General features: G+C 69.6%; 96 protein-coding genes and 3 rRNA genes (2 of these 99 running past the window's edge). 56 read left to right on the top strand and 43 right to left on the bottom strand.

Annotated elements, in window-relative coordinates; translation table 11 throughout:
* On the top strand, nucleotides 1-805 hold the 3' portion of the coding sequence (ftsH, locus tag OG747_RS19250; protein ID WP_405880562.1) for an ATP-dependent zinc metalloprotease FtsH. The gene continues 1223 nt to the left of window position 1, outside the view; the window shows 805 of its 2028 coding nt (coding positions 1224-2028); the start codon falls outside the window, past its left edge; it ends in the stop codon at nucleotides 803-805.
* Between the two features lie 144 nt (nucleotides 806-949).
* Complete coding sequence (gene folE, locus OG747_RS19245; RefSeq protein ID WP_329365748.1) at nucleotides 950-1555, top strand: GTP cyclohydrolase I FolE; 606 nt, start codon at nucleotides 950-952, stop codon at nucleotides 1553-1555.
* Nucleotides 1556-2145: 590 nt separating this feature from the next.
* On the opposite strand, the gene OG747_RS19240 is transcribed toward folE, so the two are convergent.
* The 6 genes from OG747_RS19240 to OG747_RS19215 all read right to left on the bottom strand — a co-directional run bounded on the left by OG747_RS19240 (nucleotide 2146) and on the right by OG747_RS19215 (nucleotide 7345).
* Entirely contained in the window at nucleotides 2146-2634 is a 489-nt protein-coding gene (locus OG747_RS19240; protein ID WP_405880561.1) for a DUF3180 domain-containing protein, read from the bottom strand.
* A 57-nt stretch (nucleotides 2635-2691) separates the two neighbouring features.
* A complete protein-coding gene (gene folK, locus OG747_RS19235; protein ID WP_405880560.1) occupies nucleotides 2692-3303 on the bottom strand; it encodes a 2-amino-4-hydroxy-6-hydroxymethyldihydropteridine diphosphokinase in 612 nt (203 codons plus the stop codon).
* The gene (gene folB, locus OG747_RS19230) at nucleotides 3300-3659 is read right to left on the bottom strand and encodes a dihydroneopterin aldolase (protein WP_101399893.1); all 360 of its coding nucleotides are present in this window, start codon (nucleotides 3657-3659) and stop codon (nucleotides 3300-3302) included. The genes folK and folB overlap by 4 nt, the downstream gene beginning before the upstream one ends.
* A 292-nt stretch (nucleotides 3660-3951) precedes the next feature.
* Entirely contained in the window at nucleotides 3952-4446 is a 495-nt protein-coding gene (locus OG747_RS19225; RefSeq protein WP_405880559.1) for a nuclear transport factor 2 family protein, read from the bottom strand.
* Nucleotides 4443-5303, bottom strand: coding sequence for a dihydropteroate synthase (gene folP, locus OG747_RS19220; protein ID WP_405880558.1), 861 nt, complete (start codon nucleotides 5301-5303; stop codon nucleotides 4443-4445). The genes OG747_RS19225 and folP overlap by 4 nt, the downstream gene beginning before the upstream one ends.
* A gap of 236 nt (nucleotides 5304-5539) precedes the next feature.
* Nucleotides 5540-7345: a phosphatidylglycerol lysyltransferase domain-containing protein gene (locus tag OG747_RS19215; RefSeq protein ID WP_405880557.1), complete on the bottom strand. Its 1806-nt coding sequence runs from the start codon at nucleotides 7343-7345 to the stop codon at nucleotides 5540-5542.
* Nucleotides 7346-7569: 224 nt separating this feature from the next.
* Here OG747_RS19215 and OG747_RS19210 point away from each other — a divergent pair, with 224 nt between their 5' ends.
* Both OG747_RS19210 and OG747_RS19205 read left to right on the top strand, forming a co-directional pair.
* Nucleotides 7570-8700, top strand: a complete 1131-nt coding sequence (locus OG747_RS19210) for an alpha/beta hydrolase (protein ID WP_405880556.1) — start codon at nucleotides 7570-7572, stop codon at nucleotides 8698-8700.
* 246 nt (nucleotides 8701-8946) lie between these two features.
* Nucleotides 8947-10404 carry a hypothetical protein gene (locus tag OG747_RS19205; RefSeq protein WP_405880555.1) on the top strand — a complete coding sequence of 486 codons (1458 nt, stop codon included), beginning with the start codon at nucleotides 8947-8949 and terminating at the stop codon, nucleotides 10402-10404.
* Between the two features lie 115 nt (nucleotides 10405-10519).
* Here the strand turns inward: OG747_RS19205 and OG747_RS19200 are convergent, their stop codons facing one another.
* The gene (locus OG747_RS19200) at nucleotides 10520-11854 is read right to left on the bottom strand and encodes a PH domain-containing protein (RefSeq protein WP_405880554.1); all 1335 of its coding nucleotides are present in this window, start codon (nucleotides 11852-11854) and stop codon (nucleotides 10520-10522) included.
* Nucleotides 11851-12366 carry a PH domain-containing protein gene (locus tag OG747_RS19195; protein WP_405880553.1) on the bottom strand — a complete coding sequence of 172 codons (516 nt, stop codon included), beginning with the start codon at nucleotides 12364-12366 and terminating at the stop codon, nucleotides 11851-11853. Before OG747_RS19195 ends, OG747_RS19200 begins: the two co-directional genes overlap by 4 nt.
* Nucleotides 12367-12397: 31 nt before the next feature.
* Between OG747_RS19195 and OG747_RS19190 the strand changes: the two genes are divergently transcribed.
* Nucleotides 12398-13549: an NADH-quinone oxidoreductase subunit D gene (locus OG747_RS19190; protein ID WP_405880552.1), complete on the top strand. Its 1152-nt coding sequence runs from the start codon at nucleotides 12398-12400 to the stop codon at nucleotides 13547-13549.
* Here OG747_RS19190 and OG747_RS19185 read toward each other — a convergent pair.
* On the bottom strand, nucleotides 13514-14590 hold the full coding sequence (locus OG747_RS19185) for an SAM-dependent methyltransferase (protein ID WP_405880551.1): 1077 nt from the start codon (nucleotides 14588-14590) through the stop codon (nucleotides 13514-13516). The genes OG747_RS19190 and OG747_RS19185 overlap by 36 nt on opposite strands.
* Nucleotides 14591-14709: 119 nt before the next feature.
* Here OG747_RS19185 and OG747_RS19180 point away from each other — a divergent pair, with 119 nt between their 5' ends.
* On the top strand, nucleotides 14710-15915 hold the full coding sequence (locus OG747_RS19180) for a sensor histidine kinase (protein WP_405880550.1): 1206 nt from the start codon (nucleotides 14710-14712) through the stop codon (nucleotides 15913-15915).
* A gap of 112 nt (nucleotides 15916-16027) precedes the next feature.
* Nucleotides 16028-16699, top strand: coding sequence for a response regulator (locus tag OG747_RS19175; protein WP_405880549.1), 672 nt, complete (start codon nucleotides 16028-16030; stop codon nucleotides 16697-16699).
* Between the two features lie 48 nt (nucleotides 16700-16747).
* Here the strand turns inward: OG747_RS19175 and OG747_RS19170 are convergent, their stop codons facing one another.
* Nucleotides 16748-17854, bottom strand: coding sequence for a DUF5937 family protein (locus OG747_RS19170; protein ID WP_405880547.1), 1107 nt, complete (start codon nucleotides 17852-17854; stop codon nucleotides 16748-16750).
* A 158-nt stretch (nucleotides 17855-18012) separates the two neighbouring features.
* On the opposite strand from OG747_RS19170, the gene OG747_RS19165 reads away from it, so the two are divergent.
* The gene (locus tag OG747_RS19165) at nucleotides 18013-18231 is read left to right on the top strand and encodes a hypothetical protein (RefSeq protein ID WP_405880546.1); all 219 of its coding nucleotides are present in this window, start codon (nucleotides 18013-18015) and stop codon (nucleotides 18229-18231) included.
* A gap of 13 nt (nucleotides 18232-18244) precedes the next feature.
* On the opposite strand, the gene OG747_RS19160 is transcribed toward OG747_RS19165, so the two are convergent.
* Entirely contained in the window at nucleotides 18245-19420 is a 1176-nt protein-coding gene (locus OG747_RS19160; protein ID WP_405880545.1) for a threonine aldolase family protein, read from the bottom strand.
* Nucleotides 19421-19592: 172 nt separating this feature from the next.
* Here OG747_RS19160 and OG747_RS19155 point away from each other — a divergent pair, with 172 nt between their 5' ends.
* The 10 genes from OG747_RS19155 (at nucleotide 19593) to OG747_RS19110 (ending at nucleotide 28150) form a co-directional block, all read left to right on the top strand.
* Nucleotides 19593-20525 (top strand): Rossmann-like and DUF2520 domain-containing protein, encoded by a 933-nt coding sequence (locus OG747_RS19155; protein ID WP_405880544.1) that lies wholly within the window; start codon nucleotides 19593-19595, stop codon nucleotides 20523-20525.
* Nucleotides 20522-21511: a pantoate--beta-alanine ligase gene (gene panC, locus OG747_RS19150; protein ID WP_405880543.1), complete on the top strand. Its 990-nt coding sequence runs from the start codon at nucleotides 20522-20524 to the stop codon at nucleotides 21509-21511. Before OG747_RS19155 ends, panC begins: the two co-directional genes overlap by 4 nt.
* On the top strand, nucleotides 21508-23292 hold the full coding sequence (locus tag OG747_RS19145) for an L-aspartate oxidase (protein ID WP_405880542.1): 1785 nt from the start codon (nucleotides 21508-21510) through the stop codon (nucleotides 23290-23292). Before panC ends, OG747_RS19145 begins: the two co-directional genes overlap by 4 nt.
* A 5-nt stretch (nucleotides 23293-23297) precedes the next feature.
* Nucleotides 23298-24308 (top strand): carboxylating nicotinate-nucleotide diphosphorylase, encoded by a 1011-nt coding sequence (gene nadC / locus OG747_RS19140; RefSeq protein ID WP_405880541.1) that lies wholly within the window; start codon nucleotides 23298-23300, stop codon nucleotides 24306-24308.
* A 5-nt stretch (nucleotides 24309-24313) separates the two neighbouring features.
* Entirely contained in the window at nucleotides 24314-25111 is a 798-nt protein-coding gene (locus OG747_RS19135) for a type III pantothenate kinase (RefSeq protein WP_405880540.1), read from the top strand.
* Nucleotides 25112-25575: 464 nt separating this feature from the next.
* A complete protein-coding gene (locus OG747_RS19130; protein WP_405885601.1) occupies nucleotides 25576-26181 on the top strand; it encodes a hypothetical protein in 606 nt (201 codons plus the stop codon).
* Between the two features lie 13 nt (nucleotides 26182-26194).
* On the top strand, nucleotides 26195-26374 hold the full coding sequence (locus OG747_RS19125; RefSeq protein ID WP_405880539.1) for a hypothetical protein: 180 nt from the start codon (nucleotides 26195-26197) through the stop codon (nucleotides 26372-26374).
* A 160-nt stretch (nucleotides 26375-26534) separates the two neighbouring features.
* Nucleotides 26535-27026 carry a BlaI/MecI/CopY family transcriptional regulator gene (locus OG747_RS19120; protein WP_405880538.1) on the top strand — a complete coding sequence of 164 codons (492 nt, stop codon included), beginning with the start codon at nucleotides 26535-26537 and terminating at the stop codon, nucleotides 27024-27026.
* A gap of 9 nt (nucleotides 27027-27035) precedes the next feature.
* Complete coding sequence (locus OG747_RS19115; protein ID WP_405880537.1) at nucleotides 27036-27587, top strand: amino-acid N-acetyltransferase; 552 nt, start codon at nucleotides 27036-27038, stop codon at nucleotides 27585-27587.
* A gap of 227 nt (nucleotides 27588-27814) precedes the next feature.
* Nucleotides 27815-28150, top strand: a complete 336-nt coding sequence (locus OG747_RS19110; protein ID WP_405880536.1) for an Lsr2 family protein — start codon at nucleotides 27815-27817, stop codon at nucleotides 28148-28150.
* Between the two features lie 41 nt (nucleotides 28151-28191).
* Here the strand turns inward: OG747_RS19110 and OG747_RS19105 are convergent, their stop codons facing one another.
* Nucleotides 28192-28797, bottom strand: a complete 606-nt coding sequence (locus OG747_RS19105; RefSeq protein WP_405880535.1) for an SCO3374 family protein — start codon at nucleotides 28795-28797, stop codon at nucleotides 28192-28194.
* 430 nt (nucleotides 28798-29227) lie between these two features.
* Here OG747_RS19105 and OG747_RS19100 point away from each other — a divergent pair, with 430 nt between their 5' ends.
* On the top strand, nucleotides 29228-31753 hold the full coding sequence (locus OG747_RS19100) for an ATP-dependent Clp protease ATP-binding subunit (RefSeq protein ID WP_405880534.1): 2526 nt from the start codon (nucleotides 29228-29230) through the stop codon (nucleotides 31751-31753).
* Between the two features lie 95 nt (nucleotides 31754-31848).
* Here the strand turns inward: OG747_RS19100 and OG747_RS19095 are convergent, their stop codons facing one another.
* Both OG747_RS19095 and OG747_RS19090 read right to left on the bottom strand, forming a co-directional pair.
* Nucleotides 31849-34998: an NACHT domain-containing protein gene (locus tag OG747_RS19095; RefSeq protein WP_405880533.1), complete on the bottom strand. Its 3150-nt coding sequence runs from the start codon at nucleotides 34996-34998 to the stop codon at nucleotides 31849-31851.
* A 42-nt stretch (nucleotides 34999-35040) separates the two neighbouring features.
* A complete protein-coding gene (locus OG747_RS19090) occupies nucleotides 35041-35205 on the bottom strand; it encodes a hypothetical protein (RefSeq protein ID WP_405880532.1) in 165 nt (54 codons plus the stop codon).
* A gap of 469 nt (nucleotides 35206-35674) precedes the next feature.
* Here OG747_RS19090 and OG747_RS19085 point away from each other — a divergent pair, with 469 nt between their 5' ends.
* The gene (locus tag OG747_RS19085; protein WP_405880531.1) at nucleotides 35675-36274 is read left to right on the top strand and encodes a M23 family metallopeptidase; all 600 of its coding nucleotides are present in this window, start codon (nucleotides 35675-35677) and stop codon (nucleotides 36272-36274) included.
* Nucleotides 36275-36298: 24 nt separating this feature from the next.
* On the opposite strand, the gene OG747_RS19080 is transcribed toward OG747_RS19085, so the two are convergent.
* Nucleotides 36299-36895, bottom strand: a complete 597-nt coding sequence (locus OG747_RS19080; RefSeq protein ID WP_405880530.1) for a TetR/AcrR family transcriptional regulator — start codon at nucleotides 36893-36895, stop codon at nucleotides 36299-36301.
* 157 nt (nucleotides 36896-37052) lie between these two features.
* Here OG747_RS19080 and OG747_RS19075 point away from each other — a divergent pair, with 157 nt between their 5' ends.
* Nucleotides 37053-38708: an MDR family MFS transporter gene (locus OG747_RS19075; protein ID WP_405880529.1), complete on the top strand. Its 1656-nt coding sequence runs from the start codon at nucleotides 37053-37055 to the stop codon at nucleotides 38706-38708.
* Nucleotides 38709-39038: 330 nt separating this feature from the next.
* On the opposite strand, the gene cseC is transcribed toward OG747_RS19075, so the two are convergent.
* The 5 genes from cseC to OG747_RS19050 form a co-directional block, all read right to left on the bottom strand.
* Nucleotides 39039-40289 carry a two-component system sensor histidine kinase CseC gene (cseC, locus tag OG747_RS19070; RefSeq protein ID WP_405885600.1) on the bottom strand — a complete coding sequence of 417 codons (1251 nt, stop codon included), beginning with the start codon at nucleotides 40287-40289 and terminating at the stop codon, nucleotides 39039-39041.
* Between the two features lie 254 nt (nucleotides 40290-40543).
* Nucleotides 40544-41248, bottom strand: coding sequence for a two-component system response regulator CseB (gene cseB, locus OG747_RS19065; protein ID WP_405880528.1), 705 nt, complete (start codon nucleotides 41246-41248; stop codon nucleotides 40544-40546).
* Between the two features lie 19 nt (nucleotides 41249-41267).
* On the bottom strand, nucleotides 41268-41978 hold the full coding sequence (locus tag OG747_RS19060; RefSeq protein WP_405880527.1) for a hypothetical protein: 711 nt from the start codon (nucleotides 41976-41978) through the stop codon (nucleotides 41268-41270).
* Complete coding sequence (locus OG747_RS19055; protein WP_405880526.1) at nucleotides 41966-42517, bottom strand: SigE family RNA polymerase sigma factor; 552 nt, start codon at nucleotides 42515-42517, stop codon at nucleotides 41966-41968. The genes OG747_RS19060 and OG747_RS19055 overlap by 13 nt, the downstream gene beginning before the upstream one ends.
* 268 nt (nucleotides 42518-42785) lie before the next feature.
* Complete coding sequence (locus OG747_RS19050) at nucleotides 42786-43709, bottom strand: A/G-specific adenine glycosylase (protein WP_405880525.1); 924 nt, start codon at nucleotides 43707-43709, stop codon at nucleotides 42786-42788.
* Nucleotides 43710-44068: 359 nt separating this feature from the next.
* On the opposite strand from OG747_RS19050, the gene OG747_RS19045 reads away from it, so the two are divergent.
* Complete coding sequence (locus tag OG747_RS19045; protein ID WP_405880524.1) at nucleotides 44069-44884, top strand: hypothetical protein; 816 nt, start codon at nucleotides 44069-44071, stop codon at nucleotides 44882-44884.
* Between the two features lie 143 nt (nucleotides 44885-45027).
* On the opposite strand, the gene disA is transcribed toward OG747_RS19045, so the two are convergent.
* The 3 genes from disA to OG747_RS19030 all read right to left on the bottom strand — a co-directional run bounded on the left by disA (nucleotide 45028) and on the right by OG747_RS19030 (nucleotide 48102).
* Nucleotides 45028-46152: a DNA integrity scanning diadenylate cyclase DisA gene (gene disA / locus OG747_RS19040; protein WP_405880523.1), complete on the bottom strand. Its 1125-nt coding sequence runs from the start codon at nucleotides 46150-46152 to the stop codon at nucleotides 45028-45030.
* Between the two features lie 79 nt (nucleotides 46153-46231).
* Nucleotides 46232-47641, bottom strand: coding sequence for a DNA repair protein RadA (gene radA / locus OG747_RS19035; RefSeq protein ID WP_405885599.1), 1410 nt, complete (start codon nucleotides 47639-47641; stop codon nucleotides 46232-46234).
* A 245-nt stretch (nucleotides 47642-47886) separates the two neighbouring features.
* Entirely contained in the window at nucleotides 47887-48102 is a 216-nt protein-coding gene (locus OG747_RS19030; RefSeq protein ID WP_405880522.1) for a hypothetical protein, read from the bottom strand.
* Between the two features lie 108 nt (nucleotides 48103-48210).
* On the opposite strand from OG747_RS19030, the gene OG747_RS19025 reads away from it, so the two are divergent.
* On the top strand, nucleotides 48211-50028 hold the full coding sequence (locus OG747_RS19025) for a BACON domain-containing protein (RefSeq protein ID WP_405880521.1): 1818 nt from the start codon (nucleotides 48211-48213) through the stop codon (nucleotides 50026-50028).
* A gap of 88 nt (nucleotides 50029-50116) precedes the next feature.
* On the opposite strand, the gene OG747_RS19020 is transcribed toward OG747_RS19025, so the two are convergent.
* Nucleotides 50117-50977, bottom strand: coding sequence for a hypothetical protein (locus OG747_RS19020; RefSeq protein WP_405880520.1), 861 nt, complete (start codon nucleotides 50975-50977; stop codon nucleotides 50117-50119).
* A gap of 71 nt (nucleotides 50978-51048) precedes the next feature.
* Between OG747_RS19020 and OG747_RS19015 the strand changes: the two genes are divergently transcribed.
* The 4 genes from OG747_RS19015 (at nucleotide 51049) to ilvD (ending at nucleotide 55774) form a co-directional block, all read left to right on the top strand.
* A complete protein-coding gene (locus OG747_RS19015) occupies nucleotides 51049-51981 on the top strand; it encodes a Ppx/GppA family phosphatase (RefSeq protein ID WP_405880518.1) in 933 nt (310 codons plus the stop codon).
* Nucleotides 51982-52309: 328 nt separating this feature from the next.
* The gene (locus OG747_RS19010) at nucleotides 52310-53134 is read left to right on the top strand and encodes a sugar phosphate isomerase/epimerase family protein (protein ID WP_405880517.1); all 825 of its coding nucleotides are present in this window, start codon (nucleotides 52310-52312) and stop codon (nucleotides 53132-53134) included.
* Nucleotides 53131-53751, top strand: a complete 621-nt coding sequence (locus OG747_RS19005) for a TetR family transcriptional regulator (RefSeq protein ID WP_405880515.1) — start codon at nucleotides 53131-53133, stop codon at nucleotides 53749-53751. Before OG747_RS19010 ends, OG747_RS19005 begins: the two co-directional genes overlap by 4 nt.
* 169 nt (nucleotides 53752-53920) lie before the next feature.
* Nucleotides 53921-55774: a dihydroxy-acid dehydratase gene (gene ilvD, locus OG747_RS19000; protein ID WP_405880514.1), complete on the top strand. Its 1854-nt coding sequence runs from the start codon at nucleotides 53921-53923 to the stop codon at nucleotides 55772-55774.
* 144 nt (nucleotides 55775-55918) lie between these two features.
* Here the strand turns inward: ilvD and OG747_RS18995 are convergent, their stop codons facing one another.
* Nucleotides 55919-58087, bottom strand: coding sequence for a protein kinase domain-containing protein (locus tag OG747_RS18995; RefSeq protein WP_405880513.1), 2169 nt, complete (start codon nucleotides 58085-58087; stop codon nucleotides 55919-55921).
* A gap of 194 nt (nucleotides 58088-58281) precedes the next feature.
* Between OG747_RS18995 and OG747_RS18990 the strand changes: the two genes are divergently transcribed.
* The 3 genes from OG747_RS18990 to OG747_RS18980 all read left to right on the top strand — a co-directional run bounded on the left by OG747_RS18990 (nucleotide 58282) and on the right by OG747_RS18980 (nucleotide 60125).
* Nucleotides 58282-58602: a peptidase gene (locus OG747_RS18990; RefSeq protein WP_405880512.1), complete on the top strand. Its 321-nt coding sequence runs from the start codon at nucleotides 58282-58284 to the stop codon at nucleotides 58600-58602.
* Between the two features lie 178 nt (nucleotides 58603-58780).
* Entirely contained in the window at nucleotides 58781-59221 is a 441-nt protein-coding gene (locus tag OG747_RS18985; RefSeq protein ID WP_405885598.1) for an EamA/RhaT family transporter, read from the top strand.
* A gap of 94 nt (nucleotides 59222-59315) precedes the next feature.
* The gene (locus OG747_RS18980; RefSeq protein WP_405880511.1) at nucleotides 59316-60125 is read left to right on the top strand and encodes a class I SAM-dependent methyltransferase; all 810 of its coding nucleotides are present in this window, start codon (nucleotides 59316-59318) and stop codon (nucleotides 60123-60125) included.
* On the opposite strand, the gene OG747_RS18975 is transcribed toward OG747_RS18980, so the two are convergent.
* On the bottom strand, nucleotides 60089-61510 hold the full coding sequence (locus OG747_RS18975; RefSeq protein WP_405880510.1) for a SulP family inorganic anion transporter: 1422 nt from the start codon (nucleotides 61508-61510) through the stop codon (nucleotides 60089-60091). The genes OG747_RS18980 and OG747_RS18975 overlap by 37 nt on opposite strands.
* Before the next feature lie 438 nt (nucleotides 61511-61948).
* Here OG747_RS18975 and OG747_RS18970 point away from each other — a divergent pair, with 438 nt between their 5' ends.
* The 3 genes from OG747_RS18970 to proC all read left to right on the top strand — a co-directional run bounded on the left by OG747_RS18970 (nucleotide 61949) and on the right by proC (nucleotide 64569).
* Nucleotides 61949-62776, top strand: a complete 828-nt coding sequence (locus OG747_RS18970) for an ABC transporter ATP-binding protein (protein WP_405880509.1) — start codon at nucleotides 61949-61951, stop codon at nucleotides 62774-62776.
* Nucleotides 62773-63591: an ABC transporter permease gene (locus tag OG747_RS18965; protein ID WP_405880508.1), complete on the top strand. Its 819-nt coding sequence runs from the start codon at nucleotides 62773-62775 to the stop codon at nucleotides 63589-63591. Before OG747_RS18970 ends, OG747_RS18965 begins: the two co-directional genes overlap by 4 nt.
* A 168-nt stretch (nucleotides 63592-63759) precedes the next feature.
* Nucleotides 63760-64569 carry a pyrroline-5-carboxylate reductase gene (proC, locus tag OG747_RS18960; protein WP_405880507.1) on the top strand — a complete coding sequence of 270 codons (810 nt, stop codon included), beginning with the start codon at nucleotides 63760-63762 and terminating at the stop codon, nucleotides 64567-64569.
* Nucleotides 64570-64640: 71 nt separating this feature from the next.
* On the opposite strand, the gene trpS is transcribed toward proC, so the two are convergent.
* On the bottom strand, nucleotides 64641-65639 hold the full coding sequence (gene trpS, locus OG747_RS18955; protein ID WP_405880506.1) for a tryptophan--tRNA ligase: 999 nt from the start codon (nucleotides 65637-65639) through the stop codon (nucleotides 64641-64643).
* A gap of 893 nt (nucleotides 65640-66532) precedes the next feature.
* On the opposite strand from trpS, the gene OG747_RS18950 reads away from it, so the two are divergent.
* The 12 genes from OG747_RS18950 (at nucleotide 66533) to OG747_RS18895 (ending at nucleotide 80437) form a co-directional block, all read left to right on the top strand.
* Nucleotides 66533-68058, top strand: a 16S ribosomal RNA gene (locus tag OG747_RS18950).
* A gap of 314 nt (nucleotides 68059-68372) precedes the next feature.
* Nucleotides 68373-71495, top strand: a 23S ribosomal RNA gene (locus OG747_RS18945).
* A 94-nt stretch (nucleotides 71496-71589) separates the two neighbouring features.
* Nucleotides 71590-71706: ribosomal RNA gene (gene rrf / locus OG747_RS18940) — 5S ribosomal RNA — on the top strand.
* The 16S, 23S and 5S rRNA genes sit together here, the layout of an rRNA operon.
* Nucleotides 71707-71774: 68 nt before the next feature.
* The gene (locus OG747_RS18935) at nucleotides 71775-72419 is read left to right on the top strand and encodes an HAD family hydrolase (RefSeq protein ID WP_405880505.1); all 645 of its coding nucleotides are present in this window, start codon (nucleotides 71775-71777) and stop codon (nucleotides 72417-72419) included.
* A gap of 134 nt (nucleotides 72420-72553) precedes the next feature.
* Nucleotides 72554-73273 carry a VC0807 family protein gene (locus tag OG747_RS18930; RefSeq protein ID WP_405880504.1) on the top strand — a complete coding sequence of 240 codons (720 nt, stop codon included), beginning with the start codon at nucleotides 72554-72556 and terminating at the stop codon, nucleotides 73271-73273.
* Between the two features lie 60 nt (nucleotides 73274-73333).
* On the top strand, nucleotides 73334-74614 hold the full coding sequence (locus OG747_RS18925; protein WP_405880503.1) for an MFS transporter: 1281 nt from the start codon (nucleotides 73334-73336) through the stop codon (nucleotides 74612-74614).
* Complete coding sequence (locus tag OG747_RS18920; RefSeq protein WP_405880502.1) at nucleotides 74565-75737, top strand: acetoin utilization protein AcuC; 1173 nt, start codon at nucleotides 74565-74567, stop codon at nucleotides 75735-75737. The genes OG747_RS18925 and OG747_RS18920 overlap by 50 nt, the downstream gene beginning before the upstream one ends.
* Nucleotides 75738-75932: 195 nt before the next feature.
* Nucleotides 75933-76748 (top strand): phosphatase, encoded by an 816-nt coding sequence (locus OG747_RS18915; RefSeq protein ID WP_405885597.1) that lies wholly within the window; start codon nucleotides 75933-75935, stop codon nucleotides 76746-76748.
* 129 nt (nucleotides 76749-76877) lie between these two features.
* Nucleotides 76878-77090 (top strand): helix-turn-helix domain-containing protein, encoded by a 213-nt coding sequence (locus OG747_RS18910; RefSeq protein WP_004984898.1) that lies wholly within the window; start codon nucleotides 76878-76880, stop codon nucleotides 77088-77090.
* A gap of 165 nt (nucleotides 77091-77255) precedes the next feature.
* Nucleotides 77256-77354, top strand: a complete 99-nt coding sequence (locus tag OG747_RS18905) for a 30S ribosomal protein bS22 (protein WP_003948845.1) — start codon at nucleotides 77256-77258, stop codon at nucleotides 77352-77354.
* A gap of 939 nt (nucleotides 77355-78293) precedes the next feature.
* Nucleotides 78294-79355 (top strand): NAD-dependent epimerase/dehydratase family protein, encoded by a 1062-nt coding sequence (locus tag OG747_RS18900; protein WP_405880501.1) that lies wholly within the window; start codon nucleotides 78294-78296, stop codon nucleotides 79353-79355.
* A 14-nt stretch (nucleotides 79356-79369) separates the two neighbouring features.
* Nucleotides 79370-80437 carry a lysophospholipid acyltransferase family protein gene (locus OG747_RS18895; protein WP_405880500.1) on the top strand — a complete coding sequence of 356 codons (1068 nt, stop codon included), beginning with the start codon at nucleotides 79370-79372 and terminating at the stop codon, nucleotides 80435-80437.
* Between the two features lie 132 nt (nucleotides 80438-80569).
* Here the strand turns inward: OG747_RS18895 and OG747_RS18890 are convergent, their stop codons facing one another.
* The 3 genes from OG747_RS18890 to OG747_RS18880 form a co-directional block, all read right to left on the bottom strand.
* The gene (locus OG747_RS18890) at nucleotides 80570-81793 is read right to left on the bottom strand and encodes a DUF5667 domain-containing protein (protein WP_405880499.1); all 1224 of its coding nucleotides are present in this window, start codon (nucleotides 81791-81793) and stop codon (nucleotides 80570-80572) included.
* Nucleotides 81794-82057: 264 nt separating this feature from the next.
* Entirely contained in the window at nucleotides 82058-82843 is a 786-nt protein-coding gene (locus OG747_RS18885; protein WP_405880498.1) for an ECF subfamily RNA polymerase sigma factor, BldN family, read from the bottom strand.
* 450 nt (nucleotides 82844-83293) lie between these two features.
* Nucleotides 83294-84244 carry an HAD family hydrolase gene (locus OG747_RS18880; RefSeq protein WP_405880497.1) on the bottom strand — a complete coding sequence of 317 codons (951 nt, stop codon included), beginning with the start codon at nucleotides 84242-84244 and terminating at the stop codon, nucleotides 83294-83296.
* Nucleotides 84245-84372: 128 nt separating this feature from the next.
* On the opposite strand from OG747_RS18880, the gene OG747_RS18875 reads away from it, so the two are divergent.
* The 6 genes from OG747_RS18875 to hemB all read left to right on the top strand — a co-directional run bounded on the left by OG747_RS18875 (nucleotide 84373) and on the right by hemB (nucleotide 91447).
* Complete coding sequence (locus OG747_RS18875; protein ID WP_405880496.1) at nucleotides 84373-84672, top strand: glutaredoxin family protein; 300 nt, start codon at nucleotides 84373-84375, stop codon at nucleotides 84670-84672.
* A gap of 354 nt (nucleotides 84673-85026) precedes the next feature.
* The gene (locus OG747_RS18870; protein ID WP_405880495.1) at nucleotides 85027-85803 is read left to right on the top strand and encodes a redox-sensing transcriptional repressor Rex; all 777 of its coding nucleotides are present in this window, start codon (nucleotides 85027-85029) and stop codon (nucleotides 85801-85803) included.
* Nucleotides 85800-87518, top strand: coding sequence for a glutamyl-tRNA reductase (locus OG747_RS18865; RefSeq protein WP_405880494.1), 1719 nt, complete (start codon nucleotides 85800-85802; stop codon nucleotides 87516-87518). The genes OG747_RS18870 and OG747_RS18865 overlap by 4 nt, the downstream gene beginning before the upstream one ends.
* Before the next feature lie 74 nt (nucleotides 87519-87592).
* On the top strand, nucleotides 87593-88537 hold the full coding sequence (hemC, locus tag OG747_RS18860; RefSeq protein WP_405885596.1) for a hydroxymethylbilane synthase: 945 nt from the start codon (nucleotides 87593-87595) through the stop codon (nucleotides 88535-88537).
* On the top strand, nucleotides 88534-90249 hold the full coding sequence (locus OG747_RS18855) for a uroporphyrinogen-III synthase (protein ID WP_405880493.1): 1716 nt from the start codon (nucleotides 88534-88536) through the stop codon (nucleotides 90247-90249). Before hemC ends, OG747_RS18855 begins: the two co-directional genes overlap by 4 nt.
* A gap of 193 nt (nucleotides 90250-90442) precedes the next feature.
* The gene (gene hemB, locus OG747_RS18850) at nucleotides 90443-91447 is read left to right on the top strand and encodes a porphobilinogen synthase (RefSeq protein WP_405880492.1); all 1005 of its coding nucleotides are present in this window, start codon (nucleotides 90443-90445) and stop codon (nucleotides 91445-91447) included.
* Nucleotides 91448-91461: 14 nt separating this feature from the next.
* On the opposite strand, the gene OG747_RS18845 is transcribed toward hemB, so the two are convergent.
* A complete protein-coding gene (locus tag OG747_RS18845) occupies nucleotides 91462-92178 on the bottom strand; it encodes a DUF4232 domain-containing protein (protein ID WP_405880491.1) in 717 nt (238 codons plus the stop codon).
* A 357-nt stretch (nucleotides 92179-92535) separates the two neighbouring features.
* Here OG747_RS18845 and OG747_RS18840 point away from each other — a divergent pair, with 357 nt between their 5' ends.
* Both OG747_RS18840 and OG747_RS18835 read left to right on the top strand, forming a co-directional pair.
* Nucleotides 92536-93438 (top strand): SAM-dependent methyltransferase, encoded by a 903-nt coding sequence (locus OG747_RS18840; RefSeq protein ID WP_405880490.1) that lies wholly within the window; start codon nucleotides 92536-92538, stop codon nucleotides 93436-93438.
* A gap of 128 nt (nucleotides 93439-93566) precedes the next feature.
* A complete protein-coding gene (locus OG747_RS18835) occupies nucleotides 93567-94763 on the top strand; it encodes a PLP-dependent aminotransferase family protein (protein ID WP_405880489.1) in 1197 nt (398 codons plus the stop codon).
* A gap of 31 nt (nucleotides 94764-94794) precedes the next feature.
* Here OG747_RS18835 and OG747_RS18830 read toward each other — a convergent pair whose 3' ends face one another.
* The 3 genes from OG747_RS18830 to OG747_RS18820 form a co-directional block, all read right to left on the bottom strand.
* Nucleotides 94795-95682, bottom strand: a complete 888-nt coding sequence (locus OG747_RS18830) for a DUF4253 domain-containing protein (protein WP_405880488.1) — start codon at nucleotides 95680-95682, stop codon at nucleotides 94795-94797.
* A gap of 62 nt (nucleotides 95683-95744) precedes the next feature.
* Nucleotides 95745-95984, bottom strand: a complete 240-nt coding sequence (locus OG747_RS18825) for a DUF397 domain-containing protein (RefSeq protein WP_405880487.1) — start codon at nucleotides 95982-95984, stop codon at nucleotides 95745-95747.
* On the bottom strand, nucleotides 95981-96808 hold the full coding sequence (locus tag OG747_RS18820) for a Scr1 family TA system antitoxin-like transcriptional regulator (RefSeq protein ID WP_405880486.1): 828 nt from the start codon (nucleotides 96806-96808) through the stop codon (nucleotides 95981-95983). The genes OG747_RS18825 and OG747_RS18820 overlap by 4 nt, the downstream gene beginning before the upstream one ends.
* Nucleotides 96809-96921: 113 nt before the next feature.
* Between OG747_RS18820 and OG747_RS18815 the strand changes: the two genes are divergently transcribed.
* On the top strand, nucleotides 96922-97344 hold the full coding sequence (locus tag OG747_RS18815) for an ATP-binding protein (RefSeq protein WP_405880485.1): 423 nt from the start codon (nucleotides 96922-96924) through the stop codon (nucleotides 97342-97344).
* 57 nt (nucleotides 97345-97401) lie between these two features.
* Here the strand turns inward: OG747_RS18815 and OG747_RS18810 are convergent, their stop codons facing one another.
* From OG747_RS18810 to argS, 5 genes are all read right to left on the bottom strand, one after another.
* Nucleotides 97402-98430 (bottom strand): hypothetical protein, encoded by a 1029-nt coding sequence (locus OG747_RS18810; protein WP_405880484.1) that lies wholly within the window; start codon nucleotides 98428-98430, stop codon nucleotides 97402-97404.
* A complete protein-coding gene (locus OG747_RS18805) occupies nucleotides 98427-99626 on the bottom strand; it encodes a CHAT domain-containing protein (protein WP_405880483.1) in 1200 nt (399 codons plus the stop codon). Before OG747_RS18805 ends, OG747_RS18810 begins: the two co-directional genes overlap by 4 nt.
* 83 nt (nucleotides 99627-99709) lie before the next feature.
* A complete protein-coding gene (locus OG747_RS18800; protein WP_405880482.1) occupies nucleotides 99710-105244 on the bottom strand; it encodes a tetratricopeptide repeat protein in 5535 nt (1844 codons plus the stop codon).
* A 61-nt stretch (nucleotides 105245-105305) separates the two neighbouring features.
* Complete coding sequence (locus OG747_RS18795; RefSeq protein WP_405880481.1) at nucleotides 105306-105554, bottom strand: hypothetical protein; 249 nt, start codon at nucleotides 105552-105554, stop codon at nucleotides 105306-105308.
* A gap of 421 nt (nucleotides 105555-105975) precedes the next feature.
* Nucleotides 105976-107748, bottom strand: coding sequence for an arginine--tRNA ligase (gene argS, locus OG747_RS18790; RefSeq protein WP_405885595.1), 1773 nt, complete (start codon nucleotides 107746-107748; stop codon nucleotides 105976-105978).
* A gap of 146 nt (nucleotides 107749-107894) precedes the next feature.
* On the opposite strand from argS, the gene lysS reads away from it, so the two are divergent.
* The gene (gene lysS / locus OG747_RS18785; RefSeq protein ID WP_405885594.1) at nucleotides 107895-109661 is read left to right on the top strand and encodes a lysine--tRNA ligase; all 1767 of its coding nucleotides are present in this window, start codon (nucleotides 107895-107897) and stop codon (nucleotides 109659-109661) included.
* 89 nt (nucleotides 109662-109750) lie between these two features.
* Here the strand turns inward: lysS and OG747_RS18780 are convergent, their stop codons facing one another.
* The 3 genes from OG747_RS18780 to OG747_RS18770 form a co-directional block, all read right to left on the bottom strand.
* Nucleotides 109751-111064: a DUF2637 domain-containing protein gene (locus OG747_RS18780; RefSeq protein ID WP_405880480.1), complete on the bottom strand. Its 1314-nt coding sequence runs from the start codon at nucleotides 111062-111064 to the stop codon at nucleotides 109751-109753.
* Nucleotides 111065-111224: 160 nt separating this feature from the next.
* Nucleotides 111225-112103 carry a DUF3558 domain-containing protein gene (locus OG747_RS18775; protein WP_405880479.1) on the bottom strand — a complete coding sequence of 293 codons (879 nt, stop codon included), beginning with the start codon at nucleotides 112101-112103 and terminating at the stop codon, nucleotides 111225-111227.
* Nucleotides 112104-112260: 157 nt separating this feature from the next.
* Complete coding sequence (locus tag OG747_RS18770) at nucleotides 112261-113163, bottom strand: DUF3558 domain-containing protein (protein WP_405880478.1); 903 nt, start codon at nucleotides 113161-113163, stop codon at nucleotides 112261-112263.
* 213 nt (nucleotides 113164-113376) lie between these two features.
* Between OG747_RS18770 and OG747_RS18765 the strand changes: the two genes are divergently transcribed.
* Complete coding sequence (locus OG747_RS18765; RefSeq protein ID WP_405880477.1) at nucleotides 113377-114570, top strand: RtcB family protein; 1194 nt, start codon at nucleotides 113377-113379, stop codon at nucleotides 114568-114570.
* Nucleotides 114571-114624: 54 nt separating this feature from the next.
* Here OG747_RS18765 and OG747_RS18760 read toward each other — a convergent pair whose 3' ends face one another.
* Nucleotides 114625-115343 carry the 3' portion of a hypothetical protein gene (locus tag OG747_RS18760; RefSeq protein ID WP_405880476.1) on the bottom strand. 148 nt of this gene lie beyond the right edge of the window, so only the last 719 of its 867 coding nucleotides appear in the window; the start codon falls outside the window, past its right edge — the gene reads right to left on this strand; its stop codon occupies nucleotides 114625-114627.

Below are 115343 nucleotides of genomic sequence, written 5' to 3'. Positions count from 1 at the left end.
CGACCGCGTGGTCGCGGGCCCGCAGAAGCGGACCCGGATCATGTCGGACAAGGAGAAGAAGATCACCGCGTACCACGAGGGCGGCCACGCCCTGGTCGCGGCGGCGTCTCCGAACTCCGACCCGGTCCACAAGATCACGATCCTGTCGCGCGGCCGTGCCCTCGGCTACACGATGGTCCTGCCGGACGAGGACAAGTACTCCACGACGCGCAACGAGATGCTGGACCAGCTGGCCTACATGCTGGGCGGCCGCGCGGCCGAGGAGCTCGTCTTCCACGACCCGACCACAGGCGCTGCGAACGACATCGAGAAGGCCACCGCAACGGCCCGCGCGATGGTCACGCAGTACGGCATGACCGAGCGTCTCGGCGCGATCAAGTTCGGCGGCGACAACACCGAGCCGTTCCTCGGCCGGGAGATGTCGCACCCGCGCGACTACTCGGAAGAGGTCGCCGCGCTCGTCGACGAAGAGGTCAAGAAGCTCATCGAGAACGCGCATAACGAGGCCTGGGAGATCCTGGTCGAGAACCGCGACGTCCTCGACGCGCTGGTGCTCCAGCTGCTGGAGAAGGAGACGCTGAGCAAGGAGCAGATCGCCGAGGTCTTCGCTCCGATCGTCAAGCGCCCGGCCCGCCCCGCGTGGACCGGCTCCTCCCGGCGTACCCCGTCCACCCGCCCGCCGGTGCTCTCCCCCAAGGAGCTGTCGCTGACGAACGGGGCGAACGGATCGACGCCGGCCATCGCCAATGTGACGGAGTCCGTCCCGGCGAAGGATCTGGCTCCGGAGGACCGCCCCGAGAGCTGACCAGGCTCTCCCGGTGGCCTCACCAGGCCCGGAATGGATGCCGCGCCCCCCAGGTTCTAGCCTGGGGGGCGCGGCATTTTCGCACGACCACACGTTTTGGACGCGTCGACCAGCACGCGCAAGATCCACAGGAACGAGGACCAGATGACCGACCCCGTGACGCTGGACGGCGAAGGCGTGATCGGCGAGTTCGACGAGAAGCGAGCCGAGAACGCCGTACGAGAGCTCCTCATCGCAGTCGGCGAGGACCCGGACCGCGAGGGCCTGCGCGAGACGCCCGGGCGGGTGGCCCGGGCGTACAAGGAGCTTTTCGCCGGGCTGAGGCAGGCTCCGGAGGACGTGCTGACGACGACGTTCGACCTCGGGCACGACGAGATGGTCCTGGTAAAGGACATCGAAATCGTATCTTTGTGTGAACATCATCTCCTGCCGTTCCATGGTGTGGCTCACGTCGGGTACATCCCGGCCGACACTGGCAAGATCACTGGCTTGTCGAAGTTGGCACGCCTTGTCGAGGTGTTCGCCCGGCGGCCGCAGGTGCAGGAGCGACTCACCACTCAGATTGCCGACTCACTCATGCGGATCCTTGAGGCGCGTGGCGCGATCGTCGTCATTGAGGCTGAGCACATGTGCATGTCCGTCCGTGGCATTCGCAAGCCAGGTGCCAAGACCACGACGTCCGCGGTGCGCGGCCAGCTTCGGGACGCTACGACCCGGGCTGAGGCAATGAGCCTGATACTGGCGCGCTGACCTGATTGTCAGTGGTGCCCGATACGGTCTCCGATCGGTGGAGTCGATCGCTGATCAAGGGGGATCGCGATGGGGTACGGGTTGCCCAGCAAGCAGACGGTGAATGCGGTCGGTGGGCGCAGGCAGGCGCGCAACGTTCAGGCGGGCTGCCGCCTCTGGACGTTGGAGGGAGAGCGCACGGTCCAGACGGCGGTCACGGAAGTGGTGACCGTCAAGGTCCGCGAGGTCGTCGAAGTCGTGACCGATCATGTGACGTTCACCGCCGCGCCGGATCAGATGCTGGGCACGCCCGATGGCTGGGTCCACGCGTGCCGTTTCTTGCGGAACTCGCCCAGATCGTCGGCGCCAGATTCACGCCCCGCACTGATGGCAAGGCCTCGAAGCTCCTCGTGGCCGACAGTTGGCCGTCACGAGGAACGTTCAAGCCCGAGCAGCACTCCCTTCAGCTGAGGGAGGCGGCCTAGTCCCAGGTCCATCAGGTGCGGCGGCGCATCGCCAAGGACAAGCCGTTCACCCTCTACAGCTACCGCCTCGACCCGCACCCCGGTGTCCTGGTCAACGGCCACCTCGCCCGGCAGCTTTGGTGACCCCTACGCGACCGGAGCCGCGCCGCCGTGTTCGTTGTCGTCGTCCTCCGGGAGCTTGCAGACGCGCTCCAGGAAGAAGGCGGCCGCTATCACGGCGATGCCGGCCAGGACCGAGAAGCCGGCGTAGATGGCCTGGTCGCGGCGGGCGGGGATGTCCAGGGACTCGAGCAGGAACGCGCCCGTGCCGCCGTACATGCCCGCCACCAGGGCGGCGACCAGGGCGCTCGCCTGGCCGAAGACGACCGCGCGGGCCGCCATCAGGGGGTCGACGCCCTTGGCGCCGGGGCGGCGCTCGCGCTGGGCCTTGAGGCGGGCGCGCAGGGAGAGCGCCGTGGAGAGCAGGACGACGGCGATCAGGGCCAGCACGATGGGGGCGGCCAGCGGGACCCGCGGGAGGGTCCCCACCGCGCTCCACAGGCGCGCGCCCGCCCAGGACAGCACACCGGCCACGACGAACACGGCTGCCAGCGTCCTGATGCGCAGCTGTTTCACGTTGTTGTCCCTTTGCCCCTCTTGTAAGCCCGCCTCTGGTCGTCCTGACCTTAACGACTACTCGGGCAGCCGGAGTTCCAGGTCGGGCCGGGGCACGACACCTTCCCGGGTGATGGCGGTGAGCAGGTGGGCGACGGGGCCGCGGCCGGGCAGCTGTGCCTCGGGCTCGACGTCGTGCCAGGGGGCGAGGACGAAGGCCCGCTCGTGGGCGTGCGGGTGAGGGAGGGTCAGGACCGGGTCGTCGGAGACGACATCGGCGTACGCCACGACGTCCACGTCGATCGTGCGTGGGCCCCAGCGCTCGTCCCGTACGCGGTGGAAGGCCTCCTCGATCGCGTGCGCCCGCTCCAGGAGCGAGGACGGGGGGAGGGTGGTCTTGAGGACCACGACCGCGTTGAAGTAGGTCGGCTGGCTGCCCGGTTCGACGCCCCAGGGCTCCGTCTCGTAGACGGGGGAGACCGCCTTGACGCGGAGGCCCGGGGTGTCCTCCAGGGCGTCGATGGCGCCTTGGAGGGTCTCCAGACGGTTGCCCAGGTTCGAGCCGAGGGAGAGCACCGCCCGCTTCGGGTTCTGCAGGGTCGTGTCGGCGGCGTCCACCCGCTCGACCACGGAGGCGGGCACCGGCTGTACGGTCGGGTCGCTCTGACCCTCGGTGAAGTAGGCGGTCATACTCGGCTCCGGGTGATCGTGACGGTCACGTCGTCGAAGGGGACTGTGATCGGCGCGTCCGGTTTGTGGACGCAGACCTCGACCTCCTGGACCCCGTCGTGCTTCAGGCATGTCTGGGCGATGCGCTCGGCGAGCGTCTCGATGAGGTCGACGGGCTCGCCCTCGACGACGGCCACGACCTCCTCCGCCACGATGCCGTAGTGCACGGTCTTCGACAGGTCGTCTTCGGCCGCGGCCGGTCGGGTGTCCAGGCCCAGCTTCAGGTCCACGATGAAGGTCTGGCCCTCTTCGCGTTCCTTCTGGAAGACACCGTGGTGCCCGCGGGCCTTGAGGCCGCGCAGCGCGACACGATCCACGCGAATCACTCCTGCAATCGTCGGGTAGCGGCCGGTGCCCACCGAGTGCGGTCGGCACACCGGCCTCAAACGAATCTACCTGCGGGCACTGACAGAGCTCGCCCACGGGGACACGCGCCCGCATGACGGTCGCGAGGCTTCATCGGGCGTTTCCCCTGGGGAACACGGCGGCTCACGGGTTGGTAGCCGCCCATACCCAGTGGTTCGTGATTCCAACCACTTCTTGGTTCCTGTGGGCAGCCCACCCACCCGACCGGGGGTGTCCTCGCCTCGACCAGGGGTGTTCCTCGGCTCAGCCGGGGGTGTCCTCGTCGTCCTCCTCGCCCGACTCGGCGAGTACGGGCGAGGCGTGGTGCGACCAGAGCTTCCAGCCGTCAGCTGTGCGACGGAACACGTTCGTGGCGACGACCAGCTGGCCGACGAGCGGGCCGAGCTCATCGCTGTCGTCGGGCGAGGGGCCGCCGCTGAGGATGTTCTCGGTGCAGGTCACCAGCGCCGTGTCCCCGGTCACGGAGACGTGCACGTCGGTGAGGAAGAACTGGATGTACTCGGTGTTCGCCATGATCAGCGCGTACGAGCGCAGCACCTCGCCGCGGCCGGTGAGGACCGGCCAGCCGGGGTGGACGCAGGAGATCACCGCGTCCTCGCCCTCGATGTCGTCGTCGGCTGTGTCCAGCGGAGCCAGCCACAGTGACGACAGCTCCTCGAAGTCGCCCCGCTCCAGCGCCTCGTAGAAGGCGGTGTTGGCGAGTTCGACCTGCTCGATGTCGGTGCGGGGTGCGCTCACTGGGCTCCCTCGACGGCCCGGGCGACGCGTACGGCGTCGGCGGTGGCCCGTACCTCGTGGACACGGACCGCCCACGCGCCCTGGTGGGCGGCGAGCGCGGAGACGGCGGCGGTGGCGGCGTCCCGTTCGCGCGCGGGCGGCGGGGCACCTTCCGGGCCCGCCAGGACGCGGCCGAGGAACCGCTTGCGGGAGGCGGCGACCAGGAGGGGGTGGCCCAGTTCGCGCAGACGGTCGAGGTGGGCGAGGAGCGTCAGGTCGTGTTCGGAGTCCTTGGAGAAGCCCAGGCCCGGGTCGACGACGATGCGGTCGGGGGCGATGCCGCCCGCCAGAACGGCCTGCACGCGTGCGTGCAGCTCGTCGACGACTTCGGAGACGACGTCCTCGTACGTCCCCTTCACGTTGTCGCCCTCCAGGAAGCCGCGCCAGTGCATGACCACGAAGGGGGCGCCGGCCGCGGCGACGGTCGGGATCATCGCGGGGTCGGCGAGGCCGCCGCTGACGTCGTTGACGAGGGCGGCGCCCGCGGCGAGCGACCGCTCGGCGACGGAGGCGCGCATGGTGTCGACGGAGACGGTGACGCCCTCGGAGGCGAGGCCGCGGACGACCGGGATGACCCGCTTGAGCTCCTCCGCCTCGTCGACACGGGTGGCGCCGGGGCGGGTGGATTCGCCGCCCACGTCCACGAGGTCGGCGCCCTCGGCGACCAGGGCCAGGCCGTGCTTGACGGCGGTCGTCGTGTCGAACCAGCGGCCGCCGTCGGAGAAGGAATCGGGAGTTACGTTGACGACCCCCATGACCGCGCAGCGGTCCCAGGTCGGCAGTCCCGCGACGTGGCCGCGGCGGCGCTCGGTGTTCATACGTCCAGCCTAGGCCTCCGGCGGGGGGCGGAATCGTCTGCGGGTTCGCTCCGGCGGGGGTCTTTTGGCCGCTTCGCGGCCTGTTCCGCGCTCCCCCAACCGTCCCGGTCGGCCGAGTAGTCACTCGAAAAGGACAGAAGGTGCGATCTCGCACCTGAAGTGTCTTGAGGCCCGAGCGAGAGCCCCAGGGATGGGGCAGGGGCCCCGCTCGGGCCTGTTCGGGGGGTCTGGATCGGCTACGCCGCCCTGACGCCCCGTTCCGCCACCCCGTGTGCGCACGGGCGCGGTGCCGGGGCGCGGCGGCGCAGCAGGCGCGGGAGGGCCAGGTTCACGAAGCCCTCGGCCTGCATGGCGGCGAAGCCGATGCGCGGGAGGTCGCGGGAGGAGCCGTAGACGACGAAGCGGGGCTCCCAACGGGGCCGGAACTTCGCGTTGAATTTGTACAGGGACTCGATCTGGAACCAGCGGGAGAGGAAGACCAACAGGCCGCGCCAGGCGCGCAGCACGGGTCCCGCACCGATCTTCTCGCCGCGGGCCAGCGCCGAGCGGAACATCGCGAAGTTGAGCGAGATCTGCTTGATGCCGAGGCGGGGGGACGCTTCGAGTGCCGCCACGATGAGGAGCTCGTTCATGCCGGGGTCGGCCGAGCGGTCGCGGCGCATGAGGTCCAGGGAGACACCGTCGGTGCCCCAGGGGACGAAGTGCAGGACGGCCTTCAGGTCGCCGTACGGGCCGAGGTCGTCGTCCGCCTTGTGGGCGGTGGCGACCAGGCAGTCGCCGTCGGAGGGGTCGCCGATGCGGCCGAGCGCCATGGAGAATCCGCGCTCGGTGTCCGTGCCGCGCCACGCCTCCGCCGCACGCCGTATCCGGTCCAGCTCGCCCTCGCTGAGGTCACGGATGCGCCGCACCCGGGTCTCGTAGCCAGCCCGTTCGATACGTTTCACCATCTGGCGCACGTTGCGCATCGCGCGCCCGGCCAGGGAGAAATCCGCGACGTCCACCACCGCCTCGTCGCCCAGTTCCAGGGCGTCGAGGCCGGTTTCGCGGGTCCACACCTCGCCGCCCGTCTCGGAGCAGCCCATGACGGCGGGGGTCCAGGAGTGGGCCTTGGCCTCGTCCATGAAGCGTTCGATGGCGCCGGGCCAGGCCTCGACGTCGCCGATGGGGTCGCCGCTGGCGAGCATCACACCGGAGACGACGCGGTAGGTGACGGCCGCCTTGCCGCTGGGTGAGAAGACGACGGCCTTGTCGCGGCGGAGCGCGAAGTGGCCGAGCGAGTCGCGGCCGCCGTGTTTGTCCAGCAGGGCCCGCAGCCGGGTCTCGTCGTCCTCCGTGAGGCGGGCGGCGGGGTGTTCGGGGCGGAAGGCCAGATAGATCGTCGTGGCGGCGGTCAGCCAGCCGAGCGCGCCGAGGGAGAAGGCGACCGTCCAGGAGGTGGGTCCGGCGTAGTCGACGGGGCCTTCGAAGCCGAACAGGCCGTACAGGACGTGCGTGATGCGGTCGGCCAGGCTCGGGTCGCCGACCATCCGGTCCTGGTGGGCGCTGACGATGACCAGTCCGAGGGCGAGGGAACCGGCGCCCATGAGGACGAAGTTGGCGAGAGCGCGCCAGCGGCTGCGCGGATCGGGCAGGGCGGCGAACTCACTCCGGTGGCGCAGCAGCGGCGCGAGCAGCGCGAGGGAGATGACGACGCCGATGATCGAATGGCGGTACGCGAACTGGGCGACGGCGCCGGCCGGAAGCAGGACCACGGCGGCCCGCCACGCCCGTCGCTTGCGGCGCCGCAGCCCATGAGCGAGCAGCAGTAGGAGCACGCCCGCGCTGAGCGACAGCGCGGCGGCGAACGGGCCGAACGCGCCCGGCAGTACCTCGGCCATGGCGTGCATACGGCTGTGCCGGAAGCGCGGGAAGACGCCTGCGGCAATGTCCAGGACCCCTACGAGTGTGCAGGCCCTGGCGACGAGGGCGGGGACGGCCTCCGGGCGCGGACCACGGAGTATGCGTCGCATCCTGTCCGTTCGGTCTGGAACCTCAGCCGACATTTCCCCATCTATCCTGACAGACATCGCATCCCGTAGTTCTGCGAGAGACCTTGAATCCGGTGCCATTCCGGCATCCGGCGACATTGCGCCCTGTAGGACGGTGTCTTGGGGAGTCAGGTTCACTCCCCATCGGAAAGCCGTTTCAAAAGGCAAGAAAAGTCTGGGGCAAGTCCTCGCGAAAGAGCAGGGCGGCCCTTGACGGAAAGCGCAGGCAGGAACAGCTCATGGGTCTCACGAGCAACAAGGTGCTGGTGCTGGCGGTCCTGTTCGCCGTGCTGCTGTTCGTCGGCACGGTGTGGTGGTGGCCACGGCTGGCGCGGCGAAACTGGCGGGCCGTCAGCGGACGGGTCGGCCTGCTCCTGGTCACGCAGGTGTCGATCTTCGCCTCGATCGGACTGTTCGCCAACCAGGCGTTCGGGTTCTACGCCACATGGGCGGACCTCTTCGGTCAGGAGAGCGGCGTGGGGGTGGTCGTCTTCCACGGCGGTCAAGGCGGCCCCGGCGGCGGCCCCCTCCAAGTGGTCGACACCCTGCCGGTGAACGTGTCCGGCGGCTCCCGACCGCAGATCGGCGGCCAGATCCAGAAGGTCAACATCGTCGGCCGTACGACGCACATCGCCACGTCCGCGTTCGTCTACCTTCCCCCCGAGTACTTCCAGGCGCGCTACCGCACCCGCACCTTCCCCGCCGCCACGATCCTCACCGGCTATCCGGGCACCGCCGCGGCGCTCATCAAGGGTCTGCACTATCCGCAGACGGCCCACGAGATGTCCAAGAACGGCAAGATGCAGCCGATGATCCTGGTCATGATGCGGCCGACCGTCGCGCCCCCGCGGGACACCGAATGCGTGGACGTCCCCGGCGGCCCGCGCACCGAGTCGTTCTTCGCCAAGGACCTCCCCGACGCCGTATCGGCCCACTACAGGGTGGGTAAAAAACCCGGAAGCTGGGGCATCCTCGGCGACTCCACGGGCGGGTACTGCGCGCTGAAGCTGGCCCTGCACCACCCCGAGGTGTACGCCGCCGCGGCGGGCCTGTCGCCCTACTACAAGGCGCCCATCGACCCCACGACGGGCAATCTCTTCCATGGGAACAAGGAACTGCAGAACAGCGCGGACCTGCGCTGGTTCCTGCGGCACAAGCCCGCCCCCGACACGTCGCTGCTGGTCACCAGCAGCAGGGTGGGCGAGCACAACTACAAGGACACGCTGAAGTTCATCAGCCTCGTGCAGTCCAAGCAGCGCACCCGGATCGCGTCGATCATCCTCGACAGCGGCGGCCACAACTTCAATACGTGGCGGCGGGAGATCCCGGCGACGCTGCAGTGGCTCAGCGGGCGGCTGAGCGACAGCTGACCGCCGTCCCCGAATACGTGGCGACCCCCGTGATACGTGGCGACCCTCGTGGAATTCCTCGAATCTCTCGTATCGCTCGAACTCAAGGGAATTGATCAACAAGTCGCCGCCTTGTAGGGCCGGCGGCACCTTGTGGGACAAGGAGTTGCCCTCTGGGGCGGTTGAGGCGGGGGAAAGGCTCCGGGGTGACTGTGTTTTTACCGGGCGGGGCACCAAGATTCGCCTACGCGCGGTAAGTTTCTGGCCATGCCACGTGGACGTCACCGCCATTCCCCACCTCTGCACCGGCTGCTGCCTCCCTCGGCGATCGCAGGCGTCTCGCTCGTCTGCGCCGTGGGGCCCTGGCTGTTCACGGAGCCAGGGGTGCTCCGCACGTTGGCAGCGGCCGCCGCGGTGACCGCGGTCGCGGGCGCCTTCGTCATGCGCCGCTGGGACACGGCGGCGGGCAAGCGCGTCGCGGACCTCACGCGCGCGCGTGCGAGCGACGAGTGGCGCCACGAGGAGCGCGTCGCCGAACTGGAGACCGACCTCGACGAGTCGCGCGAACTGCGCACCAAGCTCGAGCAAAAACTGCGCGCGAAGCGAGCGGAGTTGGCGGGCCTGCGCAACGAACACGCGGCGCTGCTGCGGCGGTATGCCACTGCGGAGACGGAGCGGGCGAGCGCCCTGGAGGGGCGCCGGCTGCTCGAGATTGAGACGGTGGCGCCCGCGCCCGCGCTGCCCGCCGGGCTGACCGGTGCGGCGGAAACCGCAGAGCCCGTGGAGCCCGTGGACGCGGCGGAGCCGGAGGCTCCCGAAGAGGTGACCGCCGAGGAGAACGCCGTCGCCGAGGAGAACGCCGTCGACGAGGAGAACGCCGTCGACGAGGAGGCCGACGAGTCCACGGACGCGCCCGTGTCTCCCGTGGTCTTCTCCCCGGCCGGGTCGTCGCTCTTCCTGCGTGCCAACGCCGCGCTGAGCCGGATCGTGAGCGGCGCCGCGGCGCCCGACGCCGCCGACACGGACGCGGACGCCGATACGGACGCGGACACGGATGTGGACGCGGGGACCGGCGCGGATGCCGATGCCGAAGTCGAAACTGACACCGAAGCCGAAGCCGAAGCCGAAACTGAAGCGGCCTCGGATTCCGAGACCGGCGCCGATGCCGCCGGCTCCGCCGAGGGTGAGCCCGCCAAAGGAGAGCCTTCGACGGACGGCCCCCCGAAGGGCGACGGCCCCCCGAAGGGCGACGGCTCCCTGACCGACGAGCCCTCCACCGAGAAGCCCGCGCAGGCCGTCGCTACCGAGGCGGCACCGTCCACGGATGTCGCCGTGCCCGCACCCGCCGCGTCCGTCGAGGTGGAGCCCGTCGCGGCCCGGCCGGCAAAGCCCTCGAAGCCCGTCCGTCCCGCCGGGCACTTCACCGTGCCGACCGCGGTGGCCGTCGCACCGGCGGCGCCCGTGCGGCGCCCCTCGGTCGAGGGCGGGTTCGACTTCTTCGGTACGCAGAAGGGGACGTCCTCGGCCGCCATGGAGGCCGTGCAGAACGAGGACCTCGCGGACGTGGTCGGCCAGGAGGCGCTCGCCCTGCACAAGGCCGAGGCCGAGTCCGGTTTCAAGCCCGTGGACGAGGGGTCCCGCGGCGTCGGTCAGGTCATCGACCTGACCGCGCACGACGAGACCGAGCAGATCGACCTGGCGGAACTACGCACCGCGGCTTCCTGAAGGCGCCAGTAGAAGGTGCCAGTAGTACGTGGCTTACATACGTGAGGGCAGTGGCTCCGGCCACTGCCCTCACGTCATGTCACGTCATGTCACGTCATGTCACGTCACGCCATTGTCACGCCATCCACCGGTCCGGCCGGGCCTCCCGCCGCCCCGTCCGCGACCGGTCGGCCTGCGCCTGAAGAAGTTCCGCGGCCTCCGAGGCGTCCCGCAGCCGCGCCGTCACCGTCCGGCCGGCCCCCGTGTCCACATGGACGTCGGCGAGGCCCAGGAGGCGTGCCCAGGGCCCTTGGGTGAGCCGTACGCTCTGGACCTTCGCGTGCGGCACGAGCGAGAGATGGCGGCGCAGCAGTCCGTGGCGCGCAGTGAAGACGGCGTCGGTGACGGTGAGCCCGTACCCCCGCCACCACAGTGGTGCGCGCCAGCGGGCCCGGCGCGGCGGCCGGGACAGGGCGGAAGGCACCGTCACCCCGGGCAGCACCCCGGTGATCACCGACTCGGCGACCTCGCGCGGGGCGACCGGCACGAGGACGGAGTTCGACGACCCCGCCACGGCCAGCTCCACGCGCACCCACCCGCGCCGCCGCCACAGCAGCGGTTCGACGATCCGTACGGTCTGTACGCGTCCGGGTGGCACCGTCTCGTGCGTACGGTCGAGGAGGCCGTGGTCGATGCGGAGCCCGTCCGGGGACTCGCCCACCGTCCAGTCGTACTCGCCGACGAAGCGCCCCGCAGTGCGCGCGCCCGCCGCGCCGAGCAGCGGCACCCCGGTCGCGAGGACCGACCACACGCTGTGGGTTCCGAACCACAGCACGGGCGGTACGACGAGCGCGGCGGCCAGCCAGCTCCAGGTGGCGCCGGTGAGGACGAGGGAGACGGCGAGGACGCCCGCCGGGACGTGCAGCAGCTGCCGTACCGGTGCCTCGCCGACCTCGTGGGCCGTCTCGGGGGCGAAACCGGCCGCGCGGGCGAGGAGTTCGGCGCGCAGGGCGCGGGCGTCGTCCTCGCCCAGGAAGGCGAGTTCGTCCTTTTTGTTGGCCCCTATGACGTCGAGTTTGAGCTTGGTGACGCCGGCGACGCGGGCCAGCAACGGCTGGGTGACATCGACGGCCTGCAGCCGGTCGAGCCGGATGTGGGCGGTGCGCCGGAACAGCAGGCCGGTACGGATGCGCAGTTCGGTCTCGGTCACCGCGAAGTGCGTGAACCACCAGCTCAGAAAGCCGTAGAGGGCGGCCACCGGGACGATCACGGCGAGCCCGATGAGCAGCGCGGTCGTGGTGAGCTTGGTGAGCTGCTCCTGCGCCTGGTTGGGGTCGTGCACGGCCCAGCCGGCGACCACGGCGACCGGCGCCCAGGCGCGCCGGAACGGTGTCACGGGGTGCAGCCGCCGCTCGACCAGCGGCTTCTCCTCCCGTATGGCGTCCTCCAGGCCCGGCGTCGGTGTGCTCACAGCCCCGCCGATCGGGCCTCGCCCAGCTCGGTCAGCCGGTCGCGCAGCCGCTCGGCCTCGGCCGGGTCGAGGCCCGGTATGCACGCGTCCGTCGCGGCAGCCGCCGTGTGCAGCTGCACGCTCGCGAGCCCGAAGTGCCGCTCCACGGGTCCTGAGGTCACCTCGACCAGCTGCATCCGCCCGTACGGCACCACGGTCTCCTCGCGGAACAGCACACCCCGGCTGATCAGCAGGTCGTCCGCGCGCTCGGCGTACCGCCAGGAGCGCCAGTTGCGCCCCAGCATCCGCCAGCCCCACAGCAGCAGGGCGAGCGGCAGCAGCGCGAAGGCCGCCCAGACGGCGCCCGCGAATATCGCGAGGAGCAGCCCCAGGACGATGGTCAGCAGTCCCAGCCACACCACCAGCAGCAGTCGGCGCATCCGCAGCAGCCCCGGAGGCAGCCCGGTCCAGACCGGCTCCGACGCCGTGTTTTTCGCGGTGTTTCCCGCGAACTTCGCACTCCCCGTATCCATGCCGCAAGCGTACGTACGACAGACTGTGTCCATGACTCCTACGACGGAGACCATGGTCGGTATCGGCGGCGCCGCGGAGAGCACCGACATGGTGCTCAACATCGGGCCCCAGCACCCGTCCACGCATGGCGTGCTGCGGCTGAAGCTGGTCCTGGACGGCGAGCGGATCCAGCACGCGGAGCCGGTCATCGGCTATATGCACCGCGGCGCGGAGAAGCTCTTCGAGGCGCGCGACTACCGCCAGATCGTCATGCTCGCCAACCGCCACGACTGGCTCTCCGCCTTCTCGAACGAGCTGGGCGTGGTCCTCGCCGTGGAGCGGATGCTCGGCATGGAGGTCCCCGAGCGCGCGGTGTGGATGCGCACGCTGCTCGCGGAGCTCAACCGGGTCTTGAACCACTTGATGTTCCTGGGGTCGTACCCCTTGGAACTGGGCGGGATCACCCCGATCTTCTACGCCTTCACGGAGCGCGAGGAGCTCCAGCACGTCATGGAGGAGATCTCCGGCGGGCGCATGCACTACATGTTCAACCGGGTCGGGGGCCTCAAGGAGGACCTCCCGGCCGGATGGACCACCCGCGCGCGTGACGCCGTCACGGCGCTGCGCTCGCGGATGGGTGTGTACGACGACCTGGTGCTCGGCAACGAGATCTTCCGGGGGCGTACGCGGGGCGTGGGCGCGCTCGCGCCGGAGGCTGTGCACGCCTACGGCGTGAGCGGGCCGATCGCGCGCGCCTCCGGCGTCGACTTCGACCTGCGCCGCGACGAGCCGTACCTCGCCTACAGGGAGCTCCAGGACACCCTGAAGGTGGTCACCCGTCAGGAGGGCGACTGTCTGGCCCGCTTCGAGTGCCTCCTGGAGCAGACGCACAACGCGCTCGACCTCGCCGACGCCTGCCTCGACCGGCTGGCGGACCTCCCGCCCGGGCCGATCAACCAGCGCCTGCCCAAGGTCCTGAAGGCACCCGAGGGCCATACGTACGCCTGGACCGAGAACCCTCTCGGGATCAACGGCTACTACCTGGTCAGCAAGGGCGAGAAGACTCCGTACCGGCTGAAGCTGCGCTCGGCCTCGTACAACAACATCCAGGCGCTCGTGGAGTTGCTGCCCGGCACGCTGGTCGCGGACATGGTGGCGATCCTGGGGTCACTGTTCTTCGTGGTCGGGGACATCGACAAATAGGTCGACAAGCAGGCCGGCGAGCGGGGTGCCCAGTAGGTCGCCCAGCAGGTCTTCAACGGCGGCGTTCGGAATTCCAACCGGCTGGAGCAGCCAGCCGAAGTCGCCCAGAGCGCCGGGCGCGGTGAGTTCGGCGGCCTCCCCGGCGCCCGTGAGGGCGCGCACGTAGGCGGCGGGGTTCGTGGTGGCGAGCGCGAGCGCCGGTCGGGCGCCGCTCACGCCCAGTGCGCGCAGCGCCGCCCGTTGGGTCACCATGCGCCCCCCGGGCAGCGCGCACGCGTCCAGCGCCACATGCGCCGTGATGTCGCACGACCCGTCCGGCACGGGCACCGTCTCCCGGCCCTCACGGAAGCCGGTGAGTGTCCCGAAGGGCGGGCGCGCGGGGGCGAAGTGCGCGTAGTCGACGGCGACGGCCAGCCCGCGGTCGAGGGCGGCCACGGCGGAGGCCCAGGCGGTGTCCCTGGGGAGCCCGATTTCGGCCCGGTCACCCTCGTGGGACAGCGGCCACCACCTCCGCAGCCACTCCGCCTCCGCCCCGCCGACGGGCTCCCCGAGGCGTTCGGCGCCGTCGTGACCTCGTACGAGAACCAGCCGGGGCACGCCCGCCGCGTCCGCCTCCGCCACCTCCACCGGCACGTTGTCCAGCCACTCGTTGGCGAACAGCAGCCCGGTGATGCCCTTCGGGGGCTCGGCGAGCCACTCGATTCGGTGATCGAGACCGGCGGGGCGGTCGGCGCGCTCGACGGCGTACCCGCGCGCGCGGGAGGCCACATCGGCGGGGAGCGCGGCGAGGACACCGGTCACCAGTTCGCCGTGGCCCGCCGCCATGTCGACGAAGGCGAGCTCGGCGGGGCGGCCGAGGGTCTCGTCGACCCGGCACAGCAGCCGGGCCACGGCCGCCGCGAACAGCGGGGACGCGTGCACCGACGTACGGAAGTGGCCCGCGGGCCCCTCGGGGCCGCGGTAGAACCCGCGGGGCCCGTACAGCGCCTCTTCCGTCGCCTCGCGCCAGCCTCGCCACTCACCCGTCGCCTCACGCCTCACCGGGCCAGGCTAAGCGTCACGGGCGGGGGGAGCCTCCACCTTGGGGAGTACGAAGGTCGCTCGCGGATCGGTCCTCCGGTTGACCCCTGCACACTGCCCGCCTCCCTACTCTGGGTTACGTGCAGCGCCTTTATGACTTTCTCCGCAGGCACCCGACGTGGGTCGACAGCTTCTGGGCCGTCGTCCTGCTCGGGATCTCCGGCGTGAGCCTCTCGAATGTCAACGGCGCCGAGAAGCAGCAAGTGTCGCTCGCCGCGGCGCTCCCGCTCGCCGTCGTACTGAGTGCGGTCGTCGCGCTGCGCCGCCTCATGCCGGAGAAGATGCTGGTCCTGGCCGCAGCGGCAGGCTTCGCGCAGGTGGTCCTGGATGTCCCGACGGCGCCCGCGGACTTCGCGATGTTGGTGATCATCTATACCGTCGCCGCGGACGGTGCCCGCTGGGCTTCGCGGCTCGGGCTGATCGGCGGCCTCTGCGCGGCGACCGTTGGGCAGCTCCGCTGGCCCCTGCGGGATCAGGGCCCGCTGGGCGCCGTCCTGATAGTGGTCTTCCAGACGGTTCCGTTCGCGCTCGCCTGGGTGCTCGGCGACTCCATCCGCACCCGCCGGGCCTACCTCGCCCAGCTGGAGGAGCGCGCCGCCCGGCTGGAGAAGGAGCGCGAGGCGCAGGCCAAGGTGGCTGTCGCCGCCGAGCGCGCCCGGATCGCCCGCGAGCTGCACGACGTGGTCGCGCACAACGTCTCGGTGATGGTGGTTCAGGCCGACGGCGCCGCGTACGTCATGGACACTGCCCCCGACCAGGCCAGGAAGGCCCTGGAGACGATCTCCGGAACGGGCCGTCAGGCCCTCGCCGAGATGCGCCGCCTGCTCGGCGTGCTGCGCACCGGCGAGCACCAGGAGAGCGGCGAGTACATGCCGCAGCCCGACGTCGAGCAGCTCGACGACCTCATCGAGCAGTGCCGCACCTCGGGCCTGCCCGTCGACTTCAAGGTCGAGGGCACCCCGCGCCCGCTCCCCAGCGGCGTGGAGCTCACGGCGTACCGCATCGTGCAGGAGGCGCTCACCAACACCCGCAAGCACGGGGGCCCGAACACGGGCGCGAGCGTGCGCCTGGTCTACTTCGACGACGGCCTCGGCCTGCTAGTCGAGGACGACGGCAAGGGCGCGCCCCACGAGCTGTACGAGGAGGGGGGTGCCGACGGCCAGGGGCACGGCCTGATCGGGATGCGCGAGCGCGTCGGTATGGTCGGCGGCACTCTGGACGCGGGGCCACGGCCCGGTGGAGGCTTCCGCATCAGCGCCCTGCTGCCGCTCAAGACCGGCCACTGACACCTGTAACGACTCTTTTTGACCTTTTTTCTAGGCTTCCAGTTTTCTTGACTTCCAGAGATCACTTCTCACTTTTACTTCTGACTTTTGATGGAGAGGGAAGAGGACCCCGATGGCGATCCGAGTCATGCTCGTCGACGACCAGGTGCTGCTGCGCACCGGTTTCCGGATGGTGCTCGACGCCCAGCCGGACATGGAGGTCGTGGCCGAGGCGGGCGACGGCGTCGAGGCCCTCCAGGTGCTGCGGTCGACGGCGGTCGACGTGGTGCTGATGGATGTACGCATGCCGAAGCTGGACGGCGTGGAGACCACCCGCCGCATCTGCTCGGATCCCAACCCCCCGAAGGTGCTGATACTCACCACCTTCGACCTCGACGAGTACGCCTTCTCCGGGCTGAAGGCGGGCGCCTCCGGCTTCATGCTGAAGGACGTGCCGCCCGGCGAGCTGCTCGCCGCCATCCGCTCCGTGCACAGCGGCGACGCGGTGGTCGCACCCTCCACCACCCGGCGCCTGCTGGACCGTTTCGCGCCGATGCTGCCCAATGCCGGCAAAGAGTCCCAGCACAAGGAGCTGGAGCGGCTCACCGACCGCGAGCGCGAGGTCATGGTGCTGGTCGCACAGGGCCTGTCGAACGGCGAGATCGCGGCCCGCCTCGTACTGTCCGAGGCCACCGTGAAGACCCATGTGGGGCGCATCCTGACCAAACTGGGGCTGCGGGACCGGGTGCAGGTGGTGGTCCTCGCCTACGAGACCGGGCTCGTACGGGCCGGCGGGCACCGCTGACCGCGTTGATCGGCCTTCTTTGGCCCTCCTCGGCCTTCTCGGTCCGGCTCAGCGCAGGATGCCCTCCAGGAAGTCGCTGCCCAGCCGGGCCACGACCGTCACGTCCAGCTGGTGTAACACGTACCGCCCACGGCGCCTGGTGGTGATCAGGCCCGCCTTCTTGAGGACGCTCAGGTGCCGGGATATCTCCGGTGCCGTCATCCCGTTCACCTGAGCCAGCTCGCCCGTGGTGAACGTGCTGCGGGCCAGGCTGCGGCAGATCCGCATCCGGACCGGATGGGACAGGGCGGTCATCCGCAGCGTCAGCTGCTCCAGCGAGGACGGGGCCGCCAGCTCCGGGGAACCGACCGGGTAGTGCAGCACCGGCTGCCAGCCGTACCGGTGCAGCACCATCAGGTGCGGCCAGCCGAGACTCGTCGGCACGAGCAGGAGCCCGCCCTCACCGGTGGCCGTCCGGCCCTGGCCCAGCTTGTCGATCGTGATCGTCCGGGCGGCCTCGTCGAGAGCCACCGCCGAGGACACCGAGGTCACGGCCTCGGCCAGGCCCTTGCGCCGCAGGAGGTCCGTCTTGTGGCGGGCGTCCGCCGCGAGCTGGTGGCGCAGCCGGGACCAGGTCTCGGCGAAGAACGCCTCGTCGCAGTCCTCCAGGAACTGCCGCAGCCATGCCCGGATCCGCGGCGGATCGTCCAGCAGCCGCTTGCTGAACCGCACCTGCTGGGGCCCGCGCGCGGCGGCCAGCTCCAGCGCGCGCTGCTGCAGCTCCGGGTCGGAGAGCGTGTCCCGGCTCGGCGCCGCGTACGGAAGCGCGCAGGTGAACTCCAGGGCCGCGTCCACGAACTGCTCGTCCGTCAGCTTGTCCAGCAGATCCAGCTCCTCGGCGAGCGTGGCGCCCGGAAGCGTGGACCCGCCGGGAATCCCCGCGTACGGCAGGAACAGGTCCGAGAAGGTCGTCCGCCACAGGAAGTCGGCCTCGCACATCCGGTCCGCGAGATGCGAGTCCAGCCGGGCGGTCACGCCGGTCGCCCAGCCCTGCAGTCCGGGGTGGTGGGCCGGCTCGGACAGCGCGTGCAGCGCCATCCCGAGCTCGGCCAGCGGAGACGGCACGACGGCGATCCGCTCCTGCCGCAGCCCGGTGACATCGATACGCACGCTCATGACCTCATGGTGCACCCCGCCACTGACAACGCCGCCGTCGATTGACGCCGGCCGTCAATCGGGGCGACACGCGCCGGGAGCGGACGCAACCTGGGATGACCGGGGCAACCGCGCGGGGCCTACGTATCCCGATTTCCCGTCCCGAGAGGCGATTCGCCATGAGCATCACCCAGCAGTACCTTCCCGACACCTACCGGGCCCGTCAGCACGGCGAGCAGGCCTCTCCGGCGCCCGGCGCGTACGACTGGCAGGTCGCCCGTGAGCTGTGCGGCTACCGGCAGTTCCGGGCCGTCATGGCGGGCCGTCCGGCCCACGGGCGGATGCGCCAGGCCCTGGGCCGGTGGCTGCACGGGCGGCGGCCGCACCCGAGCCGCTGACCTCCGCGCGGGGTCAGCGAGGCAGCCGCTCCACGAACTCCCCTACGGCCGCCTTCACGTCCTCGGCCGTCCACTCCAGGCCGGCCGACGCCACCGTGACCTCGGTGAACGCCAGCCCCGGGCCGCCACGGGCCCAGCTCTGCGGGAAGAGGCCGGTCTTCGTCTCCTCGGTCTGCCGCAGCCCCGCGTCCGTGAGGACGTCGGACTCGTACGGCAGCCAGAGCTGGAACTGATGGGTGTGCGGCGGTTCGGGGTGGACGCGCACCCAGGGGACCCCGGCCTCCGTGAACCCCTGGCGCAGGGCATCGGCGACCACGCGCGCGTGGGCCACGTAGTCCGGCAGCCGGGGCAGCTCCCGCTCCAGGCCGATGAGCGCCGCGAGCGCCGTCGGGAACTGCTGGAGGATCATGCCGCCGTACCGGTGCCGCCAGGTCTTCGCCTCGTCGATCAGTGTCTTCGGACCCGCGAGCGCCGCCCCGCCGAACCCGCCGAGCGACTTGTAGAACGACACGTAGACGCTGTCCGCGAGGCCCGCGATCTCATCCAGCGGGCGGCCGAAGTGCGGGGCGCACTCCCACAGACGCGCCCCGTCGAAGTGGACCACCGCGTCCCGTTCCCGGGCGGCCTCCACGACCTCGCAGAGCTCCTCCCAGGAAGGCAGCACGAAACCCGCGTCCCTGAGGGGCAGTTCGAGCAGCAGCGCCCCGAAAGGCTCCTCGAAGTCCCGTATCTCCTCGGCGGTCGGCAGCCGGGGCTCGCCCGTCACCCGCACCGGGCGCAAGCCGCTGACCTGGTTGAACGCATGCCGTTCATGGACCTCGGGGTGGCCGAGCGCATGCAGGGCGACGGTCGGGTTGCCGGTGCGGCCCGCCCAGCAGCGCAGGGCGACCTGCTGGGCCATGGTGCCGGTGGGGAAGAAGGCGGCGGCCTCCTTGCCGAGCAGACCCGCGACCCGCTCCTCCAGGGTCTCGACGACCTGGTCGCCGTACATGTCGACGGGCCGGTCGAGGTCGTACACGCCCTCGGCCCCCTCGTTCAGCCAGGTCAGCCGCGCGCGGACCGTCTGCTGGTAGCTGGGCCGCCACAGCACCCGCTCCGCCGCCCGCCAGGCGGCACCCCGCCGCTCCCGCTTCTGCTCGGCCGTCTCTTCCGGGTCCTGCCCTGTCGTCGCTTCCGCCGTATCGCTCATCCCCGGATCATGTCGTGCGCCGCCCCGCGGCGACACCCCGATTTCCCCACCCCCGCGACCTGCGGAAACCCACAGCCTGTGGACAACGAAAACGGCGCCCGAACCAATCGCGTTAACATGACGAGAAATCGTCCGGTACCCCGAGCGGACTGGAACGGAAGGCCGCCGTCGAGTGAGTACATTCCCCCAGCCAGACCCCAAGGACCGCCCCGCGCGCCTGACCGTCGGCGTCGTCGGCGCGGGCCGCGTCGGCCCCGCCCTCGCCGCGGCGCTCCAGCTCGCAGGGCACCGCCCGGTGGCCGTCTCCGGGGTCTCCGACGCCTCCAAGCGGCGCGCCGCGCTGCTCCTGCCCGATGTGCCGCTGCTCTCCCCGGCGCAGGTCATGGAGCGCTCCGACCTGGTCCTGCTGACCGTCCCGGACGACGCCCTGCCCGGGCTCGTCGAGGGACTCGCCGAGACGGGGGCCGTGCGGCCCGGACAGCTGCTCGTGCACACCTCCGGGCGGTACGGCGCGCGCGTGCTCGACCCGGCGCTCAGGGCGGGCGCCCTGCCGCTCGCCCTGCACCCCGCCATGACGTTCACCGGCACCCCCGTGGACGTACAGCGGCTGGCCGGCTGCTCCTTCGGGGTCACCGCGCCCGAGGAGCTGCGGATGGCCGCCGAGGCCCTGGTGATCGAGATGGGCGGCGAGCCCGAGTGGATCGCCGAGGCGTCCCGGCCGCTCTACCACGCGGCCCTCGCGCTCGGCGCCAACCACCTGGTGACCCTGGTCGCCGAGTCCATGGAACTGCTGCGCGCGGCGGGTGTGGAGGCCCCCGACCGGATGCTCGGCCCGCTGCTGGGCGCCGCCCTCGACAACGCCCTCAGGTCGGGCGACGCGGCCCTCACCGGGCCCGTCGCGCGCGGGGACGCGGGCACGGTCGCCGCGCACGTCGCCGAGCTGCGCAAGCACGCCCCGGGGACCGTCGCCGGCTATCTCGCGATGGCCCGCGCGACCGCCGACCGGGCGCTGGCCCACGGACTGCTGAAGCCGGAACTCGCCGAGGACCTCCTCGGGGTACTCGCCGACGGCGCGACCCTGCCCGACGACGGGAGCGACCGATGACCACCCTGCTGCGCACCGCCGACGAGCTGCACGCGCGCGTACGCCGCGGCCGCCGGGCCGTCGTGATGACCATGGGCGCCCTGCACGAGGGCCACGCCACGCTGATCCGGGCCGCCCGAGAGATCGCCGGGCCCGAGGGCGACGTCGTCGTCACCGTCTTCGTGAACCCCCTCCAGTTCGGCGCCGGCGAGGATCTCGACCGCTACCCGCGCACCCTGGACGCCGACCTCAAGATCGCCGAGCAGGCGGGCGCGGACGCCGTGTTCGCCCCCGCCGTGGACGAGGTCTATCCCGGCGGCGAGCCCCAGGTCCGCCTCTCCGCGGGCCCCATGGGCGAGCGCCTGGAGGGCGCCGTGCGCCCCGGCCACTTCGACGGCATGCTCACCGTCGTCGCCAAGCTGCTGCACCTCACCCGGCCCGACGTGGCGCTGTTCGGGCAGAAGGACGCCCAGCAGTTGGCCCTGATCCACCGCATGGTGCGCGACCTGAACTTCGGCGTGGAGATCGTCGGCGTGTCCACCGTGCGCGAGGAGGACGGGCTCGCCCTCTCCAGCCGCAACCGCTACCTCTCGCCCGAGGAGCGGCACACCGCGCTCGCCCTCTCCCAGGCCCTCTTCGCGGGCCGCGACCGGCACGCCGCCCAGGAGGCCCTGCGCGCCCGGGCCCGCGAAGTGCCCGCCACGCACGCGCGTGCCGAGGCGCTCAGCGCGATCGGCGAATCCCGTGCCGCGGCCGACGCGCACGCTGTCGCCAAAGCCGTCCCCGGCGGCCCCTCAGCCGTGCGCGCCGCCGCCCGCCTCGTCCTGGACGAGGCCGCCCGCCTCCAGCCGCCACTGGTCCTGGACTACCTGGCGCTGGTCGATTCGTCCGACTTCACCGAGATCCGGGACGACTTCACCGGCGAGGCGGTCCTCGCCGTCGCCGCCCGGGTCGGGACGACCCGCCTGATCGACAACCTCCCCCTCACCTTCGGAGCCGCCTCGTGATCGGCACAGGCACAGGTACACCTACGGGTACTGGCATACGACTGCACGCGCCCGCCCCGGGCTGGGCCCTCACCGCGGACGTGGTGGTCGTCGGCTCCGGGGTCGCCGGCCTCACTGCGGCACTGCGCTGCGAGGCCGCGGGCCTGAAGACCGTCGTCGTCACCAAGGCCCGCCTCGACGACGGCTCCACGCGCTGGGCGCAGGGCGGCGTCGCCGCGGCCCTCGGCGAGGGCGACACCCCCGAGCAGCACCTCGACGACACCCTGGTGGCGGGCGCGGGCCTGTGCGACGAGGACGCCGTACGCATCCTCGTCACCGAGGGCCCCGAGGCCGTACGCCGCCTGATCGCGACCGGCGCCCACTTCGACGAGTCCACCGAGGGCGAGCTGGAACTCGCCCGCGAGGGCGGCCACCACCGCCGCCGTATCGCGCACGCGGGCGGCGACGCGACCGGAGCCGAGATCTCCCGGGCACTGGTCGAGGCGGTACGCGCGCGTGGCCTGCGCACGGTCGAGAACGCACTCGTCCTGGACCTCCTCACGGACTCCGACGGCCGCACCGCGGGTGTCACCCTCCACGTCATGGGAGAGGGCCAGCACGACGGCGTGGGAGCCGTCCACGCCCCCGCCGTGGTCCTCGCGACCGGCGGCATGGGCCAGGTCTTCTCCACGACCACCAACCCGTCCGTCTCCACCGGCGACGGCGTGGCGCTCGCCCTGCGCGCCGGGGCCGAGGTCAGCGACCTCGAATTCGTCCAGTTCCACCCGACCGTGCTCTTCCTCGGCCCGGACGCCGAGGGCCAGCAGCCCCTGGTGTCGGAGGCGGTACGCGGCGAGGGCGCCCACCTGGTCGACGCGGACGGCGTGCGCTTCATGGTCGGGCAGCACGAGCTGGCCGAGCTGGCGCCCCGGGACATCGTCGCCAAGGGCATCATGCGGCGCATGCAGGAGCAGGACGCCGAGCACATGTACCTCGACGCCCGGCACTTCGGCGCCGACATGTGGGAGCACCGTTTCCCGACCATCCTGGCCGCCTGCCGCGCCCACGGCATCGACCCGGTCACCGAGCCCGTCCCGGTCGCCCCGGCCGCCCACCACGCCTCCGGAGGCGTCCGCACGGACGCCCGGGGCCGCACCACCGTGCCGGGCCTGTACGCGTGCGGAGAGGTCGCCTGCACCGGCGTCCACGGCGCCAACCGGCTCGCCTCCAACTCCCTCCTCGAAGGCCTCGTCTACGCCGAGAGCATCGCCGCCGACATCGCCGGGAGCCACTCGGAAAACGGCCTCCACGCGCGCGTGCCCGAACCGGTCCCGCACCCCGAGAAGCCCGCCCACCCGCTGCTCGCCCCCGAGGCCCGGTTCGCGATCCAGCGGATCATGACGGACGGGGCCGGCGTACTGCGCTCCGCCGAGTCCCTGGCGACCGCCGCCGACCAGCTCCAGCGGCTGCACACCGACGCCCGCGACGCGCTTGACGAGAACGGCAAGACCTCCGAGCCCGGCGTCGACACCTGGGAGGCCACCAACCTCCTGTGCGTGGCCCGCGTCCTGGTCGCCGCCGCCCGCCTGCGCGAGGAGACCCGCGGCTGCCACTGGCGCGAGGACCACGCCGACCGCGACGACACCGACTGGCGCCGCCACATCGTCGTACGGCTGAATCCGGACCGGACGCTGGCCGTACACACCACGGACACCGCAGACTTCCCCCCGACCATCCCGCACACCCCCGGCCCCCTTCGAGCCGGGGGGACCTCCACGCCCCAGCGCCTTCAGGAGCAGTGACAGCAGTGAGCACCCCCGACCTTCCCCTCGCCCAGAACGGCGGCTGCGGCGACGGCTGCGGCTGCGGCGCCGACATGGACGACGACGCCTACATGGAGTGCGGCCTCGACCCCGCGCTCGCCCAGCTCCTCGCCGACGCCGGGCTCGACCCGCTGGAGGTCGAGGACATCGCGAACGTCGCCATCCAGGAGGACCTCGACAACGGCGTGGACGTGACGACCGTCGCGACCATCCCCGAGGACGCCGTCTCCACCGCCGACTTCGTCGCCCGCGACGCCGGCGTGATCGCGGGCCTGCGGGTCGCCGAGGCCGTCGTCTCCGTGGTCTGCACCGACGAGTTCGAAGTGGAGCGGCACGTCGAGGACGGCGACCGGGTCGAGGCGGGCCAGAAGCTCCTGAGCGTCACCACCCGCACCCGTGACCTCCTCACGGCCGAGCGCAGCGCGCTGAACCTCCTGTGCCGGCTGTCCGGCATCGCGACCGCCACGCGCGCGTGGGCGGACGCCCTGGAGAGCACCGAGACCCGCGTGCGCGACACCCGCAAGACGACTCCGGGCCTGCGCTCCCTGGAGAAGTTCGCGGTGCGCATGGGCGGCGGCGTCAACCACCGCATGTCGTTGTCGGACGCGGCGCTGGTCAAGGACAACCACGTGGTCGCCGCGGGCGGTGTCGCCCAGGCCTTCGAGGCCGTACGGGAGGCCTTCCCGGAGGTGGCGATCGAGGTCGAGGTCGACACGCTGCACCAGCTGCGCGAGGTCGTCGACGCGGGCGCCGACCTGATCCTTCTCGACAACTTCACCCCCGTCGAGTGCGAGGAGGCGGTGGCCATCGTGAAGGGCCGGGCGCTCCTCGAGGCCTCGGGGCGGCTCACCCTCGCCAACGCCGAGGAGTACGCCAAGACGGGCGTCGACTTCCTGGCGGTGGGCGCGCTGACCCACTCCTCGCCGATCCTGGACATCGGCCTCGACCTGCGCGAGGCGTCGACGGACCGGACCTCGACGGACGAGGCGGAGTAGGACTCATGCTGCTCACCATCGATGTCGGCAACACGCACACCGTCCTCGGTCTCTTCGACGGCGAGGAGATCGTCGAGCACTGGCGCATCTCCACGGACGCCCGCCGCACGGCCGACGAGCTCGCCGTGCTCCTTCAGGGCCTGATGGGCATGCACCCGTTGCTCGGCGAGGAGCTGGGCGACGGCATCGACGGCATCGCGATCTGCTCGACGGTCCCGTCCGTCCTGCACGAGCTGCGCGAGGTGACACGCCGCTACTACGGCGATATCCCCGCCGTCCTGGTGGAACCCGGCATCAAGACCGGTGTGCCGATCCTGATGGACAACCCCAAGGAGGTGGGCACCGACCGCATCATCAACGCGGTGGCGGCCGTCGAGCTCTACGGGGGACCGGCCATCGTCGTCGACTTCGGTACGGCGACGACGTTCGACGCGGTGTCCGCGCGCGGGGAGTACGCGGGCGGTGTCATCGCGCCCGGCATCGAGATCTCCGTCGAGGCGCTCGGGGTGCGGGGGGCGCAGCTGCGCAAGATCGAGTTGGCGCGGCCGCGAGCGGTCATCGGCAAGAACACCGTCGAGGCGATGCAGTCCGGCATCATCTACGGGTTCGCGGGGCAGGTCGACGGGGTCGTCAACCGGATGGTCCGCGAGCTCACCGAGGATCCCGACGACGTCACCGTCATCGCGACGGGTGGCTTGGCTCCGATGGTCCTCGGCGAGTCCTCCGTCATCGACGAGCACGAGCCGTGGCTGACGCTGATCGGGCTCCGCCTGGTGTACGAGCGAAACGTGTCCCGCACCTGACGCATGCCCTCGCCCCCGCCGCCCCTACCCGTCCCATCCCCGGGGGCTGCCGCTCCCAGACCCCCGCTTCGGCCTGAACGGCCTCGTCCTCAATCGCCGGACGGGCTGGATGATGCGGGCCGAAGCGCCCCGCAAGGGGCGCGGGGAACTGCGCGCCCAGCCCCCACCGGCCCGCGGCCGAGGGAATCCGGGCGGGCGGGGGTTCCGGGGCGGAGCCCCGCTTCAGGGGCGCGGGGAACTGCGCGCCACGCCCCCACCGGCCCGCGGCCGAGGGAATCCGGGCGGGCAGGGGTTCCGGGGCGGAGCCCCGCTTCAGGGGCGCGGGGAACTGCGCGATCGGCCCCCACCGGCCCGCAGACAAAACCGCGCCCCCCCCGGAGGGACACGCGCTTGCGCTATGCGGATTTTGTCTGATTAGCGCGTATCGTCGCGGCATGCCCACGCCCTACGGATCCCGCGGCGGCATGGCGTTCGGTGCGCAGGAGCTGCGTGTGCTCCGTCGTGCTCTCGCCCTTGCCCTCCACCCCATCCCCGCCTCGGTCGAAGACGTCCAGGACTGTCTCCATCTCGCCGAGTCCGTCGACGAGGCGACCCGCGAGGGAGCCAGGCTCCGGGCCTTCCTGCTGGCCGACCTCGCCCGCTATCGCGGCGCGCTGCCCGGCACGGCCGCCGGCTACCTCGTACTCCTGGAGGAAGCCCTCGGTGCCGGCTACCGTCCGAACCCGGACGACCTCGCCGCGCTCCGTGCCCTGCGTGGCAACCCCACCGCCGCCGCCCTCCTGGACCGCTGCCACGTCCTCGCCGAGCAGGACGTCCGCGCCCCCCTCGCCACCGTGCCCTCCTCCCGCACCCGCCTGACGGCCCTCCCCGGAGGCCTGGCCGCGGCCCCGGCTCCGGACGAGCCCGGCAGGAAGCCCGAGGACAGCCCCGCCGCCGAGCCGAAGCCGCAGCCCCCGGTCAAGAGCCCGCGCCCGGACCGCCCGATCCCCACCCCGGGCGAGGTCTTCCCGCCGAAGCGCAGGCCCGCGCCGCCACCGGCGAACCCCCCTCAGCAGCTCGCCGCGGGCTAGCTACTCTGGGGGCATGGACTATGTCTCCGCGCTCGTGCCCCCCGTAGTGATGGCCGCGTTCTTCATCGGGTTGATCGTGACGATCGTCAAGACCCAGGGTGGGGCCAACAAGTCCAAGGAGGACGCGGTCGTCGACGCCGCCCTCGCGCGCGCGGAACACGCCCGCCAGACCCCCCGCGACACCGAGATCTGAGACACCCCGGCCGACCGGCCCGTGCCCCTGCCGGGGTGCTCATCGGCGTACGACTCATGCGTTTTCATACGTTTTCGAGTCGTACGCCCTTTTTGTTGCTGATCTCCCAGTATTGTTCTGAGCTGTGCCTCGCCCATTGGGAGAACTCGAAGACGCGGTCATGACGCGGGTGTGGAAGTGGAACCGCCCGGTGACCGTTCGAGAAGTCCTGGAAGATCTTCAGCAGGAACGGTCCATCGCCTACACCACGGTGATGACCGTTTTGGACAATCTCCATCAGAAGGGCTGGGTGCGCCGTGAGGCGGAAGGCCGGGCCTATCGATATGAGGCGGTCTCCACGCGTGCCGCCTACTCGGCCGCACTGATGAACGACGCGTGGTCCCAGAGTGACAACCCCGCCGCCGCTCTCGTCGCCTTCTTCGGCATGATGAGCGACGAACAGCGGCTTGCGCTGCGCGATGCCATGCGGATCGTGCAAGGGCCCGAACGAGTCCCTGAACAAGGCCCCGATGACACCGAAACACGTGTAACCCCGGGCGGTCCCGGCGGGAACCCCGTCGAGAGGCCTGGTGAGAAGCCAGGTAAGAAGCCGGGTGAGAAGCCGGAGCCAAGGGAGAACCCCGCCTCGGGACCGGGCGACAGCGGGCGATAGCGTCCGCCCATGCCAGCAGAGCATCCAGCACCGCGTCCCGAAGACACCGCAAAAGCCGTCACCGTCCGGCGGGCCAGGACCGGTGATGTCCCGGCCGTGCGTCGCCTCCTCGACGCGAACGTCCGCCGCGGCATCCTGCTCGACAAAGCGACCGTGACGCTTTACGAGGACATCCAGGAGTTCTGGGTCGCGGAACGCGACGCCGGCTCAAGTACTGAGGTGGTCGGCTGCGGTGCGCTGCATGTGATGTGGGAAGACCTCGCGGAAGTCCGCACTCTCGCGGTGAACCCCGCGGTCAAGGGCGTCGGCGTCGGTCACCAGTTGCTGGAGAAGTTGCTGCAGACCGCCCGCTGGCTCGGTGTTCGCCGGGTTTTCTGTCTGACCTTCGAAGTGGACTTCTTCGCGAAGCACGGCTTCGTGGAGATCGGTGAGACGCCCGTGGACACCGATGTCTACGCCGAGCTGCTGCGTTCCTATGACGAGGGCGTGGCGGAGTTCCTCGGTCTCGAACGAGTGAAACCGAACACCTTGGGCAACAGCCGGATGCTTCTGCATCTGTGATCGCCGGCGACTATTCCGCCGGATCGCCTTGCCCGCGCGCCCTATGTCCGAAACGCGTACGTTTCCGGTCTTCCAGCGGCCCCCGAGTCTCACCCAGGGGTTTGTGTTTTTCCAGCAAAAGCGGTTTGCTTTCCGACGTACTGCAGTACTGCATATAACAGGGGACGTGAAACAGCGGCGGACGCCGCAGGCCCTCGGCCCTCAAGTTATCGACGAAAGGAAATCCGGTGGCACAGAAGGTTCAGGTCCTTCTTGTCGACGACCTCGACGGTGGCGAGGCGGACGAGACCGTGACGTTCGCGCTGGACGGCAAGACGTACGAAATCGATCTCACGACCTCCAATGCGGACAAGCTCCGTGGCCTTCTCGAGGCCTACGTGAAGGGTGGTCGTCGTACCGGAGGCCGCGCTTCTGGCGGGCGTGGAAAGGTGCGAGTCTCTTCCGGTGGCGGCCAGGACACCGCGCAGATCCGCGCGTGGGCGAAGGAGAACGGTTACGAGGTCAACGACCGTGGCCGAGTTCCGGCGTCCATTCGCGAGGCCTACGAGAAGGCGAACGGCTGAGGCGAGGCCCACGGCCGGACCGAGGTCTACGAGATCGAGGTCTACGAGTAGGCCAACGGCTGGGCGCATGCGCGCCGCAGCCGGACCCGGTGGCACTGCGTCGCCATCGTGTCCACGAGTCGTACCAGATCGGGGGCGCCCCCATCGCCCCCCACGGCCGACAGAGTCGGCAGCGAGGATTCCACCTCGCACCCCGGCTCAGGGGGCCGCAGCCAGACGGCGGCCCCCTGTGGACCGGCCCCTTCCACCGCGCTGAGCGGCCCTTCGGGCACCCCGGGTGGTAGCGGAGCCCCGATGCTTCCGTCCGCGCCGATCGCCGTGAGGTCGAGCGCGAGAGTGCCCCACTCCAGCCAGTCGAGCAGCCCTGGCAGCTCCTCCGCGCTCCCCGCGGCCACCAGTAGCCGCAGTCGCATCCGCGTCCCCGCCCCGTACAACGCCACGGGAGACGCCGGGCCCAGATGCCGCAGCGCCGCGAACCCCGCCTCCGCGGGGACGTCCAGGACATCGAAGCGCAGGCCCGTGGCCAGCCGTACCGGCGAGCCGGGCACTGTGGCCCAGCCCAGTTCGTTCTCGTACCACCGCCGCACAAGATCGCTCGGATCGCTCGAGTCGAGCGGATGGCGCGAAAGGGGGACAGTAGGAACCATGCCGGGAGCAACCGTGAGAAAGGCTCCAGAGTTACGCTGGGTGTTCCATCATGTGCGCAGAGTGCCGAAACTGGGGGCGCGCGGGGGCGATCGGTGGCGCAAGGATGTTCGCCCATAGCGGAGGGAACCGGTGCGCGCCGCATGGAGTGTCAGTCCGTACGGGTAAGACATCCCTAGTGGGAGGGGCGACACGCATGGCTCGGGCATCTCACGTTCGCCATCGGCGTACAGCTGGTGAGGGTATCTGCCTGGCCTGCGGGAACATCGTCTCGCACCATCAGGTTGGAGCATATGTCGGCGTTCGGGGTCAGGAGGCCAAGGACGGTGTCGGCAGTTGGAATGAGCGGTCCCCGCTTGCGGGACTAAGCTGCGGAAGGACAGCGAGGGGAGCGTCCCCTCACTGCCTGACCGCTCTGAGGAGCGATTAACGATGTTCGAGAGGTTCACCGACCGCGCGCGGCGGGTTGTCGTCCTGGCTCAGGAAGAAGCCCGGATGCTCAACCACAACTACATCGGCACCGAGCACATCCTCCTGGGCCTGATCCACGAGGGTGAGGGTGTCGCCGCTAAGGCCCTGGAGAGCCTCGGGATTTCGCTCGAGGCGGTCCGCCAGCAGGTGGAGGAGATCATCGGGCAGGGGCAGCAGGCCCCGTCCGGGCACATCCCCTTCACCCCCCGTGCCAAGAAGGTCCTGGAGCTGTCGCTCCGCGAGGCCCTTCAGCTGGGCCACAACTACATCGGCACGGAGCACATCCTGCTCGGCCTGATCCGAGAGGGCGAGGGCGTCGCCGCCCAGGTCCTGGTCAAGCTGGGCGCAGACCTCAACCGGGTGCGGCAGCAGGTCATCCAGCTGCTCTCCGGCTACCAGGGCAAGGAGACCGCCACCGCAGGCGGTCCTGCCGAGGGCACCCCCTCCACGTCCCTGGTCCTCGATCAGTTCGGCCGGAATCTCACCCAGGCCGCTCGTGAGTCCAAGCTCGACCCGGTCATCGGGCGCGAGAAGGAGATCGAGCGGGTCATGCAGGTGCTGTCCCGCCGGACCAAGAACAACCCGGTACTCATCGGCGAGCCCGGCGTCGGCAAGACCGCCGTCGTCGAGGGCCTGGCGCAGGCCATCGTCAAGGGCGAGGTGCCCGAGACCCTCAAGGACAAGCACCTCTACACCCTGGACCTGGGCGCGCTGGTCGCCGGTTCCCGCTACCGCGGTGACTTCGAGGAACGCCTGAAGAAGGTCCTCAAGGAGATCCGCACCCGCGGCGACATCATCCTGTTCATCGACGAGCTGCACACGCTCGTGGGTGCGGGTGCCGCCGAGGGCGCCATCGACGCGGCTTCGATCCTGAAGCCGATGCTGGCCCGCGGTGAGCTCCAGACCATCGGTGCGACGACTCTGGACGAGTACCGCAAGCACCTCGAGAAGGACGCGGCCCTCGAGCGCCGCTTCCAGCCGATCCAGGTGGCGGAGCCTTCCCTCCCCCACACGATCGAGATCCTCAAGGGCCTGCGCGACCGCTACGAGGCACACCACCGCGTCTCCATCACGGACGAGGCACTGGTTCAGGCCGCCACCCTGGCCGACCGGTACATCTCGGACCGCTTCCTGCCGGACAAGGCGATCGACCTGATCGACGAGGCCGGTTCCCGGATGCGCATCCGCCGGATGACCGCGCCGCCGGACCTCCGCGAGTTCGACGAGAAGATCGCGGGCGTTCGCCGCGACAAGGAGTCGGCCATCGACTCCCAGGACTTCGAGAAGGCGGCCTCTCTCCGCGACAAGGAGAAGCAGCTGCTGGGGGCGAAGGCCAAGCGGGAGAAGGAGTGGAAGGCCGGCGACATGGACGTCGTCGCCGAGGTCGACGGCGAGCTGATCGCCGAGGTCCTCGCGACCGCGACCGGCATCCCGGTCTTCAAGCTGACCGAGGAGGAGTCGAGCCGCCTGCTGCGCATGGAGGACGAGCTCCACAAGCGGGTCATCGGTCAGAAGGACGCCGTCAAGGCGCTCTCGAAGGCGATCCGTCGTACGCGAGCCGGTCTGAAGGACCCGAAGCGTCCGGGTGGTTCGTTCATCTTCGCGGGCCCGTCCGGTGTCGGTAAGACGGAGCTGTCCAAGGCCCTCGCCGAGTTCCTCTTCGGTGACGAGGACGCGCTGATCTCCCTCGACATGTCGGAGTTCAGCGAGAAGCACACGGTGTCGCGTCTCTTCGGTTCGCCCCCCGGATACGTGGGCTACGAAGAGGGCGGCCAGCTGACGGAGAAGGTGCGGCGCAAGCCGTTCTCGGTGGTCCTCTTCGACGAGGTCGAGAAGGCCCACCCGGACATCTTCAACTCGCTGCTGCAGATCCTGGAGGACGGTCGCCTGACCGACTCCCAGGGCCGGGTCGTGGACTTCAAGAACACGGTCATCATCATGACGACCAACCTCGGCACGCGTGACATCTCGAAGGGCTTCAACCTCGGCTTCGCGGCCACGGGTGACACGAAGTCGAACTACGAGCGCATGAAGAACAAGGTGTCGGACGAGCTCAAGCAGCACTTCCGTCCCGAGTTCCTCAACCGCGTCGACGACGTGGTCGTCTTCCCGCAGCTGACGCAGGAGGACATCCTCAAGATCGTCGACCTGATGATCGGCAAGGTGGACGAGCGCCTCAAGGACCGGGACATGGGCCTCGAGCTCTCCCAGTCCGCCAAGGAGCTGCTGTCCAAGAAGGGTTACGACCCCGTCCTGGGCGCGCGGCCGCTGCGTCGCACGATCCAGCGCGAGATCGAGGACACGCTCTCGGAGAAGATCCTCTTCGGCGAGCTGCGCCCCGGTCACATCGTGGTCGTCGACACGGAGGGCGAGGGCGACACCAAGACCTTCACCTTCCGGGGTGAGGAGAAGTCGGCGCTGCCCGACGTCCCGCCGATCGAGCAGGCCGCGGGTGGGGCAGGGCCCAACCTGAGCAAGGAGGCGTAAGCGCTCGGCGCTCGCCTTGAACGAAGGGGCTGCCCCGGGACTTCGGTCCCGGGGCAGCCCCTTTTTGCGTCTCTTCCGGCTGTGCCCCTTCCGGCTCACACCACGGTGTCGGTTTTCTCGATGACGGGCGCGTCCGGGAAGAACGACAGGAGATGCTCCGGTACGTCGGTCACCTCCGGCGCGAGATGGAGCTCGACCGTACGCAGGCTCGGAAAGAGAGCCGGGACTTTCGAGAGGTCCTCGTTCCCTGTGAACTTGTTGAGCTTCAGGCGCCTGATGTTCGGCAGTACCGGACCCGCGTGCCATCCGGTGGCATTCCAGTCGACGCGCAGTTCTTCGAGAGCGGGAAGCCGGGCGATCTCCTCGAAGTCCTCGGGCGTCAGCTTTTCGGGGAGCTTGGCGAGACTCAGCTGCTTCAGCGCCCGCATATGACTCAGCCCCCGCAATCCGGTGAATCGCAGCGCGTTCCTGGTGAACCGCAGATACTCCAGCGGCAGATCCCGGGGGAGGGCAGCGTCGAGGGAGGCACCGTGCAGCGGAAAGCCGATGTCGAGCAGGCGCAGGGTGTTCGATGCCGAGAGCGGCGCCAGGGAATCCGGCTTCTCGAGTCCGGGCAGCGAATCCAACGAAAGCCATCGCAAGGGCAGCTCGGCGAGTGGGGTGAGGTCGTCCACGTAGGGACTGCCACCGCTGATGTCGAGCCAGGTGATGCGCCGCTGGTCCGACAGGAAGCGCAGATCGCGCAGCACGCGATTGTCGCGTAGGACGAGTTCGCGCACCTGGTCCGGCAGCAGGCCGGCGCGGATGTCGGCGGAGTCGAAGTCCCCGATGAGCTGGATCATGGGGCGGCCGCCGAGGTCGCGCAGGGCCCGCAGATGCTCGGCCGAGTGCGCGGTGAAGTACAGGTCCTCCGGACGCAGGTGGGAGATGACCTCGGCCGTGTACCGGGCCGTGTCGAACCGGTGTGCCGTCCAGGTGAGTTGGGCCCGCACGGACAGTGACCGGTGCGAGCGGAAGCGCGCCAGGACCGGGAGGGCGGCTTCCGTGCCCACCATCGACGCGGTGATCACCACGGCCCGGGCTTCGGCGTCGGAGAGCCCCTCCGGACCGGGCAGCAGTTCCAGCACGAGGGGACCGGCCTCGGCGAGGGCGCGGGCCTCCTCCGTCGTATGCGGCGGGATGAGTGAGCCCGCGTTCTTCTCGACGGCCTCCCGCACCCGGGGGTCGAGTTCCGTGGCGTGTTCCAGGGCGGCCAGGGCGAGGAGCCGTACGCGCGTACTGGCCGCGCCGCCGGTTTGCTCGGCCGAGGCGGTCAAGTCGCCGAGGAGTTGGGCCCGTTCGCGGGGTCGGGCATGTGTCACGGCCATCCGGATCACATCGGCCCACTGCTCGTCGACGGCATTGCGCACCAGCAGCCCGAAGTCCCCGTCCTCCACCGCCGCCCGCGCGCCCAGGTAGTCCTGGAAGGTGCGGTGGACGAACTCCACGGTGCCGAGGACGGGTTCGCGGAGCAGGCCGCTGCGGAGGAGGAGGTGGCGCAGGATCGCCGGGGCGTCGCCCTGCGCGGCGGCGGACGGGAGGGACGGCAGGATGTCGGCGACGATGCGCTCGGCGCGGTCGCGGTCCATCTCGGACTGGTTGTTGCGGATGAGCCAGTAGGCGAGGCGCTGGAGGAGCTGGACCTGAGGGAGTTCGGTGAGGTGGATGCCGCCCTGGCCGTGGTCGCTGTGGCTGTCGCCTGCGAACATGTCGCGTTCCTCGTCGCGGCGCGACAGCAGCAGGGACAGGGCGGCGTCGTACAACTCCTGGCGCCCGTGCGGCAGATAGCCGCGCCGGTCGCGGTGGAGTGCGCAGATCAGACCGCACATCAGCGGGTTGGTGGCGAGCCGGCCGAGGTCGGGCTTGGTTCCCACGGCGTCGAGGAGGGTGCGTTCGTAGCCGTCGAGGCGGTCGGTGTCCGGGGCGTCGAGCCGGGCCGCGGTGTGCCAGCGGCGGATGAAGGCGGTGACGTCGTCGCGGCTCATGGGGGTGAGGGCGAGTTCGGTGAAGCCGTCGGGGGTGAGCCAGTCCTCGCGCACGGCCGAGGGGCGGGAGGTCACCAGCCACTGGCTGCCGGGATAGACGTCCAGCAGCTCGCGCAGCCAGCGGCGGGTCCGCTCGCGGTCGCGTTCGGGGATCTCGTCGATGCCGTCGACGAGGAGCAGCCCGCGCCCGGCGCCCAGAACGCGGTCGCTCCAGCCGTCGGGCTGGGTGGCGTGGAAGGGCACGCGGGCGGCGGCGAGGAAGCCGTCGGGCGCCGGGAGCCCGTCGGGGCGGCGGACGAGGGTGCGCAGGGGCAGTACGAACGGGATCCGGTCGCCGCGCTCGCCCCGGGCCGTGGTCACGGCCAGCCACTGCACCAGGGTGGTCTTGCCGGACCCGGCCACTCCGCGCAGCAGCACCAGGTCCTGGTCGGCCAGCGCCTGTTCGGCGGGGAGCATGCTGCCGGCCGCCGCGATGTGCGTCCCGCTCGGACCGGCACCTTCCGCGTCCTCCGCGGCGCGCACGGCCTGGAGGCTGAGGTAGGCGGCGTCGAGGGGCCAGCGCTCGGGGGAGTTGACGAGGTCGATGCCGTAGATGGTGAGCCGGCTGTGCTTGGTGGCGACGTACGCGAGATACCGCTGCTCGAAGGCGGGATCCGTGCCGCCGGGCGGCGGTGTCCGCGCGATCAACGCGTCCACCTTGGCGATGAGCTCGCTCTGCTTCCTGCTCTGCTCCACCAGCGTGCGGGCGACAAAGGCCGAGCGCTGGGTGAAGAAGTGCAGGATGTGCAGGCAGGCCGCGCTCAGGAGCCGCTCGTAGAGCAGGGTCGCGTCGAAGGAGAGGTCCCGCTCGGGGTTGCCGCTCGCGGCACGCAGTCGCAGGGCGAGCGCCTCGTGACCGAGTTCCACGGCCTGTACGTCGGTCATGGCGAGGTCGCCGAGGGCGTGCAGGCTGCCCGCGAGGGCGTGTACGACGGCCTGCTCCTCGCCGGCGGCCGGCGAGCGTTCCCCGGTCCGCAGGGCGCGCGCGACCAACTCGGCGGCGAGCTTGGCCAGTTCCTTCTCGCCGAGGGTGCGTCGCTCTCCCCTGAAGGAGACGAACCCCGAGATCCGCACCGGCTTCTCGACCAGTCCGGCGCCCGGTCCGTTCGCCACGAAGAGCTTCTTTACGAGCGGCGCGACCACGCTCGAGGCCACCTTGGCGCCGATGGCTGCTGGTTCCATGTCGCTCCCCCGGACGGCACGGTGATGACTGCTCCAGTCAGCCTAGGCGGTGTCGGGGGTCCGGGGTGCCGGAGTCGGGAGCGGGGTTGCCGAGAAGATCGTCTCCGGGGCAGCGCACGAACAGCGCCGACCGGTGGTCCACCGCTCCGAGAGCTCATGAGCCGCCGCCGACGCGGCCGCCGAGGCCGCCGACAGATCCGTACGCACGGCCGCTCCTCGCCGCTGTCCGTCAGGGCCGGAGTGGCAGCGCGCATGCGGTCGCGAGGGAACTGCACGGTCTCGTGACACTCCCTTGCGGTGACATGACGCACAGGCGATTTGTCCGTTACTAGGGCGAATAGTGGAAAGCGGCGAAAGGGCAAAAGGGACGTAACGGTGCGGAACCCCCAGGGGGTGTGCGGGGCCGGGATGGCGGTTCGGTGAGGGCTGTACCGCGCTGGAATGCAACGCCTGGAAGTGGGGTTAAACGTCCCCACCCCGAAAAATCGGGCATATTCCCTACGGGATGGTGCATCTGTCAAGAAGGTGGAATTTTTCGTGTGAAGTACGACCTGGCGTCGTAGATGAGGACTTTGTGGGTCTGCCAGGACTCGGGTTACCAAGGGATGGCCCACCCGGCGACAGCTTGTGCACCGGGTGGACTTGACCCCCCGTTCCCGGCCCCGCGAGGTTCCGAATGTCGAAGCGCGTCACGTCCCGCCACTCCCGTATGTCCCTGCTCCGTACCCGGACCACCGTCCTGGCCGTCGGAGTGAGCGCCTCGGTCGTACTGGGCGCCGGGGTCGCGGCCGCCGCCGGCACCACCACCGCGACGGTCCAGCGGACCGCCGTGCAGACGGCTGCCGCCAAGACGGCCGCCTCCTGGGTCGACCCGGTGAAGACGTACACGCTCTCCGCCGGCTTCAACCAGGCCGGCAACCTGTGGCAGCACAACCACTCCGGGCAGGACTTCGCCGTGCCCACCGGCACCGAGGTCGTCGCCGCGCACGGCGGCACCGTCGTCAAGGCCGGCGGCAACGGCGGCGGTGACGGTCCCGCGTACGGCAACGCCATCGTCATCAAGCACGGCAACGGGACCTACTCGCAGTACGCCCACCTGTCCCGGATCGACGTGCAGATAGGGCAGGTCGTCGCGACCGGCCAGCACATCGCGCTGTCCGGCAACACCGGCAACACCACCGGCCCGCACCTGCACTTCGAGATCCGTACGACCCCGAACTACGGCTCCGCCGTGGACCCGGTCGCCTTCCTGCACTCCAAGGGCGTCACCGTCTGATCTGCGCTACGCGTCTGATCTGCGCTACGCGGCGGTGCCACCGTGTGCCTGCGTCACCAAGTCGACGGCGACCTCCAGGACGGCCTTGCGCTTCTCCTCGGGGTCGCCTTCGACGTCTCTGAGGGCGAACATCCCGGCGTGCATCGAGAAGAGTGCGGTGATGCAGCGGACCTGGTCGATCAGCGGCGCGTCCGGCTCCTTGATGATCTGTACGAGGCTGAGTATGCGGTCCTTGAACGTCTCGCCGATGCTCAGCTCCCGCACCGTCGCCTGGTTCTCCTGCATGAAGCGGAAGAGCGGCGCCGCGCCGCTGAGGGCCTCGCTGTAGCGGCGCAGTACCTCTTGCTTGGTCTCCAGGGTCCTCGGCTGCTGTCTGCCCCACTCCACCAGCTCGTCGAGCGGCCTCGTCAGATCCTCGAAGATGCCGATGAGGATCTCTTCCTTGGTCTTGAAGTGGTAGTAGAGCGCCGCCTTGGTGACGTCCAGGTGCTCGGCGATCTCGCGCAGCGAGGTCTTCTCGTAGCCGCGTTCGGAGAAGAGTTCGAGGGCCACGTCCTGGATGCGCTGGCGGGTGTCCCCGCGGCGCTGTCGCTTGGTGCCGTCTATGGTGTCGCCGCCCATCCTTGTACTCCTCGTACTCCTTGAAACGCGCGTATCGCCCAAATGGCAAATCCGGGAAAACCTACTTGACGCCCGGCTAGTTACGGGTCTACTTTCCCTCAGTGTAGTCAACTTGCCGGGCGGCAAGTAAGTAGCAGGACCCAGGGGAGTGGGAACGATGGCGGACAACAAGGAAGCGGTCATAGAGACCGAGAAACAGCCACGCAGCGTACGCGTCGTGCTGCTCGCGCTCATGATCACCATGATGCTGGCGATGCTCGACAACATGATCGTGGGCACGGCGATGCCCACGATCGTGGGCGAGCTCGGCGGACTCGAACACCTGTCGTGGGTCGTCACGGCGTACACGCTCGCGACCGCCGCCTCCACCCCCATCTGGGGCAAGCTCGGCGACATGTACGGGCGCAAGGGCGCCTTCATGACCTCGATCGTGATCTTCCTGGCCGGCTCCGCGCTCAGCGGCATGGCCCAGGACATGGGTCAGCTCATCGGCTTCCGCGCCGTTCAGGGCCTTGGCGCCGGTGGTCTGATGGTCGGCGTCATGGCGATCATCGGTGACCTGATTCCGCCGCGGGAGCGCGGCAAGTACCAGGGCATGATGGCCGGCATCATGGCCCTCGCCATGATCGGCGGACCGCTCATCGGCGGCACCATCACCGACCACTGGGGCTGGCGCTGGTCCTTCTACATCAACCTGCCGCTCGGTGTCGTCGCGCTCCTCGCCATCAGCGCCGTACTGCACCTGCCGAAGAAGCGGGTCCAGGCGAAGATCGACTACCTCGGTGCCGGACTGCTGGCCCTGGGCATCTCGTCCATCGTGCTCGTCACCACCTGGGGCGGCAGCCAGTACGCGTGGGGCTCCGCGCGGATCATGGAGCTCATCGGCATCGGAGTCGCCGCGCTCGTCGGCTTCGTCTTCGTGCAGACCAAGGCCACCGCGCCGATCATGCCGCTGCACATCTTCCGCAGCCGCAACTTCACGCTGATGTCGATCATCGGCTTCATCACCGGCTTCGTGATGTTCGGCGCCACGCTCTTCCTGCCGCTGTACCAGCAGTCCGTGCAGGGCGCGTCCGCGACCAACTCCGGGCTGCTCCTGCTGCCGATGCTCGGCGCGATGCTGGTCACCTCGATGGTCGCCGGGCGGGTCACCACCGGCACCGGGCGCTACAAGGCCTTCCCGATCGTCGGCAGCATCCTCATGGCGGTCGGTCTGTTCCTGCTCGCCCAGATGGACACCGCTACGACCCGGTTCACCTCCGGGCTGTACATGGCTGTGCTCGGCCTCGGCATGGGCTGCCTGATGCAGATCACCATGCTGGTCGCGCAGAACAGCGTCGAGATGAAGGACATGGGCGTCGCGTCCTCGTCCACCACCCTCTTCCGTACGCTCGGCTCGTCCTTCGGCGTCGCGATCATGGGTGCGCTGTTCAACCACCGCGTCCAGAACGTGATGGCCGAGCGGGCCGGGGCGCTGGGGTCCAAGGTCACCGAGCAGTCGGCGCAGCTGGACGCCGCCAGCCTGGCCAAACTGCCGGCCGCCGCGCGTGAGGCCTACCAGTACGCGGTGTCCTCCGGTACGCACTCCGCGTTCCTGCTGGGAGCGGTGGTGTCCCTGGTCGCGCTGGTGGCCGCGGTGTTCGTGAAGGAGGTTCCGCTGCGGGGGGCGGGAGCGGGGGCGCCGAAGCCGGCCGAGGCCGGGGCCGAAGCTGGGGTCGAGGCCGGGGTCGAGGCCGGGGCCGAGGCCGAGGCCGCGGTGAGCGACTCGGCCCAGAAGGAAGCCCAGAAAGAAACCGTGGCTGAGAACGCCTGACCTGGTTCGACCCGAGCTCGATCTGACCGAGCTCGATCTGACCGCGCTTGATCTGACCGCGCTTGATCTGACCGCGCTTGATCTGAAGGCCCCCGGCGTGTCCGCCCCGGGGGCCTTCTCTTGTACGGGGCTGGGGGCGGCTGTACGGGCCTGGGGGCGGTCCGGGTTTTTCGCCCCCGCCGCCTCAAACGCCGGACGGGCTGAATGACGCGGGCCGAGGTGAGGCCTTCAGGGGCGCGGGGAACTGCGCGGCCAGCCCCCACCACCCGCAGCCAAACCGGGAACTGCGTGGCCAACCCCGCCCACCCCGAGCCGAGGACCCCCGGGGGGCTATGTCAGCAGTATCGGGTAGCTGCCCGTGTTCGTCGGTGCGTGTTCCGGTAGCCACAGGACCGCGACCGCGCCCTCCGCGGGCACGTCCTCCGGCGCTCCTGCAGGGCGGACGTTGCGGAAGGTCAGCCGGGCGCCGAGCACCCGGGCCTGGCCCGCCGCGATGGTGAGGCCCAGGCCGTGACCGTGGCCGGAGCGGTCGCTGCTGCCGGTGCGAAAGCGGCTGGGGCCCTCGGCGAGGAGCTCCTCGGGGAAGCCGGGACCGTGGTCGCGGACGCGGATGACGCGGCCCTCGACCGAGACCTGGATCGGGGGCTTGCCGTGCCGCGCCGCGTTGGCGAGCAGGTTGAACAGGACGCGTTCCAGGCGGCGCGGGTCCGTGGTGACCTCGGACTCGTGGATCACGCGTATGTCGACGTCCGGGTCCTTGGCGGCCACGCGCCGCGCCACGAACTCGCCGAGCAGGATGTCCTGCAACTCGGCCCGCTCGGACGCGCCGTCCAGCCGCGCCACCTCGAGGACGTCCTCGACGAGGGTGCGCATGGCCTGGACACGGTCGCGGACGAGTTCCGTGGGTCGGCCCGGCGGAAGCAGTTCCGCCGCTGTCAGCAAGCCGGTCACCGGCGTGCGCAGTTCGTGTGCGATGTCGGCGGTCACCCGGCGCTCGGCCTCGATGCGCTGCTGGAGCGCGTCCGCCATGGCGTCCACCGCCCGTGCGAGGTCGTCGGTCTCGTCGCGCACGACCCCGCCGATCGCGTCCCGTACCCGTACGTCCGTCTCGCCCATGGCCACCTGGTTCGCCGCGGCGGCGGCCTTGCGCAGCCGGCGCGAGAGCTGGCCGCCGATCAGTACGCCCAGTGCGCTGCCACCGAAGACGACCGCGATCGAGCCGATGATCAGCGCCTGGTCGAGATCCTTCATGACGTCGGTGTTGCGGTCCGTGAAACCCCTGTGGAGCGACAGGACGCGGCCGTCCTTGAGGGGGACGGCCGCCCAGATGTCCGGGACCCCGTTAGGGCGGTCGGACACATAGGTGGCCCGCCGCCCCTGCGCGACCTTCGCCAGCAGGTCCCTGGGGATGTTCGGGTCGTCGACCTTGACCCCGAAGGCCTGCGCGCGGCCGGACTCGTACATGCGCTCGGCGACCTGGATGCGTTCGTCCGCCAGATCGCGCGAGTTGTCGAGCATCGAGACGCGTGCCGCGTTGTGCACGACGAGGCTCAGGGCGACCGCCACCAGCGCGCCGACCATGGCGATCGCCGCGCTGAGCTTCCACCGGATGCCGGTACGGATGCCGGTGTGGATGGCGGAGTGGATGCCGGTGTGCGCGGCGCCGGCTCGTCCACGTCGGTCGGCAGGTCCGCGTGGGTCGGCCGGCCTGCCCTGGGCGACAGGTGCGGCGCCCAGGTCGACGAGTGTGTCCCGCATGGCCGGTCTGTTCCGGTTGGCCGGGCCGCCGCCGCCCGCCGGGTTCCGGCGCTGAAATATCCCCCGCATACCCCTGCTCAGGCCTTCAACTTGTAGCCGAAGCCGCGGACCGTCTCGATCCGGTCCTGGCCGATCTTCGTCCGCAGCCGCTGGACGTGGACGTCGACGACGCGGGTGTCACCGCCCCAGCCGTAGTCCCATACGCGTTCGAGCAGCTTGTCGCGGCTCAGCACCGTACCCGGTGTGGAGGAGAACTCCAGCAGCAGCCGCATTTCGGTGGGCGTCAGCGCCACCGGCGTACCGCCCTTGTGGACCTCCATGCCCTCGGTGTCGATCTCCAGGTCGCCGAAGGAGAGCACCCCGCCGTCGACCGGTGAGGGGTCATCGGCGGCCCCGTTGGGACCGCTCGCGTGTCCGAAACGGCGCAGCACCGCGCGGATCCGGGCGACCAGGACGGCCCCGTCGAAGGGCTTGGTCACATAGTCGTCGGCGCCCGCCTCCAGGCCGAGCACGACGTCGATCGAGTCGGCGCGCGCGGACAGCATGATCACGGGCACGGTGGAATCGTCGCGGATGCGACGGCACAGGCTGACGCCGTCCAGGCCGGGGACCATCACGTCCAGGAGAGCGATGTCGGGGCGGTCGGCACGGAACGCCTCCAGGCCCGACAGCCCGTCGGGCATGGCCGTGACCGCGAAGCCGTCGCGCTCCAGAGCGAGCTGCGTGGCCTCGCGGATGACGTCGTCGTCCTCGACGAACAGGACATGGGTCTGCTCTGCCATCCGGCTGCTCCGTCTGTGTTCAGTTCGAGGGGGCGGGCGTGTCGACGCCGCCCACCGCGTTGCTGTACTCGTTATGCGTCCGGGACTCCTTGGTGAAGTGGGTCGCGGTCCACTGGTAGGTGATCACATCTTCGCTGGAGGGGTACTCCACCGGGTCGCCCTCCTTGTACAACTGCTGGGTGATCACCAGATCGCCCCGGTCGATCTCCGCGTAGACCGGCGGCTCCTCGGTCTTGAAGACGTTTTCGTACCTGCCGCTTTGCTCTCGGTACACGTACGAGCCGATCCCGACGGCGTCCCCGCAGGTCATGACGTTGACCACGACGTCGTCGGTGGCCCCTCCGGTCAGATCCCCGTACGACACGTCGACCGGGTACTCGTCGGCGACGCACGGTTTCGTCAGGACGCTCTTGACCGAGTCGCTGACCTCCGGGTCGTCCTTGACGAGCTTGACCGCGTCCACGCGCCGGGGCTTCCTGGTCCTGGAGGCGGAGGGCGAGGGCGTCGTGGCCCCTTTCGCCGCCATCTCACCGCCCGCCGGGCCCGCGACGCGGGCCGAGGGGGGCGTAGCTCCCTTCGCCGCCGCCTCACTGCCCGCCGGGCCCTCGTCGCGGGCGCCCGTGCCGCCCGTGGCGCAGGCGCTCAGGAAAAGGCCGATGGCGGCGAGCACGGCCGCCGCCGCACTCCCCGCCTTCAGGACCTGCCTGGCCCGAGTTCCTAGGCCGCGCAACGCTCCCGCTCCTTATTCGCTTCGAGCGCGCGTGCGCCGCGCTCCTCGTAGTCCCGGCTCTCCAGCTCCTCGCGGAGCCGGGCCAGGGCCCGGTGCAGTGTGCTCTTGACCGTTCCGGCCGACATGCCGAGGGCGGCGGCCGTCTCCTCCGTGGACATCTGCTCCCAGTGTCGCAGCACCACGACACTGCGTTGCTTGGGAGCGAGAACTTTCATGATGTCCATAAGAAGCGCCCGGTCCGCGTGCTGTTCGGTGGAGTCGTCGACGCAGGCGTCCGGGAGCTGCTCGGTGGGAACCTCTTCGAGTTTTCGCGCCCGCCACCACTCGGTGCGCGTATTGATCATCACGCGGCGCAGGTACGCGTCGGCGAGCCGCTTGTCCGCGATGCCCTCCCAGCGGCCGTACGTCCGTACGAGCGCGGTCTGCAGCAGGTCCTGGGCGTCGACGAGGTCGGGGACCAGGCGACGGGCACTGCGCAGCAGCGCGTCCTGTCGGGTGCGGACGTACTCCTCGAATTCGAGCACCTCGCCGTGCGCCATGATCAACCGCCTCCATCCCCGTTTCCGACCGCCTGCTGTCGCCTGGCTGCCGGTTGTCCGTTGCCTGTGTCCCGCTGTCGTTCCGCTGTGTGTGCGGTACGGAAATGAAGCTACGGAGGGGTTGTCACGGGGGTGTCCGAGGCAGCCTGCGGTGAGGACTCGGCTGTACGTCGGTTGTGTAACGGACCTACGAGTGGGGTAAGGCGCTGTGGTGGCAAGTCCCGGTTGGGGTGGTTTTGCGGGGGCGGTGGGGGAGCGGGCGCCGTGACTAAGTCAAAGGCAGCCGATACAAACCACCCGGGAGCGGCTCCACGAGCCCATCGGCGACGAGCCCGTCGAGGGCGCGGGCCCGCTGCACGGGCTCGTTCCACACGCGATCGAGGACGGACTGCGGGACCGGTCCCTCGACGGACTCCCTGAGGACGGCGAGGAGTTTGCCGCGTACCTGGCGGTCCGTACCCGCGTACGTCTGTCCGCGCCGCGGCGGGCCGTCGTGCTCCGGCTTGCCCGCCAGCCGCCATGCGCACTGCGTCGCGATCGGACAGCGGTGGCAGGTCTCGTTCTTCGCGGTGCAGATCAGCGCGCCGAGTTCCATGGAGGCGGCGGCCCAGCGGGAGGCCGTGCCCTCGTTCTCGGGGAGGAGGGCACGGGCGAGCTTGCGCTCGGCGGCGGTGGTGGCGTTCGGGGGGTACTGCACGCCGGTGACGGCCCGCGCGAAGACTCGTCTGACGTTCGTGTCCAGTACGGCGTGCCGCTGCCCGTACGCGAACGAAGCGACCGCCGCGGCCGTGTACTCCCCGATGCCGGGCAGCGCGAGCAGTTGCGCGTGCTGCGTGGGTACGTCGCCGCCGTGCCGTTCCGTTATGGCGACCGCGGCGCCGTGCAGCCGGAGCGCGCGGCGGGGGTAGCCGAGGCGTCCCCAGGCGCGGACGGCCTCGCCCGGGGCCTCCTTGGCCAGGTCGGCGGGGCGGGGCCAGCGGGCCACCCACTGCTCGTACACGGGCAGGACGCGGCTCACCGGGGTCTGCTGCAACATGAACTCACTGACCATCACGCCCCAGGGGCCGGCATCGGGGCGGCGCCAGGGGAGGTCGCGGGCGTGCTCGTCGAACCAGGTGATCACTGGTTCGTGCAGGGTCTCGCCGGGGGCGTTGGGCTGGGGGCTGGGTGTGGGCATGGTGGGTGCAGTCATGGCGCTTCCGATCCTGCCACGTGGGGGTGAGCCTGTGCGGTTCCCCCGGGGCGCGGTGGGGCAACTTTTCGCCCCCGCCGTCCCTGCTCGTCCCTGCTCGTCCCATCCTGACTCGTCCCATCCTGTCCCGGGGGCTGCGCCCCGGACCCTGGGTGGGCCTTCCGCTGGGGGGCGGTGGGGGGCTCGTCGCGCCCACGCGGCGGAGCCGCACGGTGTCACAGCCCCGCGCCCCTGGAGGGGCGCTGCCCACCCCCCTGCGGCAACTCGGGCGCTCCACCGGGATGATGATCCGGAAAAGTTGATGCTCAGGGCGGCGGGTGGGGCAAGCACCGGCGCGGATCTCTCGTACAGTTTGCGCCGTGGGATCTCTGCGCAATCCGGTCGGGCCGCTTCCCTCCACCATCTACTGGCGTCGGAGGGGCGTTCTGCTGTCCCTGCTCGCCGTGTTGACGCTGCTGATCATCTGGATCGTCAGCAGCGGTGGCGGTGGCGGAGGCGGCAAGAAGACCGCGGACGGGTCCAACGGGAAGAACCCCGTGGGGACGATCACCCCTGGACCCTCCAGTTCCGGACCCGCGATCAGTCAACACCCGGGCGGACGCGACGAGTCCAGCCCCGGCACGGGCAGTAGCGGTAGCAGCGGCAGCGGCAGCGGTGGAGACGGTTCCGGGGGGTCCGGCAGCGGATCCACCGCGGGCAGCGGAGGCTCCGACGACGGTTCCAACGGAAACGGTGCCGGTTCCGCCGACCAGGTCCCGGCCGACTCCACCCTCCCCAACTGCACCGCAGGCGCGGTCAAGTTGACGCTGCGTAGCGTGCGCAACACGTACGCCCCCGGGGCCAAGCCCTCCATCGAGCTGATCGCGAAGAACTCCGCCGGCAGTGACTGCAAGGTCGATCTCGGCCCGAAGAGCGCCGTCCTGACGATCACTCAGGCCGGCAGCAACCAGAGTTTCTGGTCCTCCGCCGACTGCCCGAAGGACGCCGTCACTCTCTTCTTCCGCGTTCCGGCCGGCGGTCAGGTGACCTACACCGTCGACTGGGACCGTTCGGCCAGTGCTCCTCAGTGCGCGACGCCCCAGGCGGGCTCGGCGGCCGCGGGCACGTACCTGGTGGAGGCGAAGGCACCGGGGCTGACGAAGGCGACGACATCGTTCGTGCTCTCCCAGGACTGACGTGCTCTCCCAGGACCGGGGGGAGGAGGGGAGGGGCGGCCTGGAGGTGCTCAGGGGCCCCTGAAGCGGTCTCAGCCGGTCGGATGCAGCGCACAGGCCGACCGGATACAGCGCGCAGTCGGTCGGTCGGAGCGCTCCGCCGGTCAGACGTAGCGCTCCAGGATCGACGACTCCGCCAGCCGCGACAGCCCCTCGCGGACGCTGCGCGCCCTCGCCTCGCCGACCCCGTCCACCGCCTGAAGCTCGTCGACACTCGCGGCGAGCAGCTTCTGCAGGCTGCCGAAATGCTCGACGAGCCGGTCGATGATCGCGCCGGGCAGGCGCGGGACCTTGGCGAGGAGGCGGAAACCGCGCGGGGAGACCGCGGAGTCGAGTGCCTCGGGGGAGCCGGTGTAGCCCAAGGCTCTCGCGACCGTGGGCAGTTCGAGCAGCTCCGCGTGGCTGAGGGCGTCCAGCTCGGAGAGCGCCTCGTCGACCGTGCGGGAGCGCTTGGCGGTCGGCTCGGGCACGTAGTCCCGGACCACCAGCTCCCGCTCGGGCTCCACGCCCGCGATCAACTCGTCGAGCTGGAGCGCGAGCAGACGCCCGTCGGTGCCCAACTCCACCACGTACTCGGCGATCTCCGTCGCGATACGGCGCACCATCTCCAGGCGCTGCGCCACCGCCGACACGTCCCGGACGGTGACCAGGTCCTCGATCTCCAGCGCGGAGAGCGTGCCCGCGACCTCGTCGAGGCGGAGCTTGTAGCGCTCCAGGGTCGCGAGGGCCTGGTTGGCGCGGGAGAGGATCGCGGCGGAGTCCTCCAGGACGCGGCGCTGACCGTCGACGTACAGCGCGATCAGACGCATCGACTGGGAGACCGAGACGACGGGGAAGCCGACCTGCTTGCTCACCCGGTCCGCCGTGCGGTGCCGGGTGCCGGTCTCCTCCGTCGGGATCGTCGGGTCGGGCACGAGCTGGACGCCCGCCCGCAGGATCTTGGTGATGTCCTTGTCGACGACGATGCCGCCGTCGAGCTTGCACAGCTCGCGCAACCGGGTCGCCGTGAAGTCGACGTCCAGGACGAAGCCGCCCGTGCACATCGACTCGACGGTCTTGTCCCAGCCGAGCACGATGAGTCCGCCGGTGTTGCCGCGGAGGATTCGCTCGAGCCCGTCGCGCAGGGCCGTGCCGGGTGCCACGGCGCTCAATGAGGCGCGCATCAGGCCATCGGCACCGGAGCTCCCACCGGACTTTCCGGGAGCTGCTGCCCGGTCGTTGGCTGCCACTGCACTCCTCCGGTCGCGGATTTCCGGTCGCCCAAGATTCGTCCAGGGTTCGTACGGACGGGCGAGACCAGGGCAAAGTCTACCGGCGCTCCTCCTCCTCCCGTGGGGCCTCCCTGCGACGGGAGCGTGGAAGGACCCGCAGCGCGTCCCCCATGTCGGCGACTTCCAGGACCTTCATACCGGGAGGGATCTTGCCCGGATCGCTCGGAACGAGGGCGTGAGTGAAGCCCAGACGGTGGGCTTCCGCGAGCCGCCGCTGCACTCCCGTGACCCGTCTGACCTCGCCCGCGAGACCCACTTCGCCGATCGCCACGAGGTTCTTGGGGAGCGGGGTGTCACTCGCGGCGGACGCCAGCGCGAGCGCGATCGCGAGGTCCGCGGCCGGCTCGGAGAGCTTCACGCCGCCGACCGTCGCCGAGTAGATGTCCCGCTTTCCGAGGGCGCTGATCCGGCCCCGCTGCTCCAGCACCGCCAGCATCATCGAGACCCGGGAGGTCTCCAGGCCGGAGGTCGTACGGCGGGGGGAGGGGATCTGAGAGTCGACGGTGAGGGCCTGCACCTCGGCGACCAGCGGGCGGCGTCCTTCGAGGGTGACGGTCAGGCAGGTGCCGGGGACGGGTTCGGCGCGGCGGGTGAGGAAGAGGCCGGAGGGGTCGGCCAGGCCCGTGATGCCCTCGTCGTGCAGCTCGAAGCAGCCGACCTCGTCCGTCGCCCCGTACCGGTTCTTGACCCCGCGGACGAGACGCAGGCGCGCGTGCCGGTCGCCCTCGAAGCTCAGGACGACGTCCACGAGGTGTTCGAGCAGGCGCGGGCCCGCGATCGCGCCGTCCTTGGTGACGTGGCCCACAAGGAGCGTGGACATACCGCGCTCCTTGGACGCCCGGATGAGCGCTCCGGCGACCTCCCGGACCTGTGCCATGCCGCCGGGAGCCCCGTCGATCTCCGGGGAGGCGATGGTCTGGACCGAGTCCAGGATGAGGAGCGAGGGCTTCACCGCGTCCAAGTGGCCGAGGACGGCGGACAGGTCGGTTTCGGCGGCGAGATACAGGTGGTCGTGGATCGCCTTGATGCGGTCGGCGCGCAGCCGGACCTGGCTCGCCGACTCCTCACCCGTCACGTACAGCGTGCGGTGCTCGTCGCTCGCCGCCTTCGCCGCCACGTCCAGGAGGAGCGTGGACTTGCCCACGCCGGGCTCGCCCGCGAGCAGGACGACCGCGCCCGGTACGAGACCGCCGCCGAGGACGCGGTCCAGCTCGGGCACGCCGGTCGAGCGCGCGGTGGCCTGGCGGCCGTCGACCTGCCCGATCGGCACGGCGGAGGTGGTGACGCGGCCCGGTGCCGTCGTCCGGACCGCGGGCGCGCCGTACTCCTCGACCGTGCCCCACGCCTGGCACTCGGGGCAGCGGCCGAGCCACTTGGCCGTCTGCCAGCCGCACTCGGTGCAGCGGTAGGACGGCCGGTCCTTCGCGGTTTTCGTACGGGCAGCCATGACGGAACCGTAGCCGAGGCCACTGACAGCGCGCGGCCTGGTCAGCGTGGAGCGGGTGGTGTGCTCGCCGACCCCGGCCCGCGCGAACACCTCGATGACGCTCCCCGAGTACACGCACACGCCCTGGCCCAGTACCTGATCGCCGAGGAAGGTCAGCATCAGGGACTGCGGGCGTGGGGCGTTGTCGGTGGTCACGGGGTGTCGAACTGCTCGCACTGTCGAACTGCTCGCACTGTCGGACGCGGTCATCGGTGGCCGCAGCCACGGAGCCGCAGCCACTGGAACAGTCGTTCGCCGTCCACACCCAACGGGTGCTCCCGGTCGTTGCCCGGCGTGGTGACGGGACCGTCGAGGGACATCGAAACGGCGGATGCGACGGAGGTCGTGTCGGGAAGACTCCCGTGCACCCCGGGATTCATCTGCCATGGCCTGCCATCGCCGACGGTGACGGTGTGGGCCACGGAATCGCAGGTTCTTGTCCCCTTATGAGGGATCGTTTCACCCGTACGGATTAAATGTGCTCAAGGGGGAAGAAGGGGCCACCCCCGGCACCTACGGTCGCACGGGTGATGAGCAGCAGTCCGGAGTCCTCCACGCATACCACCGGCGCACACCGGGCGCACGGAGACGCGCGCAAGCAGGTGACCGCGCCTCGTGGCGCGAGCACCCGCACCCCGGCTCAGCGCCCTCCCGCGCGCTACGAGCCCTATCTGGACGGCCTGTTCACCTACTGCCTGTCCGTGCTGTGCGACCACGACGCGGCCACGGCCGCCCTCGGGGACGTCCTCGCGCTGGCCGAGCGCCGCGGTCGGCGCGGTCGGCGTGGTCGGCGTGGCCCGGAGTCCGAGGACGACCGTAGGGCGTGGCTGTACGCCCTCGCCCGCTGGTCCTGTCTGCGCGAGCTCACCGAGGCCCGGCGCCGGCGCCAGGCGGCGCACGTTTCCGGCCGCCGTACGCGCCACAAGAACACCAGGAGCCGGGATACCAAGGATGCCGCCGACCGGTGCGCCGCCGAGCCGTCGGCCGGTCCCGTCTCCGACGAGGCCCAGGCCCAGGCCCAGCGGCAGCGCGAACTCGCCCTGCTGGCCTGGCCGGAGGCCGCCGGCACCACCCCCGAGCAGCGCGAGGCGCTCGAACTCGCCGTGCGCCACCAGCTGGCCGCCCACGAGGTCGCCGCCGTCCTCGGTCTGGACCTCGCCAAGGCACGCGAACTGCTCGCCTCCGCCGCCTGCGAGGTCGAACGCACCCGTGCCGCCCTCGCTGTCGTGGAGACCGGCACCTGTCCGAGCGTCGCCCGCCTCACCGGCGACCACCAGCTCGTCCTGAGCACCACCCTGCGCCGCGAACTGGTCCGGCACGTCGACGACTGCCCGCGCTGTCGCCGTACCGCCGAGCGCGCCGCCCCCGGCGCCTGGCCCGGCACCAGCGTCACGCCTGCCGCGCTCCCCGTCCTGGAGGCTCCGCGCGACGCCCTGCACATGGCGATGGCACGCGCCCCACGCGCGCGGAGCGACGCTCCGCGCTTCGACCGGCGCGGCTTCCCGATGGACCCCAAGGACCGCGCCGCCCGGAGGGACCGTTTCCGCGCGCGTGCCGTCACGACCACGGTCGTCGCCACCGTCGTCGCCGCCCCCGTCCTCGCCCTCTGGGCGGCCTACCGCGGCGCGCCCCTCATCGGCGAGGGCGCCGACAGCCGCTCGATCACCGCGAGCGAGGCGCACGGCCCCGACCGCGTCAACGGCGAGGAAGCGGGCGGCTACGAGAACGCGGGCAACGCCAGCACCAAGCCCGGCACCCGCTTCACCAAGGGCAGCCGCTCGCCCGACGTCTCCGTGGAGGTCATCAGCGCCCCCGGTACGGCGAACGGCGCCGGAAACCTCTCCGTACGGGCCACGGGCAGCGGCGACACGACCCTCATCACGCTGTCAGCGTCCGGGACGTCCGGGAGTTCACTCGTCCACTGGTCCGCGCAGACCGGAGCGTCCTGGCTCCACCTCAGCCAGTCCTCGGGGACGCTCGCCCCCGGCGCATCGTTGACGATCAAGGTGTACGTCGATCATCTGCGCCAGCCGATGGGCCCCTGGAGCGCGAGGGTGGCGATCGCACCGGCGGGCGCGGCGGTCACGATCGGGGGGTACGGGGACGCGGGCCCGTTCGACCCCGGAGGCTCCGACCCCGGCCCGATGCCCGGCAACCCCACCCCGCCCGCCCCCGGCTCCGGCCCGACCCCGCCCCCCTCCGACCCCACACCGACACCCAGCGACCCCCAGCCGCCCCCCACGGACTCGTCGCCGCCGTCGCCCCCGCCGTCACCGTCGTCGCCGGCGGACCCGGGCGGCTCGACGCCACCGCCCAGCGACAGCACCGCCCCGAGCCCGTCCTCGTAGGACCGAAGAACGCGGGAACGCGGGAAGGCGGGAACCCGAGAACCCGAGAACCCCAGAACAGGGACGCGCGGTGGTGGACCAGAAGGGCTCAGGCGACCGGATCCGCCGGGTGCGGCGCCAGCAGCGGCAGCTGCGAGGCCAGCCGCTCCTCGCAGAGCTCGACCAGCCGGTCGTACCCCGCCTTGCCCATCAGCTCGACGAGCTCCGGGCGGTACGAGACGTACACCGGGTCGCCCGCGCCGTGCGCCGAGGTCGCCGACGTGCACCACCAGTGCAGGTCGTGGCCGCCAGGACCCCAGCCCCGGCGGTCGTACTCGCCGATCGAGACCTGGAGCACGCGCGTGTCGTCGGGCCGGTCGATCCACTCGTACGTCCGGCGCACCGGCAGCTGCCAGCAGACGTCCGGCTTGGTCTCCAGCGGCTCGCGACCCTCCTTGATCGCCAGGATGTGCAGCGAGCAGCCCGCGCCGCCGGCGAAGCCGGGCCGGTTCTGGAAGATGCACGAGCCCTGGTACGGCCGCGTCTGCCGCTCACCGTCCTCGTCCTGCGACACCCACCCGGTCTTCAGCCCCACGTCGTGGTGCTGCCAGATGTCCGGTGTGAGCCGCGCCACGTGCTCGGCCACCCGCTTCTCGTCGTCCTCGTCGGAGAAGTGGGCCCCGAGCGTGCAGCAGCCGTCGTCGGCACGGCCCGCCTGGATGCCCTGGCAGCCGCTTCCGAAGATGCAGTTCCAGCGAGAGGTCAGCCATGTCAGATCGCACCGGAAGACCTGCTCCCCATCGGCGGGATCCGGAAATTCCACCCATGCGCGAGCGAAGTCGAGCCCCTTCTCGTCAGACACCGTGGTCTTCACCGGGGACTTCTTCGGGGACTTCTTGGTCGCGGAGGCCTTCGCCTGCGAAGAACCATTGGCCGATTTGTCGGGCTTCGCCTTTTTCGTCTTTGGCACCCGTCCAGGGTAAGTCGCTTCAGCCCGCTCCGGGGACGGTCGACCGCCGTACTCGCAGTAGCGTTCCGTACATGAGACTCGGTGTCCTCGACGTGGGTTCGAACACGGTGCATCTGCTGGTGGTGGACGCACACCCTGGCGCTCGCCCGCTGCCCGCGCACTCACACAAGGCCGAATTGCGGCTCGCCCAATTGCTCGACGAGAGCGGGGCGATCGGCCCCGAGGGCGTCGACAAACTGATCGAGACGGTCCAGGACGCCCTGGAGGCAGCCGAGGACAAGGGAGTCGAGGCCCTGCTGCCGTTCGCGACCTCCGCCGTGCGCGAGGCCAGCAACGCCGACGACGTACTGGCCCGGGTGCAGGCCGAGACCGGTGTCGAGCTCCAGGTCCTGGCGGGGCCGGAAGAGGCCCGGCTGACCTTCCTGGCCGCCCGCCGCTGGTTCGGCTGGTCGGCGGGGAAGCTGCTGGTCCTCGACATCGGCGGCGGTTCGCTGGAGATCGCGTACGGCATGGACGAGGAGCCGGACGCGGCGGTGTCGCTGCCGCTGGGCGCGGGCCGGCTGACCGCGGGCTGGCTGCCGACCGACCCGGCCGACCCGGCGGACATCAGGGCCCTGCGCCGCCATGTCCGGGCGCAGATCGCCCGCACGGTCGGCGAATTCACTCGCCTCGGCGCCCCCGACCATGTGGTCGCCACCTCCAAGACCTTCAAGCAGCTCGCCCGCCTGGCCGGCGCCGCCCGCTCCACAGAGGGCCTGTACGTCCAGCGCGAGCTCAAACGCCGCACCCTGGAGGACCTGGTCCCCCGCCTCGCCTCCATGACCGCCGACGAACGCGCCGCACTCCCCGGCGTCTCCCCGGGCCGCTCCGGCCAACTCCTCGCCGGCGCCGTCGTCGCCGAGGGCGCCATGGACCTCTTCGGCGTGGAAACCCTGGAAATCTGCCCCTGGGCCCTACGAGAGGGCGTAATCCTCCGCCGCCTGGACCACATGGCATCGGAGTAAGACGGGGCCGGGCCCCCACAGGGGCGCGAGGAACGGCGCGACCAGCCACCCGCAACCCGCAGTCGCGCACGACAGCCCCCTGCAACGGCGAAAAGGCGCCCCGGCCGGAGGCCACCGCGGCCGCCGGCCGCCAGACCACGGAAGGGGTCGTGCCGGTACGTCGCAAGCCCGTCGCTTACGTTCGGATCTGGAAACGGTTCCCCATAGGGCAACGTCTGATCCGGCGGCGACGGGCTCGACGTACCGGCACGGCCCCGACCCCACACCCCCCGGCCAAAGCCCGCCACCCTTCGGCCAACCGCCGGAGGCACCCCGTACGCTGTCCCTCGTGGCAGAACCAGTCGTGCGCATCCCGGATGCGAAGGTCGCGCTGTCCACGGCGTCCGTGTATCCGGAGTCGACGGCAACGGCCTTCGAGATCGCCGCGCGCCTCGGCTACGACGGTGTGGAGGTCATGGTCTGGACCGACCCGGTCAGCCAGGACATCGAAGCCCTCCGCCGCCTCAGCGACTACCACCAGATCCCGATACTCGCCGTCCACGCCCCCTGCCTGCTGATCACCCAGCGCGTCTGGTCCACCGACCCCTGGGTCAAGCTCCAGCGCGCCCGGGCCGCGGCCGAGAAACTCGGCGCGAGCACAGTCGTCGTACACCCCCCCTTCCGCTGGCAGCGCCAGTACGCACGGGACTTCGTCACCGGGATCTGGCGGATGGCCAACGAGACGGACGTACGGTTCGCCATCGAGAACATGTACCCCTGGCGCTACCGCGACCGCGAGATGCTCGCGTACGCCCCCGACTGGGACGTCACGAAGGACGACTACCGGCACTTCACGATCGACCTCAGCCACACGTCGACCGCCCGCACCGACGCGCTGCACATGATCGACCGCATGGGCGACCGCCTCGGCCACGTCCACCTCGCCGACGGCAACGGCTCCAACAAGGACGAGCACCTGGTCCCCGGCCGCGGCACCCAGCCCTGCGCCGAGCTGCTGGAACGCCTCGCGCTCTCCGGTTTCGACGGCCACGTGGTCATCGAGGTCAACACCCGCCGCGCGATGTCCAGCGCCGAACGGGAGGCGGACCTGGCGGAGGCCCTGGCCTTCACCCGTCTGCACCTCGCCTCCGCGGTGAAGGTGCACCGCAGGTGACGGACGCCGCCGCGCCCCGCCGCGGCCGGGGACGCCCTTCTCGTACGCAGTCGGAGGCGGCCCCCGCGACCCGCGACCGCATCCTGGATGCGGCCCGCGAGGAGTTCTCCGAGCGCGGCTACGAGAAGACGTCGGTGCGCGGCATCGCCAAGGCCGCCGGGGTGGACTCGGCCCTCGTCCACCACTACTTCGGCACCAAGGAACAGGTCTTCGAGGCGGCCATCGAGGTCGCGTTCGCGCCTGCCCTGGCCGCGCCGGAAGCGTTGGAGAGTGGCTCCCTCGACGCCGTCGGCGAACGCCTGACCCGCTTCATACTGGGCATCTGGGAGAACCCGGCGACCCGCACCCCGCTCCTCGCGATCCTCCGCTCCGCCGTCAGCAACGAGACCGCGGCCGCCGTCTTCCGCCGCCTGGTCGCCACCCAGCTGCTGCGCCGCGTCGCGGGCCAGCTGGACGCCCCCGACGCGGAACTGCGTGCCGAACTGGCGGCGGCCCAGTTGGTGGGGGTGGCGATGCTCCGCTACGTGATCAAGATAGAGCCACTGGCCTCAGCGGACCCGGAGCAACTGGTGGCACGGCTGGCCCCGGTAGTACAGGGCCACCTGACAACCCCCTGAGGTGAGCGCCCCGACAACAGCCACCCGCGGCCGACAACCACTCACAGCCGACAACCACCCACAGTCGACCCCCGAGACAAGCATCCCGCATTCCGGACGCCCCGTCCGAATCGTGGCGCACCGGCGTAGGCTCGACCTCAGTCATTACTCTCCGAAGGAGCGAGCGACGATGCCCGAGCTGAGGTCCCGCACAGTCACCCACGGCCGCAACATGGCGGGCGCACGCGCCCTTATGCGCGCTTCTGGTGTACCGGGCGCGGACATCGGACGGAAGCCGATCATCGCGGTCGCCAACTCCTTCACGGAGTTCGTGCCGGGCCACACCCACCTGCAGCCGGTCGGCCGCATCGTCAGCGAGGCCATCACGGCCGCCGGCGGCATCGCCCGCGAGTTCAACACGATCGCGGTCGACGACGGCATCGCGATGGGCCACGGCGGCATGCTGTACTCCCTGCCCTCCCGCGACCTGATCGCGGACTCGGTCGAGTACATGGTCGAGGCCCACTGCGCCGACGCCCTGATCTGCATCTCGAACTGCGACAAGATCACGCCCGGCATGCTGATGGCGGCCCTGCGCCTGAACATCCCGACGGTCTTCGTCTCCGGCGGCCCCATGGAGTCCGGCCGCGCCACCCTGGTCGACGGCACGGTCCGTACGCTCGACCTGGTCGACGCGATCTCCGACGCCGTGAACGACAAGATCTCGGACGAGGACATCCTCCGTATCGAGGAGAACGCCTGTCCGACCTGCGGCTCCTGCTCCGGCATGTTCACCGCCAACTCGATGAACTGTCTGACGGAGGCGATCGGCCTCTCCCTCCCCGGCAACGGCTCGGTGCTCGCCACGCACACGGCCCGCAAGGGTCTTTACGAGGATGCGGCCCGCACGGTCGTCGACATCACGCGCCGCTACTACGACCAGGACGACGAGTCGGTCCTGCCCCGCAACATCGCCACGCACGCCGCGTTCGAGAACGCCATGGCCCTCGACATCGCCATGGGCGGCTCCACCAACACGATCCTGCACCTGCTGGCCGCCGCCCAGGAGGCGGGCGTCCCCTTCGGCCTGGACGAGATCAACGAGGTCTCGCGCCGCGTGCCGTGCCTCGCCAAGGTCGCCCCGAACGTCGCCAAGGACCGCACGTACTACATGGAGGACGTGCACCGCGCCGGCGGCATCCCCGCCCTCCTCGGCGAACTGCACCGCGCGGGTCTGCTCAACGAGGACGTCCACTCGGTCCACAGCCCGTCCCTGTCCGACTGGCTGAAGACGTGGGACGTGCGCGCCGGCTCCCCCTCGCCGGAGGCAGTGGAACTGTGGCACGCGGCCCCCGGCTGCGTCCGCTCCGCCGAGGCCTTCTCCCAGTCCGAGCGCTGGGAGGCCCTCGACGAGGACGCCGAGAACGGCTGCATCCGCTCCGCCGAGCACGCGTACTCCAAGGACGGCGGCCTGGCGGTCCTGAAGGGCAACCTGGCGGAAGACGGCTGCGTCGTGAAGACGGCGGGTGTCGACGAGTCCATCTGGACCTTCGAGGGCCCGGCGGTCGTCTGCGAGTCCCAGGACGAGGCCGTCGACAAGATCCTCCGCAAGGAGATCACCCACGGCGACGTCGTCGTCATCCGCTACGAGGGCCCCAAGGGCGGCCCCGGTATGCAGGAGATGCTCTACCCGACCTCCTTCCTCAAGGGCCGCGGCCTCGGCAAGACCTGCGCGCTGATCACCGACGGCCGCTTCTCCGGCGGCACCTCGGGCCTGTCCATCGGCCACGCCTCCCCCGAGGCGGCCTCCGGCGGCACCATCGCCCTGGTCCAGGACGGCGACCGCATCCGCATCGACATCCCGAACCGCTCGATCGAACTCCTGGTCTCCGACGAGGAACTGGCCACCCGCCGCACCGCCCTGAACGGCGTCTACGCCCCCGCGAACCGCGAGCGCAAGGTCTCCGCGGCCCTCCGCGCCTACGCCGCGATGGCGACGAGCGCGGACAAGGGCGCGGTTCGCGACGTCTCCAAGCTGGGCTGATTTTCCCAACTCTTCCTAATTCTTCCCAACTGGCCGACTGGCCAACTGGGCTGACGATCACTCACGCAACGCCAGGGGCCGTTCCTCCGGGAACGGCCCCTTCGTCACTCCCGATTCCCGTCATTCCCGCATTCCCACCGCGGTTCACCATGCGGCGGGATCACGCCCGTCGACCGCGAAGAGCGCCCCGTCGGGGGCGGCCGAGTAGACCTTGCCCTCGGCCACGACCGGCGCCGGGATCGCGCTGACGAGCGAGCCCCGCCCATCGCCGAGCCGTGCCTTCGTCTGCCCGAGCAGCGTGCCCCGCGCGGTGTCGACGGCGAGGAGCCGCCCGTCCGCCGCGGTGAGATACAGCCGTCGCCCGGCGACAACGGGAGCCGATGCCGTGCTGACGGAGGTCTCCGCCCGCCACAGCTGGGCCGACGTCCGGGTGTTCACGGCCACCAGCGAGCCGCCGGCGGCCAGCAGATACACCGTGTCGCCCTGTACGGCGGCCTGCGCCGACGGCAGCGGCAGGGGCAGCGCGATGCGTCGAACCGTGCGGTCCGCGACGTCGTACCGCACGACGGCATTCACGTACTGGTCGATCCCGGTCGAGGTGAACCAGACCGCCCCGTCATGGGCACCCACGAGGCGCAGTGTCCCGTCCAGGCGCCGCTGCCAGCGCGTGGCACCGGTCTCCGGGTCCACCGCCGCCACCCGTGTCCCGTTCCCGTTGCCGGCCCCGGTCCCGGTCACGGTGTAGGCGACTCCGTCCCCGTACGAGAAGAAGCTCGGCGACGGTTGCCCGGGAATCGAGCGGCGCCACTTCTCCTCGCCGGTCGCGGCGTCCAGCGCGGTGACCTTGGAGTCCGGGCCGGTGAGCAGGACGACGCCTCCGACGTGGGCGATGAGGCCCTGGTAGCGAGTGACGTCACGGCTCCAACGCGTCTTGCCCGTGATGGGGTCCAACCCCGCCAGTCGATCTCCGTTCCCACTGATGACCTGTAGAAGTCCGCCGGACAGTACCGGTGCCCGCGTGGATTCGTGGCTGCCCCGGTCCGTGTCGCCGCGCGACCACAGGACATGGCCGTCGGCCGGGTCGACGGCGGCGGCCAGCACGCCGGAACGGACGCAGTACAACCGATGAGGCGAGTACGTGCATTGCGGCAGGCCTTCGGCCTTGGCGCCACGGGCACTCAACTCGAGGCCCCACGGCTGGAAGCCGCCCTTCGACCGCTGTTCCGCGTGCTTCACGGGGGCCGGCTGGACGTCCATGTCAACGAGGAGGGCGAAGGCGCCGGCGACGGCAACGAGGGCCGCGCCGACGGCGACGGGGAGCCGCCAACGCCGCCCAGCCACCTTCTCAGGCCTCTCAGGCCTCTCGGGCTTCTTGGGCAGCTTCTCGGGCAGCTTCTCGGGCGTGGAGGGCTCGGTCCGCGGGGACCGCACCGACACCCCGTTCCCCCCGCGCTGTTCGGGTATGAACGGCTGGGTGTCGTACGACGCCGACACGGACCGCAGCGCCGTCATCAGCTCGTCCGGCGTGGGCCGGTCCTCGGGCTCCTTGGCGAGGCAGCGGGAGACAAGGCCGACCAGATCCTCCGGCACACCTGCCAAGTCCGGCTCGTCGTGGACGACTTGATACGCCACGAGATACGGACTGTCGGAGTCGAAGGGGCCGCTCCCGGTGGCCGCGTGCACGATCACCGAGCCCAGCGCGAAGACATCGGCGGCGGGTCCGACCTCTCGTGGACTGCGGAACTGCTCCGGAGCCATGAACGGCGGAGTGCCGATCAGCTTCCCCGTTTCCGTGCGCAGTTCACTGTCCGAGGGCCGCGAGATGCCGAAGTCGATGACTTTCGGCCCGTCGTCGGCGAGCAGCACGTTGCTGGGTTTGAGATCGCGGTGCACGACACCGGCCCGGTGGATGTCGCGCAACGCCTCGGCGAGCCCGGCCATCAGATGGCGCAGTCGAGCCGTGGGCAGCGCCCCGTTCCGCTTCACATGCTCGGCAAGGGTCGGCCCGGGGATGAACAGCGTGGCCATCCACGGATGTTCGGCCTCGTGGTCGGCGTCCACGACGGGCGCGGTGAAGGCACCGCTCACCCGCCGAGCGGCCGCGACCTCCTGCCGGAACCGCCCCCGGAACTCGGGGTCCTGCGCGAGCTCGGCGTGCACGACCTTGACCGCGAGCCGCAACCCGGAGGCGGACCGCGCCAGATGCACGATGCCCATGCCACCGGAGCCGAGCTGCGCCTCCAACAGGTACTGCCCGGCGTATCGCGGATGTTCCGCTTCCGGGTCCGTACCGGCGCTGCGTTGTGGCGGCATCACTCACCCCCGTGGGTCCGTCCGCATGCGCGACGCGCAGAGCCTAGTCGATGCTTCGTACGAACCGTCGACGGCTTGCTAGCCTCGGCGCGCAGCACGATTTTGGCGTGAATGGTTCACGCGCATCTTTCACGCGTCACGTGAACCATTCACGTGAACGAATTCATATGAACCACTCAACGGGGGAGGCCAGGATGGCCACGGAAGACACAGAGATCGCAGGCGCGGGGGCGACGGCGGACGCGGAATCCTTGAGCGCGTCGGCGACCCTCACGTATCCGATCGCACCCGGGTACAGCGTCAACGTCCGCAGCGGCCCGGGCACGCACTACAGCGTCGTCCGCACCCTGCCGGCGGGCTCACGGGTCCCGATCTACTGCCAGTGCCCGGGAGAGTCCGTCAGCGGCGCCTACGGGACGTCGAGCATCTGGGACAACATCGCCAACGGCGAGTTCGTGGCGGACGCGTACGTCCAGACGGGCAGCGACGGCTACGTCGCACCGCGCTGCGCCTGAACGGCCGAGGGCCAGGGGCCCCGCGGTGGACCGGAGCGATAATCGTCGAGTGAGCGACGAGAACGAACCCGGCACCAGTACCGGAACCAGTACCGGAACCAGTACCGGAACCGATAGCGGAAGCGACACCGGAAGCGGTACCGGTACCGGTACCCCCGCGGGCCCCCAGCCCGACCCCCTGCGCTTCTTCGGAACGACCTGGGTGGAGCACGACGGCGGCTATACGGGCCGCCGGATCGCCGTGGCCGCGGGCTCGCTGCTCGCCGCCGTGGCCGCCTGCGTCGTGCTCCGTTTCGCCTACCAGGGCCTGGCGATCGCGGACGTCGGCAAGCCTGTGACCGTGCTGGTCGTGGTGATGTTCGCGGTGTGCAGCGCGCTCGCCTTCGGCCACACCTGGGACACCTTCTCCAAGCGCCCCGACCCCGACCGCCAGGCCTCCCTCCGCGGCCTCATGGCCATCGGCTTCATCGGCTCCCTCCTCGCCTACGCCGTCCGCACCCTCACCGAGGCCCCCGGCGAGAAGCTCCACCGCGAGGAATACGAGGAAGCACGCCGCCAGTACGAGCGCCGCACCACCCGCCGCACAGGCAACCCTTCCAAAAAGCGCCGCCCCTCCTGACCACTCGCCGTTTGGCCGCGGGCCGGTAGGGGCGGCGGGGGCGAAGACCGAAAACGGCTGTTCCCCACCCCCGAACCCCCGCCACCATGTCCCCATGACCCCCGCACCCCCTGCCTCCCACGCCCACACCACCCGAGCCCACTCCTTCAACACCGCGGCAGCCCAGTACGCCGCGAACCGCCCCTCCTACCCACCCACCCTCTTCACCACGATCGAAGAGCTGGCCGGCCGCCCCCTCAAGGGCGCGAAGGTCATCGACGTGGGCGCGGGCACCGGCATCGCCACCACCCTCCTGCACGCACGCGGCGCGGACGTCATCGCCGTAGAACCCGGCGAGGGCATGGCCGAGGAATTCCGCCGCACCCTGCCCGACATCCCCCTCGTCCGAGGAACCGGCGACGCCCTCCCCCTCGCCTCCGCCTGCGCCGACTTCCTCACCTACGCCCAGTCCTGGCACTGGACGACCCCGGCCCACTCCCTCCCGGAGGCCTTCCGCGTCCTGCGCCCCGGCGGCGCCCTCGCGCTCTGGTGGAACACGGACGCCCTCGACGTCCCCTGGATCGCCGCCCAGGCCCAGCGCATCGAGCAGTACTTCGAGGGCGCCCACCCCACCAAACAAGGCACCGCCACCAAACAGTCAGCCGCAGAGCTCCGCACCGAACGCGCCTTCAAAGGCGCCCCCGAGTCCCCGCCCCACGCCCACCGCATCGTCCGCTGGAGCCGCCGCGTCCCCGTGGACACCCACCTCGCCAACATCGGCAGCCACTCGATCTTCCTGGTCCTCGGCAAGGAGGGCACCGAGGCCTTCCTCGCCGAGGAGCGCGCCCATCTCATGGAGGCGTTCCCGGACGGCCAGGTCGAGGAGGTCTACGACGTACTGGTGATCGTGGCGACCCGCTCGTGATCCCGCGCGGCGGCCCACCGCTCCAGGGCCGCCGCACACGCGTGGTCCACATGCCGCAACCCACCCAACTCCAGCCGTACGTCACGGTCGTGCGGCAGCGCCTCCAACGCGTCCAGCAGCTTCGGCAGCCGCAGGAACGTGGCGTTCCCGATCACGCGTACGACCATCCCCGCGGCCCCCCGGTCCTCCGTCTCCACATGCACATGGCTCATGTCCCACGCGGTCTTGGCGACAGCGAGGGCCAGCCCGACCAGCACCCCTTCGAACAGATTCCCCACCACGATGGCCACGGCCGTCACCCCCAGCACCACCACCTCCCCGCGATGCCCGCGCCAGAGCACCCGCACCTCCCGCACCGGCACCAACTTGCAGCCCGCGTGCACCAGCAACCCCGCCAGCGCCGCCACCGGAATGATCCCGAGCACCCCGGGCACCACCGCGGTGAAGAGCAGCAGCCACACCCCGTGCAGCACCCGCGAGAGCTTCGTCCGGGCGCCGGCCTGCACGTTCGCCGCGCTCCGTACGATCACCGCGGTCATCGGCAGCGCCCCGAGCGCCCCGCACACGGCGTTGCCCGCGCCCTGCGCGATGAGCTCGCGGTCGTAGTCGGTCCGCGGCCCCCGGTGCAGCCGGTCCACCGCCGCGGCACTGAACAGGGACTCGGCGGAGGCGATCAGCGCGAAGGCGACCACCGTCCCGAGCACGCCCACTTCCGTGAGCCGCCCCAGATCCGCCGGACCCGGCGGCTGTACGGCGTCCAGCAGCCCCCGCACCTCCACCCGCCGCACGGACAGATCGAACACCCCGGTCACCCCCGACGCGAGCGCCACCGCCAGCAACGGCGCCGGCACGACCCGGGCCCCGCGCCGCCAACGCGGCCACAGCAGCAGTACGGCCACGGTGGCGCCCCCGACCGCGAGGGCCACCAGGTCCGCGTCGCCGGGCAGCGAGACCAGTCCGGCGATCTTCCCGAGCCCGCTCGCGGGCGCCGAGGCGTCACCCATCGCGTACACCTGACCCGCGATCAGCACGAGCCCGATCCCGGCGAGCATGCCCTGCACCACCGCGACGGACACGGCCCGGAACCATCGCCCGAGCCGCAACACCCCGAGCGCGAGCTGCAGCAGCCCGGCCCCGAGCACCAGAACACCCAGCGCCCGCAGCCCGTACGACTGCACCGCCTCGTACACCAGCACGGTCAGCCCGGCCGCGGGCCCGCTCACCTGCAGGCTGCTCCCGGGCAACACCCCGGCGACCAGCCCGCCGACGATCCCGGTCACCAGTCCCAGCTCGGCCGGCACACCGGAGGCTATGGCGACCCCTACACACAACGGCAACGCGACGAGAAACACGACGAGGGACGCGAACAGATCGGCTTTGCGCATGACAACGGCACCTCCGGTTGAGAGCGGGAGATGCGTGGGTGCCGAGCCGGGGGAGGGCACGGCGGACGTGCTGGCGTGGCACGGACACCTGTGGGCATATGACCACGCACTGAAATCCATTGTCGGTAACGGGAGTTGATCGCGCACCCCTTCCGCGTAACCGCCGAGTGAACGCGGAAGCGCACCACCCCACCGCACGCCGGAGCGCCCCCCTCCGATCACGCCCCCGCGCGCCTGCGCCGCCTTGTGCGACCGGGCCTGACGGCCCTACCGCATGGGAGCGTGACGGCCCTACCTCGTGGGGCTTCACGGCCCTACCTCATGGGGGCTTCACGGCCCCACCCTCATGGGAGCGTGACGGCCCCACCCGCATGGGGGCTTGACGGCCCACTCCACGGGAGCTTGACGGCCCCACCCTGCGGGAGCATTATTCATCGCATGATGAATTTGAATCCGCCGGGCCCACCCGACCCCACAGGACCACCGGACTCCTCCCACCAACCCGCCATCCGCGCGGAAGCCCTCACCGTCGTACGCGGCCCCCACACTGTCCTGCGCGGCCTCGACTTCTCCGTCCCCCACGGCCAGATCACCGGCCTGCTCGGCCCCTCCGGCTGCGGCAAATCAACCCTGATGCGCGCGACGGTCGGCACCCAGGCCAAAGTCACCGGCACCCTCGAAGTCCTCGGCCTTCCCGCCGGCCACGCCGCCCTCCGCTCCCGCATCGGTTACGTCACCCAGGCCCCCTCCGTCTACGACGACCTCACCGTCCGCCAGAACCTCGACTACTTCGCCGCGATCCTCGACCCCGGCCGCGCGTCCGCCGACCGCCGCCACGCCCACGTCACCCAGGCCATCGCCGACGTCGACCTCACCGCGCACGCCGACTCCCTCGCCGGCAACCTCTCCGGGGGCCAGCGCAGCCGCGTCTCCCTCGCGGTCGCCCTGCTCGGAGCCCCGGAACTCCTCGTTCTCGACGAACCCACCGTCGGCCTCGACCCGGTCCTGCGCCGCGACCTGTGGGCCCTCTTCCACGCCATCGCCGCCGAGCGGAACGCGACTCTCCTGATCTCCTCCCACGTCATGGACGAGGCCGAGCGCTGCCACCGCCTCCTCCTGATGCGCGAGGGCCGGATCCTTGCCGACGACACCCCCGACGCCCTGCGCGAACGCACCGGCTCCGACACCGTCGAGGCCGCCTTCCTCCGCCTGGTCGACGAGGCGACCGCGACCGGCGACCGCCCCCGCGAGGAGACCGTCCGATGACCACGCCCACGCCCGCACGCAGGCCCACGCCCACGCTCACGCCCACGGGCCCGGCGGCCGCCACGCGCCCGTCCCCGATCAACTACTCCCGTACGACCGCCACCGCGACCCGAGTCCTGCGCCAGCTCCGCCACGACCCGCGCACGATCGCGCTGATGCTCTTGATCCCGTGCCTCATGCTGTTCCTGCTGCGCTACGTCTTCGACGGCAGCCCGCGCACCTTCGACTCCATCGGTGCGTCACTCCTGGGGATCTTCCCGCTGATCACGATGTTCCTGGTGACGTCGATCGCCACCCTCCGCGAGCGCACCTCGGGCACCCTGGAACGCCTCCTCGCCATGCCCCTCGGCAAGGGCGACCTGATCGCCGGCTACGCCCTCGCCTTCGGCGCCCTGGCCATCGTCCAGTCGGCCCTGGCCACGGGTCTGGCGGTCTGGTTCCTGGGCCTCGACGTCACGGGCTCACCGTGGCTCCTGCTTCTCGTAGCCCTCCTGGACGCCCTGCTCGGCACGGCCCTCGGCCTCTTCGTCTCGGCCTTCGCGGCCTCGGAATTCCAGGCGGTCCAGTTCATGCCGGCGGTGATCTTCCCCCAACTCCTCCTCTGCGGCCTCTTCGCCGCCCGCTCCACGATGCACCCCGTCCTGGAAGCCCTCTCCAACGTCCTCCCCATGTCCTATGCCGTCGACGGCATGAACGAAGTCCTCAAGCACACCGACATGACGGCCAACTTCGTGCGCGACGCGTTCATCGTGGCGGGATGCGCACTGCTGGTACTGGGTCTCGGCGCGGCAACCCTGAGGCGCCGAACGGCATGACCGGGGGCCAGGGGGGCCGGGGTACCAGGGGGCGCAGCGCCCTGGCGGGAACGGGGCGGAGCTCCAGGGCGGCAACCGACATCCCGCCCACCGGACGCCCACCCCCTCCTCCCCTCCCCGGTGCGAGGATGAACCCCGGACGACACAACCTCCGGAGGGCCCCGCACCATGACCCAGAAAGTCGCAGTCCTCGGCACCGGCAAGATCGGCGAAGCTCTGCTCAGCGGAGTGATCCGGTCCGGCTGGGCCCCCACCGATCTGCTGGTAACGGCCCGCCGTCCCGAGCGCGCCCGGGAACTCCAGGAGCGCTACGGCGTCACAGCCGTCACCAACGCCGAGGCCGCCAAGATCGCCGACACCCTGATCCTCACGGTCAAGCCGCAGGACATGGGCACTCTCCTCGACGAACTCGCCCCGCACCTCCCCGCCGACCGCCTGATCATCAGCGGCGCGGCCGGCATCCCCACCTCCTTCTTCGAAGAACGGCTTGCGGCAGGCACCCCGGTCGTCCGCGTCATGACGAACACCCCCGCCCTCGTCGACGAGGCCATGTCCGTCATCTCCGCCGGCAGCCACGCCACCGCCGAGCACCTCGCGCACGCCGAGGAGATCTTCGGCGCGGTCGGCAAGACGCTCCGCGTCCCGGAATCCCAGCAGGACGCCTGCACGGCCCTCTCCGGCTCGGGACCGGCGTACTTCTTCTATCTGGTCGAGGCCATGACGGACGCGGGCATCCTGCTCGGCCTGCCCCGCGACAAGGCCCACGACCTGATCGTCCAGTCCGCGATCGGCGCCGCCGTGATGCTCCGCGACAGCGGGGAGCACCCCGTGAAGCTCCGCGAGGCCGTCACCTCTCCCGCGGGCACCACGATCAACGCGATCCGCGAACTCGAGAACCACGGCGTCCGCGCGGCCCTCATCGCCGCACTGGAGGCAGCCCGCGACCGCAGCCGCGCACTGGCCTCCGGCAACAGCTAGAGCACGCGGGGCCGGGCGCACCCCCGGCCCCACCGCTCCTCACTCGTTCCGCACTTGCTTCTCACTCCACGTCAGCCCGCGGCCAGCAGACCGATCGCCTGGTACGCCGTGTCCACCCGGGGGCGCGCCATCTCCCTGGCCTTCTCGGCACCGCCCCGAAGGACCGCCTCCACATACGCGGGATCCGCGCACAGCCGCTTGTGCCTGTCCTGCACGGGCCTGAGGAGTTCGACCACGGCCTCGGCGGTGTCCTTCTTCAGGGCGCCGTACGACTCATACGCGCCGCCCAGGGTTTCCGGGTCCCCACCTTCACAGGCAGCGAGAATCTCCAGCAGATTCGAGACTCCCGGCCGGGCCTCCGGGTCGTACACGACGTCCTGCCCACTGTCGGTCACGGCCCGCATGATCTTCTTCCGTACGGCATCCGGCTCATCGAGCAGATAGACGACGCCAGGCCCGACGTCATCGCTCTTCCCCATCTTCGACGTCGGCTCCTGCAGATTCATGACCCGCGCCGCGACCTGCGGCCGCGTGGTCCGAGGCACCACGAAGGTGTGCCCGTAGCGCTGGTTGAACCGCACGGCGAGATCCCGAGCCAGCTCCACATGCTGCGTCTGGTCGTCCCCGACCGGCACCTCATCGGTCCCGTACGCCAGGATGTCCGCCGCCATCAGCACGGGGTACGTCAGCAAGGACAGCCGGACACTCCCACCCCGCTCCCGCTCCCGCGCGGCTTTCTCCTTGTACTGGATCATCCGCCGCATCTCCCCGTCGGTCGCGACGCACTCCAGCAGGTACGACAGCCGCGCGTGCTCGTCCACATGACTCTGTACGAACACGGTGCACAGCTCCGGATCGAGTCCTGAGGCCAGCAACAACGTCGCCGCCTGCCTACTGAGCCTGCGCACCCGCCCCGGATCGTGGTCCACGGTCAGCGCGTGCAGATCGACGACGCAGAACAGGGCGTCGGCCCGGTGCTGGTCGGCATCGGCCCACTGCCGGATGGCGCCCAGATAGTTCCCCAGCGTCAGATGCCCGGTCGGCTTGACCCCGCTGAAGACCCGTGTCATCTCTCCACCTCCTGGTCGAGGCCGCCGCACCCGCCGGCCGGTTCTCCAGGAGGGAGACACAAAAACGGCCGCCAGGGGCGGCGGCCGTTGAGTACATACGTGAGTACGGCCGCCGTCAGGCGGCCCACCACTGCTGGGTGCACGTATGCGTAGTCATGCCTCGGAGAGTACGCCTCCAGGGGGCACTCCGCAGCGGAGTTGACACACCCCGACCCCGTACGTAATGTTCTCCGAGTTGTCCGACGTGAGCGCCGACTCCGGTCGGTCCCCGGACAGCCACTCCGCAACAAGCACTCAACGAACGGCGACCTGTCGTCGGCTCGTTTGTATGCGTGTTTGCGGAATGAGGAATCCGCGTTCGAAAGGACGCCACCCCGATTAGCTCGGGAGCCAGGAATCCGCTAAAGTCTCACTCGTCGGAACGGCCCAACAGCCGCGAAGACAAGCCCCACCGACTGGGAATCAGGCCCGAAAGGATCTGATAGAGTCGGAGCCGCCGGAAAGGGAAAAGCGAAAGCGAAAACCTGGAAAGCGCCGAGGAAATCGGATCGGAAAACGGTCTGATAGAGTCGGAAACGCAAGAACGAAACAAGAACAAAGCAAGACCGAAGGGAAGCGCCCGGAGGAAAGCCTGAGAGAGTCTCTCGGGTGAGTACAAAGGAAGCGTCCGTTCCTTGAGAACTCAACAGCGTGCCAAAAATCAACGCCAGATATGTTGATACCCCGTCTCCGGCCGATCGGCTGGGACGAGGTTCCTTTGAAAAAGTCCTGCCGGGCACTGCCTGGCAGGCGCACAGCGAGGACGCTGTGAACCGGGGGGATTATTCCTCCCCTTGGTTCCGCTCTCGTGGTGTCGTCCCCGCAGTCTTTAATTAGACGCAGTCGGGAAAACATTCACGGAGAGTTTGATCCTGGCTCAGGACGAACGCTGGCGGCGTGCTTAACACATGCAAGTCGAACGATGAAGCCCTTCGGGGTGGATTAGTGGCGAACGGGTGAGTAACACGTGGGCAATCTGCCCTTCACTCTGGGACAAGCCCTGGAAACGGGGTCTAATACCGGATAATACCTGCCTGGGCATCTGGGTGGGTTAAAAGCTCCGGCGGTGAAGGATGAGCCCGCGGCCTATCAGCTTGTTGGTGAGGTAGTGGCTCACCAAGGCGACGACGGGTAGCCGGCCTGAGAGGGCGACCGGCCACACTGGGACTGAGACACGGCCCAGACTCCTACGGGAGGCAGCAGTGGGGAATATTGCACAATGGGCGAAAGCCTGATGCAGCGACGCCGCGTGAGGGATGACGGCCTTCGGGTTGTAAACCTCTTTCAGCAGGGAAGAAGCGAGAGTGACGGTACCTGCAGAAGAAGCGCCGGCTAACTACGTGCCAGCAGCCGCGGTAATACGTAGGGCGCAAGCGTTGTCCGGAATTATTGGGCGTAAAGAGCTCGTAGGCGGCTTGTCACGTCGGGTGTGAAAGCCCGGGGCTTAACCCCGGGTCTGCATTCGATACGGGCTAGCTAGAGTGTGGTAGGGGAGATCGGAATTCCTGGTGTAGCGGTGAAATGCGCAGATATCAGGAGGAACACCGGTGGCGAAGGCGGATCTCTGGGCCATTACTGACGCTGAGGAGCGAAAGCGTGGGGAGCGAACAGGATTAGATACCCTGGTAGTCCACGCCGTAAACGGTGGGAACTAGGTGTTGGCGACATTCCACGTCGTCGGTGCCGCAGCTAACGCATTAAGTTCCCCGCCTGGGGAGTACGGCCGCAAGGCTAAAACTCAAAGGAATTGACGGGGGCCCGCACAAGCAGCGGAGCATGTGGCTTAATTCGACGCAACGCGAAGAACCTTACCAAGGCTTGACATACACCGGAAACGGCCAGAGATGGTCGCCCCCTTGTGGTCGGTGTACAGGTGGTGCATGGCTGTCGTCAGCTCGTGTCGTGAGATGTTGGGTTAAGTCCCGCAACGAGCGCAACCCTTGTTCTGTGTTGCCAGCATGCCCTTCGGGGTGATGGGGACTCACAGGAGACTGCCGGGGTCAACTCGGAGGAAGGTGGGGACGACGTCAAGTCATCATGCCCCTTATGTCTTGGGCTGCACACGTGCTACAATGGCAGGTACAATGAGCTGCGAAGCCGTGAGGCGGAGCGAATCTCAAAAAGCCTGTCTCAGTTCGGATTGGGGTCTGCAACTCGACCCCATGAAGTCGGAGTTGCTAGTAATCGCAGATCAGCATTGCTGCGGTGAATACGTTCCCGGGCCTTGTACACACCGCCCGTCACGTCACGAAAGTCGGTAACACCCGAAGCCGGTGGCCCAACCCCTTGTGGGAGGGAGCTGTCGAAGGTGGGACTGGCGATTGGGACGAAGTCGTAACAAGGTAGCCGTACCGGAAGGTGCGGCTGGATCACCTCCTTTCTAAGGAGCATCTAGGCTGCCAGGCTTGCCTGGTGGTCCAGGGCCATTACGTCGGCAAACGTTCGACGGTGGTTGCTCATGGGTGGAACGTTGATTATTCGGCACACTTGACTGTCTTCTCCTTCCAGTACTGCTCTTCGGGGCGTGGAACGAATGAGGGAAGCGGTGAGGGTGTCGGGCACGCTGTTGGGTGTCTGAAGGTACGGCCGATTTTGGCTGCCTTCAGTGCCGGCCCCAGTGAACTCCGGTGGTAACCGGGGGTGATGGGTGGTTGGTCGTTGTTTGAGAACTGCACAGTGGACGCGAGCATCTGTGGCCAAGTTTTTAAGGGCGCACGGTGGATGCCTTGGCACCAGGAACCGATGAAGGACGTGGGAGGCCACGATAGTCCCCGGGGAGTCGTCAACCAGGCTTTGATCCGGGGGTTTCCGAATGGGGAAACCCGGCAGTCGTCATGGGCTGTCACCCTTGCCTGAACACATAGGGCAAGTGGAGGGAACGCGGGGAAGTGAAACATCTCAGTACCCGCAGGAAGAGAAAACAACCGTGATTCCGGGAGTAGTGGCGAGCGAAACTGGATGAGGCCAAACCATATGCGTGTGAGACCCGGCAGGGGTTGCGTATGTGGGGTTGTGGGATTTCTCTTTCACGGTCTGCCGGCCGTGAGACGAGTCAGAAACCGTTGATGTAGGCGAAGGACATGCGAAAGGTCCGGCGTAGAGGGTAAGACCCCCGTAGTCGAAACGTCAACGGCTCGTTTGAGAAACACCCAAGTAGCACGGGGCCCGAGAAATCCCGTGTGAATCTGGCGGGACCACCCGCTAAGCCTAAATATTCCCTGGTGACCGATAGCGGATAGTACCGTGAGGGAATGGTGAAAAGTACCGCGGGAGCGGAGTGAAATAGTACCTGAAACCGTGTGCCTACAAGCCGTGGGAGCGTCGGACATCAAGCTTGCTTGGTGTCTCGTGACTGCGTGCCTTTTGAAGAATGAGCCTGCGAGTTTGCGGTGTGTTGCGAGGTTAACCCGTGTGGGGAAGCCGTAGCGAAAGCGAGTCCGAATAGGGCGGTTTAGTAGCGCGCTCAAGACCCGAAGCGGAGTGATCTAGCCATGGGCAGGTTGAAGCGGCTGTAAGAGGTCGTGGAGGACCGAACCCACCAGGGTTGAAAACCTGGGGGATGACCTGTGGTTAGGGGTGAAAGGCCAATCAAACTCCGTGATAGCTGGTTCTCCCCGAAATGCATTTAGGTGCAGCGTCGTGTGTTTCTTGCCGGAGGTAGAGCACTGGATAGGCGATGGGCCCTACCGGGTTACTGACCTTAGCCAAACTCCGAATGCCGGTAAGTGAGAGCGCGGCAGTGAGACTGTGGGGGATAAGCTCCATGGTCGAGAGGGAAACAGCCCAGAGCATCGACTAAGGCCCCTAAGCGTACGCTAAGTGGGAAAGGATGTGGAGTCGCAGAGACAACCAGGAGGTTGGCTTAGAAGCAGCCACCCTTGAAAGAGTGCGTAATAGCTCACTGGTCTAGTGATTCCGCGCCGACAATGTAGCGGGGCTCAAGCGTACCGCCGAAGTCGTGTCATTGCAGCTATAGGGCCAACGCCTGCTGTGATGGGTAGGGGAGCGTCGTGTGCCGGGTGAAGCCGCGCCGGAAGGCAGTGGTGGACGGTTCACGAGTGAGAATGCAGGCATGAGTAGCGATACACACGTGAGAAACGTGTGCGCCGATTGACTAAGGGTTCCTGGGTCAAGCTGATCTGCCCAGGGTAAGTCGGGACCTAAGGCGAGGCCGACAGGCGTAGTCGATGGATAACCGGTTGATATTCCGGTACCCGCTGTGAAGCGTCAAACATTGAACCAGGCGATGCTAAGTCCGTGAAGCCGTCCCGGAGCCTTCGGGCAAAGGGGAGTGGTGGAGCCGACGGACCAGACCTGTAGTAGGTGAGTGATGGGGTGACGCAGGAAGGTAGTCCATCCCGGGCGGTGGTTGTCCCGGGGTAAGGGTGTAGGCCGTGCGATAGGCAAATCCGTCGCACATCAAGGCTGAGACCTGATGCCGAGCCGATTGTGGTGAAGTGGATGATCCTATGCTGTCGAGAAAAGCCTCTAGCGAGTTTCATGGCGGCCCGTACCCTAAACCGACTCAGGTGGTCAGGTAGAGAATACCGAGGCGTTCGGGTGAACTATGGTTAAGGAACTCGGCAAAATGCCCCCGTAACTTCGGGAGAAGGGGGGCCATCACCGGTGATGAGTCTTGCACTCTGAGCTGGGGGTGGCCGCAGAGACCAGCGAGAAGCGACTGTTTACTAAAAACACAGGTCCGTGCGAAGCCGTAAGGCGATGTATACGGACTGACGCCTGCCCGGTGCTGGAACGTTAAGGGGACCGGTTAGTCACTCTTCGGGGTGGCGAAGCTGAGAACTTAAGCGCCAGTAAACGGCGGTGGTAACTATAACCATCCTAAGGTAGCGAAATTCCTTGTCGGGTAAGTTCCGACCTGCACGAATGGCGTAACGACTTCTCGACTGTCTCAACCATAGGCCCGGTGAAATTGCACTACGAGTAAAGATGCTCGTTTCGCGCAGCAGGACGGAAAGACCCCGGGACCTTTACTACAGTTTGATATTGGTGTTCGGTTCGGCTTGTGTAGGATAGGTGGGAGACTTTGAAGCGGCAGCGCCAGCTGTTGTGGAGTCGTCGTTGAAATACCACTCTGGTCGTGCTGGATGTCTAACCTGGGTCCGTGATCCGGATCAGGGACAGTGTCTGATGGGTAGTTTAACTGGGGCGGTTGCCTCCTAAAGAGTAACGGAGGCGCCCAAAGGTTCCCTCAGCCTGGTTGGTAATCAGGTGTTGAGTGTAAGTGCACAAGGGAGCTTGACTGTGAGACCGACGGGTCGAGCAGGGACGAAAGTCGGGACTAGTGATCCGGCGGTGGCTTGTGGAAGCGCCGTCGCTCAACGGATAAAAGGTACCCCGGGGATAACAGGCTGATCTTCCCCAAGAGTCCATATCGACGGGATGGTTTGGCACCTCGATGTCGGCTCGTCGCATCCTGGGGCTGGAGTCGGTCCCAAGGGTTGGGCTGTTCGCCCATTAAAGCGGTACGCGAGCTGGGTTTAGAACGTCGTGAGACAGTTCGGTCCCTATCCGCTGTGCGCGTAGGAATATTGAGAAGGGCTGTCCCTAGTACGAGAGGACCGGGACGGACGAACCTCTGGTGTGCCAGTTGTCCTGCCAAGGGCATGGCTGGTTGGCTACGTTCGGGAGGGATAACCGCTGAAAGCATCTAAGCGGGAAGCCTGCTTCGAGATGAGTATTCCCACCCCCTTGAGGGGTTAAGGCTCCCAGTAGACGACTGGGTTGATAGGCCAGATCTGGAAGGCGGGTAACCGCTGGAGGTGACTGGTACTAATAGGCCGAGGGCTTGTCCTCAGTTGCTCGCGTCCACTGTGTTGGTTCTGAAACCACGAACAACCCCATGCCCTGGGCCACTGGGTATGGTGCGGTAGTTACAGTTTCATAGTGTTTCGGTGGTCATAGCGTGAGGGAAACGCCCGGTTACATTCCGAACCCGGAAGCTAAGCCTCACAGCGCCGATGGTACTGCAGGGGGGACCCTGTGGGAGAGTAGGACGCCGCCGAACAAATTTTGAGAAAACCCCCTTGCCTTATGGCAAGGGGGTTCTCTGCGTTCAGGGTCTAGGGTTTTGTCATGCGCTATGACCTGGTGATCTTCGACAATGACGGCGTCCTCGTGGACAGTGAGCCGATATCCAACACGATCCTGGCCGCCTATCTGACCGAGCTCGGGCACCCGACCTCGTACGAGGAGTCCATCAGGGACTACATGGGGTCCGCCATGCACCGCATCCACGAACTCGTCCACGAGCGCACCGGGCAGCGGCTCCCGGACGAGTTCGACGACGTCTTTCACGGACGGGTGTTCGACGCCTTCGAGCGGGAGCTGGGGCCCGTTCCCGGTGCTGTGCAGGTGTTGGAGAAGCTGGCCGCCGACGGGGTGCCGTACTGCGTGGCCTCGTCCGGGAGTCATGAGCGGATCCGGGTGGGTCATCGGAAGACCGGGCTCGACCGGTGGTTCGACGAGGAGCGGGTCTTCAGTTCGCAGGACGTGGGGCGGGGCAAGCCGGCGCCGGATCTGTTCCTGTACGCGGCGGAGCGGATGGGCGTGTCGCCGGAGAGGTGTGTCGTCGTCGAGGACAGTCCGCTCGGGGTGCAGGCCGCGAACGCTGCCGGGATGGACGTGTACGGGTTCACGGCCATGACACCGGCCGCCAAGCTCGCTGGTGCCACGCGACTCTTCTCCGACATGGGGGAGTTGGCTGACCTGCTGGTATGACCGGAGCCCCGGTCGGGCACTGACATTTGTCATGCCGAGCTCCGGACGATCGTTTCTGTTGGTGGGTGGGGTCCGACGGCGAAGCTGAGTACATCGAAACGGGACGTACACAGCGACGACGGAGGGACCCGATCATGAGCATCACGGCCATCGAGACCAGCACTGAAGCGATCACCGTCGAGGCGACCACGGTCGAGACGACGGCCGCCGCCCGGCCCAGCTTCCTGCCGCTGATCCTCGACGTGGCGGTGCCCGTCGGGTCGTACTACCTCCTGAAGAACGGGTTCGGGATGAGCACCATGGCGGCGCTCGGCTGGAGCAGCGTGGTGCCGGCCGTTCGGACCGTGTGGAGCGTGGTGAAGGAGCGCAAGGCCAACGCCCTGGCCGGGCTGATTCTGTTCGTCAACGTCGTCGGGCTGGCGCTCAGTCTGGTCGCCGGTGACCCGCGGCTGATGCTGGCCAAGGACAGCGGGGTCAGCAGCGCGATCGGTATCGGCATCCTGGTGTCCGTGAAGCTGGGGAAGCCGATGATGACGGCGGGCATGAAGCCGTTCCTCATCAAGGGCGACGCGGCCAAGAGCGCCGCGTGGGACCGGCTGATCGTCGGCTCCCCGCGGTTCCGGAAGGCCGAGCGGACCTTCTCCCTCGTCTGGGGCGTGGTGCTGCTCGGTGAGTGCATCGCGCGGGTCGTGGGCGCCTACACCCTGCCGATCGACACCATGGTCTGGCTGGGCACGGTCGTCATGATCGGCTCGATCGTCCTGGCCGTGCTGATCGGCGGGCGCCTGGCCGTCGTCCCGATGGAGAAGATGGTGGAGAACGAGCTCGCCGCGACCTCCCACCCGAAGAGTTGAGCAAAACTCATCTTCGGCTGGATCTACCCACCGGTAAGCCGGGGCCCTACGCTCGCCGCCATGACAGATGTGCTGCGGCGCGGTAGGGCCTCGTTGGCGTTCAGCTTCTTTGCTCAAGGCGCCACCTTCGCGCTCCTCGTGACGCGCATTCCGGCCATCCAGGACCGGTACGGGGTCTCCGACGCGCTGCTGCCCGCCTTCCTGGCCGCCGTGCCGATCCTCGCCGGGGTCGGGAGCGTGACGACCGAGCAGTTGGTGAAGCGAATACGGCCCAGTCGGTTGCTGCGCTGGTCCCAGCCCGTCGTCCTCCTGGCACTGCTCGGGGCCGGGGCGGGGGATCGGCTGGTCGAACTGGCGGTCGCGCTCGGCGCCTTCGGGCTCGCGGTCGGCGCGCTCGACGCCTCCATGAACATGCTCGGGGTGAGCCTGCAACGGACGTACGGGCGCAGCATCATGCTCGGTTTCCACGCCACGTACAGCCTGGGCGGGATCGTGGGCGCCTCGCTCGCCTGGGTGGGGGCGCACTGGCATCTGTCGCTGCTCGTGTCGTATCTGCCGGTGGTGCTGGTCCTGCTGCCCGCCGCGTTGGTGGGGAGTCGTTGGTACGTCGACGGGGGCGCCGCTTCCGACGCCGGGGCCGAGTCCGAGCCCGCCGCTGATTCTGGCCCCGATTCTGGTCCCGATTCTGGCTCTGGCTCTGCGAAGGATCAGGGGGAGGGCGGGGCCCTCGTCTTCAGGTTGCTGCTGCCTCTCTGTCTGGTGATGACGTTCGCGTACATCGGAGACTCGACGGTCTCCAACTGGAGTGCGAAGTATCTGCAGGACGTGCTGGGCAGTTCGGAGCAGCTGGCGACCGTTCCGTACAACGTCTACATGGTGATGACGCTGGTGGGGCGGGCTGTCGGGGACTTCGGGGTGCGGCGGTTCGGGGCGGTGGCCGTCGTACGGCTGGGGGCGGTCGTGGCGGCGGCCGGGTTCGCGGTGGTGGCGGTGGCGCCCGGGGCTTGGGTCGGGATGCTCGGGTTCACGTTGCTGGGGCTGGGGTTGTGTGTGCTGGTGCCGCAGACCTTCGCGGCGGCCGGGCGACTCTTCCCCGGGGCTTCGGACACGGCCATCGCGCGGCTGAATATTTTCAATTACGTGGGCTTCTTGATCGGTTCTCCGTTGGTGGGGGCGCTGGGTGACGCCTGGAACTACCGGGGCGCCATGCTCGTACCGATGGTGTTGGTCCTGGTGACCTTGGGGTACGCCCGCTCGTTCGCGCCCGAACCGGACCGATACGGTGACGGACATGAGCGGCCGCACACAGCTGATGTGGGACGAGGCAGTAACGGGCTATGACTTCGGTCAGGACCATCCGATGGATCCGGTCCGCCTGGCGCTGACCCGGCGACTGGTCGATGCCTTCGGGCTCGATCGGGAGGTGGAGGTCGTCGCGGCGAAGCCGGCCGGGGAGTCGACGTTGCGGCTCGTGCATCGCGAGGACTATGTGGAGGCGGTCAAGGCGGCTTCCGCGGATCCGGGCGCCGCGGATGCCTCGTACGGACTCGGGACCATGGACGATCCGGCCTTCGCCGGGATGCACGAGGTGTCGGCTCTCATCGCCGGGCAGTCCGTGGGGGCGGCAGAGGCCGTGTGGCACGGGGACGCGCTGCACGCGGTGAACTTCGCGGGCGGGCTGCATCATGCGATGCCGGGCGGTGCGTCCGGGTTCTGCATCTACAACGACGCCTCGCTGGCGATCGCGCGGCTGCTGGAGCTGGGGGCCGAGCGGGTCGCGTACGTCGATGTGGATGTGCATCACGGGGACGGTGTGCAGGCCGCGTTCTGGGATGATCCGCGGGTTCTGACGATCTCGTTGCACGAACATCCTCGGACGTTGTTTCCGCAGACCGGGTGGCCGGAGGAGACGGGGGGCGAGGAAGCGGAGGGGAGTGCCGTGAATGTGGCGCTGCCGGCCGGGACCGGGGATGCGGGGTGGCTGCGGGCCTTCCACTCCGTGGTGCCCGAGCTCATCGCCGACTTCCGGCCGCAGGTGCTCGTCACGCAGCACGGGGCCGACACCCACTTCGAGGATCCCCTCGCTCATCTCGCCGTGTCGCTGGACGCGCAGCGGGCTGTGCAGGTCGCTTGTCATGAGCTGGCGCACGAGTACGCCGAGGGGCGGTGGGTCGCGTTGGGCGGCGGCGGTTACGCGGTCGTGGACGTCGTGCCGCGGTCGTGGACGCATCTCGTTGCCGTTGCGGCGGGGCGGCCCATCGATCCCGAGACGGTGATTCCGGAGAGCTGGCGGCAGGAAGTGTTCGCTCGTACGCGGCAGCTGGCGCCGGTGCGGATGACTGATGGGCGGTGGCCCGTGTCCTGGAAGGGGTGGGAGTCCGGGTACGACCCGGCGGACCGGCTGGACCAGGCGATCGTGGCTACTCGGCGGGCTGTGTTTCCGTTGAGGGGGTTGTTGGCGTAGGGGTGGGCGGGGCACGGCCGGGCAGGGTGCGGCTCGGCCGCGTGGGCGCGAGCAGCCCCACCCACCCGCGGCCAAAGAGCCACCGGGGGTCCGGGGGTCCGAGGGTCCGGCATGCGGAGTGAGCATTACGCCGACTGTGGGGCGTTTTCGGGAATTTCGGGGCGAAGAGGCGGGAAATGCGTCAGCATCGCTGACGTGTTGAGCACCGGCGCATTACGTGCGCATCTGCTGGCCGCTCGGTTGGCCGGCCCCGTTGCCACTTCGCGGGAGGAGAGCCTGCGGAGTTATCGGCTCTTCGCCGCCCGTGATCCTCGTGTGCTGCTCGGACTTGATCCGGAGTGGACCTGGCAGCAGCGGGATCTGATCGAGTTGATGGCCGACAAGTGCGGGGTTTCGGCCGACCCGATGCACACCAGTGGGCACGATGTGATCGACCCCGAGAGGACCCTGGTCGCGCTGGACTCCTTCGCGGAGCGGCTCGGGGAAGCGGCCCGGAAGCGTGAAGCGGTGCTCTTCGGGACCGGTCATCCTCACCGTCTGCTCGGTTTCTACGCCGCCCTCGCGGACGCTCTGTCGGCGGCGGGATGTACCGTCCTCACTCCCGCGCAGGGTAGCTCTGTCGACATAACGACCCGGTTCGGTCTACGTACGTACAACCTTGACTACGTACAAGGAGTCGCGCTGGTACGCGAACCCGGCGCGCGAGCCCCCGGTAGTGCGACCGGCGCACACACCCACTCTCCGCTCCCGGTTCGGACCGTTCTGGCGGCTGCCGCGGAGGCCGGCGGGCCGCTCCCGGAACTCGTCATCGGGGACCACGGTTGGGTCTGCGGGGCAGGTCAGCTGGGGTTCGAGGTCATGGGGCTGGCCGATACGGACGATCCTGCCCTCTTCGTCGGAGAGGCAGAGGGGCGGGTGTCCGTCGTCGTTCCGCTTGATGACGCTGTGCGGTCTGATTACTACCGACCGCTTACTCGCTATGTACTCAATCGAGCGTGTCTGTCACAGTAGGCGGCCGATGGCATCCCCTCTTCCCCACTCGCATCACCCGCCCCTACATTGGGGAGTGAGCACGCAACGACGAAGAGTCACCGGAAGGGGAAGCCGGTGGCCGTCGAGTGCGGAAGGTTCAGGTGTGTCATGGCTGCAGCTGGCGAGAGGCCTCTGAACGAGGTTCAGTTCCTTACCGTGGCGGAAGTCGCCTCGGTGATGCGAGTGTCGAAGATGACCGTGTACCGCTTGGTGCACAGCGGTCATCTGCCGGCGATCCGGGTGGGGAGGTCCTTCCGGGTGCCGGAGCAAGCGGTTCACGAGTACCTCCGCGAGAGCTATGTGGGGGTGGAGACGGCCTGACGGTTGCTCCGAGGGATTCCCGAAAGGCCCTCGTGGTCACCTTGGGAATCCACTCGGATCCCCTCGATTACGACCTCAGCGCTCGGACGGGTAGGCTGGCCCCTCATAGGTCGTGTGGGCCCATGCAGCCCAGCACCGAGTAAAGAGAAGTGAGCGAGGGTAGTCGTGGGCTCTGTTATCAAGAAGCGGCGCAAGCGGATGGCGAAGAAGAAGCACCGCAAGCTGCTCAAGCGCACTCGCGTTCAGCGTCGCAACAAGAAGTAAGGCCGTGCCCCGCATCGCCGGGGCTCGTCCTTGCGCTTGCGCAACCGCTGAGAACAGCGCGCTCTGTGGCCCCCCACCAGCAGGTGGGGGGCCACAGCCGTGTCCGCCGCCGCAGCCCCCGCCCTTGGCCGTAGGCAGTCGCAGTCGCCCTCCCGGCCAGGGGCGAGTCCCGCTTCCACGCCGGAGGCAGCCCGTCTCCCCGGCAGAGCGGCCCCGGCCACGGTGGCGGCACGCACGGCGTGGGGGCCCGTGACGAGGCGGGTCGTGGCGAGCGCGCTCATCGGGTTCGGCGGACTCGGCCACATGGCCACATGGCCACATGGCCACATGGCCATCGAGCTCGCGCACGCGATGGGTGCGCGGAGTCGACGGGCTGTACAACGTCGGAAGCCGAACAGGGGCCCCGGGGCCGGGGCGGTGGCATCCCGTCCCCCGCCCCCGGCCCCCCGAGCGGGCACCCCCGGCCCCCGGCCAGGGTGGGCGCCTGCCGGTCCGAGCGGAGCTTCCCCCGGAAATGCCCCGCCGGAGTTCCCCGGACTCGCCCGGACTCCCTCTGGACCTGCCTGGAGTCCCCCGGAGAGCCTCCCGGAGCCTCCTGGAGTCCCCGGACTTCCCCAGCCTCCTCCGGCCTCCCCCAGACTCCAGTCCCCGGCGCGCCCGGGGTTCTCGGGGCGGCGGGTGTCCCCCCGGAGCGGGTACTTTCCGGTGGGAGTGGGCGCGTGTCTCCTTTGGGAGGGCGTCGGGGGGCGATGCTGTGCGTACGCCTGTGTGTCGTGTGGCTTTGTCTGATCGTACGTCTGTGGCCGTCGTCACTTCGTGCATCGGGCGGTCATCACAGCGCAACATCAACCCGCTAGGTTGGCGGCACACGGGGAACACGGCAGGGTACGAGCAGAGCTACGTCCGCTTACGTCCAGAACGGGAAGAGAGGCGCTGATCTTGGGGAAGGTCGTGCTCGTGACCGGAGCGGCCCGTCAGCTGGGGGGTCGGTTCGTACGACGGATCCAGCGTGACCCCCAGGTGGAACGGGTGATCGCCGTGGACGCGGTGCTGCCCGAGCACCATCTGGGCGGGGCCGACTTCATCCAGGCCGACATCCGTCAGCCCACCATCGCCCGGGTGCTGGCCGAGTACTCCGTCGACACGGTCGTCCACATGGACGTGACGGGCACCGCGCTGAGCGGCGGCAGCCGGACCACGGTCAAGGAGACCAACGTCATCGGCACCATGCAGCTGCTGGGCGCCTGCCAGAAGTCCCCGACGGTCAAGCGGCTGGTCGTGAAGTCCAGTACGAACGTCTATGGATCAGCACCGCGCGATCCGGCCGTTTTCACCGAGACCACCCCGCCCAAGTCGCTGCCCAGCGGCGGCTTCGCGAAGGACACGGTGGAGGTCGAGGGGTATGTGCGGGGGTTCGCGCGGCGGCGGCCCGACGTGGCCGTGTGCGTGCTGCGGTTCGCGAACATCCTGGGGCCGAGCGCGGACTCGCCGCTCGCCTCGTACTTCGCGCTGCCGGTGCTGCCGACCGTCTTCGGCTACGACCCGCGGCTGCAGTTCGTGCACGAGGACGACGTGATCGAGGTGCTGCGGATCGCCTCGCACGACCCGGAGCGCGGCACCCTCAACAGCGGCACGTTCAACATCGCCGGAGACGGCGTCCTGCTGCTCTCGCAGTGCGCGCGGCGGCTGGGCCGTCCCACGGTGCCGCTCTTGCTGCCGGCGCTCAGCTGGGCGGGCACGGCGGTGCGTACCCTGGGCGTGACCGACTTCTCGCCGGAGCAGCTGCGGCTGCTCACCCACGGCAGGGTCGTGTCGACCAACCAGATGCGCGAAACGCTGGGGTACAAACCGAAATACACGACCGCGGAGACCTTCGCGGACTTCGCACGCAGCCGGGGGCCCGGACTCCTGCCCCCCGAGGCCCTCGCGGGGGCCGTCGACCGGATCGCCGCGCTGCCCTACGTGGGCGGCGGCCACCCCCCGACACTGAGCGCCAACTGAGGAGCGCATCGACGATGGCGGACGCCAAGGTCATTCCGTTCGACGACGACCGGACGCGCGGGGGTGCTGTGCAGCGCCCGCCGCGGCGGCGGGCAGCCGCGGGGAGCCGGCGCAAGGGCGATCCCGTGGTGGTACGCGAGGTCCAGCCCCTGCCCGGCCGGGCCTTCCCGCAGGATGATGTTCCTGTGACGCGTGAGGAACAGCCGCTTCAGCAGCCGAAGGCGCAGGACGCGCAGGGCGGTGGCGGGCTGGAACGGCGTATCGCCGGGGGCCTCGCCTTCCTGCGCCGACGCCTCACCGGTGACTACGAGATCGACGACTTCGGGTACGACCAGGAGCTCACCGACCAGGTCCTGATGTCCCTGATCCGCCCGCTGTACGAGAAGTACTTCCGGGTCGAGGTGAAGGGCATCGAGAACATCCCCTCGGAGGGCGGCGCGCTGATCGTTGCCAACCACTCGGGCACCCTCCCGCTGGACGGCCTGATGATGCAGGTCGCCGTCCACGACAACCACCCCGCGAACCGCCACCTCCGCCTGCTCGCGGCCGACCTGGTCTTCATGCTGCCGGTGGTCAACGAGCTGGCCCGTAAGGCCGGTCACACCCTCGCCTGCGCCGAGGACGCCGAGCGGCTGCTGGAGCGCGGCGAACTGGTCGGCGTGATGCCGGAGGGCTTCAAGGGCATCGGCAAGCCGTTCAGCGAGCGCTACAAGCTGCAACGTTTCGGCCGCGGCGGCTTTGTGTCGACGGCCCTGCGGCAGGGCACTCCGATCATCCCGTGCTCGATCGTCGGCGCGGAGGAGATCTACCCGATGATCGGCAACGCGAAGACCCTGGCCCGGCTTCTGGGGTTCCCGTACTTCCCGATCACCCCCACCTTTCCGTGGCTGGGCCCGCTCGGTGCGGTGCCCCTCCCCACCAAGTGGACGATCCAGTTCGGCGAGCCGATCCCCACGGACGGCTATCCGCCGGAGGCCGCCGAGGACCCGATGCTGATGTTCAACCTGACGGACCAGGTCAGGGAGCAGATCCAGCACACGCTGTACAAGTTGCTGGTGCAGCGCCGGTCGGTCTTCTTCTGACGGACGTTCTGCTGTGACGGACGTACGAGGCTTTTGACGGACGTACGAGGCTTTTGACGGACGTACGACGCTGGGGGCGCCCTTTCTGAAGAGGGCGCCCCCAGCGTCGTACGGGAGCTGCTTGTGTCGGAGTTACTTGCTGTCCTCGCTGTTGATGCCCAGGCCCGGGAGCAGGCCGGGGAGGAGTGGGGGCAGGGTGACGTCCGATGCTCCGCCGGTGGTCGGGGTGGCGGTCGACGGGGACGAACCGGCGGTGTCCTTGGGCGGGTCCAGGAGGCCGCCCGTGCTGCCGCCGAGGAGGCCCTCGCCGGTGCTGCCCGAGCTGGACGGCTTCGGTTTGCCGGTGCTGCTGTGGCTGCCGGTGGCGGAGCCGCTGGTGGCGCTGGGTGCCGGACGGTCCGTACCGGACGACGAGCTGGGGGCGTCGGAACTGGCGCCCCGGTGTCGGCCCGTGCCCTCCTTCGCGGGGGCCCCCGGAAGCAGCGGGTCGACCTCGTCGTCTATGGCGGCGAACACCGACGAGACCTGCTGACTGACGTCGCCGAGCTGGACGGGCAGCCGGTCGCGCAGCGCGCCCCAGGCCTCGCGGTGCGACTGGGCGAAGGCGGAGAGGGCCTGGATCGGGCCCAGCGAGCCGTCCCGCTCGTACGCCTCGTGCAGCAGGCGGTGACCTTCGGACGCGTCGTGCTGCATGCCCGACAGGGCGCGGCGGATCTCGCCCAGCGACTCGTGGTCGAGGCGGCCGGAGCGGCCGCGCTCCATCAGGCGGCGTGCCTCGCTCAGGCGGGTGGACGCCTGGTCGAGGTAGAGCTCGCCCCGGTCGCTGTCGCCGTGGGCCAGGTCCAGCTTGATGTCCTCCATGCCTCGCTTGAGCCCGTACAGCGAGTCACCGGGCAGGGAGTCGGAGCTGGCGGCGGCCACACCGCCGAAGGCTCCGGCTGCCACGCCGACGGTGAGCCCGCCCGCGGCGAGCCCCTTCGACAGACGCGAACGCGGTCGTAGCTTCCCCAGTCCGCTCGCCCGGTGCGCGCCCCGTGCCCGGTGGGAGCGCTGCTCGGGCACGGAACGGTCCGGGCCTCCGCCCCCCGCGGCGGTGCCTTCCCGCAGCATGGCCTCCATCGCGGCCACGAGCTGTGCTCGCTGCACGATCTTGACCTCGGGGTCCAGCTCCGGTTTGGGCAGCTCGCCGAGACCGGTGGCGAGGGCCAACAGCAGGCCCTGCTCGGTCTGTTCCGACGCAGCCTGGGACGGTGCCGATCCCTCGGGCTGCTCGGCCGCCGGACCCTGGTCGGACTGCTCCTCCAGGGCCTGGGCGAAGGCGTTCGCCCGCCGGTGTGCCGATACGTTCGCGATCACTGGCGGCACCTCCTCTCGTCATGACGGTCGACTCCCCAGGGGGTCCTGAGGGTTGCACGCCCCGGGCGCATCCACACGATCGAGTGATCGGCGATGGCCGGGTCGTGACCACAGGGAGCCTGTATCCCGCACAACGAGCGTCGCGGCACTTGGGTTACGGACGACGGATGATCGGACCGCGAAGCCAACAGACTTTTACGGAGGGTGAGTTGAGCGTCGCTGAGCGTGTGGGATCGCTATGGCGGTGGTACGGGTGTACGGGCTTCAGCGGGCGTCGTCCGGGAGGAGCCGCGCCAGGGTGCGGACGGCTCGGTACTGGAGGGTCTTGATGGCACCCTCGTTCTTGCCCATCGCGCGGGCGGTCTCGGCGACCGAAAGCCCTTGCAGGAAGCGCAGGGTGACGCACTCCTGCTGCTGGGGGTTGAGGCGTCGTACGGCGTCGAGCAGGGCGGCGTTGGAGAGCGATTCGAGCACCGAGTCCTCGGGGCTGCGTTCGACCTCGTTCGCGTCGAGCATTTCGCCGGTGGTCACTTCGAGTCGGAAACGGCTCGATTTGAAGTGGTCCGCGACCAGGTTGCGGGCGATCGTGACCAGCCAGGCGCCGAAGTCTCGGCCCTGCCAGGTGAAGGTTCCGATGCGGCGGAGGGCGCGCAGGAACGTCTCGCTGGTGAGGTCCTCGGCGGTCGCCTTGCCGCCGACGCGGTAGTAGATGTAGCGGTACACGGTGTCGCTGTACTGGTCGTAGAGGCGGCCGAAGGCGTCGGCCTCGCCGGCCTGGGCGCGCTCCACGAGGTCCATCATCCGGGCGCTGTCACTGTCTGCGGCCGGGCGGCGTGCGGGTGCGGTGGGCGTGCCGGACGAGCCCGAGCGGCCTCGTCTGCCGACGGCCGCGCTGCCTTCGGCCAAGGCGTAGCAAGGGCCGACGGGCGCGGGGAGGGCGGCGAGGGCGGGGACGGCGTACGCGGTGGGGACGAAGCCGCGCAAACGGTCCAGGACCGTTGCGCGCAGCGTAGCCAGGCCCGAGGCGTCAACCCCGACGTGTGAGTACACGGGACTCCCAGAGGCAGAGCTTCCATCACGTGCAGTGCGGGACCTTTCACCCGTCGTAGCGACGGAGGGGTACCGGGTTGCGTCTGAGGAGAATAACGCTTCGTACAGGCAGCGCTACACCCAGTTGCTCAAATCATCGATTACGTCGCTTCTGTAACCGATTGACGCCGGATCAAGTGCCGGACAATGACCGGTTGTTGATCGGATGAGTTCGGGTTCCGTCTGGGTGTAGGGCGTGTTGTGGCCGTGTGGGAGTGCGGCGACTGGGTGGGGGGTCGCGGGGGTAGGACAGGGAGATTGGCCCCTGCGGACCGGCGCCGACAAGAGCGCCCCTTCAGGGGCGCGGGGCTGTGACATGGTGCGGCTCCGCCGCGTGGGCGCGACCAGCCCCCACCGGCCCGCAGCCGCAGAACACGGCTGGGGCGAGGGGAACCGAGGGGAACCGCGGGGTCAGCGGCGGCGGCGGTGGAGGGCGATGGCGGCCGCTGTGCCGCCTGCCACCGCGCCGACGCCGGCTGCCGCGGGGATGCCGACCTTCGCGGCCTTGCGGGCCGTGCGGTAGTCGCGCAGGCGCCACTCGAAGGTGCGGGCGTGCTTGCGGAGTTTCGTGTCCGGGTTGATCGCGTAGGGGTGGCCGACCAGGGACAGCATGGGGATGTCGTTGTGGGAGTCGCTGTAGGCGGCGCAGCGGGAGAGGTCCAGGCCCTCCGCGGCGGCCAGGGCGCGGACCGCCTCCGCCTTCGCCGGGCCATGGAGGGGCTCGCCCACCAGCTTGCCCGTGTAGACGCCGTCCACCGACTCCGCGACCGTGCCCAGCGCGCCGGTCAGGCCCAGGCGGCGGGCGATCACGGTGGCGATCTCGACGGGGGCGGCCGTGACCAGCCATACCTTCTGGCCTGCGTCCAGGTGGGCCTGGGCGAGGGCGCGGGTACCGGGCCAGATGCGCTCGGCCATGTACTCGTCGTAGATCTCCTCGCCGATCGACATCAGCTCCGAGACCCGGTGGCCCTTGACGATCGAGAGAGCGGAGTCGCGGGCTTCCTGCATGTGTTCCGGGTCCTCGACGCCGGCCAGTCTGAACCACGCCTGCTGCCAGGCGAACCGGGCGAGGTCGCGGGTCTCGAAGAACTTCCGTTTGTACAGGCCCCGGCCGAAGTGGAAGAGGGCGGCGCCTTGCATCACGGTGTTGTCGAGGTCGAAGAAGGCCGCGGCCTTCTCGTCGCCGAGGACCGGGAACTCCGGTTCCCGGTCGGGGACATCGACGTCGGGCGCGGCGTCGTGGGCGAGTTCCTCCAGTTCCTGGGAGGACTTGCGCGCTGCCTCTGCCGAGGCCTCGCCTGCCAACACGCTCCGTGCGGTGGCGGAGCGCCTACGGGGAGTGAGCCATCCAAGAGCGGCCATGGCGTGAGCATAGCCAGTTTGTTCGGAGCTTCCGGAGTCGAGAGGATTCGAGGCTGTGAACTCTCCGCGACCGACTCGTTAAAGAAGCGAGCTGATCGGCGCGTCGGGCCCGCCTTCGCGGCGGCAGAATGGCCCGTATGAGTTCCATGTTCCGGCGCGGTGAGCGCCGTACGACGGAGAAGGCGCCTTCGGAGCGGCAGGTCACGCTCATCAGGAAGCCCGGGTGTCATCTGTGTGATGACGCACAAGAAGTGGTGGAGAAGGTGTGTGGGGATCTCGGGGTCCCCTGGGAGCACAAGGACATCACCGAGGATGAAGAGCTGCACCGCGCTTACTGGGAGCAGATCCCGGTTGTGCTGGTGGACGGGGCGCAGCACACCTTCTGGCGTGTCGACGAGGGGCGGCTGCGCAAGGCCCTCGCTCCCTAGGGGCGCGGTGTTCCGCCCGGATTGCACCGGGATCGGGCCCGGACCGCCTCCTGGCTGCGTCCCGACCGGTGAGTCCGACGGGGTCCGGAAAGTCGCCTAGGATCGACGGCGATTGGCCTCGGGGGCGGGATTCGTTGAGGAGAGTGTACGGTTTTGCCCCCTTCAGGTGCGGAACGAAGCAGGGTGCGCGCCGGTTCCATGCGGGCGCGCCGAGAGTGCGTGACCCCCGTCACGTTGCCCGGGCAAATCGGACACCATCTTTGTGCACGCGTTCACAAAGACATAGCCTGCTTTCGACGGGGCGGTCTGGGTACGTGTGACCGCCTGCAGCCCCGCGCTACCCGCAGGAGCACCGTGGCAACTGGCCGAACTCACCGACCGGCGACCCGCAGCCGAGGGATTCCCGAGGCCACTGTCGCCCGGCTTCCGCTGTACCTCCGAGCCCTCACCGGACTGTCGGAGCGCTCGGTACCCACGGTCTCCTCCGAGGAGCTCGCGGCCGCGGCGGGGGTCAACTCCGCGAAGCTGCGCAAGGACTTCTCCTACCTCGGCTCCTACGGGACGCGTGGTGTGGGGTACGACGTCGAGTATCTCGTGTACCAGATCTCCCGTGAGCTGGGTCTGACCCAGGACTGGCCGGTAGTGATCGTCGGTATCGGTAACCTCGGCGCCGCGCTGGCCAACTACGGAGGGTTCGCGTCCCGTGGTTTCCGGGTCGCCGCGCTGATCGACGCCGATCCGGAGATGGCTGGAAAGCAGGTCGCCGGGATCGCCGTGCAGCACAGCGACGGCCTGGAGAAGATCGTCGACGAGAACGGCGTGTCCATCGGGGTCATCACCACCCCGCCGGGCGTCGCCCAGCAGGTCTGCGACCGCCTGGTCGCCGCCGGAGTCACCTCCATCCTCAACTTCGCGCCGACCGTCCTGTCCGTCCCGGACGGCGTCGACGTACGCAAGGTCGATCTCTCCATCGAGCTGCAGATCCTCGCCTTCCACGAGCAGCGCAAGGCCGGCGAGGAGGCCGAGGCCCAGGCGGGCGCCGGTGCCGTTGCCGGGGCCGTGGTCAAGGCTTCCCAGGGGAACGACGGCGAAGGACCTGACGGGGACGTCCCCGCCGTGATGCCGGCATGAGTCTCCTCGTCGTCGGGCTGAGCCACCGCAGCGCCCCGGTCAGCGTCCTGGAGCGGGCCGCGCTGTCCGCGGACACGCAGGTCAAGCTGCTCCAGGACACCGTCGCCGCCGAGCCGGCCGCCGAAGCCGCGATGCTCGCCACCTGCAACCGCATAGAGCTGTACGCCGATGTGGACAAGTTCCACGCGGGCGTCGCCGAGCTGTCCACGCTGCTCGCCCAGCACAGCGGGGTCGGGCTCGAGGAGCTCACCCCGTACCTTTACGTGCACTACGAGGACCGGGCCGTCCACCACCTCTTCTCGGTGGCCTGCGGGCTCGACTCGATGGTCGTGGGCGAGGGCCAGGTCCTCGGCCAGATCAAGGACGCACTCGCGACCGCGCAGGAGCGGCACACCGCGGGCCGCCTCCTGAACGACCTGTTCCAGAAGTCGCTGCGGGTCGGCAAGCGCGCGCACTCCGAGACCGGCATCGACCGGGCCGGACAGTCCCTGGTCACCTTCGGCCTGGAGCAGCTGTCCTCCGGTACGGCGGTCGACACCTGGGCCAAGGGCAAGAAGGCCCTCGTGATCGGCGCGGGCTCGATGTCCTCGCTGGCCGCGGCCACACTCGCGCGCGCCGGAGTCGCCGAGATCGTGATCGCCAACCGCACCCCCGACCGCGCCGAGCGCCTCGCCGAGATCCTGACCGACGGCGAGGGCACGGACGTGCTGGCCCGCGCGGTACCGATGGACGCGGTGCCGGTCGAGCTGACACGTGCCGACATCGCCGTGTCCTGCACGGGCGCGACGGGACTCGTACTGACGGCCGCCGCCGTGGCCGCCGCCGTGGAAGGCCGTACGGGAGCGCCCGTGGCCGTATGGGACGAGGCCCCGGCCGCCGCCCCCGGCACCCTCGCTCCCACCGGCGTCGGCACCGAGGACGGCTGCCCCCTCGACCTGTCCGCCGTTCAGGGTGCCACCGGCTTCTCCGTGATGGGGGAGGCCGCCGTGGCCGGTATGGACGCGGCCACGCTGGAGCAGCACGCGGTCTGGGTGGACAAGGGCACCGGAACCGTCGAGCGCCGCGATCACCGTCGTACGCCCGACGCCGATGTCGAGGCCGACGCCGAGCTGATCACCGCGCTGGCCGCCACCGCCGCCGGCGTCGGGCGCGTTCCCGAGCGCCGTCGGCCCGAACCGGTCACCGAGGTCCCCCGGCCCGCGCCCGTGCTCGCGCTGCTCGACCTCGCCATGCCCCGTGACATCGACGCGGCCGTGCACCGGCTGCTCGGCGTGCGGCTCGTCGACATCGAGTCGCTGGCCGAGGCGTCGGCGGACGCGCCGATGGCGGCCGATGTGGACCAGGTGCGAAGGATCGTTTCCGACGAGGTGGCCGCATTCAGCGCGGCCCAGCGGGCCGCCCACATCACCCCCACCGTCGTAGCGCTGCGGACCATGGCCGCCGACCTCGTCGCGACCGAGATCGCGCGGCTCGACGGGCGGCTGCCGGACCTCGACGAGAAGCAGCGGGGCGAGATCACCCAGACCGTGCGGCGCGTCGTCGACAAGCTGCTGCACGCGCCGACCGTACGGGTCAAGCAACTGGCCGCCGAACCCGGTGGCGCCGGGTACGCGGACGCGCTGCGGACCCTGTTCGACCTGGACCCCGAGACGGTCGCCTCCGTGTCGCGGGCCGAGAACAACAACGAGAACGCCAAGAACCGAGGGCGAGCATGAGTGAGCCACGTGAGCCACGTGCGCCGCAGGGGCAGGCCGGAGCGCCCCAGGGGCGAACAGATGAAAAGGCGGCACTGAGGCTGGGGACCAGGCGCAGCAAGCTCGCCATGGCCCAGTCCGGGCTGGTGGCGGATGCCGTGAGCCAGGTGACCGGACGGCCCGTCGAGCTCGTGGAGATCACGACGTACGGCGACACCTCCCGCGAGCACCTCGCACAGATCGGCGGCACGGGTGTCTTCGTCACCGCGCTGCGCGAGGCGTTGCTGCTCGGCGAGGTCGACTTCGCCGTGCACTCCCTCAAGGATCTGCCGACCGGGCAGCCCGACGAGCTCGCGCTGGCCGCCGTGCCGGTGCGCGAGGACCCGCGCGACGTGCTCGTCGCCCGCGACGGGCTTCGCTTCGAGGACCTTCCGGACGGCGCGCGCGTCGGCACCGGTTCGCCGCGCCGGATGGCCCAGCTGAACGCGTACGCCCGCGACCACGGGAAGACGATCGAGACGGTCGCGATCCGCGGGAACGTCGATACGCGGATCGGATACGTGCGCAGCGGGGAGCTCGACGCCGTCGTGCTCGCCGCCGCCGGCCTGAGCCGCCTCGGGCGGATCGGGGAAGTGACGGACTTCCTGTCCGTCGACACCGTTTTGCCCGCCCCCGGCCAGGGGGCCCTGGCGATCGAGTGTGCCGCGGACAACGCGGATCTCGTCGCCGCGCTCGGCGAACTCGACGACCCGTTCACCCGGGCCGCCGTGACCGCCGAGCGGTCCCTGCTCGCCGCCCTGGAGGCCGGCTGCAGCGCACCCGTGGGTGCTCTCGCCGACCTTCTGGCCGACGGGCAGATTGTCAAGGAAATGCGCCTGCGCGGCGTCGTCGGCACGACCGACGGCACGACGCTGGTGCAGCTGTCCACCACCGGTCCCGTGCCCGAGACACATGACCAAGCAATGGCGCTCGGCCGTGAACTCGCCGCCGAGATGCTTGCCAAGGGCGCGGCCGGTCTGATGGGGGAGCGAGCACATTGAGCCCCACCACCCTTCCCGCCGGTCCCGAACACGGGCACGTCACCTTCCTCGGTGCCGGACCCGGAGATCCGGGACTACTGACACTGCGCGCCGTCGAGGCGCTGGCGAACGCGGACGTCCTCGTCGCCGAGCACGAGGTGCTCGACGTGGTCCGTGCGCACACCAGGCCAGGCGTCGCCGTACTGAATACGGATGTGGGGACGCCTTTGGGCACGTCTTCCGGTACGTATTCGGGCGCAGGCACGCCTCAACTAGCGGTTGTTGACGCCGTGTCAACGACCGCTGGTGACCCCGCGTTGAGGGACGCTGCCAATCTTGTCATGGAGGCCGCGCGGGGCGGCAAGCGGGTCGTGCGTGCGGTGTCCGGTGACCCCGGGCTCGACGCGTACGCCGCCGAGGAGATGCTGGCCTGCGCCGCCGCGGGCGTGCCGTTCGAGGTCGTGCCGGGTGTCGCCGCGGCCGTGGGCGTGCCCGCGTACGCCGGTGTGCCGCTGCGCGACGCGCAGGGCGCCGACGTGCGGTTCGTCGACGCGCGCACGGCCTCCGACCGGTGCTGGACCGAGGTCGGGGCATCGGACGGGACGGTCGTCGTCTCGGCGACGCTCGACTCCGTGGCCGCCGCCGCGGGCGAGCTGGTCGCGGCCGGTCGCAAGCCGGACACGCCGATGACCGTGACGATCGCGGGTACCACCACGCGTCAGCGGACCTGGTCCGCGACGCTCGGGACCATCGCGCAGACCCTGAAGCAGGCCAAGGTGCTGCCGTCCCCGGACGGTGGGCGGCCGGTGATATCCGTGGTCGGCGAGCGTTCCGCGGCGGCTCAGCGTGAACAGCTCTCATGGTTCGAGTCCAAGCCGCTGTTCGGCTGGAAGGTGCTCGTACCGCGCACCAAGGAGCAGGCGGCCTCGCTCTCCGACCAACTGCGGTCCTACGGCGCCGTGCCGCACGAGGTGCCGACGATCGCCGTCGAACCGCCGCGCACGCCCCAGCAGATGGAGCGAGCGGTCAAGGGCCTGGTGACGGGCCGCTACGAGTGGATCGCCTTCACCTCGCTGAACGCGGTCAAGGCCGTGCGGGAGAAGTTCGAGGAGTACGGGCTCGATGCGCGGGCCTTCGCCGGGATCAAGGTCGCGGCGGTGGGGGAGCAGACGGCGAAGGCGCTGGTCGCCTTCGGCGTGAAGCCGGATCTGGTGCCGAGCGGTGAGCAGTCGGCCGCGGGTCTGCTGGAGGACTGGCCGCCGTACGACCCGGTGTTCGACCCGATCGACCGGGTGTTCCTTCCGCGTGCCGACATCGCCACCGAGACGCTGGTCGCGGGGCTCATCGAGCTGGGCTGGGAGGTCGACGACGTCACGGCCTACCGGACCGTGCGGGCCTCGCCGCCGCCGGCGGACACGCGAGAGGCGATCAAGGGGGGCGGTTTCGACGCCGTGCTCTTCACGTCGTCCTCGACGGTCCGGAACCTGGTCGGTATCGCGGGCAAGCCGCACAACGTGACGGTGATCGCCTGTATCGGTCCGGCCACCGCCAAGACGGCGGAGGAGCACGGGCTGCGCGTTGACGTCATGGCTCCGGAGCCGTCCGTGCACAAGTTGGCGGAGGCGTTGGCGGACTTCGGGCTGAAGCGGAGGGCTGCCGCCGCGGAGGCGGGAGATCCGGTTACCCGGCCGAGTGAGCGCAGGCCGGGGGCGCGGAGGCGTCGGACGACGTAGGGCCGGTGGGGCCCGGGGGCAAGCCCCCGGGCCCCCTGGTGGTTTTTGGCTGCCGGCCGGTGGGGGCTGGTCGCGCCCACACGGCGGAGCCGCCCAATGTCACAGCCCCGCACCCCTGAAGGCCTCCGGGTGTGTCTGCCGTACCGGCAAGGTGTCGGCAAGGGGGGTCGGGTGGCGGGCGTAGCGTAGGGGCATGACGAAGTACGGTTCCTTCCCCGGTACGCGGCCGCGGCGGCTGCGTACGACCCCTGTCATGCGGCGCATGGTCGCCGAGACCCGCCTGCACCCGGCCGACTTCATCCTCCCCGCCTTCGTGCGGGAGGGCGTGACCGAGCCGGTCCCCATCGCGGCGATGCCCGGTGTCGTGCAGCACACGCGCGACAGCCTGAAGAAGGCCGCGCTGGAGGCCGTGGAGGCCGGGGTCTCCGGGATCATGCTCTTCGGGGTGCCGGAGGACTCGAAGAAGGATGCCGTCGGGACCCCCGGAACCGACCCGGACGGGATTCTGCAGCTCGCGATCCGCGATGTGCGCGCCGAGGTCGGGGACGAGCTGCTCGTCATGTCCGATCTGTGTCTCGACGAGACCACCGACCACGGGCACTGCGGAGTGCTCGACGCGCAAGGGCGCGTCGACAATGACGCGACCCTGGAGCGGTACGCCGAGATGGCCCAGGTCCAGGCCGATGCCGGAGCCCATGTGGTGGGCCCCAGCGGGATGATGGACGGGCAGATCGGGGTCATCCGCGACGCCCTGGACCAGATCGGACGCGAGGACGTGGCCATCCTCGCCTACACCGTCAAGTACTCCTCCGCCTTCTTCGGCCCCTTCCGGGAGGCCGTCGCCTCCTCGCTGAAGGGCGACCGGAAGACCTACCAGCAGGACCCGGCCAATGTGCGCGAGTCCATGCGGGAGCTGGCCCTCGACCTGGAGGAAGGGGCCGACATGGTGATGGTGAAGCCGGCGGGGCCCTACCTCGACATCCTGGCCCGGGTCGCGGACTCCGTCGACGTGCCCGTCGCCGCGTACCAGATCTCCGGCGAGTACTCGATGATCGAGGCGGCGGCCGAGAAGGGCTGGATCGACCGTGACAAGGCGATCCTGGAGACGCTGACCGGCATCAAGCGGGCCGGCGCCCAGAACATCCTCACGTACTGGGCCACCGAGGCCGCGCAGAAGCTGCGCCAGGACAGGCCCTAGGCCTTCGCTGTCACTCAGTAGGCCAGTGCGTCGTCCAGACTCTGCTGCCAGTACGTCACCGTGAGTTTGTCGTCGACGTACACGCCCTTCGCGGGGAGCGCCGGGGTCGCGCTGCTGCCCTTGGCGAAGCCGATCACGAGCGTCTTGGCCGTGTAGCCGTTGCCGCCGCCGCTGCCGTCGGCGGCCGACAGCAGGACGCCCGCGTAGCCGGACTCGCCGGGGGCGAGGGTGACGACCGCCTGCGGGTGTGTCTCTTTGGCGACCGGCGGGACCGCCTGGGCCTCGCCGAAGCGGGCGATCGGGTAGCCGGTCAGGTCGCAGTTCTTCGAGCCGGTGTTGGTGACGGTGAGGAGGAGGTGGTTGAGGGGGCGGGAGACCGTGGTGGCGGTGGTTTTGGTGTTGGCGCCGCTGCAGGTGGTGTTCCGCGTGGTCGTGGTGCTTCCGCCGTTCTTTCCGGCGGAGCCGCCCGTGGAGCCGGTGCCGGAGCCGGTGCCTGTGGTTGTGGCGGTGCTCTTCGGGCCGGCCGTCGAACCTCCCGTGCTGCCCGTCGGCTTCGCTGTCGTACTTCCGTCGGCCGCCGACCCGCTCGGCTGCGCCGACGACTGGGACGCGCCGGACGAGCCCTCGTCACGTACGCCCTTGCCGTTGTCGCACGCCGAGAGGGCGAACGCGGCGAGCGCGACCGTCGTGGCGGCGAGGAGACGGCGGGTGCGGGCGGTGCGTGCGGACATGGGTGATCCCCCTGCGGATGTGGCCTGTGGATGTGCCGTACTTGGATGACCACAGCTTGCGGGGTGATCCGCCCCGGCCGCCACGGTTGCCGGGGTATACGGGACGCCGGAACGCCCGTAGGGGGTCTGACCTGGGGGAACGCCGTCCCTCTGGAACGCAGCCCGGGACGCGGGAAGCCGTTCCGGACGAGCGGGAACGTGAGGCGGCCCGCGTACGACTGTCCACTGGGCGGGAGCGAGCGGGAGACCGCGCCCGCGGCACAGGGCACCACTTCTGTCGGTCCGGGGCACTATCAAGTCCCCCCAGGAGTTAGGTTGTTGCTCGCTAAATGACGCGACTCTCCAGGGAGAGGCTTTATGCCCGGTGATGCTCTCAGCCAGGACCCCGCCGAGCTGAGAAGGAGGATCGACACCACCAAGGCGCACCCGGCGCGCGTCTATGACGTCCTCCTCGGAGGCAAGGACAACTACCCCGTCGACCGGGAAGCGGCCGCCGCCGCGCTCGCGGTCAATCCGCGGGGTTACCTCGACGTCCGCCACAACCGGGACTTCCTGCGGCGGGCGGTGACGACGCTGGCTCAGGAAGCGGGCATCCGCCAGTTCCTGGACATCGGCACGGGGCTGCCGACACAGGAGAACGTCCACCAGATCGCCCAGCGGATCACCCCGGACTCCCGGGTCGTGTACGTCGACAACGACCCCGTCGTCCTCGCCCACGCGCGCGCCCTGCTCACCAGCGGGCCCGAGGGGCAGACGGACTACATCGACGCGGACATCAAACAGCCCGCCCAGATCCTCGCAGAGGCCGCGAAGACCCTCGACTTCGACCAGCCGATCGCGCTGGTGCTGGTGGCGATCCTGCACTTCATAGAGGACGAGGAGGCCTACCCGATCGTGCGCGAGCTGGTGGACGCGCTTCCCTCGGGCAGCCGGCTCGTGCTGAGCCACCTCACCGAGGACATCAACGCCGAGAAGGTGCGCGCGGTCCAGCGGACGTTCACCGAGCGCGGGTTCACCTTCGTCCTGCGTTCCAAGGCCGGGGTCGAGCGCTTCTTCACGGAGAACGGTCTCGAACTGGACGAGCCGGGTGCCGTTCCCGTCCACCACTGGCGTCCCGACGGTGCGGCTCCGGCTCCCGAGGCCGTGGACCCCACGTACTTCGCCACCCTCGACGACATCGAGAAGGTCCGCCACCGCGACATCAACGACGCCACGGACGCGGACATCAATATCTACGGCGCGACGGGCATCAAGCCCTGACCCCCGCCCCCGGCGGAAGGAAGAGCCCCGCGTCCGCATCGCGGAATTGACCCGTGTAGGCCGCAGCTACCTCCTTAGAGTGGCGGCACCCGGTGTTCGCGGGGAGCCGTAGCAGAAGGAGTCGCGTCGTGACCGTTCTCGGGATTGCTCAAGCCGTGCCGCCGCTCGCCGCGCGGGCCACCGCGATCGGCGGGTCGCCGGTACGGGAGATCCTCGCGGTGACCGCGCGGCCCGAGGTGATCAACTTCGCGGGCGGGCTGCCCGCGCCCGAGCTGTTCGACGCGGAGGGGATCGCCGCCGCGTTCCGGGATGTGTTCGCGGAGGCGCCCCAGCGGGCCCTGCAGTACTCGACCACCGAGGGGGAGCCCGCGCTGCGGGCGGCTCTCGCGGAGCGGACGTCCGCACGCGGGCTGCCGACGGACGCCGACGACATCCTTGTCACCACCGGGTCGCAGCAGGCGCTCTCGCTGCTCGCCACCGCCCTCGTCGAACCCGGCGACACGGTGCTCGTCGAAAGTCCCTGTTATCTGGCGGCACTTCAGGCGTTCGCGTTCGCCGGGGCGCGGGTGGTGGCGGTGCCGGGGGACGAGGACGGGATCGATCCGGACGCGCTTGACGAGCTCGTCACACGCGAGCGGCCCAAGCTGCTCTACACCGTCCCGACCTTCCAGAACCCGACCGGCCGGACCATGACCGGCGAACGCCGGGCCGCCGTCGCATCCGTCGCCGCCCGGCGCGGGCTGTGGATCGTCGAGGACGACCCGTACGGGGAACTCCGCTTCGAGGGCGAACGGGTGCCGTGGATCGCCTCGTACGACGGCGCCGGGGACCGGACCTTGCTGCTCGGGTCCTTCTCCAAGGTGATGGCCCCCGGGCTGCGGCTGGGCTGGCTGCGAGCGCCCGCCGCAGTGCGCCGGGCGTGCGCCGTCGCCAAGCAGGCCGCCGACCTGCACACCCCGACCGTCAACCAGCTCGCCGCCGCGCGCTATCTCGCCGACCGGGACCTCGATGCGCATGTGGCGCGGGTCGCCGGCGTGTACCGCGAGCGGCGCGACGCCATGCTCGCGGGGATCGCGGATGCCCTTCCGGCCGGGTCCACCTGGACCCGGCCCGAGGGCGGCATGTTCCTCTGGGCGAGGCTGCCCGAGTCGTACGACACCACGGCCCTGCTCCGGGGAGTGGTGGAGCGGGGCGTGGCGTACGTGCCGGGCGCGCCTTTCTACGCCGGGGAGCCCGACCCCGCCACGCTGCGGCTCTGCTTCGTCACCCAGACCCCGGACGAGATCGCGGAGGGGCTGCGGCGGCTGGCGAAGGGGTTGCGGTAGACAAGGGAGCTGGTCGGTCCCACCAGGTCGGTCAGTCCCACCAGAAGGACCACACCCGCTTGCCGAGCACCTCGTCCGCCGCGTACGCGCGCAGCGTCTCGCCCTCGCCCTGCGTGATGTTGTCCGGGCAGAACGCGAAGTGCTCGGCGGCCACCGCCTCGGCCTCGGCCGTCGTGGTGGGCGGGGCCGCCACCGACAGGACCAGCTGGTCGAAGGTGAGGGCCACGACCCGTATGCCGAAGCGGTCCTCCCAGGAGCGCAGGACCGCGCAGAGGCGGGCCACGTCGCCCTCGTAGTTCACCGGGCCGGACCAGCCGATCGCCGCCGGGATGTCCGCACTGCGGCGCGCCGGGACCAGGGCGAGGCGCGGCTCCTTCAGCCAGGAGCCGCCGCCCGCGAGGGAGTCGGCGAGCTCGGCGGCCCGGTCGTCCGGGTCGGCGCCGGGCGCGGTGGCCGGTGCGAGGCCGGGCCACTGCACGCCGTGCGGCGCGATCGTCTCGGCGAACTCCTCGGCCTCACCGAAGAGTTCGGCGACCGTCTCCGCGCCGGGGTGGTCCACGTCGGCGTCGAGCTCCAGCTCGTCCTCCGCGTACTCCTCCCAGTACCCCGCCAGCACCTCGTCGGCGTCGTGATCCCCCGGATACGACACCTCCTCGGGCATCAGCTCCCACTCCTCCGGGCCGCCCTGGCTGCCGCCGACCTCGATGAGGAGGGGGAGCAGCCCGGCTGTGCGCGGAGCGGACCCCAGCGCGTCCCAGTCACCGGGAGCCGCCGCCCCGTCGGCGTGCCACAGCAGCGGCTCGTGCCACGGGCCCTCGTCCGTCGTGTCGATCAGTCTCCCGGGCGGGAGTTCGAGGCCGAGCGCGCGCCCGCTCGGATCTGCCGCCAGCGAGGGCAGCGGGTTCGGAAGTGTCGCCATGCCCGTGACTTTAGGGCCCGCCACTGACAACGGGCCTTGGGGTCCCCAGTGGGTGCGGTGCCCTAGCGGGCCGCGTACGCCGTGAACGCCGTCCAGGCCGCCGGGGAGGCGGTGAAGGTGGGGCCGGTGGGGGTCTTGGAGTCGCGGATGTGGATGGCGTGGGGGCAGGCGGCGACCTCGACGCACTGGCCGCCTTCGTCGCTGCTGTGGCTGGACTTGCGCCAGGTGTAGGCGACTTCGAGGCACTGGCCGCCTTCGCTGCCGCTGTAGCTCGACTTGAACCACTCAAGTGCGGTGCTCATTTATCTCCTAGCAGACGGTCGAGCAAGCCCCTGGATTCCTGGGGGCTCAGGGCCTGTGACCGCAGCATCGCATACTTGCGCGCCAGCCTGGATACCTCGTCGGGGTCCGATACCCACTGGCTGCCGCGCTGGCCCTCCGTATAGGCCAGGTGCAGGTGGTCGGGTGTCTCCAGGAGAGTGAAGGAGCCGTCCAGACCGGCGTGCGAGGGTGTGTTTGTCGGTAGGAACTGGAGGGCCAGGCCCGGGAGTTCGGCGCACTCGCGAAGGTGACGGAGCTGGTCGCGCCGGACCTTCGGGCCCCCGATGCCGATCTGGAGCACGGGCTCCCACACGATGAAGCTCATCGTCGGCGGACACTTGTGGTGCAGGATCTCCTGGCGCTCGACGCGGGCCGCCGTCTTGGTCGCGAGCTCGTCCTCGTCGTACGCCGGTACGCGTTCGCACAGGACCGCGCGAGCGTACGCCTCGGTCTGGAGCAGGCCGGGGATGACCAGGGCGTCGTACCAGGACAGGGCGACGGCCTCGCGCTCGTGCACCATGTACTGCTCCGCGTACAGCGGGAACTGGTCGAACTCCGGCATGTTCTGCACCCCGGCCAGCAACAAGCCCTTGGTGTCGAGGAGTTGGTCCAGCGTTTCGGCGAGGTCTGGCAGCAATGGTCGCCTGCCCTGCTCGATCGACGCGATCGTCTCCTCGTCCGCGAGGACCGCCTCGCCGAGCGAGCGTTGTGTGTACCCCGCCGCCTTGCGGGCGGTCTGCATCTGCGCGCCGACCATCCGCATGGTGGAGAAGTTCCGCTTCCGTGACTGCTTCTTGGTGTTCATGCCGGTCTAACTCCCCACACCCACCCGTACGGCACCCCGTATGAACCCGTACAAAATCCCAGTACGGGTTTACTCACTGATCCACGGTAGTGACTCTGCGCGACATTCGTCCCGTGAACGAGACGATCCAACTCTCGCCCCTGCGCGAGAAGTTCTTCCGGCGCGAGCGCCGATCCGTGCCAGCCGCCAGGCGGTTCGCGTACGACGTCCTGGACGGCTGGGGGCTCGCCGGTACCCAGCGGGGCGAGGACGTGTTGCTGTGTGTGAGCGAGTTGGCGACCAACGCGTTGCTGCACGGCGTACCGCCCGGCCGGCACTTCCTGTTGTTCCTGCGGTACGACGGGCGCGTACTGCGGGTGGAAGTGCACGACAGCGGGCCGGGGACCCCACGGATCGCGGCGGACGCCGCGGAGGGCGAGGGCGGGCGTGGGCTGCTGCTGGTCGCGGCGCTCAGTGACAAGTGGGGAGTGGAAGAGCGGGACCCCGGCAAGCGAGTGTGGTGCGAGTTCGCGCGCCCTGCTGGGGTTGCCCGATGAATGCCTGACGGCGCCCGACCGGCCACCCGTGCTCCATGCCGATATCGGCCATCGCCTTCATCGGGAGCGTTCCGCGAGCGTCAGCATGAGATGAGAGGACTCGGGCCGCAGGAAATCGGAGTGGGCGCCGGCTGGAGAAAGACGGCTACGGCGTCCGCCCCGGTACAGCCAGTCGGCATCGACATTGACGACGCGATGGTCCAGGGACTGCCGCGGATAGACGATGTCTGTGCCCAGCAGCCGAGTCGTGAACTGAGCCACGGGAGCGGCTCCGACGCCTGAGTGGCCGATTCCAGGCGCTCCTTCGGCCCGGAGATGCCAGAAGCCCGTGGCCCTGTCCCAGCGCGAGTGCGTCAGGACGAGCGGGCCGCGGAGCGGTGCGCCAGGGTGCTCGTCCGTGGGGAACAGCGTGGCGAACTGCCGGGTGAAGGCGTCGCGCGGGGCGGCCATCTGGAAGATCAGCGCGCTGTCGACGGTGAAGGGGCGCCGCGGATCGTGCGGTGTGCTCCAGCCGAGCACGGGCGGACGCTCGGCGGCTCGTTGCACCGCCTCGCACAGGAAGCGCCCGCCGAAGGAGTGCCCGACGAGGTGCAGATACTGTCCGCCTCGCCCGGCGAGGACGGCCGGGTCGGTGGGGTCGGTGCGTTCGGTGTCCAGGTAGCCGAGCAGGTGCCCGAGGACATAGGGGGCATGCCCCGCGCCCTCGGCGCTCATCGCGTGGGCCCTGTCCCGGATTCTGCGGTAGCCCTTGAGGGTGGGCAGGCTGGAGGACGGCCAGCGCACCACGACGCACCAGGGGCGGTAACCGCCTTCCAGGCCCGGATACCGCTCGGGGCTTGCTTCGCGCAGCTCCAGGGCCTGCCGCAGCAGGCCGGTGGCGGTCCGCGTCGCCGTGCGCGGGGCGGTCTGCCAGCCGTGCACGTACACATGGATGTCGGTTGCCCACTCGGGGATGCGCAGCCGCTGAGCCAGGTGCTCGGCGACCCGGTTGACGGGCACCGCCGCGCCGCCGCCCGGAACCGTGAGCTGCCCGTCCTCGTTCAGGTCGACCTCGACCGGCTCGGCGAGCGCTGCGGCGGCGGTCATGAGGCGAGGTTCAACCGGCTGTTGATACCGCAGTACAGCGAATAGGTGAGCGCGAGAGGGTTGTGGAACTCCGACGCGAAGCGTTGTACGAGCAACTGGCTTATCTCTCCTGCGGAATGGCGGCCGGTCAGATACAGGTCGAGAAAGGCGTACGCGTACTCCGTCGCGAAGATCTGCGGGATCTCGATCTGTGGGGCGAGGACGCCGTCGGCGCCCAGATCGATCAGTGCCTTTCCCAGATGCTCCAACTGGCTCGTGGTGGCGGCCTGTCCGGCGTGGCAGGCGTTCAGGAGGACGAACGGCTTGAAGCGAGCCTGCCGCGTACGGGTCATGCGCCGCCGCCTGCGGGACACCGCGGTCCCGTCGATGTGTTCTCCGTCGGAGAGCTTGATGGCCAGATGCGGGTAGGGGGTGCCGTTGTCCACGAAGTGGCCGTGACACCAGAAGTACATCAAGTCCTCGTTCAGCACCGGACTCGACAGAGCGGCCCAGAGGTCATGCGCGTGCGTGCGCACGGTCAGCCGGGAGCGCTGGTCCAGGAGCTTGCGCACCTCGTGTGCCCGGCCCACGCGGTCGAGGGTGGTGTCGGTGTTGAGGCTGGTCGCGGCCTGCTCGCGATGGCCGATGGGCCTCTGCTCCCACGGATAAGAGGAGTTGGTCTGCTCGACCTGGTGACGGTGTCCGAGGAACGCCTCCCATGGGCTGTCGCACCTCGACGGGTCCACGGCCAGCATGGGCCACGGCAGATACAGACACGAGTCGAAGCTGATCCGCAGCGATTCCTTGTCGGCCAGGGTGTCCAAGAAGAACTCCCGGAAGCGGCCGAGGTCGTAGCCGTTTCCATCGAGCATCACTTCGAGCAGGTCGAAGCCCTCCTCGGCGAGCTCCCTCGTCAACGTCTCGGTCAGCGAGGCGAGTTCGCTCAGGTCGGCGGCGTCTGCCAGCGGATAGCCTCCTACCTTGCGCCCGTACTCGGCGGTGGTGCTCTGGTGGCGCACCACGAGGTCGCGCCACTTGGTCCGCAGCCGGCCGGCCTGCCGCAGCAGCCCCTCCTTCGACACCTCCAGGGGGGCCTGGTGCCACCAGGTTTCCGGAGCGGGAGCGTCGGGGGCGACGGCTGTGATCGTCAATTGGCCCGCACCGGTTTCGAACAGCACCACCCGTAGTTCCGGTGGGGCTTCCGAGGTCCGCTTCACGCCGTTGCGCTGAGGCGGCAAGGCGGTATAGCCGTGAGAAGGATTCTGGAGTATCTCGAAAGAAAGGTTCTGCGGCATTCGGGTCAGCGTCCCCCTGGTCCGTGCGGAGTGTCCTGATCCTGGGCGGGGGCTCCGGGAACCAGGACAGTGCTCTCCAGTTCCTGCAGCGCGAGCCCGGACGCGTGGTCGTACACGGTGAAGCGAATGTGGTGCGGGGCCGGTTCCCGCGCGATGAAGGTGAAGCGAGCGGGAGGTCCCTGAGGCTCGTACTCCGCCAGGGCCGGCTGGATGGTGGCCGCTGTGCGGCAGCTCGCGACCACGAGCAGTCTGGACAGGGGTGGGGCCGGTACGCCCGCCAGTCGCTCCAGCCGGATCTCGATCGTCGCGGGCTGTTCGACGGCCGGGTCGGTCAGCAGCGTCAGCCGGGGCTGCCACGCGGGCCGCGACGTGCGTAGGCGCCAGCGAAGTTCCTCCGTGTCGGGGTGGTCCGGCCCGAAGACCCGCTCCCAGCGTGCCAGTAGCTCGTCGTGGGACGGGGCGGAATCGGTGTCGTCGGCCTCCAGGCAGGCGAAGGCCAGCTCGGCGAGGCTCTCCAGGGTGTCGGGGTGGTCCGGCCCGAACAGCCGCGCACGGCCCGCGTGCACGGCCTTCAGCAGGGTGACCGCCGCGGCCGGATCACCCGCGTCGGACAGCGCGTGGGCGAGTTCGACGGCGAGGGTGGGCAGCGAGGCGGCGAATCGGCCGGCACACAACTCGACGATCACACCGAGGCGGATGACCTCGTCGTCCGGGATGGTGCGATCGTCGTGCGGTCCGGAGGGTGTGCCCGTACCTGCCGGCCTCGTCGTGCCCGTGTGTTCCGCGTCCGTGGCGGCCGCGCGCAGATGGGCCCGGACGACGTCTGCGACCGTTTCGGGGAAGTCCAGATGGCTCAGTAGCCGCGCGGATCCGTGCAGCAGATCCTCGATGACCGCCCGCGCTTGCTCCGGCTCGTCCGCCTGTAGCAGCGCGTGGGCCAGGACTGGGAGCAACTCCAGGGTGCGACGGTGGCCCGCGCCGAAGAGCCGCGTGGCGTCGTCGACCAACTCCTCGGCCAAACGCACCGCGCGATCCGCCGGGCCCGTGTCGACCGCCAGCCACGCCAGATCACCGCGGGCGTAGAACCTCGTCCCGTGCTCCTCGGCAAGGACTTCCTCGCACTGCTTCAGGAGTTCTTCGAGGACCGTGATGGCCCGCTGCGAGTCGCCCGCCTCCCAGCAGGCGAACGCCAGGTTGGTGCGGCAGTCCATGGTGTGGGTGTGCTCCGAACCGCGCACGCGGTCGCTGTCGGAGACCAAAGACTGAAGTTCGCGTACGGCTCGCCCCCGTTCGCCCGCTCGGCCCAGGGACCAGGCGAGGCTCCTGCGGGCCACCAGGACTGAGGGGTTGTCGGGGCCCAGCACCCGGACCCGGTCGCGCAGCAGCGACTCGCGGAGTGTCACTGTGAGCGCGACGTGTCCCGCTTTCTCGTGTGCGGAGGCGTGCCTGGCGCGGGCGTCGAGTGTCGTGGGATGGTCCGCTCCCAGCGCACGTGTGTAGTCGTCCACCAGCCGCTCGGCGGTCTCGATGGCCCGGGTGGCGACGGACTGGCCCAGACAGACCCAGGCGATGTCGTCCCGTACATCGAGTGTGTCGGGGTGGTCGGAGCCAAGAAGTCGTTCATGGTCGCGGACCAGTTGCTCCAGGTCACGCAGCGCTCCCACACGGTCGCCGGCGTACTCCCGACGTAAGGCCAGGTTTCTGCGGGCCCGCAGAACTTCTGCGTGGTCGGCGCCCTGGATCCGTGCGCGGTCGGCCACCAACTCCCGGCCGAGGACGAGGGCCCGCTCGTAGTCGAGCGCGTGGTTGAAGGCGAGTCCCAGCATGTTCCTGGTTCCGAGGGCTTGGACGTGGTCCCGCCCCTGGACGTGCACCCGGTCGTCCAGGAGCGCCTCGAAACCGGCAATCGCCCGCTGGTACTGGCCGGACAGCAGCCACGCGTACGCCAGCCACTCGCGTGCGTAGAGGGTGGTGGTGTGATCCGGGCCGCGCACCCGAGTGAAGTCGGCGACCAGCCGTTCGGCGAGATTGCCGGCGCGGGAGTGGTCGCCCGCCTCACAGTATCCGGCGACCATGTCGAGGTGGAGGTCGAGAACCGCGGGGTGGTGGGACCCGTGCGCACGGGCCCGCACGTCGAGTACGGACTCCAGCGTGCTCAGCGACAGTTGGTGGCGGCCCGCCGACCGCTGTACCAGGGCGAGGTCGCGCCGAGCCTGCAGGGTGCGTGGATGGTCAACGCCCCGCACCCGTTCCCATGCTGCGACGGCCTCCTCGTAGAGCGTGATGGCACGGTCGTGCTCCTGGGCTGCCGAGTAGGCGTCCGCCAGGTTCTCCAGTATGAGCAGCGTGTCAGGGGCGTCGTCGCCCAGCAGCCGACGGCGGTCGTCGAGCAGCGCGGTGAACCCGGCGATGGCGCCCTGGTGGTTACCGGCGCCGAGCTTGGCCAGTGCCAGGTGGTTCCGGGCGTTGAGTGTGTTCGGGGCCTCCAGGCCCTGCAGCCGGGTTCCGTCCTCGATCAGCCGGTCGTAAGCCGTGATCGCGCGGTCGTACTGCCCTGCCGACCGGAAGACCCACGCCTGCCAATTTCTTGTGTTGAGCGTGTCAGGGTGGCCAGGCCCCTGCACACGGGCGCGGTCGGTGATGAGCGCGTCGAAGGTGCTCTCGGCCCGGTTGTATTCGCCGGCCGAGCGGTAGGCCGCACCCAGCCGCTCCCGGATACGCAGCGTGCCCGGATGGTCGGGCCCGTGCACCCGTTCGTAGTCGTCGGCGAGCCTTCGGTAGAGCTGGACGGCCTCCGCGTGACGCTCCTCCGTGGCGAGCACATCGGCGAGGCTGTACCGGGTGGAGAGGACGCGCGGGTGGTCCGGGCGCAGGAACTGCTCCACGTCGGCGAGGAGACTTTCCAGCCCCGCGACCGCGCCCGCGTGGTCGCCCGCCGACTGCCGGGTGGAGGCGAGGGCCTCGCGTGTGTCGAGCACATGGGGGTGCTCGGGCCCGAGGACCCGGGTCCGGTCACGCAGCACGTCCTCGTAGATCTGGATCGCACGCGTGAAGTCGGCTGCCGCCCGATGGGCGTAGGCCAGGTTGACGCGAGCGGTGAGAGCCGCCGGGTGGTCACAGCCCTGCACCCGGACGTGGTCCGCCACGAGCGCCACGTGTTCGCTGATCGAACGCCGATGGTCGCCCGCCAGCTGTCGGGTGTAGGCGAGTGCTCCGCGGGCGCGCAGTGTTTCCGGGTGGTCGGGTGTGTGGACCCGCGCGTAGTCGGCGATCACCTCCTCGTAGTCGGCGGTGGCCCGACGGTAGTCCTCCCGGCTCCGGTGCGCCTGCGCGATGTCGTCGCGGTAGTCGAGGGTGGCGGGATGGTCGGGCCCCTGGACGCGGGCACTGTCCGCCGCGAGCGATTCGAACTGCTTCAGCGCCGCATCGTGACCCTCGGCTTCGGCCACCGCGTACGCCAAATCCTTACGGCTTCGCAGTGTGTCCGGATGGCCCGCGCCCTGCACCCGTGTCCGGTCGGCGACCACCTCCCGGTACAGGGCGACAGCCTTACGCGGATCACCGGCCGCGGCGTGGGCGGATGCCAGCCAGCCGCGGCTGGTCAGCGTGTCGGGGTGGTCGGGGCCATGGACACGCCGCCGGTCCTCCACCGCCTGCGCGTACAGGCGTAACGCCGTGCGGTGGTCACCGGCCGAACGGTACGCGTACGCGAGGTTGGTGCGACTGACGAGTGTGTCCTTGTGACCGGCCCCCAGGACCCGTTCGCGGTCCGTGACGACTGCCTCGAACTCCTTGACGGCCGCCTCGTGCCGGCCCGCCGTCTGGAGCGCGTACGCCAGGCTGTTGCGGCTGGTGAGGGTGTCCGGGTGGTCCTCGCTCTGGACGCGGCGGCGGTCCGCGACGACCGCCGTCAGCTCCCGCACGGCCAGCATGACCTCGCCTGCCTTGCGGTACGCGTACGCCAACCGGTCCCTGCTGGCCAGGGTCTCCGCGGCGTCCGGGCCGCCGATCTGGCTGCGGTCGAGGTAGACGTCGCGACACAGACGGACCGCCTGAGCCGGGTCGCCGGCCTTCGCGTGTAGTTCGGCGAGACGGTCACGGTCGTCGAGGGTGGTCTCGTGGTCGACGCCCAGCAGGTCGGTGTGTCCCTCGACCGTCCGCTCCATCAGCGGTATCGCGAGGACCTGCTGCTCGCGGGCGACGAGCTCGTCGGCACCCAGGCGGTACATCGATGCCACCTCAGCGCGTGGCTCGGCCGCGGGGCCGGTCGCCGCGAGCGCCTGGATGTGGATGAGCAGGCGTCCCACGCCGTCCGACGCCGCGCCGGACACGGCCTCTGCGAGGGCCCGTTCGGCGCGGTCCCGGGCGCCGGGAACCTCGGCCGGGCCGACGCTTCGCAGGGTCTGCTGGAGCAGCCGGTGGAGGGTGATGCCCTCAGGAGTAAGCGTGATCAGGTGGTAGTCCGCCAGCGCGCTGAGGGACGCCTCGATTTCATCAGGAAGCTCGTCCAGATGCCGCAGCACCTCGCGTGGCAGTGCCTCGGGGGCGTACCAGGCGAGCGTGTGCAGCAACGCGACGGCCAGCGGGCGGCGGGCCCGGATGGACTCCAGGCTGGTCCGCCAGATCTGGGCGATGGCGCGGCCGGAGCGCCCCGTGCCGTCACTGAGCACCAGGTCCGGCACTCGGGCCAGTTTCACGCGGTACGCCGCGAACCCGATGCGGGTCTCCCGTAGATAGGCCCCTGCCTGGTTCAGGGCCAGCGGCAGATACCCGAGGTCGGCGGCGAGCGCGGCGGCATGTCCGCGCTCGGTCGCGGACAACGGGCGGCCCGGTGGCGCTGTCGCGCACAGCAGATCGATCGCCGTCGCGGGGGTGAGCACGTCGAGGCTGACCAGGCTGGCGCGCGTATGCCATCCGGTGCGGCGCCGACTGGTGACGAGCTGATGTCCGTGACCGAGAAGGCGCCCCAGGAAGGGGGCCAGGTGCACCGGGTCCTCGACGTTGTCGTAGACCAGCAGCCAGCCGGGGTGGGCCTCCAGCCAGGCGAGGGCCCATTCGGTGCGCTCCTTGGCGGTGGCCCGGTCCGCCCAGGACGGGTAGAGGCGCGTGGTGAGATCGGCGAGGCCGGAGGCGATCTGCTCCGAACTCTCGGCGGTGATCCACCATACGAACTTGTAGTCCGCGCGGCGCAGATGCGCGTAGTGCAGCGCCAGTGCTGTCTTCCCGATGCCGCCCAGGCCGTGCACCGTGGTCGCCTGGGTGATGACTCCGCCCCCGGACGCCAGCGAGTCGCGCAGCCGGTCCAGGTCGCCCCTACGGCCGACGAACGGTTGAGTCGAGCGGATGGGCAGGTTGTCCAGATGGGCGGGCGGGCCGATACGGTCCACAGCTGCCTTCGCCTCATCGGGCAGCACCGTGGTGTGTTCCTCGGTATGTGGGTTGCCGCCCGGACGAGAGTTGGCGGCGTTCTGCCCCGAGGCGGCCACCTGGTTTTGAACAGCGATCGTCCCGGCGGCCCGCGACTCCCCAACGATGATCACGAAACCCCCGCGCTGATCACCTTCACCGCGCCCCCCGATATACCTCCGACGCCTCTCCCCTTCACGAGGATTTCTCCCGTGACGAGGGAGGGTGTTCGTTGAAGCGAAAGTCAACCGTACTGATTTCCAAGGGAGTTGTCATCGCCGAGCACAGAAAACCGCTCGGTGACGAGGCCGCCGTGCCCAGGTGCGGGAACGTCATGACATAGGCGTCGGCCACGCGTTCGGGCGGCCGGGCGTGGTGGCTGCGGTGCGCGCTGTCCGGCGACGCGGCCGGCGAGCTGCCCGTCTGCTCCGGCGGCATGTCCACGGTGATTCCCGGCAGGGTGCCCCGGTGGTCGCTCAGCGGGGTGAGGAACAGAACACCCCCTGGTCCCCCTGGTCCCCCTGGTCCCCCTGGTCCCCCTGGTCCCCCTGGTCCCCCTGGTCCCCCTGGTCCCCCTGGTCCCCCTGGTCCCCCTGGTCCCCCTGGTCCCCCTGGTCCCCCTGGTCCCGGTGGTCGACCAGTAGCCGCGCGGCAACGACCGGGCGGCCCGGGACCCCGGGAAGGCCGTGTGGTGCGAGTGGCGTGGCTTCCGTACGTGAAGGTCTTGTCGACCCGTCCCCGATCAGCTTCCGCTGGGGGCTAGGTTGAACGACGTCACGGAAGCGGACATCAACATCTACGCGGCGACGGGCCACAAGGCCTGATCAGGGGCCGACCAGAAGGGGACGAGGGTGAGGGAGGCGGATCAGAGGCGCTCGGGCGTCCTGATGCCCAGCAGCGCCATGCCCTGGTGCAGCGTGCGGGCCGTGAGGTCGCACAGGAACAGGCGGTTCTCGACCTGGGCCGGGGTGTCCGCCTTCAGGACCGGGCACTCGGAGTAGAAGGTCGTGTAGAGGGACGCCAGCTGGTACAGGTACGCCGCCAGCTTGTGCGGGGCGTACTCGGCGGCGACCTCCGCGACCGTCTCCGCGAAGCGGTCCATGTGCAGGCCCAGCTCGCGCTCCGCCGAGGCCAGTTCCAGCTCCGGGTGGGCGACCGGGCGCGCCTCGCCCGCCTTGCGCAGGATCGACTGGATACGGGCGTACGCGTACTGGAGGTACACGCTCGTGTCGCCGTTCAGCGACACCATCTGGTCCAGGTCGAACTTGTAGTCCCGGCTCGCCGACGTCGACAGGTCCGCGTACTTCACCGCGCCGATGCCGACCTGGGCACCCCGCTCCGCGATCTCCTCCTCGGACAGGTCCTGGGCCTTTTCCCGTACGACGACGGAGGCACGCTCGATCGCCTCGTCCAGAAGGTCGACCAGCCGCACCGTCTCGCCCTCACGGGTCTTGAACGGCTTGCCGTCCTTGCCCAGCACCGTGCCGAAGCCCAGGTGGAACGCCTTGACGTCGTCGTTCAGCCAGCCCGCCCTGCGCGCGGTCTCGAAGACCATCTTGAAGTGCAGGGACTGGCGGGCGTCCACGACGTACAGGAGCGTGTTCGCCTTCAGGTTGAAGACACGGTCCCTGATCGCCGACAGGTCCGTCGCCGCGTAGCCGTAGCCACCGTCCGACTTCTTCACGATCAGCGGGACCGGGTTGCCCTCCGGGCCCTTGATGTCGTCGAAGAACACGCATAGCGCGCCCTCGGAGCGGACCGCCACGCCCGACTCCTCCAGCAGGCGGCAGGTCTCGTCCAGCATGTCGTTGTAGCCGGACTCGCCGACCACGTCCGGGTCCCGGATGTCCATGTCCAGCTTGTCGAAGACCGAGTAGAAGTAGATCTTCGACTCGTCCACGAACTTCTGCCACATGGCGAGGGTCTCGGGCTCGCCCGCCTGGAGGTCGACCACCCGGCGCCGCGCCCGCGTCTTGAACTCCTCGTCGGAGTCGAAGAGCGTCCGCGCCGCCTTGTAGAGGCGGTTCAGGTTCGACATGGCCTCCTCGCCGGAGACCTCCGCCTGGCCCTTGTGGTCCAGCTCGTGCGGGTGCTCGATCAGGTACTGGATGAGCATGCCGAACTGGGTGCCCCAGTCGCCGATGTGGTGACGGCTGACCACGGACTCGCCGGTGAATTCGAGGATCTGGACCACCGCGTCGCCGATGACCGCCGAGCGCAGGTGACCGACGTGCATCTCCTTCGCCACGTTCGGCTGCGCGTAGTCGATCACCGTGGTGCCCGGGTTCTCGGCGAGCGGCACGCCGAGGCGCTCGCCGTCCTCGTACCGCGCCGCCAGGTTCTCGGTGATCGCCCGGTCGGTGAGCGTGATGTTCAGGAAGCCGGGTCCGGAGACCTCGATCTCCTTGATCACGTCGTCCGAGGAACCCGACTCGACCCGGGCCACGACCTGCGTCGCCAGCTCTCTCGGGTTCGCCTTCGCCTTCTTCGCGAGGGCCAGGATCCCGTTGGCCTGGAAGTCGGCCCGGTCGCTTCGTCGCAGCAGCGGGTCCGCGGAACCGGCCTCCGGCAGGGCTGCCGAGAGGGCGTCCGCGAGGCGCTGGTGGACGGAGGCGGTGAGGGACGTGACCGAGGCCATGGAGTGGCTGCCGTTCTGCTCGGGTTCCGGGAGTTTCTGAGTACAGGAAACCCAGTATCCCATGCGGTGAAAAGCCGTTTTCGCGGTTCAGGCCCGAGCTGGGAGAATGGTGTCGTCAGCCGTACTGGCGTATGAGAAAGAAGGACGTGCCGATCGTGGCTCAGAGCACCGAGACCACCGACTGGGTCTCCCGTTTCGCGGATGAGGTCATCGAGGAATCGGAGCGTCGCGCCCCGGGCGCAGTGACATCAGTCGCTACCGCTCCGGTCGTGGTCGTCGCGTCCGGCCTCTCCCCCTCAGGCCCGATCCACCTCGGCAACCTCCGCGAGGTCATGACCCCGCACCTGGTCGCCGACGAGATCCGCCGCCGCGGGTACACCGTGCGCCACCTGCTCTCCTGGGACGACTACGACCGCTACCGCAAGGTCCCGGCCGGTGTCCCCGGCATCGACGAGTCCTGGGCCGAGCACATCGGCAAGCCGCTGACCTCCGTGCCCGCGCCCGTCGGCTCCCCGTACCCGAACTGGGCCGAGCACTTCAAGGCCGCGATGGTCGAGGCGCTGGCCGAGCTCGGCGTCGAGTACGACGGGATCAGCCAGACCGAGCAGTACACCTCCGGTGTCTACCGCGACCAGGTCCTGTTCGCGATGAAGCACCGCGGTGACATCGACGCGATCCTCGACCAGTACCGGACCAAGAAGGGCCCCGCGAAGAAGCAGCAGGGCCAGAAGCCGGTCGACGAGGCCGAGCTCGAAGCCGCCGAGGGGTCCGGCGCCGCCGCCGAGGACGACGGCAGCTCGTCCGCCGGGTACTACCCGTACAAGCCCTACTGCGGCCAGTGCGAGAAGGACCTCACCACCGTCACCTCGTACGACGACGACACCACCGAGCTGGCGTACACCTGCACCGCCTGCGGCTTCTCCGAGACCGTCCGGCTGAGCGAGTTCAACCGCGGCAAGCTGGTCTGGAAGGTCGACTGGCCCATGCGCTGGGCCTACGAGGGCGTCATCTTCGAGCCGAGCGGCGTCGACCACTCCTCTCCGGGGTCCTCCTTCCAGGTCGGCGGCCAGATCGTCGGGATCTTCGGCGGCAAGCAGCCGATCGGGCCCATGTACGCCTTCGTCGGCATCAGCGGCATGGCCAAGATGTCCAGCAGCAAGGGCGGGGTGCCCACCCCGGCCGACGCGCTCCAGATCATGGAGCCGCAGCTGCTGCGCTGGCTGTACGCCCGCCGCCGTCCCAACCAGTCGTTCAAGATCGCCTTCGACCAGGAGATCCAGCGGCTGTACGACGAGTGGGACAAGCTCGCCGGCAAGGTCGGCGACGGGTCGGCCCTTCCGGGCGACACCGCCGCCTACGCGCGCGCGGTGAGCACCGCCGCCCGGGAGCTGCCCAAGACCCCCCGCCCGATGCCGTACCGCACCCTCGCCTCAATCGCCGACATCACCGCCGGCGCCGAGGACCAGACCCTGCGCATCCTCAGCGAGCTCGACCCCGAGAACCCGCTCGCCTCCCTGGACGAGGTCCGGCCCCGGCTCGACAAGGCCGAGACCTGGATCAACACCCAGGTACCCGCCGAGGAGCGCACCGTCGTCCGCGACGAGCCCGACGTCGAACTGCTGAAGTCCCTCGACGACCAGGGCCGCGAGTCGCTGCGACTGCTCCTCGACGGACTGGAGGAGAACTGGTCCCTGGACGGCCTCACCCACCTCGTCTACGGCGTCCCCAAGGTCCAGGCCGGCTTCCCCGCCGACGCCACCGCCAAGGAGCTCCCGCCGGAGATCAAGGTCGCCCAGCGCACGTTCTTCGCGCTGCTGTACCACCTGCTCGTCGGGCGTGACACCGGTCCGCGCCTGCCCACGCTGCTGCTCGCGGTGGGCCAGGACCGGGTGCGCAAGCTGCTCGGCGCGTAGCGGTTTCCCAAGCCCTACCAGGCTTTACGACGAGGAAGGGGGCGCCCGGTGATCACCGGGCGCCCCCTTCCTCGTACGCACGTCCGTGCTTACGCGATGTGGTCCTCCTCCAGCTCCGTGTTGAAACGGTTCTGGAAGCGGTCCGTGAGGTTCTTCAGGGCGCTGGGGCTGAGAGTGGTGCCGTACGTGGCCTCGATGTTGTCGCCGAGGACACGAGGCGTGGGGAAGCTACCGTCTATCGACTGGCGGAACACCTGGTAGTACCCCTCTTCCTTGGCCTTCTCGGCGGAGAGAGGCGACTGCTCATCCCGGGGGGCGGGGATGGGCAGCTGCTCCGGCTGCGAGGCGCCGCCCTCGCCCAGCTGGCGCGTGCGGCCGGGGCCCGCCGGGATCGGGAAGGTGCCGGTCTCCTCCGGGCCGGGCTCGTACGCCTGGGCCTGCTGCTCCTCGTACCACTGCTGGTACTGCTCCTCCGGCACGTACTCGGGGTCGTAGCCGCCCTCGTAGACGATCTCCTGGGGGGCCTGGGCGGCGAACCAGGGGCTGCTCTCGTCCGGCTGCGGGGCCTGCGCCTGTACGTACTCGGCCTGGGCCTGGGGCTGGGGCTGGGGCGCGGGGGCCGCGGGGGACTCCAGCTGCCGCTGCTCGGTGGCCGCGACGGCGGCCGGGGCAGGGGCCGCGATCGGGGCCGGGGCCGGGGGGAGCAGCGCGGGCTCGATGCCCGCCGCCGCCAGGCCCGAAGGAGCCGTTTCCGCCAGGGGCACCCCGTACCGCGCCAGTCGCAGGGGCATCAGGGACTCCACCGGGGCCTTGCGGCGCCAGGCGCGGCCGAAGCGGGAGTGCAGGCGGGCCTGGTAGACGAGGCGGTCCTGCTCCAGCTTGATGACCTGCTCGTAGGAGCGCAGCTCCCACAGCTTCATACGGCGCCAGAGGAGGAAGGTCGGGATCGGCGAGAGCAACCAGCGGGTGAGGCGGACGCCCTCCATGTGCTTGTCGGCGGTGATGTCCGCGATCCGGCCGATCGCGTGCCGGGCCGCTTCGACGGAGACCACGAAGAGGACCGGGATGACGGCGTGCATACCGACGCCCAGCGGGTCCGGCCAGGCCGCCGCGCCGTTGAACGCGATCGTGGCGACCGTCAGCAGCCACGCCGTCTGGCGCAGGAGGGGGAAGGGAATCCTGATCCAGGTGAGCAGGAGGTCCAGGGCGAGCAGGACGCAGATGCCCGCGTCGATGCCGATCGGGAAGACGTACGCGAAGTTCCCGAAGCCCTTCTTGAGGGCGAGCTCGCGCACCGCCGCGTAGGAACCCGTGAAGCCGATCCCCGCGATGACGAGCGCGCCGGCGACGACCACCCCGATGAGTATCCGGTGCATTCGTGTGAGCTGGATTGGCGCGGACACCCGTACTCCCCTCTCCTTGCGTGTTGTTGCGCGCAACAGGGTGGCACATGTGTACGGCGTACGGGTGGGCGGTATGGGGGGAGCCCGGTCCCAGAAGGGGCCGAGCTGCGTCAAATGCCCTGGCCGTTACGCGCGTTGAGCGGTGGCACCCCTTGGGATGTCAGTTCTTCTTGCTGGCCGACGCCGAGGGCTTGGGGCTGGCTGACGTCGACGGGGAAGCCGACTTCGAGGGCGACGCCGACTTCGTCGGGGCGGTGGTCGCCCGGCTGCCGTTCTGGTTCGCGGCGGCCACCGCGGCCACCGTCTCCTTGACGGCCTTCTCCGCGGCCTTCGTCAGATCGTCCGCGTTGGGGGCCTGGTCGCCGGCCAGACCCGCGCCGTTGTAGTCGAGCGTGATGACGACGTTCTGGACGCGCGCCACGACCGTCTGCTGCTTGAAGGTGCCTTCCTTCTTCTTCAGGTCGTAGCGGACGGCCGTCGCCTGGTCGCCGGTGCCGGTGACCGGCTCCGACCGCGTGCCCTTCGCGCCGGTCACCGCCTGCGCGTCCTTGACCTGCTTCTCGTAGTAGGTCTGGGCGAGTTGGTTGCCCTCGCCGCGGGTCGCGTCCGAGTCGAAGCGCAGCAGCGAGACGTTCAGCCAGCGGAACTGGGAGCCCTTGACGCCCTTGTTGTCGAGGCTGTTCCAGGAGCAGTTGCTGCGGGTCTGCGCGTCATCCGACTTGCCCGCTTTGGCGGACTTCAGGCCCTTCGGCACGAGTTCGCCCAGCGTCTTCTTCGAGAGGACCGAGCAGGAGGCCGGCAGCGTCCTGTACGCGGCCTCCTTGACGCCGTTCGCGGAGGCGCTCGCGGACCCGGACGCGGATGAGGTCGCGGGGGCGCTCTGGTTGGCGTTGTCGGCGGAACCCGAGCCGGAGCCCGAGTGGGAGCCGGAGTCCGAGGAACAGCCGGCGGCGCCGAGTACCACCGGGACGGCGGCTGCGCAGACAAGGATGCGGGTGAGTCGCGGGGCTCGGCCTACTCGCTGTGCTGGTCGGTGCATGGTTCCTTCACTCGTGGCGCTCGGGGTGCGGCGTGGTGCGACCGCACATGGGGCGTGCGACCGGTCGGGTCCGAGGGGCCACGGTACGCGGTGAGACAGCTGAGCGTTTCCTGTTCGAAAGGTTCGCGTGCGACGTCCGGCCGCCCCCGTGGACCCGCTAGCCGTTGAACCTGTCGACGAGCTTCTGGGCCAGATTCCGCGCCTTGTCCTGCATTTCCTTGCTGTCCGGGGACCCGGTGAAGCCGGTCGGCTGCTCGGCGTATTCGATCGTCACGATCACGTTGGACGTGCGGAACACCACAGTCACCGTGCGCTGCTGGGTCGTCGAGGAGGCGGAGGCGAGCTTGTCGTTCAGGAACGCCTCGTCGCCCAGGTCGCTGAGTTCGCGGGGCTGGAGGTCGGTGGGGGTCGCGCTCGCGCTGGAGGAGGCATCGGAGGAGGCGGACGCGGAGGTGGAGCCGGACGTGGGGCCGGACGTGGAGGGGGAGGCGGTCGTGGCGGACGTGGTGGGGGACGTGGAGGGGGAGGCGGTCGTGGCGGACGTGGTGGGGGACGTGGAGGGGGAGGCGGAGGCGGAGGGGGAGGCGGAGGCGGTGCTCGAACTGGAGGCCTCGGGGATGTCCGCCGCCGTCTTCTTGGTCGCGTAGACGTCCTGGGCGCGGCTGTCGTCGCTGACCGCGTTGTCGTACGAGACCACGCGCTCGAAGTCGACGAGGAGGTGGTCGGTGGCGTCCGTGGAATCCACCTTCCAGCCGCAGCCGACGCGGCGGTCGGTGTCGTAGGTGAGCGTGGCCGTGCCCTCGTAGGCCTTGTCGCGCTGGTCCTGGTCGGTGATCTGCTTGATGCCGGGCATCAGCGAGTCGAGGCTGTCGTGACTCACGGCGGCGCAGGCCTCGGGGAGGGTGCGGTACTTGCCCGGCTGGGCGGCCTGGGTGGTCGTGCTGACACCGCCCGCCTTGGAGTCGGGTGCCGCGTCGCTGCTTCCCGAACCGCCGGTGCAGCCGGCCAGCAGGGCCGCGAGGAGCGCGGCGGTGCCGGGGACGTACGCCTTCCGCTGCACGGTCAGGCTCCTCTCGACGGTTCCCGGGGCCTGCGGCCGGGGTGTCCTGTGGTGCTGTCCTGTGGTTATTCGGTTGCCGCGCGGGGGCGGCCCCTGGAGACAATGTGTATCGCACGCACTGCCGTGGATGCCGGTCCGCTGTCCTATATGTCGACCTTGGCGCCGGTTTTGCGTTTTATGACTTCTGTTGTTTTTCGGGGGAATGAGGAAGATATGTCGTACGTAGAGATACCGGGTGCGAAGGTACCCATCCGTATGTGGACCGACCCGGCGTCGGTCGAGGACGTGGCCCTGCGCCAGCTCCAGAACGTGGCCACGCTCCCGTGGATCAAGGGGCTCGCCGTCATGCCGGACGTCCACTACGGCAAGGGCGCGACGGTCGGGTCGGTCATCGCCATGCAGGGTGCGGTGTGTCCGGCGGCGGTGGGGGTCGATATCGGGTGCGGGATGTCTGCCGTCAAGACGTCGCTCACCGCCAATGATCTGCCGGGGGATCTTTCGCGGCTGCGGTCGAAGATCGAGGAGGCGATTCCGGTGGGGCGGGGGATGCATGACTCTCCGGTCGAGCCGGGGCGGTTCCATGGGCTGGCTACTGGTGGGTGGGATGACTTTTGGGGGCGGTTCGACGGGGTTGTCGAAGCGGTGAAGTTCCGGCAGGGGCGAGCCACTCTGCAGATGGGAACACTTGGCGCCGGCAACCACTATATCGAACTTTTGTTCGATTCCGAGGCCTCCGTGTGGCTCACGCTTCATTCCGGATCTCGGAACATCGGTAAGGAGCTGGCCGAGTATCACATCGGTGTGGCTCAGAAGCTTCCGCACAATCAGGGTCTGGTCGACCGTGATCTTGCGGTCTTTGTCGCGGACACCCCACAGATGGCCGCATACCGCAACGACCTGTTCTGGGCGCAGGAATACGCGAAGTACAACCGCACGATCATGATGGCGCTCCTGAAGGACGTGATCCGCAAGGAGTTCAAGAAGGCGAAGCCGACCTTTGAGGCGGAGATTTCCTGCCACCACAATTACGTGGCGACGGAGCGGTACGAGGGCATGGACCTGCTGGTTACCCGCAAGGGCGCGATCCGCGCGGGCTCCGGTGAGTACGGGATCATTCCGGGCTCCATGGGCACCAGCTCGTACATCGTAAAGGGGCTCGGAAACGAGAAGGCTTTCAACTCGGCTTCGCACGGGGCGGGTCGGCGTATGAGCCGGAACGCGGCGAAGCGGCGCTTCACGACGAAGGACCTGGAGGAGCAGACGCGGGGCGTGGAGTGCCGCAAGGACTCCGGCGTCGTGGACGAGATTCCGGGCGCGTACAAGTCGATCGAACAGGTGATGGAGCAGCAGCGCGATCTCGTCGAGGTCGTGGCCAAACTGAAGCAGTTCATCTGTGTGAAGGGTTAGTCGCAGTGATGGGGCGCGGCGCACAATCGTGCGCCGCGCCCCATTGTGCGCCGCTCAGTCCGGCAGCGGTACTGCGCCGTGCAGCAGTTTCCAGCGGCGAACTTGGCAAGCGCTTGTGGAGTAGTTCAGTTCAGCGGCGGCGTGGGCGATGGTCGGCGCAGCGAGCAGGGTCTTGTCCATCTCGCGCGTCCACTGGATACGGGGCGGCCTGACTGCCATTCCTGCAGGACGGATCCACGACCCCAAGGAAATTGCAGCGGCCTGCTTTCGCCCCAGCGACAGGCAGCCTGGGTAGTAGAGGTGGGCGCTCAACTCCTGGGCCGACTCCTTCGTGTAGAGGACGTTGTAGACCCCGTCGCGAGCGTTGCGCTTGATTGAGCGCTCGGCTCCCGTGATCCTCCTGGCGTAGAAGCACAAGTACGCGCCAATGGCCGTGCTCGCTGTGGTCAGCGAGATGAACGGGAATCCCTGGCTTGTGTAGCCCACCGAGCCATCGGCGTCGATCACGCCTCGGAGGTAGTCGCGGCGTGAGAACTCGACGCGCGGCGGAGTGATTTTCTTGGACTTGCGGCCGTAGGGCAGGCCGAGTTGATTGAGCTTCGTCCTGGCTTCGAGGGAGCACAGGGTCCACGTCGCCGAGTGGTGGGCCTCGGCGAAGTTTGTGGACCGTGTGCGCTCGGTGATGCTGGTGTTGTACGGCGTCAGGCGCTGGAACTCGCGCAGGATCGCGATGTCCCGCGCGTTGATCTCGACGGTCAGGCGCCCTTTCTGTC

Origin of the sequence: Streptomyces sp. NBC_01384, assembly GCF_045040035.1 — a bacterium.
In the GTDB taxonomy this organism is placed as follows: domain Bacteria; phylum Actinomycetota; class Actinomycetes; order Streptomycetales; family Streptomycetaceae; genus Streptomyces.
This window is presented reverse-complemented; position numbering and strand designations above follow the sequence as displayed.

Coding starts and splice junctions, on each gene's coding strand:
- OG747_RS19075 (WP_405880529.1), top strand. CDS start 37,053: ATGGCGGACAACAAGGAAGCGGTCATAGAGACCGAGAAACAGCCACGC.
- folE (WP_329365748.1), top strand. CDS start 950: ATGACCGACCCCGTGACGCTGGACGGCGAAGGCGTGATCGGCGAGTTC.
- OG747_RS19120 (WP_405880538.1), top strand. CDS start 26,535: ATGACGCGGGTGTGGAAGTGGAACCGCCCGGTGACCGTTCGAGAAGTC.
- OG747_RS18845 (WP_405880491.1), bottom strand. CDS start 92,178: ATGTCCGCACGCACCGCCCGCACCCGCCGTCTCCTCGCCGCCACGACG.
- OG747_RS19015 (WP_405880518.1), top strand. CDS start 51,049: ATGAGACTCGGTGTCCTCGACGTGGGTTCGAACACGGTGCATCTGCTG.
- OG747_RS19050 (WP_405880525.1), bottom strand. CDS start 43,709: ATGACTGCACCCACCATGCCCACACCCAGCCCCCAGCCCAACGCCCCC.
- OG747_RS19170 (WP_405880547.1), bottom strand. CDS start 17,854: ATGAGCGTGCGTATCGATGTCACCGGGCTGCGGCAGGAGCGGATCGCC.
- OG747_RS18975 (WP_405880510.1), bottom strand. CDS start 61,510: ATGCGCAAAGCCGATCTGTTCGCGTCCCTCGTCGTGTTTCTCGTCGCG.
- trpS (WP_405880506.1), bottom strand. CDS start 65,639: ATGACACGGGTCTTCAGCGGGGTCAAGCCGACCGGGCATCTGACGCTG.
- OG747_RS19175 (WP_405880549.1), top strand. CDS start 16,028: ATGGCGATCCGAGTCATGCTCGTCGACGACCAGGTGCTGCTGCGCACC.
- OG747_RS19205 (WP_405880555.1), top strand. CDS start 8,947: ATGCCACGTGGACGTCACCGCCATTCCCCACCTCTGCACCGGCTGCTG.
- OG747_RS18935 (WP_405880505.1), top strand. CDS start 71,775: ATGCGCTATGACCTGGTGATCTTCGACAATGACGGCGTCCTCGTGGAC.
- OG747_RS18830 (WP_405880488.1), bottom strand. CDS start 95,682: ATGGCGACACTTCCGAACCCGCTGCCCTCGCTGGCGGCAGATCCGAGC.
- OG747_RS19130 (WP_405885601.1), top strand. CDS start 25,576: ATGGCGTTCGGTGCGCAGGAGCTGCGTGTGCTCCGTCGTGCTCTCGCC.
- OG747_RS19055 (WP_405880526.1), bottom strand. CDS start 42,517: ATGGCGCACGGCGAGGTGCTCGAATTCGAGGAGTACGTCCGCACCCGA.
- OG747_RS18865 (WP_405880494.1), top strand. CDS start 85,800: ATGAGTCTCCTCGTCGTCGGGCTGAGCCACCGCAGCGCCCCGGTCAGC.
- OG747_RS18980 (WP_405880511.1), top strand. CDS start 59,316: ATGACCCCCGCACCCCCTGCCTCCCACGCCCACACCACCCGAGCCCAC.
- cseB (WP_405880528.1), bottom strand. CDS start 41,248: ATGGCAGAGCAGACCCATGTCCTGTTCGTCGAGGACGACGACGTCATC.
- OG747_RS18970 (WP_405880509.1), top strand. CDS start 61,949: ATGATGAATTTGAATCCGCCGGGCCCACCCGACCCCACAGGACCACCG.
- argS (WP_405885595.1), bottom strand. CDS start 107,748: ATGGCCTCGGTCACGTCCCTCACCGCCTCCGTCCACCAGCGCCTCGCG.
- OG747_RS18825 (WP_405880487.1), bottom strand. CDS start 95,984: ATGAGCACCGCACTTGAGTGGTTCAAGTCGAGCTACAGCGGCAGCGAA.
- radA (WP_405885599.1), bottom strand. CDS start 47,641: ATGGCTGCCCGTACGAAAACCGCGAAGGACCGGCCGTCCTACCGCTGC.
- ilvD (WP_405880514.1), top strand. CDS start 53,921: ATGCCCGAGCTGAGGTCCCGCACAGTCACCCACGGCCGCAACATGGCG.
- OG747_RS18765 (WP_405880477.1), top strand. CDS start 113,377: ATGTCGTACGTAGAGATACCGGGTGCGAAGGTACCCATCCGTATGTGG.
- OG747_RS19095 (WP_405880533.1), bottom strand. CDS start 34,998: ATGGAACCAGCAGCCATCGGCGCCAAGGTGGCCTCGAGCGTGGTCGCG.
- OG747_RS18910 (WP_004984898.1), top strand. CDS start 76,878: ATGGCTGCAGCTGGCGAGAGGCCTCTGAACGAGGTTCAGTTCCTTACC.
- OG747_RS19135 (WP_405880540.1), top strand. CDS start 24,314: ATGCTGCTCACCATCGATGTCGGCAACACGCACACCGTCCTCGGTCTC.
- OG747_RS18990 (WP_405880512.1), top strand. CDS start 58,282: ATGGCCACGGAAGACACAGAGATCGCAGGCGCGGGGGCGACGGCGGAC.
- OG747_RS19160 (WP_405880545.1), bottom strand. CDS start 19,420: ATGAGCGATACGGCGGAAGCGACGACAGGGCAGGACCCGGAAGAGACG.
- OG747_RS19195 (WP_405880553.1), bottom strand. CDS start 12,366: ATGGATACGGGGAGTGCGAAGTTCGCGGGAAACACCGCGAAAAACACG.
- cseC (WP_405885600.1), bottom strand. CDS start 40,289: ATGGTCGGCGCGCTGGTGGCGGTCGCCCTGAGCCTCGTCGTGCACAAC.
- panC (WP_405880543.1), top strand. CDS start 20,522: ATGACCACCCTGCTGCGCACCGCCGACGAGCTGCACGCGCGCGTACGC.
- OG747_RS19210 (WP_405880556.1), top strand. CDS start 7,570: ATGGGTCTCACGAGCAACAAGGTGCTGGTGCTGGCGGTCCTGTTCGCC.
- proC (WP_405880507.1), top strand. CDS start 63,760: ATGACCCAGAAAGTCGCAGTCCTCGGCACCGGCAAGATCGGCGAAGCT.
- OG747_RS18775 (WP_405880479.1), bottom strand. CDS start 112,103: ATGCACCGACCAGCACAGCGAGTAGGCCGAGCCCCGCGACTCACCCGC.
- OG747_RS19165 (WP_405880546.1), top strand. CDS start 18,013: ATGAGCATCACCCAGCAGTACCTTCCCGACACCTACCGGGCCCGTCAG.
- folP (WP_405880558.1), bottom strand. CDS start 5,303: ATGAACACCGAGCGCCGCCGCGGCCACGTCGCGGGACTGCCGACCTGG.
- OG747_RS18965 (WP_405880508.1), top strand. CDS start 62,773: ATGACCACGCCCACGCCCGCACGCAGGCCCACGCCCACGCTCACGCCC.
- folK (WP_405880560.1), bottom strand. CDS start 3,303: ATGACCGCCTACTTCACCGAGGGTCAGAGCGACCCGACCGTACAGCCG.
- OG747_RS19025 (WP_405880521.1), top strand. CDS start 48,211: ATGAGCAGCAGTCCGGAGTCCTCCACGCATACCACCGGCGCACACCGG.
- OG747_RS19115 (WP_405880537.1), top strand. CDS start 27,036: ATGCCAGCAGAGCATCCAGCACCGCGTCCCGAAGACACCGCAAAAGCC.
- OG747_RS19190 (WP_405880552.1), top strand. CDS start 12,398: ATGACTCCTACGACGGAGACCATGGTCGGTATCGGCGGCGCCGCGGAG.
- OG747_RS19105 (WP_405880535.1), bottom strand. CDS start 28,797: ATGGTTCCTACTGTCCCCCTTTCGCGCCATCCGCTCGACTCGAGCGAT.
- OG747_RS19080 (WP_405880530.1), bottom strand. CDS start 36,895: ATGGGCGGCGACACCATAGACGGCACCAAGCGACAGCGCCGCGGGGAC.
- OG747_RS19085 (WP_405880531.1), top strand. CDS start 35,675: ATGTCGAAGCGCGTCACGTCCCGCCACTCCCGTATGTCCCTGCTCCGT.
- OG747_RS18820 (WP_405880486.1), bottom strand. CDS start 96,808: ATGAACACCAAGAAGCAGTCACGGAAGCGGAACTTCTCCACCATGCGG.
- OG747_RS18920 (WP_405880502.1), top strand. CDS start 74,565: ATGAGCGGCCGCACACAGCTGATGTGGGACGAGGCAGTAACGGGCTAT.
- OG747_RS18925 (WP_405880503.1), top strand. CDS start 73,334: ATGACAGATGTGCTGCGGCGCGGTAGGGCCTCGTTGGCGTTCAGCTTC.
- OG747_RS18875 (WP_405880496.1), top strand. CDS start 84,373: ATGGCCCGTATGAGTTCCATGTTCCGGCGCGGTGAGCGCCGTACGACG.
- OG747_RS18840 (WP_405880490.1), top strand. CDS start 92,536: ATGCCCGGTGATGCTCTCAGCCAGGACCCCGCCGAGCTGAGAAGGAGG.
- OG747_RS19100 (WP_405880534.1), top strand. CDS start 29,228: ATGTTCGAGAGGTTCACCGACCGCGCGCGGCGGGTTGTCGTCCTGGCT.
- hemB (WP_405880492.1), top strand. CDS start 90,443: ATGACGAAGTACGGTTCCTTCCCCGGTACGCGGCCGCGGCGGCTGCGT.
- OG747_RS18895 (WP_405880500.1), top strand. CDS start 79,370: ATGGCGGACGCCAAGGTCATTCCGTTCGACGACGACCGGACGCGCGGG.
- OG747_RS18995 (WP_405880513.1), bottom strand. CDS start 58,087: ATGCCGCCACAACGCAGCGCCGGTACGGACCCGGAAGCGGAACATCCG.
- OG747_RS18810 (WP_405880484.1), bottom strand. CDS start 98,430: ATGACCGCCGCCGCAGCGCTCGCCGAGCCGGTCGAGGTCGACCTGAAC.
- OG747_RS18930 (WP_405880504.1), top strand. CDS start 72,554: ATGAGCATCACGGCCATCGAGACCAGCACTGAAGCGATCACCGTCGAG.
- OG747_RS19215 (WP_405880557.1), bottom strand. CDS start 7,345: ATGTCGGCTGAGGTTCCAGACCGAACGGACAGGATGCGACGCATACTC.
- OG747_RS18880 (WP_405880497.1), bottom strand. CDS start 84,244: ATGGCCGCTCTTGGATGGCTCACTCCCCGTAGGCGCTCCGCCACCGCA.
- OG747_RS19125 (WP_405880539.1), top strand. CDS start 26,195: ATGGACTATGTCTCCGCGCTCGTGCCCCCCGTAGTGATGGCCGCGTTC.